This is a genomic window from Modestobacter lapidis (assembly GCF_054780755.1).
The window spans coordinates 224414-337505 of the sequence record NZ_BAAGVS010000003.1; the positions used below are offsets into that span (position 1 = coordinate 224414).

Below are 113092 nucleotides of genomic sequence, written 5' to 3' on the forward strand. Positions count from 1 at the left end.
TGGGCAGGTCGGCCGCGAGGACGGCGGCCAGCAGGGCGGTGCCCGGCTCGCGGTGCCCGCGATGCACCCAGACCAGCTCCACCCCCTCGCCCACCACGAGGTCCTGCTCGTCCGCGGCGTCGGGCACCTCGACGAACACCCGCGCCGAGCGGCCGGCGGGAAGGCGACCCACGCTGGCGGCGATGGCCGGCAGGGCGCTGTCGTCACCGACGAGCAGATGCCAGTCGGCGTCCGGGCTGGGGGCGTAGCCGCCACCGGGGCCGAAGAACTGGATCGTGTCGCCCGGCTGGGCGGCGGCGGCCCAGGGCCCGGCCAGGCCCTCGTCACCGTGGTACACGAAGTCGATGGTCAGCTCCCCGGCCCCGGCGTCCCAGGAGCGCACCGTGTACGTCCGGGTCACCGGCCAGGTCTCCGGCGGCAGCTCGGCGCGCACCTGCTCGACGTCGAAGGGCACGTCGTAGGGGGCGTCGGACGGGCGGAACAGCAGCTTCACGTAGTGGTCGGTGAACTCGCCCACGGGAAGGCCGGCCAGCCCCTCGCCACCGAGCACCACCCGGACCAGGTGGGGGGTCAGCCGGGTGCTCTGCACCACCTCGGCGACCCGGGCGACCCGCTTGCGTCGTGGTGCCTGGCTCATCGATCCTCCGTCATCTCGGGCGAGGGTCCTTCGGTGAGGTATGCCTTGCCTACCTCGCTGCAGAGCCTACAAGAGCGCCCCGACCCCCTGATCATTTCTCCGCGGCCGCTGTTTGCCGGGGCTGAACCCGGGGGTATCGCAAGCACTACCGGACGGCGACCCCACTCAGACCCGGTGGGACGGCCTGACCGTCGTCGCTCCCCGGGCCCTCGTGGCCCTGGAGCGCCGTTCCGGACGGCTCCCACCCCCTTTCGCCGGGCACCGCGTCGACCCGGCGGAGGGAGACCGGTCGTCCCGGGTCGACGACACACCCCCCAGTCCCGACGCACGACGAGGAGGAACGATGACCCACTCCATCGACACCCCGACACAGCCGCCGCCCGGCGGAGCCGCCAACGTGTCGACCACCCCGTCGACCAGTGACGTGGCCAAGGACCAGGCGAGCAACGTCGCGTCCGGCGCCGCCCAGGCCGGCGGCCAGGTCGCCTCGACCGCTGCCGACCAGGCCAAGCAGGTCACCCAGGAGACGAAGCGCCAGGCGCAGGACATGGTCGCCCAGGGCCGCCAGCAGCTGCAGGAGCAGGCGCGCACCGGTCAGCAGAAGGCCGGCCAGGGGCTGAACGAGATCGCCCAGCAGCTGCGCACCATGGTGCAGGGCGGCGAGACCCCGTCCGGTCCGGCGGCCGACCTGGTCGCGCAGGCCGGTGACAAGGTGGAGCAGCTGGCCACCTGGATCTCCGACCGCGAGCCCGGCGACCTCGTCACCGAGCTGCGCACCTTCGCCCGCCGCAAGCCGGGTGTCTTCCTCCTCGGTGCTGCCGTCGCCGGTGTCGTCGCCGGCCGGTTGACCACCGGTGCCGTCGCCGCGCACAAGGACGAGGGCAGCTCGGGCTCGGCCGGGACCGGCGGTTACGCGCAGCCGGCCGTCGCGCCCGTCCCGACGTACGCCGAGGAGGGGTACGCCGGCACCAACTACGCCACGGACACCACCGCGACCGGATACGCCGGCGGCACCACCGGGACCACCGGTACCACCGGCTCGGTCCCCCCGCCGCCGTACGGCACCGTTCCCCCGGCCGGCACCACCGGCGGCTTCGACGACCCGCTGCGCACCGGCGAGGTGGGCCGGCCGTGAGCACCCCATCCTCCGGCGGGGCGCCCGCTCCGCCCTACGGTGAGCCGAACTTCACGCAGGGCGGCGCCACGAACTACGCCGCCCCGCCCCCCGGCGCGCAGGGCCCCTACGGCGACTCCCAGCCGATGACCGACGAGGGGCACCCCGACATCGAGGGGACCTCGGTCGGCGGGCTCATCGGTGAGGTCACCCGTGACCTGTCGACGCTGATGCGCCAGGAGCTCGAACTCGCGAAGGCGGAGGTCCGGGCCGAGGCGACCAAGGCCACCGACGAAGTCAAGGCGCAGGCGAGCAAGGCCGGCAAGGGCGCCGGGATGCTCGGTGGCGCCGGCTTTGCCGGCTACATGGGCGTGCTGTTCCTCTCGATCGCACTCTGGTGGGCCCTGTCGCACCTGGTGGGCCACAGCTGGTCGGCGCTCATCGTGGCCGCGGTCTGGCTGATCATCGCCGCCGTCCTCTTCTCGATGGGCCGCAAGAAGCTCAAGCAGATCGACTTCACAGGCCTCAAGCAGGTCAACCCCAAGCCCGAGCGCACCGTGGAGACCCTCCAGCAGGTGCCCGGCGCTCTGAAGCCCCAGTGACCGGACAGGAGACCGACATGACCAGCAGTGACCCGGACGTGATCCGGCGCCAGATCGAGGACACCCGTAGCAACCTCAGCTACGACGTGGACGCGCTGAACGAGAAGGTCAATCCGACCCGGGTCGTCGACCGTCGCGTCGGCAAGGCCAAGACCACGGTGACCGGTCTGAAGGACCGCGTCTTCGGCGCGGCCCACGACACCGGCCAGCAGGCCAGCGGCTCGGCCTCCCACGCCGCCGGCAACGTCCAGGGCGCCGCCTCCAACGCGCTCGGCACCGTCCAGTCGGCACCGCAGACCATCCAGCGCCAGGCACAGGGCAACCCCCTGGCCGCGGGCGTGATCGCCTTCGGGGTGGGCTGGCTGGTGTCCTCCTTGCTCCCGACGAGCGAGAAGGAGAAGCAGCTCGCCTCGCAGGCGGAGTCCGCGGTCAAGGAGCACTCGCAGCCACTGGTCGACCAGGCCAAGAACGTGGCCCAGGAGATCGGCGACAACCTGAAGCCGGCCGCCCAGGAGGCCGTCGAATCGGTCAAGGGCACCGCGCAGGAGGGTGTCGAGACGGTCAAGTCCGAGGGCCAGTCGGCCACGAAGGACGTCCAGGGCCAGGCCCAGGGCGCGAAGCAGACGGTCCAGGGGCACGCCTCCTCCTGACCGCTCCGCACCGAACGGCCCCCGTCGCGCTCGACGGGGGCCGTTTCGCGTCCACTCCACCTCGACGCCGCCGAGCCCGGCTCCAGCCGGGCGCCCCTCCTGCCGATGTCCCGGGTGAACGCCACCTGACCGGACCCACCGGTGCAGGGGCACGGAGCGGACGGAGGCGGCGGACGTGGAGTTGCCTGCCCGGGTACTGGTCGCCGACGACGAGCCGGACATCCGGCTGCTCGTGACCCTCGCCGTGCGGAAGGCGGGGTGCACGGTCGTCGACTCGGTCGGCGACGGCCTCGCGGCACTCGCCGCGGCGCGCGCCGAGATCCCCGACCTGCTGGTGCTCGACGTGTCGATGCCCGGCGCGACCGGCCTGGAGGTGTGCGCCGCGCTCCGCGCCGAGCCGGCCACCGCCGGCTGCCGGGTACTGCTGCTGTCCGCCGGCGCCTCCCCCGCTGACATCGCCCGCGGTCTGTCCGCCGGGGCCGACGCCTACCTGCCCAAGCCCTTTCCGGTCGCCGGCCTGGTGGCGCAGATCCGCGCGCTCACGTCGGGTGTGCGGGCATGACCGCCGTGCTGGACCGGCCCACCGGGTCGCACCACTCCCCCGCACCGGCGGCGCTCCCCGAGCGGCTGGTGCCCGGGGGGCTGGCCCTGCTCGCGCTGGCCGGGGTACTGGTCCTCGCCACCCGGCCCGGCCACCTCCCCGTGCTGCTCGCCGCCTGCGCGGCCGTCGTCCTGCCCGTGGCCGATCTCGCCCGACGGCTCCGGGGGCAGCTCGCCACCGCGCGTGAACTCGAGGAGCAGCGGCGCGACCTGGTCAGCCGGGGCCGGACCACGGCCGACGAGCTCGAGGTCGCCACCCGGATGATGCGGGCCCGCGCCCAGACCATGACGAGCGTCATCGATGCCGTGACCGAGCAGTCGATCATCGGCACCGACCGCGACGGGGTCGTCCGGGTGTGGAACCCGGGCGCCGAACGGATGCTCGGCCTCCCCCGGGCCGAGGTCGTCCGCATCCGCTCGATCACCGACTTCCACGCGCCCGAGGAGCTCGACGGCGAGACCGGACCCGACCCCGCCCCCGCGCGGCGGGGGGCGAACCGCTTCGCCGCGCTGGTGGCCGTCGCCCGGGACCAGGGCAGCGACGTCCGCGACTGGACCTATCTGACCGCCGACGGCCGGCGGCTGACCGTCTCCGTGGCCATCACGCCCCGGACCGACGACGACGGCGAGCAGGCCGGCTGGAACTTCGTCGGCACCGACATGACCGAGGTCCGGGCGGCCGAACGGCTCAAGGACCAGTTCGTCAGCCTGATCTCGCACGAGCTGCGCACCCCGCTGAGCTCCATCCTCGGCTACCTGGAACTCGTCCTGGACGACGAGGAACAACCGCTCACCGACGACCAGCGGCAGTACCTGGGCACGGTCGAGCGCAACGCCCAGCGGCTGCTGCGGCTGGTCGGCGACCTGCTGTTCACCGCCCAGGTCGATGCCGGCCGCTTCACGCTGCAGCCCGAGGACGTCGACCTCGCCGCGATCGTGCGTGCATCGGAGGAGACCGCCCGGGTCACCGCGGCCGCCCGCGGCGTGTCCGTCGCGGTCGCCGTCCCTGACGGGGGGCTGGTGGTCCGTGGGGACGCCCTGCGACTGGGCCAGGCCTGCGACAACCTGGTGTCCAACGCGGTCAAGTTCACCCCCGCCGGAGGGCACGTGACGCTCCGGCTGGCCCCTGGCTGGCAGGACGACGACGGGCGAGTGACCGCCACCGAGCGGCCCGGCTGCCGTCCGGTCGCCGCGCTGTCGGTCAGCGACACCGGCGTAGGCATCCCGGCCGGGGAGCAGGGCCGGCTGTTCACCAGCTTCTTCCGCGCATCGACCGCCCGGCGCAACGCCGTTCCCGGGGTCGGTCTCGGGCTCACCATCACCAAGGCGATCACCACGGCGCACGGCGGCAGCCTGGACGTCACGAGCGCCGAGGACGCCGGGACGACGTTCACCATGATCCTGCCGGCCGGCTGACCTCTAACCTCAGGTGGTGGGAGATCACGAGTGGGTACCAGAGGTGACCCGTGAGGCCATGACCCGCGTTCTCGCGCACGCCGAGAAGGTGGGGCTGGCCAACACGGAGGAGTTCACCTTCCGCGCCTCCTTCATGTCCGCGGCGCACGACCGGCTCGGGTGCCCGCGTTTCCAGACCGAGTGGCGGAAGTTCGACCTGCTCGTCCAGGACGGCGACGTCGCCACCTTGATCGAGTTCAAGTACTACCTGCTGCGTCGCAGCCACGACCTCGACGGGGTTCCCGGTCGGCTCAAGGGCGGTGCCGGACCGAAGAACGAGGCCGAGTTCAGCGCCTGCCTGGCGAAGTTGCGGAACTCAGTCGTCCCGGGCATCGGAGCGCGGCGGCTGGTCCTCGTGTACGAACGCGACGACGAACAACCGCGCCTGCGGACGCTGCACCGCAGCTATGGCGGGCTGGCGCCGTCCGGGTCGATCGCCAGGGTCTGGCGCGTTGCGGTCGGACCGCTGGAAGCACGCGTCCTCGAACCCACTGACCCAGCACCGGGAAGCGGGACATCGCCGGCCGCCGAGCTCCCGGGCGGTGAGGACGCTGCTGCCCTGTGGGCGGATGGCCGGCACGCCTTCGATCTCCACCCGGACCGGCCTGGCGTGTGCGTCCTGTGCCTGGGCGACCGCGCGGCAGCCGTGCACGCCACTCCCTGACCGGAGGCAGCCCCACGAGGCGACCCGGATGGCCAACGAGGCAGGCACGCTGGCCGCCGTCGCCGGCGGCTGAACGAGAACCCCACCCCGGGCTCCCGTGCGGCGGCCCGCCGCGAGCCTGCGAGCGGTGGGGGGCAAGGGGGCCGTCCATCTTGCGCTGTTCTTGCGGATCGCTGGCGGGTGGCCTGCGGTTGGGCCTCCAGAGTCGTCCTTGTCGCCGGGAACACCCGCCGACGAGGACCGACACACCGGAGACCGACATGAACGCCACCACCACCCGCACCCGCACCGCCCGCAAGGTCATCGGCTCCCTGGGCATCATCGGCGCCGCAGCCGCCGTCGCCGGCCTGGGCACCTTCGGCACGTTCACCGACAGCACCGCCCCGCTCAACGCCACGGTCAACACCGGCACCCTGTCGATCAACCTGAACCCGGCCAACGACACCGGCACCCTGACCATGGCCGCCAACAACTTCGTCCCCGGCGACTCGCTGTCCCGCTCGGTCACCCTGGTCAACGACGGCACCGCCAACTTCGGCGCCCTGAACCTGACCAGCACCGCCTCCGAGGCCACCAAGACCAGCCTGCTCAACACCGACCAGGCCGACGGCCTCAAGCTCACCGTCAAGTCCTGCTCCGTGGCCTGGACCAAGCCCACCGCCACCACCTACGCCTGCTCCGGCACCACCAAGGACCTCATCAGCGAGCTCCCCGCCGTCGGAACCTTCGGCGTGCCCACCCCGGCCAGCCTCACCGCCGGCGGCACCGACCACCTCGTCGTCACCCTCGCCCTGCCCACCAGCGCCGACAACGACTTCCAGGGCCTGTCCTCCGCCCTCTCGCTGACCTTCGGCGGCACCCAGGCGAGCGGCACCACCCGCTGACCAGCGGCCCGCCGCCCATCCGCTGACGACACCGAGGACCCGCCATGACCGCCGCCCTGCTGGCGCCCCGCGTCACCCACCCCGGAACCGGGGTCCGCCCACCCCAGACCCCGGCGCGGCCCACCACGGACCGCACCCCGGACCGCACCACGGCCCACCCGGACCGCACGGCCCGCAGCACGGCCGGCACGGCACGCACCACCAGCGGCAAGCGGGCCCTGGCCCACCTCACCCGCTGGACCGTCCGCCTGATGATGCTCGCGGCCATCGCCGTCTTCGCCGGCCTCGCCCTCGGACCCCACGTCCTGGGCTACCGCACGATGACCATGCTCACCGCCAGCATGGCCCCCGACATCAACCCCGGCGACGTCGTCGTCGTCACCCCCCTCCCCATCTCCGAGGTCCAAGCCGGGATGGTCATCAGCTACCACATCCCCATCGACGACCACCGCCTCGTCAGCCACCGCGTCCTCTCCGTCGAGACCGCACCCGACGGCGCCGTCACCGTCCAGACCAAGGGCGACGCCAACGACGCCCCCGACCCCTGGCAGGCCACCCTCCAAGGCGACACCGCCTGGCAGGTCACCGCCGTCATCCCCGAACTCGGCAACCTCATCCAGGCCCTCCGCACCCCCATCGTCAGCCAAGCCCTCGTCTACGGCGCCCCCGCACTCCTCGCCGGCTGGCTCCTCCTCACCATCTGGACCCCCACCCGCACCGAGGACCAGCCGTGACCGGCCCGCTGACCGCCCTCGTCGTCGACCCCGACGCCGTCGCCCGCCGCCAGGTGGCCGGGCTGCTGCAGCTCGGCGGGTGGCAGGTCTGCGAGGCGAGCACCGCCGACCAGGCCCTCGCCGCCAGCGCCACGGTCTCCCCCGACCTCGTCGTCACCGACGTCCTGCTCCCCGACGGCAGCGGCCCGCAGCTCCTCGGCCGGCTGCGCCGGGCCGGCAGCACTGCCCGCTTCCTCGCGGTCACCGCCGGGCCGACCGCCGCGGTGCGCGCCGAGTGCCGCACCGCCGGCGCGCTGGCCTGCCTGGCCAAGCCGATCGATGCCCGGCTGCTGCTGGACCTGGTCGAGCGCCGCAGCGCCGGGCCGGTGGCCGAACCCGGCACTGCCGCGTCGGCGGGCGCCGACGACCTGCGCGATGACGATCTGCGCGATGACGACGTCGACGACCAGCTCATGGGCCGCCTGCAGGGGATGTACGACGACGCCCTGCCCGGCCGCCTCACGGCCATCGCCAGCAGCGTGCGGCAGGGCAACACCGCAGCCGTGGCCGCCGCGGCCCAGACCCTGGCCGGCACCAGCGGCCAGCTGGGCCACCCCGAGGTGGCCGGCATCTGCCAGGCGATCGCCGCCGACGCCCGGCGCGGCATCCTCGCCCACCACCTGGTCGCCGACCTCGCCACGGTCGCCCTGTCCGTCGAGACCGCAGCCGGCCGCATCACCGCCGAGCAGCAGCGCTCCCGGCTCCGGCTGGTCGCCGGCGCCCGCGGCTGAACGAGAACCCCGCCCGGCTCCTGGGCGGGGGTGTCGTCGCCCCGGCCCCCGTGCAGGGGCCCGTCGCGAGCCTGCGAGCGGTGGGGGGCAAGGGGGCCGTCCATCTTGCGCTGTTCTTGCGGATCGCTGGCGGGTGGCCTGCGGTTGGGCCTCCAGAGTCGTCCTTGTCGCCGGGAACACCCGCCGACGAGGACCGACACACCGGAGACCGACATGAACGCCACCACCACCCGCACCCGCACCGCCCGCAAGGTCATCGGCTCCCTGGGCATCATCGGCGCCGCAGCCGCCGTCGCCGGCCTGGGCACCTTCGGCACGTTCACCGACAGCACCGCCCCGCTCAACGCCACGGTCAACACCGGCACCCTGTCGATCAACCTGAACCCGGCCAACGACACCGGCACCCTGACCATGGCCGCCAACAACTTCGTCCCCGGCGACTCGCTGTCCCGCTCGGTCACCCTGGTCAACGACGGCACCGCCAACTTCGGCGCCCTGAACCTGACCAGCACCGCCTCCGAGGCCACCAAGACCAGCCTGCTCAACACCGACCAGGCCGACGGCCTCAAGCTCACCGTCAAGTCCTGCTCCGTGGCCTGGACCAAGCCCACCGCCACCACCTACGCCTGCTCCGGCACCACCAAGGACCTCATCAGCGAGCTCCCCGCCGTCGGAACCTTCGGCGTGCCCACCCCGGCCAGCCTCACCGCCGGCGGCACCGACCACCTCGTCGTCACCCTCGCCCTGCCCACCAGCGCCGACAACGACTTCCAGGGCCTGTCCTCCGCCCTCTCGCTGACCTTCGGCGGCACCCAGGCGAGCGGCACCACCCGCTGACCAGCGGCCCGCCGCCCATCCGCTGACGACACCGAGGACCCGCCATGACCGCCGCCCTGCTGGCGCCCCGCGTCACCCACCCCGGAACCGGGGTCCGCCCACCCCAGACCCCGGCGCGGCCCACCACGGACCGCACCCCGGACCGCACCACGGCCCACCCGGACCGCACGGCCCGCAGCACGGCCGGCACGGCACGCACCACCAGCGGCAAGCGGGCCCTGGCCCACCTCACCCGCTGGACCGTCCGCCTGATGATGCTCGCGGCCATCGCCGTCTTCGCCGGCCTCGCCCTCGGACCCCACGTCCTGGGCTACCGCACGATGACCATGCTCACCGCCAGCATGGCCCCCGACATCAACCCCGGCGACGTCGTCGTCGTCACCCCCCTCCCCATCTCCGAGGTCCAAGCCGGGATGGTCATCAGCTACCACATCCCCATCGACGACCACCGCCTCGTCAGCCACCGCGTCCTCTCCGTCGAGACCGCACCCGACGGCGCCGTCACCGTCCAGACCAAGGGCGACGCCAACGACGCCCCCGACCCCTGGCAGGCCACCCTCCAAGGCGACACCGCCTGGCAGGTCACCGCCGTCATCCCCGAACTCGGCAACCTCATCCAGGCCCTCCGCACCCCCATCGTCAGCCAAGCCCTCGTCTACGGCGCCCCCGCACTCCTCGCCGGCTGGCTCCTCCTCACCATCTGGACCCCCACCCGCACCGAGGACCAGCCGGACGGCGGGCAGCGGGCATGACCGCCACCCGACGCACCCTGGTGCTGCTCGCCGCGCTCGTCGCGGTCGTCCTCGGCACGACGCCGGCCATGGCCGCCTTCAGCGGGAAGAGCCCCGCGCTCGCCGCGACCGTCGGCACCGTCGAGGTCGCCGCACCGACCGACCTCAGGACCGGCGGCACCAGGTGCTGGACCACCACCTACACGGTGAGCTACAACGGCGTCACGACCACACGCGCCTCCACGACGATGCGGGCCAAGCTGTCGTGGCAGGCCAGCAGCACGCCGCGGGTCACCAGTTACGTGATCACCGCCTACCTGGGGGGCGGCAAGATGGAGGTCACCGAGGTTCCCGCCTCCATCACCTCGGTCACCGAGAACGTCGACGGCGACTACGCCGACGCGAACATCCGGGTCACCGTCACCGCCAAGACCGACTACGGCTGGACTGCCGAGTCCCAGAAGTCAGGAATCATCACGTGCTGACCGCCCTGATCGTCGACACCGACACGGCCGCCCGCCGCGGCGACCTCGCCTGGCTCGCCCGGGACGCCCACCGTGGGGCCTCGACCCACGACCTGCTGGACCAGTTCGCCGACCTGGCGCACGCCGCCGAGGCCGCGGCCCGCCGCAGGGCGGTCGGTCGCTGAGCACCACCGAGGACGACGAGACGCACAGTGCCCACCCCGGAGGACCGGGATGGGCACTGTGCGTTCGGACGGGGCGAGTTCGGGGGTGCGGGGCGTCAGGCCACCAGCCGGTAGCCCACCCCGCGGACCGTGCGGATCTCGGGTGAGTGCAGCCCGGCTGCGGTGAGCTTGCGGCGCAGGTTGGACATGTGTGCCTCGACCAGGCGGAGGTTGCCCTCCCAGTCGGTCTGCCAGACCTCACGCAGCAGGGTCTCGCGCTGCAGCACCCGCCCGGGGCGGGAGACCAGGGCGGCGAGCAGGTCGAACTCGGTGCGGGTCAGGTCGACGGCCGAGCCGTCGACCCGCACCTCGCGGCTGTCGGGGTCGACCTCGAGCTCGGCCAGCCGCCGGACGGAGTCCTCGACCGCGGGTCGCGGCACGGGCACCGAGGGAGTGCGCGGCCGGCGCAGCATGGTCTGCACCCGCGCCACCAGCTCGCGCGGGGAGAAGGGCTTGGCCATGTAGCCGTCGGCGCCGACGGCCAGCCCGATGAGCAGGTCGACCTCCTCGGCCCGGGCGGTGAGCATCAGCACGTAGCAGTCGGTCTCGGCGCGCAGCTGGCGGCACACCTCGGTGCCGTCGGCGTCGGGCAACCCGAGGTCGAGGACGACGACGTCCGGGGCCGACCGGCGGACCTCCTCGAGGCAGGCGGCACCGGAGACGACCTCGCGGACGTCCATCCCGGCACGGCGCAGCACGGTCACCACCAGTTCACGGATCTCGTCGGTGTCCTCCACCACGAGCACGGACTGGCCGGACACGGCTCCTCCTCCACACGACGACGTCGGATGCCTTGCTGGCGTCCTGGAGGAGATGTCGTCACCGCGGGATCGCAACTTGCACCGGGACACCGCCCGGGTCCCCCGAACGGGTGAAGGACCCCCTTTCCCCGCACCCCTCGCAAGCTCGGGGCGGGCCCCTGAATGGGGGGCCTAGGCGAAGGCGCTGAGACCGGTGATCGAGCGGCCGACGATGAGGGTGTTCATCTCCCGGGTGCCCTCGTAGGAGTAGAGCGCCTCGGCGTCGTTGAAGTACCGGATGACGTCGTGGTCGAGCACGATGCCGTTGCCGCCGAGCAGCTCGCGGGCCCAGGCCACGGTCTCCCGTCCCCGGCTGGTCACGTAACCCTTGGCCAGCGCCGCCTGGTCGTCGCGCAGAACGTCCTGCTCCTGCAGCTGGGACAGCCGCACCGTCATCCCCATGCTGGCGGTGACGTTGCCCAGCATCCGGGCGAGCAGGTCCTGGACCAGCTGGAACCCGGCGATCGGCCGGCCGAACTGATGGCGTTCCTTCGCGTAGGCCAGCGCCACCTCGTAGGCGCCCACCTGGCAGCCGACCCCGCTCCAGGCCACCCCGCCGCGGGTCACCTTGAGCACCTTGTTCACGTCCTTGAACGAGTTGCCGCCCTCGAGCTTGGCCTCGGCGGGGATGCGGCAGCCGGTGAACGCGAGGTCGGCGTTCTGCACCGTGCGCAGCGCGAACTTGTCCTCGATCTTGGTGGCGGTGAAGCCGGGGGTGCCCTTCTCCACCAGGAAGGTCTTGACCTGGTCGTCGGCGACGTCGCGGGCGAAAACGACGACGACGTCGGCGAAGGTGCCGTTGCCGATCCAGCGCTTGGCGCCGTCCAGCACCCACGAGTCGCCGTCCCGCCGGGCGGTGGTGCGCATCCCGCGGGCGACGTCGGAGCCGCCCTCGGGCTCGGTGAGACCGAAGGCGCCGATGGCCTCCAGCCGCATCATCGCGGGGATCCAGCGCTGCCGCTGCTCCGCGGAGCCGAGCACCATGATGGAGCCCATCGCCAGGCCGTTGTGCACGCCGAGGAAGGTGGCCATCGACGGGTCGACGCGGGACAGCTCCATCGCCTGGAAGCCGGTGAACAACCGGGACGCCCGGGGGCGGCCGTCCCAGTCGTAGGAGCGTCCGACGATGTCGGCCTCGGCGAAGCGCGGGATCAGGTCCATCGGAAACTCGGCCGCCGCCCAGGCCTCGTTGACCCGGGGCCTGACCTCGGTGGTGAGGAACTCGCGCAGCGCCAGCAGCTCCTTCTGCTCGTCCTCGGGCAGCAGGGTCTCGAAGCCGAAGAAGTCGGCCGGCAGCAGCAGGTCGGCGGTCATGGCCCGATGCTCCGCCAGTCCGCCGCCCTCAGCCACCGAGGGGGTGCGCGCCGGCCTGCGAGGGTGAGACGGGGTCCTTTCTTAATCGAGGGTGCGAGTGCCCTCCGGCAGCGAGCCCCCGGCGACCAGCGCGGCGGTGGCGTTCTGCAGCGCGGTGAGCGCCACCCGCTGGGTGAACGGCCCGGTGGAGACCCGCGCCACGCCGAGCTCCTGCAGCTCCCGGACCGGCAGCGAGGCACCCGGCCGGAGGAGGAGCGACACCTTGTTCCGGCCGATGCCCTCGACCAGGGCCTCGACCTCCTCGCGGGCGCTCACCCCGGGCACGAAGACGACCGGAGCGCCCACCTCCAGGTAGGCCCGGCCCCGGCGGACCGCCTCGGCCAGGGCCGGTCCACGATCGCCGTCCGGGGAGAGCAGCACGTCGGTGCGCGCGTTGAGCACGAAGTCGATGCCGGCGTCCCGCCCGGCGCGCAGCACCGCCTCGACGGCGGCCACCGCCTCGTCCAGCGGCTGCAGCTGGTCCTCGAGGTTGCCACCCACCGCACCGGCGGCGATGGCCCGGCGGGCGGTCTCGCCCGGGTCGCCGTAGCCGGCCTCCATGTCCATCGTCACCGGCAGCTCCACGGCGTCGACGATCAGCTCGACCATGTCCAGGTGCAGGGCCAGCGGGATCTGCTCGCCGTCGGCGTAGCCGAAGGTGGCCGCGATCGAGTGGCTGGCGGTGGCCAGGGCACGGACGCCCGGCGTGCCGGCCACGACCCGGGCGGAGACGACGTCCCAGACGTTGGCCAGGACCAGCACCTCCGGCGCGGTGTGCAGCTCGAGCAGGGTGCGGGCACGGGCGGCGAGATCGGGCACCAGGTCAACCTAGCGACATGTCGACACCTCGACACGTCATCCCGGGGAGTGCCCTCCGTAGCCTGATCGGCATGGTCTCCCTGGGCACCCCGCTGTCGCCGTCGGCCACCCGAGTGATGCTCCTGGGCAGCGGCGAGCTGGCCAAGGAGGTGCTCATCGCGCTGCAGCGGCTGGGCGTGGAGACCATCGCCGTCGACCGGTACGCCGACGCCCCCGGCCACCAGGTCGCCCACCACTCCCGCACCATCCCGATGAGCGACCCGGACCAGCTGCGCGCGCTGATCGAGGCCGAGCGACCGGACGTCGTCGTCCCCGAGATCGAGGCGATCGCCACCGGCACGCTGGTGGAGCTGGAGGCCGAGGGCGTACGCGTGGTGCCGACCGCGCGCGCCGCCCGGCTGACCATGGACCGGGAGGGCATCCGGCGGCTGGCCGCCGAGGAACTGGGCCTGCCGACCAGCCCCTACCGGTTCTGCGACTCGCTCGACGAGCTGCGCGCGGCGGCCACCAAGGTCGGCTTCCCGTGCGTGGTCAAGCCGGTGATGTCCTCGTCCGGCAAGGGGCAGAGCAAGCTCGACGGGCCCGACGACGTCGAGCCCGCCTGGGAGTACGCGATGGCCGGCGGCCGGGTGGCCGGCACCCGGGTGATCGTGGAGGGGTTCGTCGACTTCGACTACGAGATCACCCTGCTGACCGTGCGCTGGCTGCGCGACGGCGAGCCGACGACGTCGTTCTGCGCGCCGATCGGGCACCGCCAGGAGGCCGGCGACTACGTGGAGAGCTGGCAGCCCCAGCCGATGTCGCCGGTGGCGCTGGACCGTGCGAAGGCCGTCGCCGCCGCGGTCACCGGCGATCTGGGCGGCCTGGGCGTCTTCGGTGTCGAGCTGTTCGTCCGCGGGGACGACGTGTGGTTCTCCGAGGTCAGCCCCCGGCCGCACGACACCGGCCTGGTCACGCTGACCACCCAGTGGCAGAACGAGTTCGAGCTGCACGCCCGGGCCTTCCTGGGCCTGCCGGTGGACACCGCGCTGCGCAACGCGGGCGCCTCGGCCGTCGTCTACGGCGGCACCGACGCCGTCGGCATCACCTTCGACGGGGTCGGCGAGGCGCTGGCCGCCCCCGGCGTCGACCTGCGGCTGTTCGGCAAGCCGGCGAGCTTCCCCCGGCGGCGGATGGGCGTGGCCCTGGCCCGGGTGGACGACGGCGACGTCGACGCCGCCCGCGCGACCGCCCGCCGGGCCGCGACGACGGTGCGCCCCCGCGCCTGACCGCCGGCCGGCGTCCACGGCGCGGAGGTCTGTCCACAGCACTGCGCCGGTACCCGGCGGCGGCCACGGTTCCCGGCACGCTGCAGGGATCACCGTCCCGCCGGCGCCCGCCGGCGGGACCCGCACGAGGAGGACCCATCATCGACGACCCGCTCCCGCTGCTGCTCATCGCCGGCTCCCGGCTGGCCGCCCAGCCCGGCGTGCTGGCCGCCGAGCTCGACCCACTGGTGCGGCGACTCATGGTGCTCGACCCGGGCGTCGACACGGCCGGCCACGCCCAGCGCGCCCTGACCAGCGCGCTGCCGTACCTGTGGGAGTCCGGCTGGCAGCCCGCCGACCTGGTGCACGTCGTCCGCCGCCGCACCAGCGGCCGCGGGGCGCGGCTGATCGCGGCGGTGATCGGCGCCGAGGCGAGCGCGAGCGGGGCCGCCGAGCGGGCACCCGGCGCGTGGGCGGCCCAACTGGAGGGCGGCGCGCCGGGCTCCGCCACCTCGGTGGCCGGCTGGTGGCGCGCCGAGCGGGTCGACGCCGCCGGCGCCTGGCGCGACGTCCTCCGCGTCCTGGGGGTGGTGCGGGAGCTGCCGCCGCTGGAGGTGCTGCTCACCCCGCCGTCGTCGTGGACGTCGGGGCGCCGGACGGCACCGGTCGATGTCGAGGGGGCGGACCCGAAGATGCTGGCCCGCATCCGGGCGCTGCTGGCCAAGGCCGAGTCGACCGACTTCCCCGAGGAGGCCGAGGCGCTGTCGGCGAAGGCGCAGTCGCTGATGGCCCGGCACACGATCGACGCCGCGGTGCTCGGGCAGCGGTCCGGTGCGGCGGCCACCTCGGTGCTGGCCCGGCGCATGCACCTGGAGGAACCGCACGTCGAGGCCAAGGCCGCCGTGGTGCAGGCGGTGGGGTCGGCGAACGGGGTCCGCGTCGTGCTGCACCCGGCGTTCGGGCTGGCCACGCTGGTCGGTGCGGCCGACGACCTGGACCTGGTGGAGCTGCTGGTCACGTCGTTGCTGGTGCAGGCCGGCCGGGCGATGACGGTCGCGGCGGGCACCGGCGGGGCGCGTGCCCGGTCCACGGCCTACCGGCGGGGCTTCCTGTACTCGTTCGCGCAGCGGATCGGTGAACGGCTGGAGAGCGCCCGCGAGCAGGCGACCGCGGAGGCGACCACCATCTACGGCACCGACCTCGTGCCGGTGCTGGCCGAGCGGGAACGCGCCGTCGAGGCGGCGGTCAGCGAGCTGTTCCCGCACCTGCGGCGGCGCGGCGGACGGACCGTCGACCCGGCCGGGTGGCACGCCGGCCGGCGGGCCGCCGACGACGCCGAGCTCGGGGCCAGCCGCCGCTCCCTCACCGGCGGCCGCTGAGGTGCGACCCCCTGCCGGGGCCTACCGCGAGTGAAAGGACCCGCTCCTCCCCGACCCTCGCAAGCTCGGGCCGGGCTCCTGGAGCGGGCCGGGGGCAGGGGGTCCTTCAGAGCAGGACGTCCAGGCCCGACACGTCCGCCATCGCCGCCGACTGCAACACCAGGTCGGCCGCGGTGGTCAGCCACCCGGCCACGAACAGCAGTCGCTCCGGCGAGTGGTCGTCCAGCGACGCCGTCACCGCGACGAGCCCCGCCTGTGCCACTGCCCTGCATGCCAAGGTCTCCATGACCGGCTCCTTTCCTCGCTGTGTCCTTCGGCAGCGGAAAAGGAGAACTGGAGAGATGCCGGGCAGAAACAATCCCATTGGCTGATGGCGGGAAACAATGGCGGCCGGGCAACCCGGGCGGCGGTCAGCCCAGCTGGTCGGGGACCGCGGGCGCCGGCGGCCGGTCGCGCCCCATCGTCTCCCCGCGGAAGAACGCCGGGGCGACGACGTTCCAGGCGGCCATCAGCAGCACCCCGAGCAGCAGCGTCCCGACGCCGACGACGAACACCCCGCCCACGCCGAAGAACACCGTCCCGCCGTACCCGGGGTCGGCGTACTCGAGGCAGGCCAGCACGAACACCAGCAGCATGAACAACCCGCCCAGCAGCGGCAGCACGACCCGCCTGAGCACGTCCCGGGCGGTGCGCCGGACGCGCCGGAACTGCCAGGCGCAGGCGAAGCCCGTCAGGCCGTAGTAGAAGGCGATGAGCATGCCGGTGGCCACGATCGAGTCCTGCAGCACGTTGTCGCTGACGGCGGTGAGCCCGACGTAGAAGGCGATCGAGACGATCCCCATCCAGATGGTGGACACCGACGGCGTCAGGTACCGCGGGTGCACCCGCGCGAAGGCCCCGGGCAGCGCGCGGTAGGCGCCCATCGACAGCGTGCCGCGGGCGGTCGGCAGGATCGTGGTCTGCGTGCAGGCCGCTGCCGAGGTCAGCACCGACAGGACCAGCAACGCCTCGAAGACCCGGCCGAGGACGTCGTCGCCGAACACCGTGGCCCCCAGGGCGGCGAGCACGTCCTCGGCGTTGTCCTCGTTGCCCAGCCCGATCCCCTCGGTGCCCACCCCGGCGAAGGCGACCGTCGCCGTGGTCACCACGACGTAGATGCCGACCAGCAGGACGGTGGAGATGATCGCGGCACGACCGGGCGCCCGAGCCGGCTCCCGGGTCTCCTCGTTGACCGCCAGCGCGGAGTCCCAGCCCCAGTAGATGAAGATCGCCAGCAGCGTCGCCTCGGTGAGCTGCGACCAGTCCAGCCCCGAGGGCCACAGCCAGGACAGCGAGGGGGTCAGGGCCCCCTCGGGTGCCGTTCCGGTGTAGACCCGGACCAGCGCGTAGCCGGCGAAGGCGACGAGCACGGTGATCTCCACCGCCAGCAGCACGTACTGCAGGCGCGCGGTCGGCTCGATCCCCCGGTAGCAGACCCAGGTCATCACGGCGATCCACCCGACCCCGGCCAGCGTCGTCCAGAAGGTGCTCCCGGCCAGGCCGTCCAACCCGACCAACCGGTACCCGTAGGAGCCCGCCACCTGGGCGAGGTTGGCCATCACGATGACGTCGGCGGCGATGATCCCCCAGCCGCCCATCCAGCCGGTGCGCGGACCGAAGGCCCGGGCAGCCCAGGTGAACGTCGTCCCGCAGTCGGGCTCGCGCCGGTTGAGCTCGGCGTACGCGACCGCGATCAGCCAGACCGGGATGAACGACAGCAGCATGATCGCCGGCGCCTTCACCCCCACCGCGATCACGACGAAACCCAGCGTCGCGGCCAGCGCGTAGGCCGGCGCGGTCGACGAGACACCCAGGACGATCGAGGAGCCCAGCCCCAGCGCACCGCCCTTGAGCCCCTTGTCCAGCGCCGCGCCCTCCGCCGGTCTCCCGGAGGTGGTCCCCGATTCCGAGGGGTGGGTGCTCACGCGCTGCTGGTCCTCGTCACCGCACGGTTATCGCACAGCGCTCCCGGCGACACGCCCGAGACGTGATCTGGGTCGGGAGCCCTTGCCGAGGACGGTGGTGCGTGACATAACTCAGGCGTTCCGTTCAGCCAGAAGCGGTGAACTGCGAACCGGTGGCACCGGGGTCTGGGCAGGTGAGCACCACGGTGGAGCCCCACTCGGCGCGCTCCCATGCGCCCTCGACCGAGGCCGGCCTGCTACGGGCCCAGCTGGCGATCGACGCGGCCGGCATCGGGACGTTCGACTGGGATCTGGTCGACGGGCGGCTCACCTGGGACGAGCAGCTTATCAGGATGTTCGGGTACGACGCCGAGACGTTCGACCACCACATCGGTGCGTTCAACGACCGGGTGCACCCCGACGACCTCCCCCGGGTCACCGAGGCCCTGAGGTCCGCCATCGACACGTGCGGCGAGTACGACGCCGAGTACCGCATCGTGCTGCCCGGCGGGGAGACCCGCTGGGTGTACGCCCGGGGCCGGGCCGCCGGCCAACCGGGTGGGAGCGCGGAACGGGTCATCGGCGCCGTCTACGACGTGACCGCCGAACGTGCCGGGGAGGCCCGGGTCATCCGCGTCCTGGAGGCCATGCCGGCCGGCTTCTACTCCCTGGACGAGGAGTGGCGCTTCACCCACGTCAACGCCGCAGCCGAGCGGCTGCTGGGCCGCAGCCGGGACGAGCTGCTGGGTGCGGTGATCTGGACTGCCTTCCCCGACGCCGTGGACAGCCCGTTCGAGGCGGGCTACCGGAAGGCGGTGGCGACCGGCGAGCCGCTCTCCTTCGACGCCTACTACCCCGCACCGCTCGACGGCTGGTACGAGCTCCGGGCCTGGCCGACCCCCGAGGGCCTGTCGGTGTACTTCCTGGAGGTCACCGAGCGCCGGGAGGCGCAGGAGCGGGCCGAGCGGTCAGCCCGGCGCCTGACCCTGCTGGCCTCGGTGAGCGCCGAGCTGGCCGGCAGCCTCGACCCCCGCACGGCCACCTCACGGCTGGCCCAGCTGGTCGTCCCGGCGCTGGCCGACTGGTGCCTGGCGACCGTGTTCGACCGCTCCGGCCGGCCGGCCGAGGTGGGATCCTGGCACGCCGATCCCGGTTCCCACGAGCTGGTGGAGCGGTACGCCCGGCTGCGCCACGACGCCCTTCCCGGCGGCTGGGCGCTCCCCGTGGACGCGCAGGTGCACGTGTCGGGCCGGGACGTGCTGGCGCCGCTCGAGCCCGGCGCGGCGCGCGACGTGCTCGAGCGACTGGCCCCCGAGCACGTGCTCGCCCTGCCGATGCGCGGCCGCGGCCGGACCCTCGGGCTGCTGACGCTGGCCTTCGACGGCGGCCGCACCCCCACCGAGGAGGACGTCGCCACCGCCCAGGACGTCGCCGACCGGGCCGGGCTGGCGCTGGACAACAGCCGGCTCCACGACCAGCAGCAGCAGCTGGCCGAGGGCCTCCAACGCAGCCTGCTCACCGATCCGCCGGAGCCCGACCACGCCGAGATCGTCGTGCGCTACGTGCCGGCCGTCGAAGCCGCCCGGGTGGGGGGCGACTGGTACGACGCCTTCCTGCAGCCCAGTGGCGCGACGATGCTGGTGATCGGGGACGTGGCCGGGCACGACACCGCCGCCGCGGCCGCGATGGGCCAGCTGCGCAGCCTGCTGCGCGGGATCGCCGCCTACAGCGGTGCCGGCCCGGGCGAGGTGCTCCGCGGCCTGGACGCGGCCATGGAGGTGCTGCAGCTGCGCACCCTGGCCACCGCCACCATCGCCCGCTTCGAGCAGGACGACGACGAGCAGGCCCGCGGCGTCACCCGGATGGTCTGGTCCAACGCCGGCCACCTGCCACCCCTGGCACTGCACCCCGACGGCAGCGTGGTCGTCCTCGCCGACTGGAAGGCCGACCTGCTGCTGGGCGTCGACCCGACCTTCTCCCGTACCGAGTCGACGGTGACCCTGGACCGCGGGACCACCGTGGTGCTGTACACCGACGGGCTGATCGAGCGCCGCGACGCCGACCTCGACGCCGGGCTGGCCCGGCTGCGCGCGGCCCTGGCCGAGCTGGCCGGCCGGCCGCTGCAGGAGCTGTGCGACGAGCTGCTCGAGCGGCTGGTCGACGGCCGGCCCGACGACGACGTCGCCCTGGTCGCCGTCCGGCTGCACCGGCAGGACCGACCCCGCCCGGCCGAGGCCGGCCCACGCCGGGTGCCCGCCGCCGTCCCCGACGAGCGCTGACCGCACTCCCCGGGCGACCATGGCCGCTCTTGCGATGTTCCACCTGCATCTGCGGGTCCTGCACCACCGCACGAGCGCGCACAAGACCGCAAGAGTGAGCGGCCTGACGGGGCGACGATCGGGCGGCCGACGACTGTCACCGAAATGACATTGCGGTGCCGCCGGGGCGGGTACCTCACCCGCATGACCGACGTGAGCTCCTTCGACGGCACCCGTCTGGCGATCAAGGCCTGGGGGCCGGCCGAGGCCCCGATCGTGCTGCTCGTGCACGGCCTGGGCATGTCCGCCGAGTCCTGGGGCCGGGTTCCGGAGCTGCTCGCCGGCGGGCACCGATTGATCGCCTACGACCTGCGGGGACACGGCGCCAGCGGCGACGCCCAGGCGGGTGGCTACGTCATGAGCGCCCACGCCCGCGACCTGGGCGCGGTCCTGGACGCCGTCGTCCCCGACGGGGGCCAGGTGTTCGTGGTGGCGCACAGCCTCGGGGGTGGCATCCTGCTCGCCCATGCCGACGCGGCCGGCACCGACCGGATCGCCGGTGCGGTGCTCGCTGGTTCCGGCGGATCGGCGGTCACCGCCATCGGCCTGCCCGCTCGCCGACTGCCCCCGTGGGCCCGGGCCTGCGTGCGCGCCGCCTGGCTGGCGGTGCTGCGCGCCGGTGCGCGACTAGGGAGACGGATCCGGCCGGTCCGGGCGGTGTCCGACCGGCTGATCCGCCGGTTCGCGTTCGCCCCCGGCGAGCCCGCACACCTCGTCGAGCGCGTCCGCGACAACTTCCTCGGCAGCCGTCCGGCGGCGCTCGCGGGCACGACCCTGGCCAGCGTCAGCCACGACGGCGCCCGGCTGGCCCCCGCGCTCGGCGTCCCCACCCTGGTCGTCCACGGCAGCGCCGACCCGGAGGTCTCCGACGACGACGTGCAGGAGCTGATGGCCGGGCTCCCCGACGGGGAGCTGGTCACGCTGCCCGGCGCCGGCCACATGCTGCCGCTCACGCACCCGGAGATCGTCGTCGAGCAGGTCACGCGCTGGATGGACCGGGTGGCGTACGCCGCGCCCGGCGACGATGCCGCCGCCGCCCGGTGAGGCCGGCGGCGGGCGCCCCGGCCGCGGTCGGCGTCACGTGATCGTCACCCCGGCGGCGTCGGAGGAGGTCGTACTTGTCAGCTCCGTGACGAAGGCCGTTCCTGTGCGGAGGGCCCGGAGGGCGTGGGCACGAGAACGTCGTCCACACCGACGCCCGGGACCTCCCGGGATGCAGAGAGGAACTCCGATGCGCAGGATCACGAGCAAGCGACCGGTGGCCGTCCGCACGACCGTGGCGGCATTCGCCGCCGTGTCCACGCTGGGTCTTGCCGCCTGCGGCGGGACGGCCGGGGACGAGGAAGGCGCCGATGTCGCGGACGTCGCCCAGGAGGACGTCGTCGAGGAGGACGTCACCGAGGAGGACGCCGCCGGGGAGGACGTCGCCACCGGGCCCTTCGAGGGCCCCTACGACAGCGCGTTCTACGACGAGGTCGACAGCTACGTGGGCGAGGAGGTGGTTCTCTCCGCCGACGTGAACGAGGTCCTCAGCCCGATGTCCTTCACCATCGCCGGCACGGACGACACCACCGTCGAGTCCCTGCTGGTCGTCGGCGCCGGGGAGGACAACCAGCTCGCTCCGGAGACCACGGTGGAGGTGACCGGCACCGTCGAGGAGTCCTTCGTGATCGAGGACGTGGAGGAGCAGCTGGGGGTCGACCTCGAGGACGAGCTGTTCACCGACTTCGACCAGGAGCCCTACGTCATGGCCGGGAACGTGGAGGTCCTCGAGAACGTCGACTGAGCCGGCCGCGCCGGTTTCCTGAGGGACATGCCCGCCCGGGCACGCGCTGGTGGCGCGACCACCGCGTGCACCCGGGCGGGCCCCGGGTCCTGGCCTCGTGCCACCTCCTGCCGGCAAGCCCTCCCGCCGCGGTGAACGCGACGCTGCTGGACCATGTACGGCCGGACCCGACGAACGGAGCACCTCGTGAAGCACTGGCTGGCCCGCATCGGCATCGCGCTCGGTGCCCTGCTGACCCTGCTCCTGGTCTACGGCGTGTTCATCGAGCCGAGGCTGATCCTGGACGAGGAACGGGAGACGGTCTTGATGCCCCGGGTGGGCGAGGAGCTCTCCGGTACGGAGATCGCGCTGATCAGCGACTTCCAGCTCGGCATGTGGTTCGCCAACACCGGCATGGTGGAGCGCGCGGTGGAGACCGCCGTGGCGGCGGAGCCGGACGTCGTGCTGCTGGGCGGTGACTTCGTGTACAGCACCGAGCCCGGCATCCAGACCCAGATCGACACGCTGCTCGAGCTGATCGACCCGCTGCTGGCATCCGGGATCCCGACGTTCGCCGTCCTGGGCAACCACGACCACGCGGTCGGCGCCGCCGACGAGCTGACCGCAGCCCTCGAGGACCACGGGGTGCCCGTGCTGCTCAACGCAGCGGCCCCCGTCCCGGGCACGGACGGCGGAGCGGACCCGGCGCTGCACATCGTCGGCGTGGGGCCGCCCACCCCCGGCCTGGCCGACGTGGACGCGGCGCTGGCCGACGTGCCGGACGACGCCCCACGAGTGGTGCTCATGCACAACCCGACCGTCTTCGCCGAGCTGCCCGCCGGCAGCGCGCCGTTGACCGTCGCCGGCCATACGCACTGCGGCCAGGTCACCCTCCCCGGAACCCCGCACTGGGCCTATCTGGGGCTGACCGCGGAGGAGAAGATCGTCGCCGAGGGTTGGGCTCCCGACGACTACGGCGCCGAGGGCAACCGGATGTTCGTCACCTGCGGCATCGGTTTCAGCCTCGCACCCATCCGGATCAACGCGGCGCCGGAGGTCGCCTTCTTCGAGCTCCGGTCCGGTAGCTGATGACAGAGCTGATGACAGAGCTGCCGCCGAGGGCGCTGCTGCCGGGTGGACGGCGCCGCCACCCACGCCACGCCGGAACCGAAGGAGATCGTGCGATGCCGACACCTGCCGTGGCGGAGCCCCGCCCCGCGACCGCAGCAAGGAACGAGCCAGCAAGCGACGAGCTGCGGGCCGTGCTGGAGGGCCTGCTGGGCGTTCCGTTCACCGAGGGCAACCGGATCGATGTCCTCCGCAACGGCGAGGAGACCTTTCCGGCCATGCTGGCGGCGATCTCCGCGGCAGAGCGGAGCATCGACATGCTCTGGTTCGCCTGGCGGGACAGCGACATCGGGCGCCGGATCGCCGACGCCCTCGCCGACCGGGCCGGCCGCGGCGTGCGGGTGCGGGTGCTGCTGGACGCCTACGGGACGAAGATGATCGGCCGCGACACCGTCACCCGGCTCCGGGACGCCGGCTGCTCGGTGCTGTTCTACCGGCTGCTGCCCGGAGCGCGGCCCACCGTGTGGAACTTGCGCTCCCACCGGCGGGTGCTGGTCTGCGACGAGACGGTGGCCCTGACCGGTGGCACCGGCGTCGCCGACACGTGGGGCGGCGACGGCGACCGCCCCGGCTCGTGGCGCGACACGGCCTACCTCGTCCGGGGGCCGGCGGTGGCGGGCGTGCGTGCGGGATTCGCCCTGCCGTGGCTGCAGGCCCAGGCCCGTGGCGGTCGGGACGGTGTCCTCTCGGCGGAGGACCGGTTCCCACCGCTGACCGCGCAGGGGTCCACGGCCGTGCAGGTGCTGCGCCCGGCGTCCGCGCCGGGATGGAACGAGGCGGCGCTGGCCATCGCGGCACTGCTGCAGTCCGCCCGGCACCAGGTGCGGGTGACCACCCCCTACCTGCGCCTGCCCCGCTGGCTGCGGGAGCTGATCGTCGCCACCGCCGACCGCGGGGTCGCCGTCTCGCTGCTGGTGTCCGGCCCGCACAGGGAACGGCCGTCGGTCCACCTGCAGGGGCAGCGCGAGTACCAGCGCCTGCTCGATGCGGGCGTCGAGATCTGGCGGTACCAGCCCACCCTGCTGCACACCAAGGTCGTCACCGTGGACGGGGAACTGGCGATGGTCGGCACGGCCAACCTCGACGTGCGCTCCCTGGCCCTCAACGAGCAGCTGTGCCTCGTCGTCGCGGACCGGGCCGTCGTGGGAACCCTCGACGACCACTTCGACGACGACCTCACCGTGAGCACCCGGGTCGACGCCGAACGCTGGCGTGCCCGACCGGTGACGCACCGGGTGCTGGAGGCGGCCGCCGACGTCGTGGGCCGCCCGCTGCGCGGCCTGGGCTCGCTGGGCCTGGTGGGCCGGCGTCCGGGACGCGGGTTCTGGACGGGGCCGTCCCATCCGGAGGGGGAGTGATGGGTCCGGCCCGGGCCACCTCGGAGGACACCCGGGGGGTCGGTCGTTTCGAGCTCCGCGCCGTGCTGGGCTGGGCGGCGCTGGTCATCGGCGCGGTGCCGTTCCTGCTGCTGTGGCTGCTGGTGCAGCGTTCCTGGTCGCCGCTGGCGTCGCTGGACGGTGAGGTGGCCGCCGACCTCAACGAGGCCGTCAGCGGATCCCCGCTGCAGGTGAGGGTGCTGCGAGCGGTCACCGACCTCGGCGGCACGTGGGTCGCCGTACTGGTCATGACGCTGGCCACGGTGTTCCTGCTCATCCGGCACCAGCGTCGGCTGGCGGCCTTCGTCGCCACGGCCGGCCTCGGGCTCGCCGTCCTCGGCCCGGTGACCAAGGCGATCGTCGACCGGGCCCGGCCCGTCGTCGACTCCCCCGTCGTCCAGACACCCTCGAACGCCAGCTTCCCCAGCGGTCACGCGATGACCGCGATGGTGGTCTGGGGCACGCTGCTGCTGATCACCCTGCCGTCGGTACGCCGCCGGGTCCGGCCGTGGCTGATCGCTGCCACGGTGGTGCTGGTGGTGCTGGTCGGCTTCACCCGGCTGGCCCTGGGTGTGCACTTCGTGTCCGACGTCCTCGCCGGCTGGGCGCTGGGGGCCGGCTGGCTGGCGATCACGGCCGCGACCTTCCGCGGATGGCAGCACGACCGGCCCCGCACCGTCGATGCACCACTCGACCCGCTCGACGTGCCGGCGGGCGAGGCGGTGCACCTCGCCGCGTCCCCCGACCCGGCGGCACCCTCGAGCCGCCGGGCCGCACTGCGCCTGCTCGGGGTGGCCGCGGCCCTGTTCGCCGTCCTCAGCGGACTGGGCCTGCTGGTCACCGCCGTGCTCACCGACACCTGGCTGGGCCGGTGGGACCGCAGCGTCGTCCAGTGGTTCGCCGACCTGCGCACTCCCGACCTCACTCCGGTCATGGAGGTGGTCGGCCGCCTGGCCGGCACCCCCGTCGTGATCGCCCTCGGCCTGACCCTGGCGGTGCTGGCCCTGGCCGTGACGGCGAGCTGGCGGCCGGTCGTGTTCGTCGTCGTGACCCTGGTCGGCGAGGTGGCGCTCTACTTCGCCACCGCCGAGGTGGTGAGCCGGCTGCGCCCGAGCGTGGCCGACCTGACGTCCGGGCTGCCCAGCGGGGCGAGCTGGCCGTCCGGGCACGCGGCCGCGGCGGCGGCGGTCTACGGCGCGGTGGCAGCGCTGGTGATCGCCTACAGCCGGGGTCGGTGGCGCTGGGCGGCCCTCGCGCTGCCCGTGTTGCTCGCACCGGTGATCGCGATCACCCGCATCTACGTGGCCGCCCACTACCCCACCGATGTGATCGCCGGTCTGCTGCTGGGCGGGCTGTGGGTCGTCGCCTGTGCCCGGGTGCTGCTGCCCGGCCCCGGCACCGGGGTGCGGGCGGGGACGGCCGGCCGGGCGGGCGCCGCCGGCGGCCACGTGCGGCGATGAGGGCGCTGCGCGTCGTCGCCGTCGCGCTGGCTGCGGCCACCGGCGTGCTGGGCCTGCGGATCCGCCGGGCCCACCGGACGGCCCGGACCCTCTCCGGCGCCGCGCCGTGCATCACGACCGACGACGGGGTGCGGCTGCACGTCGAGGTGGCGGGGCCGGCCGACGCGCCGGCCACCGTGGTCCTCGTGCACGGGTTCGGCGCCCGCGCGGCGATGTTCGACCCCCAGTGGGCGGCGCTGCGTGGGAACGTCCGGGTGGCCCGCTACGACCAGCGGGGACACGGCGCCAGCGGCTGGGCCGGCTTCCGGTCGACCACCCCGGACCGGCTGGGCCGCGATCTCGGCCAGGTGCTCGACGAGCTGGGCGGGCCCGGGCCGGTCGTGGTGGTGGGCCACTCGATGGGCGGGATGGCGGTCCTGGCACTCGCCGGTCAGCGGCCGGAGCTGTTCGGCGACCGGATCGCCGGGGTGGCGCTGCTGTCCTCGCTCGCCGCACCGCTCGCCGTCGGTGGGCGGGATCTCGGCGGCCTGGCCGCGCTTCTCCGCAGGTCGCTGGCCTCCGCCGGCGCCTGGGCGCTGTGGCTGGCCGCTCCCGCGGTGGATGCCGTGCACCCGTTCCGGTCCGGCCCGGGCCGGCGCGTGCTGCGCCGCGGGCTCTTCGCCGCCGACCCGCCCGACGATGCCGCCCGGGAGATGACCGACATGTGGGCCCGGACGCCGACGGCGGTGCTGACGGCCTACCTGACCGGCCTGGCCGGCTACGACCAGCGGAGGGCGGTCGATGTGCTGCGGGGCCTGCCCGTGCTGGTCCTCGCCGGTACCGACGACACGACGATCCCCCCGGCGTCCGGGGAGCGGCTGGCCGAGCGGATCGGCGGAACCGCGCGCCTGCTGCTCGTGCCGGGCGCGGGGCACATGGTCACCCTGACCCACGCCGATGCGGTGGACGCCGCGCTGCTGGACCTGCTGGGCCGGGCCGGGACCGATGTCCGGCAGGCCTCGGACGGCGCCGGGTGACCCCTGCGTCGGCCGTCCGGATCTCCGTCCATCGGGCTGCGGGCGATCAGGCCGGGCGGGTGCCCACCAGCGTCGCGAACGCGATCACGTTGTCCTCGTAGCTGCGGACGGCGGAGTCGAAGTCGCCCCCACAGGTGATCAGGCGCAGCTGGGCGTCGTCGGTGTTGCCGTAGACGTCGATGGTCGGGAACTCCTCCTTCGGGTGCCGCTCCACCCGGTCGACGGCGAAGACGGCCACGGTGCCGTCCGCGCGGGTCACGGACACCTCGTCGCCGGGCTGCAGCGCACCGAGGTCGAAGAAGATGCCGGGCCCGTGCTCGGCGGAGTCGACGTGGCCCAGGATCACGGCGGGGCCCACGGCACCCGGCGCGGGGCCGGGCTCGTACCAGCCGGCCCGGTCGTCTGGTTCCAGCGGCGGCACCTCGACGGTGCCGTCGTCGTTCAGGCCGAGGCGCAGCAGGTCGCTGGTGACGCCGATCGACGGCACGGACACCGACACCGGCGCTGCCACCGGCTCGGCGGCCTGCCCGGTGACCGGGTCCTCCACCCCCGGGCCGGGCGCGGAGCTCCGGCCCGGGGGCGACGGGTCCGCAGGCGTGCTCGGCTCCGGCCGTTCCGCGGTCGCCGCGGCCGGCTGCGGAGCGCGCTGCTGCCCGGTCACCGCGACCAGCACCGCGACCAGGCCCAGCAACGCCAGCACGCCGGCGAGCACCGCCCAGACGCGCGGGCTCGGGCGGGTGCGGGATCGGTCGGTCACGTGTCCTCCTGGGGGTGGTGCGGGCAGCGGTGCGCACCCGGGCGCGCACCGCGCGAGGGTTTCCGTCCCCCGCGCGGTGCGAGCGGCCGGTCAGGCCTGGTCGGCGGCCTGGCGACGGCGGTAGGCCACGGCCCCCGCGGCGGCGGCACCGGTCAGCGCCAGCGCGCCCATCCCGATCGCGGCCTGCTGCTCGATGCCCGACGTGCTGCCGGCACCGGTCTCGGCGCCCCCGCTCGGGGCGGTGCCCATCTGGGCCGTCGTCAGCGGACCGCACGCGGCCGGAGCGGTGGCCTCCATGGGCAGCGACGGGTCGAGGTCGCTCATGATGTCGCCGTCGTAGGCACCGCTGCCGTTCTTGTCGACACCGTGCAGGACGAGGACGGCGGTGCCTGCGTCGAAGGCGGCGTGGACGTCGTCGCTGACCTCGAAGGTGCGCTCGTAGGCGATGGTCCCGTCGTCGGCGGTCGGGAACCGGTCGATGGCCAGCCCGCTGTCGGGGCTGGTGTCGCCCGTGGTGGTCAGCGACGTGCCGATGGCCCCGTAGTACGGGGCACCCTCGGTGACGCTGACGAAGCCGTCGCCGTTCTCGTCGTCGGCGTCGGTCGGGCAGGTGCCCTCGGCACCGATGTGGAAGTGCTGGGCGTGCGGCGAGCCCGCCAGCAGGCCCGACGCTTCGATCATCACGGTGGCCTGGTTGCCGTCGAGCGTGACCATGCCGGTGCCGGACACGCCGGACTGGTTCAGGGCGCCGAGATCGGCCTGGAAGCTGCCGCCCTCGGCGGCCGAGGCGGCCGTCATGGTCAGCAGCGGGAACGCGGCTGCCGCGATCGCGACGGTGGGGAGTGCGAATGCCTTGCGCAAGGTGTGCTCCTCGGGTTCGTGAGGTTCTGCCGGCGCCCGGGTGGACGACGACACCGGCGACGGTTGGGAACCGCTGCCGGGCAACAGGCGGCCACGCCGGGGGGCCGTGTCGCCCGGGTCGGGGAAGGACCCGGTGGAGCCGGTGAGGGCCGGCCGTCGTTGCACGCCGGCCCCGCGCTCTCCGACAGGGGTTCGGGCCAGGTACCGGGATCGGTTCACTGCGCAGCCGGGCGACTCGGTCGTGCGCGTCGCGGGTGCCAGGATCTCGTCGCCGGAAGCGGTGGTCACGCGCCGGTGACCGCACCGAACCGGGACCGGGGCAGCTTCCGAACACCTCGCATGCCTGGTCCTCCGTCCGCCGTGCGCCGCACGGCTCTCCCGGTCGTCGTCCTCCGGTTGCTCACCGGCGCGCTGGCCACGGCCGCCGTCCTGCTGGGCTCCGGGGCGCATACCGCCTCGGCGCACGACCGGCTCGCGGAAACCACCCCCGCCGACGGCGGCACGGTGGGCACCCCACCCGCGCAGGTGATCCTTCAGTTCAGCCGGCCCCCGCTGCCGCTGGGCGCCCAGGTGCTGGTCAGCGGCCCGGGCGGCACCCAGGTCTCCGCGGGTGCTGCCGAGCTGCGGGGCACGAGCGTCGTCCAGCCGCTGCTGGACGGTCTTCCGGCCGGGAGCTACACCGTGGGGTGGCGGGTGACGTCCGCCGACGGACATCCCCTCTCGGGCACGGCCGGGTTCATCGTGGACGGGGCCGGGACGCCGGCCACGGGCCCGGTCGCCGGCGATGCCGGAGCGCCGACCCGCGCGGCCGCGGACGCCGGGCCGGCCGCACCGGATGCGGGCGGCCGGCCCGCCCCGGTGGCCTGGACCGCCGTCGGTGCGCTCCTCCTCGGGGCCGCGGTGACCGTCGGCCGGCAGCTGCGCCGGCGACCGTGACGGCGACCGACCCGGACCCCCCGGCGCCGACCCGCGCCCGGCTTGCCGGCGAAACCGCTCCCGATGGGTCCGCGCCCGCGCCCCTGCGCACGGCGGGCACGGTGGCGGCGGTCACCGTGGGGCTCGTCGTCCTCCTCGCGCTGGCCCTCGCCGTGGGCGGTGGCGGTCCGGGCGCCCTCGCACCAGGGCTCGACCAGGCCGGTCCGCTCGTGGACCGGGGTCTGCCGATCGCCCGGCTGGCCGCTCGGGTGGCGGCGCTCGGCACCGTGGGCGCCCTGCTGTTCGCCGCCTTCCTCCGTCCGTCGGGCCGGTCGCTTCCCGCCGCCTCCCGGCGGGCGGTCCGGGCCGCCTCCCGGTGGGCGCTGGCCTGGGCCGGGACGACGGCGGTCGGTGCGGCGCTCACCCTGAGCCGGCTGGTCGGCGTCCCGCCCACCGCCCTGACCTCGTCGTCGGTACAGGTGTTCGTCACCGACCTGGCGTCGGGCCGTGCCGCCGTCCTCGCAACCGCGGTGGCCGCCTTCCTCGCCGTGGCCGCAGGGCGGTGCAGGAGCTCGGTGGCGGCGGCCGGGCTGCTCGCTGTGGCGCTGGCGGGTCTGGTGGTCCCTGCCGTCCTCACCGGTCACTCCGCCACGGCCGACCACCACCTGCTGGCGGTCGTGAACCTGAGCGTGCACGTCGTCAGCGCGACCGTGTGGGTCGGTGGCCTGCTCGCCCTGCTGCTGTACGGGCGGAGCCGCGAGGACCTTGCCCCCGCGGCCGCCCGCGTCAGCGTGCTGGCCCTGGGCTGCTTCCTCGCCACCGGGGCGTCCGGCCTGCTGGCCGCGTGGCTCGTGCTGGGCGGTGGCACCGCCGGGCCGGCCGGGGTCGTCGGCACCGGCTACGGGTGGCTGCTGATCGGCAAGACGGCCGGGCTCGCCGCGCTCGGCGCGTTCGGCTGGCACCACCGTCGGCGCACGTTGCCCGCCCTGTCCGCCGGCCGGCACGGTGCCTTCGGCCGGTTCGCGGCCGGCGAGACCGTCGTGATGCTGGCGACGATCGCCGTGGCCGTGGCGCTGTCCGCGTCTCCCCCGCCCGTGGCGGCTCCTCCGGCGGCGGCGCAGAACGGCGCGCAGCCGGCAGACCCGGGACTGGGCGCCGCGGTGCCGTCCGGACCGGGCATCGAGGACATGGCCGGCCACGACCACGGCGACCTGTCGGTCACCGTGCTGGTCGACGAGTTCCGCTTCCACGTCTCGGCCCCGGTCGACGCCGGCGCCCGGGTCACCGTCCACAACGGGACGTCGACGGATGTGACCATCACCGCGTCCGACGGCAGCTTCGACGTCGTCGTCCCCGGCGGGAGCCTGATGACCTTCCCTGCTCCGGACGAGCCCGGCGCCCATCCGTTCGCCAGCCGCCACTCGCCGTCCTTCACCGGCGTCCTCGTCGTCCGCTGACCCGGCCGCCTGCTCCGGAACCGCGGACGGCGGAACTGCCCGGCCGCTCTCAGGACGGGTCGCCGGGGTGTCGACGGGGTCAGCGGCGCCAGGTCGGCGTCAGCAGCTGTCGGAGGTCGGCCCGCGACGACCTTCCCGGCCCAGGCGCGGACGGCGCCCGTGCCCACGATCGCCCGCCCACCCGCAGTCCTGCTCCGATGACCCGCCGGAGCCCGACGAGGGCGGCGGCGACGGCGATGGCCTGCCAGCCCGGATCGCTCCCCAGGCGCAGCAGTCCGGCGGCCAGGAGCAGGTCCAGCAGGACCGCCAGCGCGAGGGACGGCCGCCGGGTGACGAGCAGGGTGAGCGCACCGGCCCCGAGCGCCGCCGCACTGATCGCCACGGCCAGCAGGCGCGGCACGTCGGCGAGCGATGCGGTCACGACGTCCGACCGCGGCCCGCCGTCCCCGACGGCGGGCCCGCCTCCCGCCTATCGTCCTCCCCCTCCTCCGCGACCTGGCGCCGTTCCTCGGCGATCTCCTTGGAGAGGAAGTAGTTCAGCGCCGTCCGGATCGCCGCGACGGCGGCGAGCTGGCCGAGTTCGCGGAAACTCGGCGCAACCGCGGTCCGGAGGACGTCGCTGGCCAGCTGGAACTCCAGCCCCAGGACGAGGAAGCGGCCCAGCATGAGCCGGACCGGAACGAAGGCGCCGGCGTCCCGACGGCGGATTCCGACCCAGACGAACAGGGCGAAGGCCCAGACGGCGCCGATGATGATCACGGCGGCAGCGCAGGCCTCGACGAGAACGACCAGGACGTTGACCACGTCGACCAGGAGCTCTTCCACCGGGCCGCCCTACCCGCCGGGGCCGCCGGGACGCGCGGGTCCGGGAAGAGACCCTTGCTAGCTTGCCGGCCATGGCAGTGGACCCGCGCGGCACGGACCTGAAGCGGTACCTCCAGGACGACCCCGGCGGGCCGGTGGTCATGCTCAACCTGCTGCGCTACGCCGAGGGCGGCCGCGAGCTGTACGCGCAGTACGCCGAGGCGCTCAGCACCACCTTCCTCCCCCGGTACGGCGGCGAGGTGCTGTACGCCGGCGACGGCTCGACGGCCCTGGTGGCCGAGCCCGGGCAGGAGTGGGACGCGGTCCTCGTCGTCCGCTACCCGTCGCGGGCGGCCTTCAGCCGGATGGTCGCCGACCCCGAGTACCAGGAGGTCACCGCGCTCCGGACGCGCGCCCTGACGGAGGCCGTGCTCCAGGCGACCGTCCCCTGGTAGGTCCGCGGGTTTCCGGCCCGGGTGCCGGTGGCCCGTCCACCTGGCCGCACCGAACCGGATCCGCTAGGTTCCTCTGGTCGTGGTCGTGGTCGATGGAGCTCACGAGCCGGAGCAGACCGTGCAGACCGACGCGCCCACCGTCGCACCGGCTGCGCGGCGCAGGCGTGGGGCGCAGCCGGCACACACCCTCCGGGGGCGGGCGACCCTGGCGTTCAGCGCCGTCACCGTGGTGCTGTCCGGCGTGCTCGCGGTCGCGGTGTGGGTCGCGGTCTCCCAGTACCTGCTCGCGCAGCGGGAGCGGGCGACGCTGGCCCAGGCCACCGACAACGCCGCGCAGGTGCAGCGGGCCCTCGGCTCGGAGGGCCTGACGGTTCCCCAGCTGCTCGCCCAGCTCCCGCACGAGACCGGCTCCGTCTCGTTGTACGTCGACGACGGCGAGTGGGTGACGACGTCGTTGCTCCTCGGCCGGGACGACCTCCCCGCCCCGCTCGCGGCAACCGTCCTGGACGGCACGCCCGCCCGGCAACGGATCGAGGTCCAGGGCCGGACGGCGATGGCGGTGGGCATCCCCCTCGACGGCCTGGACGAGGCGTACTTCGAGGTCTTCCCCCTCGACGAGCTGGACAAGACCTACCGGGTCCTCGGCGCGGTGCTGACCATGGCGGTCGTCGGCCTGGTCCCGCTGTCCCTCGCGCTGGGCTGGTGGGTCACCGGGCCGACGTTGCGCCCGCTGCACCGCATCGCGGCCGCGGCCGAGGCGATCGCCGAAGGTGATCTCTCCGCTCGCATCGACCCGCGGGGCGATCCCTCCCTGGCCCCGATCGCCTCCTCGTTCAACCGCACCGCGGCCGCCCTGGAGGCACGGGTCCGGGCCGATGCGCGGTTCGCCGCCGACGTCAGCCACGAGCTGCGCAGCCCGCTGACCGCGATGCTGGGCGCGCTGGACCTGGTCCACGGCGCCGGCCACCACCTGCCACCCGACGGGCAGGAGGGGCTGGCCCTGCTGCATGCGGAGATGTTGCGGTTCGAGCGCCTGGTCGCCGACCTGCTGGAGATCTCCCGCGCGGACGCCGGCAGCACCGATCTCGTCATCGAGGAGGTGCGGCTGGCTGCCCTGGTGCGGGAGGCGCTGAACAGGCGCACGCTGGGTGGGGCGACCGCACGGCTCGACGTCCACGAGGAGGCCGCCGAGGTCATCATCCACGCCGACAAGCGCCGGCTCGAACGAGTGCTGGGCAACCTTGTCGACAACGCCGACAAGCACGGTGGCGGGCTCACCGGGGTCACGGTCACCCGCGGGACGGACACCGTCTGCGTGCTGGTCGACGACGACGGCCCGGGTATCCCGGCACACGACCGGGCCCGGGTCTTCGAACGGTTCGCCCGGGGCGGCGGCAGCATCCGTACCCGCACCGAGGGGGCGGGCCTGGGCCTGGCCCTCGTTTCCCGGCACGTGCACGCCATGGGAGGAACCGTGACGGTGGGTGACAGCCCGACCGGAGGCGCCCGGTTCGTCGTCGAGCTGCCTGTGCACCCGGCGTCATGAGGCCCGTGACCGGTGCGCTGCTGCGGGCCCTGGTGCTGGTGGTCGTCGTGCTGCTGGCCACGGGCTGCGGCGTCCAGGCACAGGACCGGCCGGAGCCGGTGGTCACCGCGGCCCCACCGTCGACCGACGCGAGCGGCGACAGCCGCCGCGACGGCCCACGGTTGACGCTGTACCTGGTGCGCGGCGCCGATCTGGCTCCGGTCGAGCGGCCCACCAGCAGGGTGACGGCGCAATCGGCGCTCGAACTGCTGGTGGAGGGGCCCACCCGTGCGGAGGCGCGCGACGGGGTTCGGACCGCGCTCGCCCCGGAAGTGGTCGGGGTCGAGCAGCAGCTCGCCGACGGTCTGACCACCGTCTCGGTGAGCCGGGGGTTCACCGGCCTGGCCGGCGGCAACCAGCTGCTCGCCGTGGCCCAGGTCGTGTGGACGCTGACCGAGCTGCCCACGGTCACCACGGTCCGCTTCACCGTCGGCGGCACCCTGATCGAGGTGCCCACCGACGAGGGCCTGACCGACCGGGCGGTTGCCCGCGACGACTACCGGTCGGTGGCGCCGATCGAGGAGGCCCCGACCGGGCCGACCGCGACCGATCCGGCCCCGGCCGGGCCGACCGCGACGCCCGCCCCGGGGGGAGCCACCCCGACCGGCAGGTCCCCGGTGCCCGACCGCTGACCCGGAACGGCCTGCCCGCCCCTCCGGATCACTCCTGGACGAGTACCTCGATGACCGGGTAGCCGGCGGCGCCGTCGGGGGCGACCGGGGTGCGCACGTCGGTCTGCACCTCCCCGGTCCCGTCGGTGGCCCGGGCGGCGATGGTGTGGCGGCCGGGGGTCGCCTCCCACGGCAGGTACCACTGCCGCCAGCAGTCGACGTCCAGCGGCAGCGCCAGCTCGGCCACCGTCCACGGCCCGCCGTCGATGCTGACCTCCACCTGGTCGATCCCCCGCGTGGGGGCCCAGGCCACCCCGGCGATCGGCCGCCGGCCGGGGGCGACCACCCCACCGGGGCCGGGGACGTCGATGCGCGACTGCGTCTTGACCGGCCCCGCCTTGGCCCAGCCGCGGGGGATCCAGTAGCCGTCGACGTCCCATCCGGAGAGCTCGATGGCCGACAGCCACTTGGTCGCCGAGACGTAGCCGTAGAGGCCGGGGACGACCAGCCGCGCGGGGAAGCCGTGTTCGAGCGGAAGCGGCTCGCCGTTCATCGCGACCGCCACCAGCGCCTCCTCGAGGTCGAGCGCGGTCCGCGTCGGGAAGCCGGCGGTGAAGCCGTCGACGGAGCGCCCGACGAGCTGGGTGGCGCCCGGCTGGAGGCCGGCCCGGGCCAGCAGGTCCCGCAGCGGCACCCCCTGCCAGCGGGCGTTGCCCACGAGGTCACCGCCGACCTCGTTCGACACGCAGGCGAGGGTGATGTCCGCTTCGACCTGCGGCATCGCCATCAGTTCCGGGTAGGTCAGCGTGAACGGGCGGTCGACCAGACCGCGGATGCTCAGCTGCCACTCGTCGACGTCCACGGTCGGCACCCGTAGCGCGGTGTCGATCCGGTAGAACTCCTCGTTCGGAATGAAGAGCGGGGTGAGGCCGGCGATCTCGAGATCGGCTCCGGCCGGGACCGGGCCGGCCGGTCGTACCGGCGCCGGCAGCCGGATCGCCGCCCGGAGGGCGCCGATCCGCTCGCGACCGGAGAGCAGGAAGCCGCCGATGCCGGCGAGCACGGCCAGTGCGGTGGTGCCCCCGGTGACGGCCAGGAAGCGCCGACGGTCGACGGGGGGCTCCGGCGGCGCGTCGGCCACCGACGCACCCGGAGCCCCGGGCGTGGCCAGGGCCAGCAGCCGGTGCAGGCAGGCAATGCCCACGCCCGCCCCGACGAGGCCGACCGCGACCGTGACCGGCAGGGCGTTGCGGCCATCGGCCATCGCCGCGGCGACCCCGAGCGCGGCGAAGGCCGCGAACCCCACCGCGGCGAGCGCGAACCGGTGCCGGCCCAGGACGCCGAGGACCGCACCCAGCGCCGCCGCGACCACCAGGATCCCGGCGATGAGGACCGGTTTGTCGGCCTGGCCGAGAACCGCGATGGCGGCCCGTTCCAGCCAGCCGGGCACGCTGTCGACCACCAGGTCGCCGACGGCGATGACCAGGGACGGCGCCCGGTCGAGGAGCCCGGCCAGCAGTTCTGCCGCGCCCAGGGCGGCCGCCACCGCCGCGAGCCCGGCGAGCGCTGCTCGACCGCGGCCGGCCGATCCGGTCATCCCGGACCGGTCGGTCGTGCTCTGTTCCGCGTCAGTCACAGGACCAGTGATCCCCGGGTGCCGGCGCGGAACACCCCTCGGTCACGACTCGACACGCGATCGTCATGGGTGGCCGCCCGGCTGCCGATCACTCCTCGTCGAGCAGGTTGACGTCGGTCGCGGCGATGTAGGGGCCGTCCTGGAAGACGCCGAACTTCTCGTCGTAGAGGTCCACGCCGAGGTCCTCCTCCACCTCGAGGAGGATGAACGTCCCGACCTCACCGGTCACCTGGGCGGTGTACCCCGGGAGCAGGGTCACCCCGGCAGGCGTCGGCCGGGTCACCAGCGTGGCCTTGTCCCCTTCACCGATGACGAACGCCTGAGGGCTGAGCACCTCCACGATCGTGCCCCGGACGGTCACCGGCTCCCCCGTCACCGGGTCGTCGAAGAACGCGGCGGCGTCGTCGGAGTTGGGGGCGTTGGCGATGTCCTCCTCGCTGACGTCGTCCTCCCGCGGGTCGACGTCGCCCTGGTCCTCGAGCCCCTCCTCGTTGACGTCGGCCAGCGTCGTGCCCTGGTTCGCGGAGTCGTCCCCGCAGGCGGCGAGCCCCAGGCTCAGCGAGACGGCGATGGTCGTTGCGCCCAGCACCCGGGTGGTGCGGGATCGGATGGCGCTCATGTGAACTCCTCAGGTCGAGGTGGATCGCGGGCCGCGGAGCGGCCGGCGGCAGGTCGCTGCGCTCCTGGGTTGCCCTGCCGACGGTCGCGGGTGGCCGCGGCGCGCCTGCTGTCACGCGACCGTCATCGGCGGCGGCGACAGCTGCGCGCTGCTTGTCGACTCCGTGACGAACCCGTGCGGCGCGGGATCAGTGCCGCTGACCGTCCGGTGGCACCTCGTCCGCCGGCACGCCGGTCGGTTGCTGATCGGGTCCCGCCGGCGACCGCCGTGCCTCGGCACGGGCGAACGCGTGGGCGATCGGCACGTCGGTGGACGAATGGGCCAGGATCGAGGCGACGATCGCCAGGGCCACCAGGTGGAACATCTCGTCCGCGAGGGGGATCCCGGCCTCCAGGACCAGCAATCCGTAGACCACCGACGCGAAGCCCTTCGGCCCGAACCATGCCGCGGCGGCGCGCTCCGGCCCGGGTAGGCCACTGCGCAGCAGGGCCAGACCGATCGCGACCGGGCGTGCCAGCAGCAGCGCCAGCAGGGCGAAGACGTATCCGCTGAGCGGGATCTCCCCCAGGAAGGCCGGGGAGATCAACGCCCCGAACACCAGGATGGCCGCCAGCTTGAGCAGCTCGGTGACGAGCTCTCCGAACTCGCTGAACGAGTGCTCGACCTTCGGGGCGAAGGTGGCGATCGTGATGCCGGCGGTGAACGCCGCGAGGAAGAGGTTGGCGTGCGTCAGCTCCGCGGCAGCGAGGACCATGAGCCCGATCGACAGGCCCCCCAGCGAGGCGTACAGCGGCGTGGAGGATGTGAGGCGACTGCGGATCAGCAGCACCGCGACCGCCGGGACGACGAAGCCCAGGGCGACGCCCAGCGCGAGCTCGGTGGCGAGCTGGGTGTAGGCGATCTCGTCCCGGGCGAGGACCGACAGCAGCACCAGCACGACGGGCAACGCCAGCCCGTCGTTCAGGCCGCTTTCGACGTTGAGCAGCGAGCGGAGCCGGCCGGGCACCTCGGGGCGGCCCACGATCGCCGAGGCGAAAACGGGGTCGGTGGGCGCGAGAACCGCTCCGACCAACATCGATTCCGTCCACGGCAGTCCGGCGACGAAGTGCGCCAGGAGCGCGGTGATCCCGAAGGTCAGCGGCATGCCGAGGATCAGGGCCCGGCCGGGCAGCCGCCAGGCAGCCCGGAGGTCGGCGGCGCCCAGCCGCATGCCGTCGGTGTAGAGGACCGAGAACAGCGCGAACTCGGCCAGCCCGACGACGATCTGGTCGTCGGGCTGGAAGTCGAGCACCCCGGTGACGCCGTCGCCCAGCAGGAAGCCGGCGAGCAGGAACAGCACGGCGGTCGACAGGATCGTCCGGTGCGCCAGCCCGGACAGCAGCACCCCGCCGAACAGCAGGATGGCGAACGTCAGGAGGAGTTCCACGGCCGCCCCCTACCCATCCGTTCGCGGTCATCCCCGCTCCGGGCGGCTGCCGGACGTCCCGGGCTACGGGGTCGTGACCGACGTGGCCGCGATCGCCGGGTCACCGTCGAAGTCCTCGAACTCGTTGTCGATGAGGTCCAGGTCCAGATCCTCCTGGAACCCGGCCACCTGGAACTCGGCGACCGTGCCGGCCACCGTCACCTCGTCGCCCTCCGCGAGGGCCGGGACGTCGGCGGCCACGACCAGGATCGGGTTCTCACCGATCTCCTCGCCCCCCACGGTGAACGCCGTGCCAGCGCGCCGGCGATGGCCAGCCCCGCCGAGCGACGCCGTGTGGTGGGCATCGGCATGTCGGATCCTCTCGTCCGGGCGGTCTCGGTGCAGCCGCTCGGTCCGGGGATGCCCTGCTCGGCCGCGTGGATCCGTGGTGGCGTGCTTCGACACGAGCTCGTCACGAGCGCGACGACCGGTCGGTCCGACATCGGAGGCCGAGCCGGCGTCCGCGGTCCCGGATTTCCGGGGAACCGGCCTGGTCGGGGACGCTCCGGAAGGACGCACCGCCACCGTGACGGCTCGGAGCAACCTGTCACGGGACCGTAAGCCGGCCGTGCGCACGGGGGCGGTGCGGAGGTTGAGGATGCCGGCGGCGGGGCACCATCCCGACGTGGCCCGTTCCGTCTTGATCATCGAAGACGACGACGGCATCCGGCGGATCGTGTCGATGACCCTGCAGCGCGAAGGGCTGGAGGTCATCGAGGCCGCCTCGGGCGAGGAGGGGCTGCAGCGACTGGCCGAGCACCCCATCGACATCGTGCTGCTCGACCTCATGCTGCCCGGCCTCGACGGATTCGAGGTCTGCCGGGAGATCCGCCGCGTCTCCAGCACCCCGGTGATCATGGTCACCGCCCGGGCCGACAGCCACGACGTCGTCGCGGGCCTGGAAGCCGGCGCCGACGACTACATCACCAAGCCGTTCGTGGCCAAGGAGCTCTCCGCCCGCATCCGGGCCCTCGCCCGCCGCGCGGGGAACGCCGACCTCCGCACGCAGGTCGTCATCGGTGATCTCGAGATCGCCCCCGAGGACGGCATCGTCACCCGCAACGGCGAGATGGTGCCGCTCACCCGCACGGAGTTCAAGCTGCTCAGCGAACTGGCCGCCGGCCGCGGGCGGGTCTTCAGCCGGGAGGAACTGCTGGAGACCGTGTGGGGCTACGACTACTTCGGTGATTCCCGCCTCGTCGACGTCCACGTCCGGCGGCTGCGCACGAAGGTGGAGGCCGACCCGTCCAATCCGACGATCATCATGACGGTGCGGGGCATGGGCTACCGGGTACCCGAGTGAGCCCACCGGCCCGGCGGCATCCCCGCGGGCCGGGCCGAGTCAGTCCTTCGGCCGCGACCAGTACTCGTTCATGACCACCAGCGCCCGTTCCAGGGACATCTGGGACACCTCGGCCTCGGGGACGCCCGCCGTGTGAAGCAGCTGATTGACCAGGCCAGCCGGCAGCGCCGCGGCTGGTGCCTCGTTGACGCCGGTCTCGCGCACGGGGACCTGCTTGTTGGAGACGCACGCCCAGAACTCGGCCTCGGAGACTTCCAGCTGGTCGGTCAGAATGCGCTTCCAGAGCCCGGGCCCGTAGGTCTCGGTGTTCGGCGGCCGCGAGATGCGGGTCCGCAGGGTGCGCCCGCCTGGCAGCCCCAGCTCGTAGGTGACGTGGTGGGCGACGACTCCGCCGCGTGCGTTGCGGACCACAGCCCATCCCTCGACCTGGCAGAAGCGGTCATGGTCGCGGCGACTGCCGGCGCCGCTCACGCGTGGGCGGGTGCGCCGACCATGCCCGCCGGAGCATGATCGGTCAGCAGCCAATGACGCAGCTGCCCGTCGTCGGAAAGTTCGACCAGTTCCACCAGGCTGCGGTGCTGAGCGTGGTTGGGCGCGGCATGCAACCGCTCGTTCCAGTCGTCGGCGTACTCCCGGAGGGCCGCGATCAGATCGTCGACAGCGCGGTCGAAGGTGTCCGCGTCCCCGTGCGCCGGCAGGCCCGGGATGAATGCTGCCCATCCGCCGCCCTCAGCGACCACAACAGCCATCGAGGGAACCAGCCGGCGCAGCTGCGCCCCCAAGGCCTCGGCCGTCATGACCACGAACCGTTCCTTGTCGCGGGTGACCGTGGTGACCAGGCCCGCGCGCGCAGCGTCCAACACCAGGCGCAGATTGGTGCGTGCCGAGGTGAAGCTGTCGAAGTGTCGGACGGTCGTCACTGCAGGCTCCTGCCGAATCGTGTTCGTGATGCCCAATTCGTGGACGGGCGTTACTCGCTCACGCTGGTGTGCATGACGTTCGCGGATGCCCATCATGCATAAGTACGTGAAGTACGTCAAGTACATCACGTACGCGCTTGCTCGAGGCGGCACGCGCGCCGCGATGTCCATCGCCCGCAGGGCACCGTCTGGTGATGCCTACCGGATGCCGCTCTGCCCCCGCAGCGCCGCGATGGCACCCGTCCGAGGCGTCCTTGAGCGGGCCGCTCAGGCACAGAGACGGCTTGCGCGGCTGAGCGGCACCAGTGGCCACCACCGTGGCGCCAGAGACGACTCAGGCCGCCCTCCCGATGGAAGAACGGCCCGGTCGCGAGGGTGGAGCTGAGGGGACTCGAACCCCTGACCCCCACACTGCCAGGCCGTCATGATCGCGTTCAGGGCGGTTCGCCACAGTTCCATAAGCCATGTGACCAGCGAAGAAATACGGCCGCGCACGACTACGAATTAGGGCGAACGTGGCCAACTGCAACCAGGACTGCAACCCAGCCGACTGGTCCAGCCTGGAGGGCCACCGCGGATGCGACATCGGGCAGACCCCCCGGCTGACCAAGGGCAAAGCGTTCCAAGCTGGCCATGCCAGTTGGATCCCGGTCACCCGCTCCACGCAAAAGCGCAGTTCAGGTGCTGTTAGGGAACTGGAGAAGGTCTGAAGAACCCTTCGAAGGGCCCGTTTTAGTCCCCTGGAGACCCTTGTTCTCCGCTCCATTGGTCATGTTCTGGTCACGTCGGGCGGCTCATCCGGCGAGGTCCTAGCCCCGTGCCAGCTCTCTTGGGGCCGCGTGACCACACTCAGGTCACGCAGTGAGCTCGAGGCCGTGCCGAGCGGCGATCCGTCAGGCTCTGGTGCGACGGTGCGTGCAGCTCGGCACCATGGATTGACATGGGGTACCGAAGCGACAGCCGGGTCGCTCTCGACCTTCGATGCCGAGGGGCTAATGATGCTGCCGGCTGACGTCGCCGTCCGACCGCAGTGGACGGAAAAGCTGTACCCGCCGAGCCAGGGCCAGGACCACCTCGGTCTGGCCAGCGTGTCGTCGGACCAGATCCTGCCGAAGCTGTCCCCTGGGATCGTCGTGCAGACCGTCCACCCCCGCTACTGGAGCTTCTACACATTTCTGCTCGACGAGTTCTGGCGGCGCGATCTACCCCGCACCCGCCGCGACTTCTCGCGCTTCTACCGGCCCCGTGAGGCAATCTTCGCGGCGGGCTGCCATCTTTGCGATCGACCGGAGCACGACGAGTTCGGCCCGCTCCAAGCCATCGTCGGCTCGAACAAGGCGAGCGCGCTGGTCCAGACCCAACCAACCGTCTACAACGCCCAGTTCAACTACATCAAGGACCCCCTCGGCGGTTATGGCCTTTACTACAGCGCTGCTATCTCCGGGATGGGCCTCACACTGCCGGCGACGCCCGCCGCCGGGCTTCCCTACGATGCGCCAACGCCGGAAGGACGCACTATCGCGGCCGCGTTCCGGACAGCGATCGGCGGCACTCGTTACTACCGCGAGTACTTTGACGACGACCAGGCTCTGGTACCAGCCGACGTGGTCGCCGAGTACATCCGGGCGGCCTGCCTCTGCCAACTGCGCACACCGACCGCACCGGACCGACCGCTGCTCCAAGATGTGTTCCTCCACGCCGGTGGTCCGCGCGATGCCGAGCAGCGCCGCGCCACCATGCGCATGTTTCTCGACCTCGCGGAGCAGACCGCCGGCTACGAACTGTCTGAGGATCGCTTTCGACGCCTCATCTACTTCCACTCAACGGGTGCCGGCGGAGCCGCATGGACGCCCGCAGCGCCCAACGTGCGTACCGCCCGCCGGTGGCGGCTATACCAAGCCCGCGAGTACTACGCCTACGCGCTAAACCGCATGTGGCGGTACCTTGCCGAATGGGGCATCGGCGAGGTGCGGATGAGCGGCGACGTCGTTCCGCTCTCGACGTGGTGGGAGTTCATCGACGACGCCATCGACTCCGCGGCCCTCGCCTCGGCGCTTGGGGTCGACGACCCCCATCTCAACGCCTCCTCAACCGTCGCCGACCTTGCGTACTGGGCAACCGGAGCCGGCAACGTCGGGGGCGACCTCGATGACTCGTGGGACATCGCCGCACCTGTCACGGAGCACCGCCTCTACCGATGGGCGAACGCGGCAGGTGGCGAGCCGGCTGTCATCCCGGTGGCGCTCACGCTGCTGGCCCTGGTCGCTACTCGCGTCGGATCGCGTCGTAACGAGTTGGCGTTCTCCGAGGACTGGGACATCTGTCGGGACGGCGGCGTGTCGCGCCTCGCTCTCAGTCGGTTCTTCAACCAGTGGCGCGACCGACAGCGATTCAGCCTCGGCGAGGCGGCCCGCTGGTTGTTTGGCGACTACGTCATCCGCCAGCACGAGCGTGTTGCCGTCGCCAAGCTCGCGCAGACGGGTGACACGTTCCATTTCCGTCGACAAGGCGAGTATCTGCACTTCTACGACGCTTACGCGCGGGCAGAAATGAGCAATTCGCGGTTCCAGGCACTCGCAACGACCGTGAACGAGCTCGGCTTCGTCGATAGCCTCTTCGGAGCGACGCATGCGCTCACTGACCCGGGCCGACGTCTCCTCGCCGACGGCGACCTGCCGGAACCGCACCTTGAAGCCGCGATGAACGAGCCCGGCGATGATAGCTGAGCGCCTCAGCGTGCCTGATGTGCTGGCCAAGCCCCGCGACCACGCCGTCATTTGCACCTTCGGCGCCCAGCTGGACTTCTTCGAAGGCCCGCTGTGGCGCCACGTCAGCCGGGCCCACAACCGGATCGTTCTCGCCGACGACGTCGTCCTCGCCGGGCAGCTCGCCGACTTAGCCTCCGGTGGCTCTCGCCTCCGTCACATCAACCGCCACTACCTGGCGACACCCATCACCAACGTTGGCAGCGCCCACGCCAAACTTCTCCTCCTGGTCGACGCAGCAGGCGGCACACTGCTGGTCGGCAGCGGCAACCTCGGGATAGACGGATACGCGTCGCGAGGAGAGGTGTTTTACCGCTACGACACCACCGACACCAACGCCACCTACCTGCCCGAGTTCCAGGCAGCAAAAGACCTCCTCGACCTAATGGCCCTGCGCGGATATCTCGACAGCCAGGCGCGCAAGCATCTCGACGCGGTGTGGGCCGACACACCGTGGATTTGGGCACCCGCCGCCCGGCCAGCCGGTGTACGCCACAACCTCGTCGAACCCCTCGGCGACCAGCTGATCGCCGCCGTCGCCAACGAGCGTGTCTTAGAGCTCCTCGTGCACGCCCCGTTCCACGACCAGCGCTGTGAAGCCCTCCGCCGCCTCATCGATGCGCTCCAACCCGACCACGTCAGCGTCCTCGCCCAAGCGGGCAGAACCTCCGTCGACCCGGCTGCGCTCGCCAACGTCCTCGCAGCAGCGCCAGGACTGACCGACGTGCAGCTGGCCTCCGCTCCCGAGTTCCCCGATACCTATCTGCACGCCAAGTTCATCCTCATTCGCACCTCGACCCGATCCATCACCTTCACTGGGTCGGCGAACCTGTCCCTTGCCGCGCTGTGGCGCACTGACCGGGCCGTCGGCGAGCGGCCCGCCGGCAACATTGAGCTCGTCACCCTCGCCCAAGGACCGCCCCAGCACTTCGAGGATCTGCTCAACGGCCTTGACCTCCGGGAAGCACCGGAGGAAGTCGCGAACCTCGACGTCACCTACCTCGGCGACCACGAGACCGCGCCCACCGACACCCGCCCCCGGCTACTGCGTGGCACGTGGGCCGACGCGAAGCTCACCCTCGTCGCTGCCGGTGAACTGCCCGGTGGTGAACTCTCGCTCATCGTCGCCGGGACCGTCACGCCCGGTGCCGTCATTCGAGTCGGGACCACCTACACCGTCGCGCCGTCTGGCGACGCCGCGACTGCCCTCGACTTCCGCGCCGTGCCCGTATGGCTGCGCGTCGCAGCCGAGGACGGCGACGTCGATACCACGCCCGTCTACCCGTACCACCCTGCGTCGCTTGCGACCCTCCTCACGGGGCGGCGCGATCCCGACCTGCTTCGCAAGGCCGGCAGCCTTGACCTGGAGGCATACGACAACGACCTCGCCGGCCTCCTCGACGAGCTCGACGCGACCCTCGTCATCGACCGCCACAGCCTCTGGCGTCTCGCCCGGCGCTCCCCCCCACCCGACACCGCCGGCGACGGCAAAGGTGGCCCCCACCAGGCGTGGGAGGACCTCAACTTCGACGCACTGCGCCGCCATCCCCGCCTGGCCCAGTACGAGACCGTGACCCGTCACGCCGACCGCCTCGAGGCCACGGACCTCCAGATCGTCCTCAGCGCCATCACCGACTACTTTCGCGGGTTCGGCGACCACGACAGAGCCGAGCCGGCAGCAGTCGGCCCGACAGCCGACCAGGTCGAGGGGGCGTACGACGTCGACCTCGACGACACGACCGCCATTCTTCCCGGCGAGAACGACGACATGCCCACCGACGAAACCATTGAAGAATACGAGGCCGAAGGGGAAGAAGACGAGGAGCGAGAACGCCGCCGCCTCAAGATCGAGACCCGCAACCGGCTGGCGTGGCAGCGCTTCGCGGAGCGGTTCACGAAGGCACTTCGCGACCGGGACTTTCTCGAGGTTGTCGGCCCTAGGGTCGCGCTCACGAACGCCGTGATTCTCAATCACCTCCTCGCACTCCTCGTCGCCAAGGGCGTCGTCGGCCCCGACAAGGGCATCGGCTACCAGATCGAACTGTGGGCGTTCCTTTTCGGCGACGCCACCTCGGACGGCTACATCCAAACACTGTCCGACGAGGACCAGTGGGCCGCCATGGAGGCGTTCGACGAGCGCGACGCCGCAGTGACAATCATCTCCGCCGTCGATCTGGCCGTGCAGCTCACCAAACAGCATGATCTCGACGCCCTGCGCACGCGGCTCCGTAACGCCTGGCGCCGCATCCTCACGGCGCCGACCCTCGACTTCACGCCCGATGCAATGCGGCGGGCATCCCAGCCCGGCGTCCGCCCCGCCTTCAAGCTCGCGGCGTCCCTCGCCGGGTTCGCAAAGGAGTCGACAAGGCGAGAGGTCGACGGCGCCCTCGCCGCCTCCCTGGGTGTTGACCGCTCTCAGCTCATCGTCCGCAAGGAAACAGTGAAGCGTGGCCGTCAGGTTGCGACCGTCGAAGTTGTCGGCATCACCGACCCAGCCGTTGAGCTGGCGCCCGGAGAGTTAACGGCTGCGTTCCGAGCCGCGGTCGTCGCCGACCCGGCTATCGACTACGTGCGCGTCAAGCACCTTGGGAGCGGTGTCGTTGCTACCTGGGACCGGCGGCTCCACGACTGCTGGCGCTACGACCCGGCCGGCGACGATCCTGTCGACCTGGGAGAACCAACTGACGTCGACCCCCGCTGGCTAGCCGCCGCCGACGCCCTCGCAGGCCGAGCCGCCGAGGCGTCAGCAGCATGAGGCGCTGCACCGAGAGCACGGGAACCCGAGACGATGCCGTTACCACAGTGGCGGCATGCTGCGACAGCGGCGACTGGTGTCAGCCGGCGTCGCGGCCCACTCAAACTGCAGACCACCGCACATACCGAAGGCAAAGCCGCCACAATCCGAGTGGACCGTGCTGGCCAGCGGGCAGCGTTGGCAATCTAATTGCGTTGTGCCACCACGGCAAGGGCGGCTTTGACTCGCTCGTCGAGGGCAATGCCGGGCGGACCGCCCTCCTAGACGTCCTTTATGTCGCGAAGGGCAGAACCTTCCCTCGGGGCACGACGCCATAATCCCGGTCGGACACGCCAATTTTGGTGCGGTCGCGGGGAGCTTGTGGCCGAAGCGGTCGGAGGCGACCTGACACTAGCTGTAAACGCCCCACCTGCGCCCACTCCTCATTTCGTACGACGTCCCTTGATCCATTGATTTCTGTCGCCACTCTTCTGAGAGTTGCGCGTTTCGCGAGACCAGGATGAAGTGTCGGGAGGAATGGCGATTAACCTTGGAGAACATGAGCGTTTGGTCATCATAGCTGGCGGGCCACGGGGCGTCTGGCACAGGCAGGCTGATAACGTCCATGGAGTTGTCGCTGAACCGGATGGGCGCCTCCACACGAACCGCACTTTGGATTGGGTGTTCGACGATTGGCCGTGCGACCAGGGTGTTCTGAGGCACCTCGGATGCCTCCGCGCCGAAGAATACGCGCATGAGCGCCGACATCATCAGCTGGTTGCCGGGGCGGCCCGGTCCACGGTTGCGACTGAGGATCCCTGCCTCGATCCAGAAGTGAGTCCCAGTGGAAAGCGCGACCAATTGCGCCGGAGTTAGGCCGTATCGACTCCCGACTCCCCCCGTGGCGTCAGAGACATCGTCGTTTCGAGCCAAACCCTGTGGCGTTTTGCTAAACTGGGCCGCATACGCGTCTAGCACCCTCCCCAATGGAGTTGCCGCGCGCCACTGCCGCTCGAACCATGACTCTCCGTCTCGGAGACTCGTGTCCACGGATCTCTCCGCAGCGCTCGTGGGACGTGTGACAATCTGCAGCACTCCGACCTCGTGGCCGGTCAGTAACCCATTGCGCGAAAGGTTACCGGACCCGCAAAGGCAGCCTCTGACTCCGCGACCACGGATGGCGAACCACTTCGGATGCCACGGAACGAAGGGCACGCAGCCTGGTCGAGCCACGACCCGATCACCATCGTGAACGCGCACCTCCGAGAAAGGCATCGACTGCAGCCGATTGAGCGCCGTCGGGTCCGACCGAAGCCAATCGCAGCTGACAAGCCATCGCTTCCTCATGGCTAACCAGGCAGGACCCACCCGACTGGATCCGATTTCGGCCACTAGGGCGTCGACTCCAGAGTCCGTGACGTAGGCGACTGCCGCGTCAAAAGCTGTTGGCGAGCCGCTGGCGAGGAGCTCCATGAGCGCGTCAATGTTCCGTGAGGCGACACGGTGAGTGCCGGGCTGCGTCACAACGCGATGTATCAGCATCTTGAGCTTCCTTCCATCGCGCCAACTATGTCCGTGCGACAGTGGAGGACGGGACTCGGCACGCCGTACGACGGCACGTGGCCTACGACCGATCGCGGGAAGATCACCTCCCTGCCACCGCGTGCGTCCGCGCCTCCGTCTCGAGAGCTTTCGGCGCGGCGGCTGGCCACAGGGCTCGTGGCTTGCAGCGAGGCCGTAGCGTCTCGCGAGGAAGTCATCCGAAGCGAAGCAGCCCCTTCGCACGGCGGGATCCAGGAGCAGGCACTGCGCCCACCACCATCGATCTCGACCCCGTCCGCCGAACGCCATCCGTCAGTTGCGGGGCGTACGGGCTCGCTCCCACTACCGTGGGCTGCCGATGCAACATGGACCGCCACCATCCGCAGGGCGATTCGTAGCCGGCCCCTGACTGTTTGCGGACGGTCCCATCCCGGCGTCACCAAGGACACCGCTCACCCGAGAGATGGCTACGGATGGGCATGCCGGCTCGCAAGCTCGGGCCGCTCGGGGGCTGCTATATCAGCCAGCCAGTTGGGTCCGTCCGCCGCAGTGGTGCGGCGCCGCCGGCGAGGATCCGCCGTCATGACCGCAGTGTCGGTGGGCAATGTTGAGATGAGCGCATGGCACAAGGAGTAGCTCGGTGAAGCTCAACCTCAAGGCGATCGAGGAACGCGTCGCACCACTGGGCGGACGCACGTCCTACGACCGCAACTTCATCTTCGAACTGCTTCTCGCGTACGGACGCTCCCCGAGCAACGTCACCCGGCTCCGCAACGGCTCGCTGAACGTAGCCGACGACAAGATCCACGAGGTCGCGCAGAAAAACGTTGTCTACTTTCGCGAGACCGTCGGCGACCCACTAGCCGCGATCGAGAAGCTCAGGACGTCACCGACGGTTGTTCGCTATAACACCCGCTTCGTCATCGTCACCAACTACAATGAGCTTCTCGCGGTCGACACCAAGACCAGCGAAACCTTGCTTATCCCGATCCATGACATCGACAAACACTTCACATTCTTTCTACCTTGGGCTGGAATGGAGAAAGCCCAGTACGTCGCGGAGACCCATGCTGACGTCCGAGCTGCCGAGCGGATGGGCAGACTCTTCGACGAACTGGTCGGCGCGAACCCTGAGTTGCTCAATGCTCCGAATGGGCGCCACGTCCTCAACATCTTCTTCACGAGGCTGCTGTTTTGCTTCTTCGCCGAAGATACTGGCATCTTTTCCCAAAGTCAGTTCACCAACGCCGTCGGCTCCTACACCCAAGCCGACGGAGCCGACGTCGCAGGCTTCCTTACCGACCTCTTTGCCGCGCTCGACACCGAATACGCTGCCGACAAGCCCGTGCACCTCGCAGGGTTCCCCTATGTCAACGGCAGGCTCTTCACCTCCGCGCCCGACCAGGTCGTCCCGGCGTTCACGAGGAAGGCCAGGGACCTGTTGATCGAGTCTGGGACGCTGATCTGGCGAGAGATCAACCCCGACATTTTCGGGTCGATGTTCCAAGCGATCGTCACCCCCAGTCTGCGCTCAGACCTCGGCCAACACTACACCTCCGTTCCGAACATCCTAAAAGCCATTGAGCCCCTCTTCCTAAATGGACTGAGAGAGGACTTCGACCGGGCCTACGACTCGACCAGGAGGCTTGAAGGTCTCCTAAGACGCATCAGTACGATTAAGGTCTTCGACCCAGCCTGCGGGTCCGGGAACTTCCTCGTTATTGCATACAAGGAACTGCGGCGCCTGGAACACGCGATTCTCGAACGCCTCGCCGAACTGCACCCTAAGCATCAGGTCCTGTTCGCCTCGTCTCAGATCAACGTTGAGAACTTTTTCGGTCTCGAGATCGACGACTTCGCGGTTGAGGTCGCCATCCTTTCCCTATGGATAGCCAAGCACCAGATGAACCGCGAGTTCCTGGAGAAGTTCCGCGTCGACCTACCTTTGATTCCCCTGAGGGAGACCGGACGGGTTCGCCAAGGCAACGCTACCCGCGTTGACTGGCAGAAGATATGTCCCAACGATGGCGACGAAGAGATCTACCTGATCGGCAACCCGCCGTACGCAGGCGCCAAGACGCAGACTAAGGAGCAGAAGGCCGACTACGATTTCGTCTTCGAAGGTCGCCCGTACTCGAAGAACCTCGACTACATCGCGCTTTGGTTCGTCAAAGGGGCCGACTACATCGAAGGCACTCGCGCGGAGCTGGCGTTCGTCACCACCAACTCGGTCGCGCAGGGCGAGCATGTCGGATTGATGTTTCCGATGATCTTCGCCAAAGGCGTCGAAATCGGCTTCGCTTACACATCGTTCAAGTGGGAGAATAACGCCAAGCGCAACGCAGGTGTGACCGTCGCCGTGATCGGGTTGCGGAACGCCAATGCTAGTCCGAAGTACTTATACACGGACGATCTCCAGATCACGGCAACCAACATCAATGGGTATCTTGCCGACGGTGCGGACGTCGTGATCGGGCGGCGCAGGAAGCCACTTGGGGCTCCCCGTCCTGACATGGTGTTCGGCTCCATGCCGCGCGACGGCGGCGGCCTCATCCTCTCGCCTGAGGATCGAGCTCAGATGATCGCCGAGGACCCGCGAAGCGAGCAGTTCATCAAGCGGTACATGGGATCATCCGAAGCGATCAACGACGGTGAACGCTATTGCCTGTGGATAAGCGACAGCTCCGTTTCGACTGCAGCGTCGATCACCGCGATCGCGTCCCGACTAGTACGCGTTGCAAGGGAGCGAAGCGAAAGCAGAGCCGGTAGCACGGCTTCCTTCGCCGCTCAACCTCACAGATTCGTGCAGATCAGCTACAAGCCAACGAATTCGATAATTGTCCCGAGAGTCTCGTCGGCGCGGCGTGACTACATACCAATCGGATACCTCGACTCGAGCACGGTGATATCGGACGCCGCGTTCGGCGTTTATGACGCTGAACCATGGCTGTTCTCTCTGTTGACCTCGCGCATGCATATGGTCTGGACACGAGCGGTGGGGGGTCAACTGAAGACCGACTATCGCTACTCGAACACAATCGTCTACAACAACTTCCCGGTGCCTCCACTAAGTGATTCAGTGCTGGAGCAACTCACGATGGCTGCTTTGCGGGTGCTTGATGTACGTGAGTATCACGGCGAGAAGACGCTGGCTGAGTTGTATGATCCGAGTCTAATGCCCGCTGACCTGCGCGCCTCTCACGCTGAGATCGATGCCTTGGTCGATTCACTCTACTCTGGGGGTGGGTATGAGGCGGATGAGCAGCGTTTGTCCGACCTGTTCGCTATGTATGAGGTGATGACTGCCGATGAGGCCGCGAAGGACCCGACGGAGAGGGCGAGGGCAGCCCGCAAGTGAATGCGACCAAGAAGCCGATCAACGTTGTCGACGTGACGTACGCACGCACGGGCGAGTCCGTGAACACCGACGCGATGGGTATGCGCGAGATGCAGCAGCGTGTCTTCGCCAAGCGCGAAGCGCAGCATCTGTTGGTCAAGGCCCCGCCGGCCTCGGGCAAGTCGCGGGCGCTGATGTTTGTGGCGCTCGACAAGCTCTACAACCAGGGTCGTAAGAAGGTAGTTGTGGCTGTGCCGGAGCGGTCGATCGGCGGGTCGTTTGCCTCAACGAGCCTCACCCAGTCCGGGTTCTTCGCGGACTGGAAGGTCAAGCCTGAGCTCAACCTGTGCGACCCCGGCTCCTCGCAGGGCAAGGTCGGCGCCTTCATCGAGTTCCTGAACGGCCCCGAGGGGGTCCTGATCTGCACGCACGCCACGCTGCGTTTCGCCGTCGAGAAGCTGACCCCAGACGCGTTCAACGGCACCGTGCTCGCGATCGACGAGTTTCACCATGTTTCTGCCGACATCGAAGCCAGCCGCCTCGGCGCGCTCCTGCGTGATGTCATGAACGGCTCGGACGTGCACATCATCGCGATGACGGGCTCATACTTCCGCGGCGACTCGGTTCCTGTGCTGTCGGCCGAGGACGAGGCGCGGTTCACGCCGGTCACCTTCAACTACTACGACCAGCTCAATGGTTACGAGTACCTGAACTCGCTCGGCATCGGCCACCACTTCTACCAAGGCCGCTACACCGAGGCGATCGGCGAGGTCTTCGACCTGGACAAGAAGACGATCCTCCACATCCCGAACGTGAACTCGGGAGAGTCCACGAAGGACAAGATTGAGGAGGTCGGGTTCATCATCGACTCGATCGGCCACGTCGAGTCCACCGACCCTGACACTGGGATCATCAGCATCCGCAGGGCCGACACCGGCGAGCTCCTGCGCCTGGCCGACCTCGTAGATGACACGGACCAGAAGAAGCGCGCCGACACCCTGCACCACCTCTCCACTGTCGCATCGAAGGACCGGGACGCCGTAGACGTGATTCTGGCTCTCGGGATGGCCAAGGAGGGTTTCGACTGGCCTTTTGCCGAGCACGCCCTCACTGTCGGCTATCGGGCATCGCTGACTGAGGTCATCCAGATCATTGGTCGCGTCACCCGTGACTCGCCCGGCAAGGAGCACGCTCAGTTCACCAACCTAATTGCCGAGCCGGACGCATCGCAGAGCGAGGTGAAGGTGTCGGTGAACAACATGCTGAAGGCCATCACGGCGTCGCTGCTGATGGAACAGGTGCTGGCCCAGAACTTCGAGTTCAAGACTAAGCGCAGCGGTGACGACGCTCCGACCCCGCCGAGCGTCATCAAAATTAGAGGTTTCAAGGAGCCTAGCTCCGAGCGGGTCAAGCAGATCGTCGAGACGGACCTCAATGACCTGAAGGCGACCATCCTGCAGGACGACACGTTCGCAAAGGCCGCTGCTGGCTCAGTGGACCCCGAGACGACCAACAAGATTTTGATCCCGAAGATCATCCGGGAGCGCTATCCCGACTTGGACGATTCGCAGGTCGAGGAACTGCGCCAGCAGGTGGTCGTGGACTCTGTCATCAAGAACGGCGAAGTCCGTGAAGTAGGCGACAAGCGGTTTATCAAGATGTCGGAAAAGTTCGTCAACATCGACGACATCAACATCAACCTAATCGACTCCGTCAACCCATTCCAGCGCGCCTTCGAGGTTATCTCCAAGTCCGTCACGCCTTCCGTGCTGCGGATCATCTCGGATGCGATTACTTCGACAAGGGTTGTGATAACCGAGGAAGAGGCGCTGACTACCTGGCCGAAGCTTCAGCAGTGGGCCAAGGTCAACGGGCGCAAACCGAACTTGCGCTCCGACGATCCGACCGAGAAGCGGTACGCCGAGGTAGTGCTCTTCCTGCAGAAGAAAAAGCAGGAGCGCGATGCCGCGCAGCGCAACGCCGAGGCTCGGGACGACGTATGAGCGCCAGCGACGAAGCGGGGTCGGCAGACGCCGTCGTCCCAGCCAGCATCGATGACATCCTCGACTCTGACTTCAATGGCCTGCTCGACGGACCTGATCGGGCCATGAAGGTCACCTCAGCCGATCGCCTGAAGCGGGGATTCCTGGAGATTGTTGAATTCCGACGCGTACACGAGCGGCTCCCAAGCTCTACAACGCGTGAAATCGCCGAACGCAAGCTCGGCGCCCGGCTCGACGGCATCCTCGCCAGCGAGGAGAAGATCGCTGCGCTGAAGCCACTCGACGAGTTTGGTCTCCTGGAGACGCCCGAGGCGCCAGCGTCGCTTGACGACCTGCTCGGTGGCAACGACCTCGACCTGCTCGATGACGAGTCCGGACTCTTGGACGTCTCAGACCTGCCGGTGCGCCGTCAGACTTACGACAGCGGGAACGCGGCGCGCCGCGAGAAGGCACAGGACTTCGAGCGGTTCGAGCCGCTCTTCAAGCAGAAGCACGCCGAGCTGCGTGACGGTGTGAGCAAGCTGCTGTCCTACCCAGGCATGACCCACATCCTCCCTGGGGCCTTCTTCGTCCTCAACGGAGTCATGCTGTTCATCGCCGAGGTTGGTGAGACCGAATACAAGAAGACGACCGTGAGACAAAACAAGCGTGAACGGCTCCGCTGCATCTTCGAGAACGGCACCGAGTCTTCGATGTATCGGCAGTCCCTAGGCATCAGGCTGAGCGACGAGGACGGCCAGATCGTCGTCAAGTCCGAACCGCCCGAGATCCTCAGCGATGACCAGGTGAGCGGCTACATCTACGTGCTTCGGTCCCTCAGCGCGGACCCGCAGGTTGCCGGCATCAAGGACCTCTACAAGATCGGCTTCACACGCGGGTCGGTCGAACTCCGAATCAAGGACGCGGAGAAATCGCCGACGTATCTGATGGCGCGAGTGGAGGTGGTGGCCAGCTACCGCACCTACAACCTCAAGGCGTCTGCCCTGGAGAACTTGCTGCACCGAGTCTTCGCAGAAGTCCGCCTCGACATAAGCCAGGTGGATCGCTGGGGCCGGGACTACGACGCGTCGGAGTGGTTTGTGGTTCCGAGGGCCGTTATCGACCAGGCCATCGAACTGATCCAGTCAGGAGCGATCGTCCGCTACGTCTATGACGCAACCGCGCAGGGGCTCGTCGAGCGCGGCCAGTAGCCATGCCTGCAGCCAGCACCGACCTGTAGACGTAGCAGGCCCGGCCACCGTGAGGCGCCGGGCCGTGTTTATGGTGGGGTGGACTAGCGGTTGTCGAGTGGGTGGCCAGTCAGCAAATCCTTCAGAGTGCCCTATGACAACTCCCACTCTGCACGGCAAGTCCGACCGACAGGAGAGAGCGGCAGAGCCCGAGCGTCCCAGCGCATCACGCCCGGCTATGAACCAGGTCCTCGCTCTTGTCGAGGATTTGGTCCATGAGGCCGATCTCCTGGTCGAGCTCCTCACCTCGGAGTACCAGCAGCCGCTCCACGTCGAGCGTCGCCACGGCGAGCTGTGCCGCACAGAGCTGGACGAAGTCGTCGTACTGCTCCTGCTGCGCGGGCGACAGCTCGTCCCACTCGGTCGGTGCCTGCAGTCGTCGGGACCACCGCTCGCGGGCGTGTGCACCGTGGACGGCGACGTACTCGAGGATCCGTGCGGCGCGACCCACGAGGTCGATGAACGCCTCGACGCCTCGCGCCTGCGCATCGAGCTGCGCTTCGGCCTCGTCGAGCTTCACTGCGAGCTCCTGCCGCTGCTGCCGGTTCCGGCGAGCGACCCACACGAGACCGCTCACAGCTAGGACGACTGCGGGACCGGCGACGAGCCCCGTGAGAAGCGCGGCGCCACCGGCCATGCCCGCTCCGCCGGCCGCGAGGGTGCCGCCTCCCAGCAGGGCGAGCGCGGCATTGGACGCGGCGACGCCGGACAGCCCGGAGATGGCGACACCCGTCGAGGCCGTGCCCCAGGTGACGGCGGCGGTGAAGGCCGCATAGGCAGTAGCCGCGCCCGCCGCGCTCCCCACCGCTACGCCTGCTGCCGCCCCGGACAGCGTCTGGGCGACCCCGTAGCTCGCGAAACGCAGCCGGAACGCGGCTGTGGCAGCGGCGTCGGCGCCTTCTTCCGGAACGCCCTCTTCCAGGCTCTCCGTCGGCGGTGGAGGGGCGCCTGAGATGGCATCGGCGGCGCGCACGAATGGGAGGAAGAACTCGTCCCGAGCCAGGTCGTGCGCCTCGTTGAAGGCATCCACCGTGCTCGACAGGCGGTCGGTCCGTTCTTCGACGATGCGCTGCACGCGCACCAGTCGGTTCCGCAGGGACTCGTCCGTCGCGCCCGCCGATCCTCCGCCAGCCGCGGCGAGGTTCTCGGTGCGCCGCGCGGCGAGCGTCACGAGCTCGCCGGGCAAGAGATCGAGCGCCTGGTTGAGGCCAACGAGTCGGTCGGCGCTGGGGCTCGAGAGGCCGCTCTCGATGCGAGAGATCGCGACTCCGGCGCCGGCTTCTCCGTATCCCGCACGGACGCCCAGTTCGCGCTGAGTCAACCTCGGGGACTGCGCCTCGCGCAGCTCACGGACCACCAGGCCGAGCGCCTCGGGCGAGTAGTTCACTCGGAGCGAGCCCATGACGCCTTGATTTCACCGCCGAGCTCCGTGCAGGAGCGGGCAGCCTGGGCGACGTCCCGGCCTGCCTGCTTCGCGGCCTTGATCACAGCCGGGTCTTCGACCACGAAGTGGACGCGCCGCGCCGCCCGGGTCGCCTCGGTGACCACCACTGCCTTGTTGATCCGTGCCATGTCTGCCTCCGGTAACGATGTAGGGAGGTGAAGACTCGCACTTAGCCCCTAAGTCGTCCAGCACTATCGCAACGTGTCATCCGACCGGACTAAGCGGTCGCTCGCGCCATAGCCTGCAGCGCCGGGCATGAGATGACGCGGTCGGCCGTCCGAGCCGCGCAGGCCCGCCGACCTACCCCTAGCGTCGGACCATCGCCACGGGGTCGCGCCGAGGGACTCGAACCTCGTACCGCCACTGCCAGGCCGTCACTGGCGGCAGCCACCTGACGATTCGCCCTCCGTCACCGCTCGGCCCCGCGCAGCACCGCCCGGAGTCGCTCGACCAGGGCCTTGGCGTCGATCCTCGTGCCCCTTCCCCGGGCCGTCCTGCTCCTGGGCGCTACTGGCGATCGACCAAGATCATGTGCCACACACCTCATGCGCATCCCGACCGACGTGAGCATCCGCGACGCGGCGGCCGCTGCCCTCCTGTCGGACGGCTCCCCCGCCGATCTGGCCTGGCAGCTGTTGCGGAAGCCGAAGGGGATGGGGTGGGTCATCGTGAACAAGCTGCTCGCCCGGAAACGGCCCCAGCTGATCGCGGTCTACGACGGCGTGGTCAGCTGCGCGTTCGGGTGCCCGCCGGGGTTGTGGAGCTGGCTGCAGCCCCTGTTCGCGGCGCGGGACGGCGCGCTTCCCGACCTGTTGGCCTGGCAGCGGGACGCCGCCGGGGTGCCCGAGGCGGTGTCCCCGTTGCGGGTCCTCGACGTCATCATCTGGATGCGCCACGAGGGCGAACACCGGCAGGACGGCTGCCGCGGGATGGCCTGGGGGCTAGCCGCGGGCGGCGACGCCCGTCAGTCCTCGTAGCAGATGCCGTCCCCGTCGCCGTCGCGGCAGTACCCACCACCACCACCACCGCCGCTGTTCCGGTAGCGCCGATTCCACTCCTCGAACTCCCGTCTGGACTCCTCCTCCCGAACGAGACGCTCTGCCTCGGCCTGCTCGAACTCGGCCAGGCAGGTGCCGTAGCCGGTGGTGCGCGCGGCCTTCGTGGCGTTGCCGGCGGCGACGATGAGGGGCGCGTACTGCACCTGCACGGGGGAGAGCACGTCTGCGTAGCGGATCGCGAACGTCGTGGTGGCGGGTTCGCTGTCGTCGTCGTCGAGCTCGAACCCGTCCGGCTCCCAGAAGCCGCCGGCGACCAGCTGCTCGTTCACCGACGCCGCGGGCGCGGGCGGCTCAGGAGTGTCCGAGCCTGCCGGAAGCAGATGCACGAACGCCCAGTCGCCGCTGTCGTCGGCCATGGCCACGAGCACGCGGGTTCCGACGGGGAGCATGGACTCCTTGGCCGCCATCGCCTGCTCGCGCAGCGACTGCTCAGCGTTGAAGCATCCGCCGTCGACGGGCCCGATCAGGTTCAGCTTGACGTCGGCGCTGTCGACCTCGAGCTGGTTCGGGTTGTACGGGTCGTGGCTGGTGACGGTGCCGATGAAGGTCATCTCGCCGAAGTGGAAGGGGTCGACCTCGGGCTCGTCCGTGCCTCCGCAGCCCGTGGCCATTAGCAGGGCGGCGATGGCCAGCGCCCTGCCGGCTCGGTAGCGCGGTCGTGTCTTCGCCGTCCCGTACATGATTCCCGTCCCATGCTGAGCGGCCCATCCCGGTGGGCGGTGACTTGGTATGGCGACGCTAGCCCGGGATGCGGAACCTGATCGTCGACGAGTGACCCGGCCACGCCGGTGCGATTCGCAACCGAGCACAGCTGTCACGCGCGTCCCTCGATCAGAGGGCCTGCAGACGCGCTCGGCGGGTTCCAACGCGGCAGCTATCTGCGACCGGCCCTGTGCGACTGCATGCGGCGTTCGAGCGATACGGGAGGTTGACGAAGCCGAGGTGCTGCCGCAAACAAGCTGCTCCAGACCTGGGCGCAGCACCGCAACGACAACGGCGGCACCACCTCACCGGCCTCGCCGGTGCTCAACCAGACCCTGTTGCTGACGTTCCCCGACCGATCGCGACCACCAAGGTCGACGCCGGCAGCGCCTCCTGCAGCAACCTCCCGTCCACCGCGATGGCGTCATCAGGACGTTCCCGCAGGGACGAGGTCAACGGCTATCAGCTGTATGGCCCGGCCCCCTACACCCGGGCTTCGTCGCGGCCGTCGAGCACTGAAGAAGGTCCAAGATCAAGTGCCACACACGTCTTGCATTTCGGTCGTCGGACGCGGTGCCGGTTACCAGCGCGCCTGGCAGTAGCGAACGGATCAGTCCGACAAGGTCAGCCGGCCACCGTGAGGGTTCTCCGGCGACCTCGCCGCCACATGCGCACGCCGCCTAGGATCCCGTCGTGGAGGACTCGGTGCACCACTGGCTGCCCGATCACCAGCTCGGTGTGGCCGGGACCCTGTCACATGCGGATGAGCTGATCGGCCAGGTCGCCGACGTGCTCTTCGCCTACCAGACGCGGCCCGATGGAACCTTCGAGCTCGAGGAGCAGCCCGCCTTCCCCAACACGCGCACCGTCGTGACACACGTGGTCCCGATACCGCGGAAGGTCCCGTTGCTCGTCGCCGATGCGCTGGTCGCGCTCCGAGCCGCGCTCGAGCACGCGCTGTTCGCCGAGGTCGAGTTCCGCGACGGGGCGCTGGACGAGAAGGCCGCGCGCCTGGTCGAAATCCCGGCGTCCCGCAAGACCGAGGACTTCGAGTCCTGGGCGAAGGGTCGCGTGAAGAACGGCCCTGCCTCGCTGCTTCCCGGCACCGAGCTGGTGAAGCGGATCGAGGGGCTGCAGCCGTTCAACCGGAAGGACGCCGAGAACCACCCGCTGGCCCGCCTCGTGCTCCACACGAACCACGCGAAGCACCGGACTCCGGCGGTCACGGCGGTCCGTATCGCCGCCATGTACAAGGAGGACCAGATGCCTCGCTCGGTCCGCAGCCTTCCGGCTCGCCCGGAGGTGCCGCTGCGGGTGGGGGACGTCATCGCCGAGACTCCGTTCGGCACTCGGGTGCCGGTCGCGCTCTTCCCGACGATCGGCATCAACCGGCCCGAGACGAACCGGTGGCCGGTGCTGATGCAGGAGTTGGAGGAAATCTCCCACTGGGTCCGGACCCAGGCGGTGCCGCGCCTCGTCACTGGCACCGAGCCGCCCAGGCCCGAGCTGCCGACGCGCTACGACATCGCTGTGGGGCACGGTGACGAGCGCCGCGCGATCTCAGCGGGCTCGACCACGCCCGCCGCCGACCGACACAAGCAGCGCTTGGGCGCGGCAGCGGTCCGCATCGACATGGTCGACATGCTCCGTCAGATGGACGGCTCCCCGAACGTCGAGCAGATCTCGGCCTGGCTGGATCACCTGACCGACGAGGAGGTGCTCGAGCGGATGTCCCGGCTGCAGATGACCCACACCTACGACCCCGACATCGTGCTGCGCAACTTCGAGGTTCTGAAGGCCATGCAAGACGACGCCGTGGCGTTCGGAGCGGAGGCGGCAGCGAGCGACTGAGCCGCAGAGCCGGCTGAGGCCTCCTGGTCCCAGGCACCCCTCCTGTCGGTCAGCTCTTCGGGGTTCGGTGGGAGGGGTGGACGCCCGCGTCCGCGATCCGCTCCAGCTCCTCGAGCGACAGGAGGTAGGCGAGGCGGCGGACTCCCCGCTTGCGACTGTCCATGATGCGGCGGAACTCCGAGAGCATCCGCAGGTAGGTGTCGAGCATGGGCATGTGCGAGTTCCCGCTGTCGTTTCGCTCGAGTTGGGGCTGCAGCTCCGTCCAGCGCTCGCCACCGCGCATGAGGAACTCGACGTAGCTCGCCATGTGCCCCTCGAGCGCGTCGTTGTGGTCGAAGCCCCGGAACGCGAGCTGGTGGGCTAGCTCCTGGGGGACGGGCGCCCCCTCCTTCTCGAGGTCGCTGATGCTGTACGTGAGGATGCGGTACATCTGCAGGATGTCCGACACGCGGCTGCAGTCGCGCTTCGAGAGCTCCGTCCTGAAGCCGGCGGTCTCGTACCAGTACTCGCCCGTGTAGCCCTCCTCAAGGATCTTCGCCCGCATCAACTGGTACTCCAGGTCGCCGTCGACGTCGTTGGCGTCCTCCGGCAGCACTCGACCCAGGATCCGGTGCAGCAGGGAGAGCACCTGTCGGTCGACGATCCGCATGCTCTCGGCCGGTGGCTCCTCGCCATGCTTCACCTCGCGCTCGAAGACGGGTACGAGTGCCTCCATCAGCAAATCGCGGACGTACTCGCTGGTGGTGACGCCATGGCCGTCTGCCAGCTCCTTCAGCTGGTCGCGAACCCGGTCGTCGACTCGGATGTTCAGAACTGCCATGGCGCATCCTTCCGTAGCTGTGTGTGACGTTTCTGTCATACTGTCATACAACAGCCCCGACTTCTAGTCCCCACGCGCCAACCAGCTGAACGACGGGCGCGTCTACCACCGCTACCTGCCCCCCTGGCCCGGGCACTCCAGCCGGTACTGGAGGTCTACCGGAGACGCGCCCGCCTCACCGGCGCCCTCGACGTGTGCTGAACCTGAGGCTCCAGGACGTCTCTAGTTGGCGGCAGGCGCCCGTCGCTCGCGTGTCCAGGGGTTCCGGTGACGACCTCTCCGTCGGCTGGCAAGGGACTGGAGATGTTCGGCAGGCCCCTCCCCCACCGTCGAACGGCAGCGTTCGCATCAACGCGCGACTGATTCGGGAGAGGTCGACATGGATGGTCTGCAGCCGTTTCGAGACGCCATGGCCGCCGATTGGCTCCTCCTCACGCCGGGGGAGGCGGCGGAGGTCCTCCGCATCGGCCGCACGACGGTGTACGCGCTCATGAAGAGCGGGGCGCTGCGTCCCGTACACATCGGCCGCAGCTGCCGGATCTCTCAGGCAGAGCTGGACCGCTACGTCCGCCAGCTAGAGGCTTCTCCGTCCCGTCCACAGCCTTCGCCGGACGCCACATGAATCCACAGCGCGTCTGCCCATCACCCGAGTGCTCGGCGAAACTGAGCCCTCGAAGCAGCGGCGAGGGGTAGCGGATGGCGGGACGGGCGTCGAACGGCGAGTCGACGATCTACAAGGGCGCCGACGGGCGCTGGCACGGCTACGTCTCCGTCGGGTTCACGCTCGCCGGCAAGCTCGACCGCCGGCACGTCAGCAGCAAGAGCCGGGGCGTGGTGGTCACGAAGGTCCGCGAGCTCGAGCGCAGGCGCGACTCCGGGATGATCACAGAGACGTCTACTCCCACCGTCGCCGAGTGGCTCGAGCACTGGCTGACCACCATCGCGCCCCGCCGGGTGCGCCAGCGGACGCTGGAGAGCTACGAATCCGCCGTCCGCAAGCACCTGATCCCTGGCATCGGCCGGCACCGCCTCGACCGGCTGCGCCCCGAGCACCTCGACCAGCTCTACACCGCGCTCCTCGACGCCGGCTACTCCCCCGCCACCGCGCTGCGCCATCACCGCATCCTGTCCCGGGCCCTCACCGTCGCCGTCCAGCGCGGGCACGTCCCCCGCAACGTGGCCGGCCTGGTCGATCCGCCCGCCCAGAAACAGAGCGACATCGCCACCGCCCTCGACCTCGGCGAGGCCCGCGCCGTCCTGGGAGCCGCCACGACGGTCCGCAACTCAGCCCGCTGGACCGTCGCGCTAGCCCTCGGCCTGCGCCAGTCCGAGGCGCTTGCGCTGCAGTGGAAGGACATCGACCCGCTGGCCGGCACCCTCACCGTGCGGCGCAGCATCCACCGGGTCCGCGGCGGCGGGCTGGTCTACGAGGAGCCCAAGACCCGCCGCAGCCAGCGCACGTTGGCGCTGCCGCTGCCTCTGCTCGATGCACTCAGGGAGCACAAGGCCGCCCAGCTCGGCGAGCGGATCCTGGCCGGCTCCGAGTGGCACGACGAGGACCTGGTCTTCGCGCAGCCCAACGGCCGGCCGATCGACAAGAAGACCGACCACGACGACTGGACCCGGCTGCTGCAGAAAGCCGGCGTCCGGCACGTCCGGCTGCACGACGGCCGGCACACCGCCGCCACCCTGCTGCTCAGCGAGAGCGTGCACCCGCGGGTGGTCATGGAGCTGCTCGGCCACAGCCAGATGCGCACCACGATGGACATCTACAGCCACGTGATGCCGGCCCTCGCCAGAGAGGCCGCCGACCGGATGAGCGCCCTGCTGCTGCCAGGTAAGGGTGGGCAAACTGCAACCACAACTGCAACCAGAGACGACTCAGGCCGCTCCCCGGAAGGGGAACGGCCTGGTCATCGGGGTGGAGCTGAGGGGACTCGAACCCCTGACCCCCACACTGCCAGTGTGGTGCGCTACCAGCTGCGCCACAGCCCCTTGCCGACCCGGTCTGGTGTGTCCGGGCCGTGCAGAACGATACATGGCCGGACGGCGACCGCTGCGGGGGCCTCCCTTCCGCGCGTCGCCGTCCGGCACCGGCCCCTGCGCTTCTCACCACCGCCGGCGGCCCCGTGCTCCCGGAGCTCCGCCCGGCCCGCTGACGGCGCAGCGGGCGGGCCGGGTGACCGGGCTCAGCTCGGGGGCGTCGGCGTCAGTTGGGCGACCCGCACGTGGTTGCCGAACGGGTCGCGGAAGCCGAAGTCGATGCCGTAGGGCTGCACGATCGGCTCCTCCGGCAGGTCCACGCCCTTGTCCTTGAGCGCGGCGTGGGTCTTGTACGCGTCGTCGGTGCTGAAGAAGAGGTGGCCGCCGGCGGCACCCTTGGTGACCAGGTCCCGCACCTGGCCGGCGATCTCGTCGCTCACCGAGGGCGGCGCCGGCCTCTCGAGCAGGACGGCGCGGGCCGGATCGCTGGGCAGCACCACGGTGAGGAAGCGCATCGGCCCGAACATCATGTCGGTCTGCACCTCGAAGCCGAGCTTGCCGACGTAGAAGTCCAGCGCCTGGTCCTGGTCGAGCACGTAGAGCTGGGAGATGGTGATCGAGTTCAACATGCCCGCGACGCTAGGGGCCCGGCGCCGGCCCGGGCTTCTCCGTAACTGCGCTGTTCGAGCCGGGACGCAACCACCGCATCCCGAAGCAGCTGGGCACCGGCGCCAGCGGCCCCCGCCGGCGGTAGACGCTCGGCGGCTCCCCGACGATATCGGCGAACACCCGGCTGAAGGTGCCGAGACTGGAGAAGCCCACCGCCATGCAGACGTCGGTCACGCTCCGGTCGGTGCTGCGCAGCAGCCACATCGCCCGCTCCACCCGGCGTCGCTGCAGGTAGCGGTGCGGCGTCTCGCCGAAGGTGTCGCGGAAGGTGCGGATGAAGTGCGCCTCCGACACGTGCGCCACCCGGGCGAGGGTCGGGACGTCGAGCGGCTGGGCGTAGTCGCGATCCATGACATCGCGGGCGCGCAGCATCCGCCGGTTCGAGTCCTCGCTGCTCCGGCTCACCGGGCGATCCCACCATGCTTGCGTATCTTCGTCGCCCTGTAGTAAAAATACTACATGCCGCCGCGCAAACGCTCCGACGAAGCGGAGCTCTACAACAGGCTCGCACTGCTGCGAACCGAGCGCCGGATGTCACGTCAGGAGCTCGCCGACGCGGTCGGCGTGCATTACCAGACGATCGGCTACCTCGAGCGCGGCGAGTACAGCCCCAGCGCCACCCTCGCCCTCCGGCTGGCCGCCGTCTTCGGCCTCCCGATGGAGGCGGTCTTCTCCCTCACCCCGTTCCGCGCCCTGTCCGAGCAGGTCTACGGCACCCAGGAGATCCGATGACCAGCAGCACCCGCACCGAACGACGCGCCGCCCGCCTCGACGACCCCCGGTTCGAGAGCCTGCGTACGCTGCGCGCCCGCCGGTCACTGGCCGCGGCGCTCGTCGCCCTGCTCGCCGCGGAGGCGGCCCTGTTCGCCCTCCTGGACCGGGCGCCGGTGGCGGGCCTGATCGGGCTGGGGGTCGTCATCCTGGCGTTCGTGTTCTGCCTCGGAGCGCTGAAGGCGGCCACCCGGGGCATCGAGGAGCTGCCGGCCGAGGCCCTCGACGAGCGGCAGTGGCAGGTACGCGGCGAGTCCTACGCCCGCGCCTACCGGATCGGGTTCGGCCTGCTGACCGCCGAGCTGGCCGCCGTCGTCGGCTGGCTCGTCGCCGACCTGCCCGCACCCGGCCCGGGGTTGATCACCGCTGCCGTGGTGCTGCCCTTCCACGTCGGCCTCGTGCTGCCCACCCTGGTGACGGCGACCGCACGCACCGCCTGAGGAAGGACCCCTCTGCCCCCCACCGCTCGCAGGCTCGCAGCGGGATCCTGCAGAGGGGCCGTCAGAGGTCCACGCCGCGGTCGGCGAGCCACGCCACCGGGTCGACGCGCTTGCCGTCCAGGCCGCCCTTGTACACCTCGAAGTGCAGGTGCGGGCCGGTGGACTGACCGCGGCTGCCCAGCAGTGCGATCGTGTCGCCGGCGCTCACCACGTCACCGGCATCGACCAGGATCTTCTCCATGTGGCCGTAGACGGTGACGTCGCCGTTGTCGTGCAGGAGGTAGACCACGTTGCCGTAGCCGCTGGCCGACCCGGCGCGCAGCACCACGCCGTCGGCAGCCGCGTACTCCTCGGTCATCATCGGGGCGGCCAGGTCGATGCCCCAATGCATGGTGCCCCAGCGCGGGCAGAAGCAGGAGGTCAGCCGGGCGCCCTCGACCGGACTGGCCGCACGGGGACGCGCCGCCTCGGCCGCGGCGATCGCGGCGGCCTCCTCGGCGGCGGCCTGCTCGGCCCGGGCCTGGCGGGTGGCGGCGACCTCGGCCAGCCGGGCCTTGGCCTCCACCACGGTGATCGCGGCCATCGGGGCGAGCTGGGGGGCGATGACGGCCTCGTCGTCCGAGCCGATCAGCTCGGCGACCGACGCCGGCTCGTCCGCCATCGCCAGCGGAACACCCTGGACACCGACCAGGCCGGCGAACACCCCGCCGACCACCAGGGCGACCAGCAGGGCGGCCGGGTGGGCGCGGAGCGCGATCCGTCGCGGCACCGGAGGAACGGCGGCCCTGGTGCTGCGCGTCGCCCCTGCGTGCCTCGAGCCCATGGACCTGCCCCTCGGGAGAACCCGGGCTTCCCTGCCCCGGTCGATTGCACCCACCCAAACATGGTGTGACCGCTCTGTGACCCCCCGTACGGCGTGTTTTGAATGACACGCTTGTGATTCCTCGGTCACACACGGTGGCGCCACCCCCGACCGAGGGGCCGGTTCGCGGCTCAGCCGCGGACGGGCTCGGGCGCCGGGGACGACGGCGCGGGCGGGGCCGGCCGCGGATCCCGGAAGCGCCGCAGCGCGCCGGCTCCCCCCACGATCAGCCCCAGGCCACCGGCCAGGAGCACGGCCACGGCGACCCGGGCAAGCAGCTGCGGCCCGGTGGCCAGCACGTTCGCCGACCACAGGACGTCGACGTCCGGCAGGCCCTGCACGAGCATCAGCCATCCGGCGATCAGCGCCATCAGCCCGGTCAGCCCACCGCGCCCGCGCCGGGCCGAGCGCACGCCGACCGCCACGACCAGCAGCAGCAGCAACGCCGGCAGCAGCGCGCTCAGCACGGCGCCCCCGTACGAGGAGACGGTGACCGGTGGCTCCGGCGTGGACACCGCGTGCCAGAGCGATGCGGCCGCGCCGAGCCCCAGCGCGCCGGCGAGCGGGCCCGGGGTGCGGGCCAGCCAGCCGGCCGCGGCGGTCGCGGCGAGCAGCAGCAGGTACACCGGCCAGACCAGCCAACCCGGCGGGGGCGGGCTCCAGGTCAGCTCACCGGCGACGACGACCGGCGTCCCGCCGTAGCTCATCGGCACGGTCCACTCGATGACCGTGTGGGGGCTGGCGGGGTCGGCGGCGACCACCGGCGGCAGCGCGCCCTGGGTCATCCAGTGCGTGCGGTGGTCGTGCCACAGGTACCGCGGTTCGGTGGAGACCTGCTGCCACTCCGGCTCCGCCTCGACGGCGGCCGTGGAGGGCAGACCGTTCGAGGCGTAACGGTCGAGGTTCAGGTAGGTGGCCGGGCTGCGGGTGTTGCGCCAGACGCCGTCCGGGCCGATCCGCAGGTAGGGCTCACCGGAGTACCCGGGCACCGCCAGCTCGGTGGTGGTCTCGTTGACCACCTCGAGCTCGTCGCCGAACTGCAGCACCCGCACCGCGACACCGGCGAGCTCGGGGGTGACCGACCGGACCCGGCCGTCGAAGTCGCCGCCGGCCTGCCCGCCGCCCACGTGCGCCGCCGCCGGGCCGGCGACCGCCAGGGTGGCCAGCACCCCCAGCAGGACCACCAGCAGCCGGCGCGCCTGCACGGCCACGTCCCGGCGGGCTCCGCGTCCCATCCCGCGGCGACCCACCCCGCGACTCACTCCGCCGCGACGACGGCCAGGTCGGCAGCGATGTCGCGGACGGTGTTCTCCGCGTCGAACGCCACGTCGGCCTCGCCGTCGGTGCCGTACAGCAGCATCAGCGCCGAGTGCACCTGCCCGTCGTCCTGGGCCAGCGGCACCCCGGCGGCCAGCTGCGCCTGCTCGATCTGCTCCTGGTCGCCGGTGAGCCCGACGAAAGGCGTGGGCAGGTCGGCCGAGAAGAGTCCGAGGTACTCCCCCAGCACCTCCGGGGTGTCCCGGGCCGGGTCGGTGGTCACGAAGACCAGCGTCGTCCGCTCGGCGACCGCCGGGTCGACGCTCCGCAGCGCCAGCGCCACGTCGGCCATCGTGGTCGGGCAGACGTCCGGGCAGTTGGTGAACCCGAAGAACAGCAGCGTCGGCCCGTCGGCGGTGCGGGCGGCGAAGTCGTACGGCGCCCCCGTCGTGTCGGTGAGGGTGAACGCCGGCTTCTGGTACGGGTCCTCGAGGTGCAGGCCCTCATAGGGGCTGGCGTTCTCCTCCACGGTCGCCGGCGCCTCGACGCCGCCGTGGTGGTCGTGCCCCTCGGCCTCGCCGTCGCCGCCGCACGCGGTCAGCAGCAGCCCGGCGGCGACGGCCAACGCGGTCAGCCCGCGGCGTCCTCGGGTCGACCGGCCAGGTACGCGGTTGGCAGAGCTCACTCGGACACGGTACGTCGGCGGGCGGACAGGCCGAGGCCGAGACCGGCGAGCCCCGCGATCAGCCCGAGGACCGCGACGACCAGCGCGGCCACCGCCGTGCCGTTCCCGCCGTCCTCCCCGCCGGCCGCCGTCGCCGTACCGGCCGGGTCGTCGCCGGCAGTTCCGCCGTGCGCGTCGGTGGTCGCGCCGCCCGGGCCGGTGAGCGACAGCACGGGCGCCGGGCGCTGCGGTGCCGGCTGGCCCTCCACCGTGGGCTCGATCCAGGCCGACTCCGAGCCGTCGCTGTAGACCTGGACGGCGTTGAAGGTGAGCGACTCGGTCTCGGGGAACGGCCCACCGGACAGCGCGAACTCCTGGAACTGCCCCGGTGCGATGCCGCCGCCCGGCTCGGCCCGGTACTCCACCACCGACACCGCCTCGGTGACCAGCTCGTCGCCGACCTCGACCGGCGGGTCGAGCTGGACGTCGGTGCGGCTCACCGTCCACCCCGGCACCGGCTGCGCCCGCAGCGAGGTCAGCGGGGTGTCGGTGGGCACCTGGATGCGCAGCGCCACGGTGCTGGCCGCGTCGCTCTCGTTGGGCACCCGGAAGGTGATCTTGCCGTAGCCGCCCGGTGCCGCGTCGGCGGAGGAGACGGTCACGTGCGCGGCGGCGACGCCTCCGGAGAGGGCGACCAGGCCGGCGGTGAGCGCCAGGACGACGGCGGTGCGGATGCGGCGGCCTCGCCGGCGGGACGGCCAGGGCAGGTGCGGGGACACGGTTCTCCTGTTCGGGTGGGGCTCGGGGGGAAGGCTCAGCGGACCGCGAAGACGGTGCTGGCCGTGGCTGCGGTGAACTCGTCGAGCCGGACGCTGACGGTCAGCGTCCAGCTGCCGGCGGTGGGCAGCGTGACGCCGTCGCCGACGTAGTGACCCGGGCCGGCGGCGGCCAGGTCGACCTCCAGCGGGCCGATCTCCTGCTGGCGCTCGGTCAGCGTCACGCGCACCTCGCGCGGCTGGGTGAGCTGCCCGGCGTCGTCGTAGAGGTAGACGTGCAGCGTGGTGGGGCCGGGGCTGGCCGGGGCCAGCGACACCTGGACGTCGCCGCCCGCGTCGGCACCGCCGGCCACCTGCAGCGGCAGCGTGGCCTCCACCGGTGCGGCCACGGACGCCCGCGCGGGTGGGGTGCCCACCAGCACGGCGGACAGGCCCAGCACGACCAGCGCGCCGGCCACCTCCAGGAGCACCGACCGGCGGAGCGTCCGCACCGCGACCGGCCCCGGGCCGGCCGCTCCGGACCCGGCGACGGGGTCGCCCGACGGGCCGGCGGACGCGGCGAAGGCCTGCACGACCACCCGCCGTCCGGACGGCGGCCGGCGCGGCCCTCCGCCGAGCCGCTGCTGCACCCAGTCACGGCTGACCGCGGCGACGGCGAGGACGACGAGCACCACCCCCACCTTCGCCAGCAGCAGCCAGCCGTAGGTGGTGCTGACCAGCGCGGACGGCGAGCCGACCTCGCGGACCGACTGCAGCACCCCGCTGAGCACCAGCGCGGTGACCAGGCCCGCGGCCAGCGGGGACCAGCGCAGCAGCACGGGGCGCAGTTCGCCGGCCGGGATACCGGGCAGCAGCGCCCCGACGGCCAGCGCGGCCAGCCCACCCAGCCAGCAGGCCATCGCGGCGACGTGCACGGCGGTGACGGCCACCGCGAGCCCGGGCAGCGACCCGGCGACCGGGTGCCCGACCGCGGCCGTGCTCACCACCAGCCCGAGCCCGAGGACGGCGGCGGCGGCGAGCAGCCCCGCGCCCGGGGACCGGCCGCGCCGCCAGCCCGGGAGCAGCACCGCCGCCAGGCCCAGCGCGAGCAGCGCCCGCACCAGCACGGTGACCCCGAAGGCCGAACCGGCGGTGGCCGACAGCAGCTGCGGATCGGCCACCGACCCGATCCCGGCACCGGCCGTGTAGGGGCCCTGCAGCACCAGACTGAGCAGCGCCCCGGCCGCGATCGCACCGAGCCCGGCGACGGCGAGGCGGCGCAGCAGCGGCACGGCCCAGCCAAGCGGCCAGCAGGTGGCCAGGATCACCGGCACGCCCAGGCCCAGCGCCAGGCCCAGGTACCCGAGCCAGCGGGCGGCCGGCAGGGCGGCGGCCACCGCCGGGCTCGCCGACGCGCCCGCGTCGGCGACCGACGCGGCGGGCAGCGCGCCGTCCCCGACGACGAAGGACCACGCCCCGGTGATCGGGTGGGAGTCGGCGGAGACCACCCGGTAGGTGACCACGTAGCCGGCATCGGGCAGGTCGTTGCGCAGGCCCAGGGTCAGGACGCCGTCCTGCACCGTCGGGGTGCCGGTGTCCACCCGCTGCCCGTCGGGACCGAGGACGCGGGCGTAGCCGGCGCCCAGCGAGACCCCCTCGCTGAACTCGACGACCACCTCGGTCGGCGCGGTGTCCAGCCGGGCGCCGTCCGCGGGGGTGGTGGCGACGACCGTGGCGTGCGCCAGGGCCGGCCGCGCGGTCAGCACGTCGAGCACCAGCGCTGCGCCGAGCACGGCGACGAGCAGGACGAGGGCGGGCAGCAGCCTCCTCACGGACGCGCCGACCAGCTGCGGGAGTGCACGCAGGAGTAGTCGCCGCGGCGCGCCGGATGGTTCCCGGACGTGGGTGACCTCCCGATGGGGTGTCGTGTGGACACCCGGTGGGCGGCAGGTGGCCGCCCGGGGACCTATGCTCCCCGACGGTCACCTCGCCGTTCGGCGGGGCCACCTCCCACCGTCCTCCCCCATCCGGAGCAGAGCGTGCGATTCAGGATCACGCCCAAGGACTCGAGCTTCTACGGCATGTTCGCCGTCTCGGCAGAGAACCTCGTGACGGCGACCGACGTCCTCAGCGACTTCGTGCACCAGCACGCCCGCCGGGAGGAGCTGGGCCGACGGCTGCGCGACCTCGAGCACACCGGCGACCAGGCCACCCATGCGATCTTCCGGCAGGTGAACTCCAGCTTCGTCACGCCGTTCGACCGGGAGGACATCTACAACCTGGCCAGCGACCTCGACGACGTCATGGACTGCATGGAGGCCGCCGCCGACCTGGTCGTGCTCACCAAGCTGGGCACCCTCCCGGTGGAGATGGGCCAGCAGGTGGCGCTGCTGCAGCGCTGCGCCCAGGTCACCGCGGAGGCGATGCCGCGGCTGCGCTCGATGAAGGACCTCTCCGACTACTGGATCGAGGTCAACAGGCTGGAGAACGAGGCGGACAAGCTCTACCGCCGGCTGCTGTCGCGGCTGTACTCCGGGGAGTTCGACGCGCTGGAGATCCTCAAGCTCAAGGAGGTGGCCGACCAGCTCGAGGAGGCCGCCGACGCGTTCGAGCACGTGGCCAACGTCGTCGAGACCATCGCCGTCAAGGAGTCCTGACCCCGACATGGACGGGGCATTCCTGGCACTGGTCGTCATCGTCGTCGTCGCGCTGATCTTCGACTACACCAATGGCTTCCACGACGCGGCGAACTCGATCGCCGTCGCCGTCTCCACCAAGGCGCTGACGCCGCGGGTCGCACTGGCCCTGGCCGCGGTGATGAACCTGATCGGCGCCCTGCTCTCCACGGCGGTGGCCAAGACCGTCGGCGAGGGGATCATCGACCCACCCGAGGGTGGGAACGGTCTGGAGATCGTCTTCGCCGCGCTCGTCGGCGCCATCACCTGGAACCTGATCACCTGGTACTACGGGCTGCCCTCGTCCTCGTCGCACGCACTGATCGGTGGCCTGATCGGGGCGGCGCTGGCAGCCGCCCACTCGGTGAAGTGGATGGGCATCCTGGACAAGGTCATCATCCCGATGATCGTGTCGCCGCTGGTCGGCTTCGGCCTGGGCTACCTGTTCATGCTGGCGCTGCTGTGGTCCTTCCGGCGGGCCAACGCGCACAAGGCCAACCGCGGCTTCCGGTACGCGCAGATCGTCAGCTCGGCCACGATGGCGCTGGGGCACGGCATGCAGGACGCGCAGAAGACGATGGGGATCATCACCCTGGCCCTGTACACCGCCGGGGAGATCGACACCTTCGAGGTCCCGCTGTGGGTGATCCTGGCCGCGGCCCTGGCGATTAGTGCGGGCACCTACGCCGGCGGCTTCCGGATCATCCGCACGATGGGACGGCGGATCATCCAGCTGACCCCCGCCGGCGGTTTCGCCGCCCAGACCGTGGCGTCGGGGGTCATGGTCACCACCGCGACCGTGTTCGCGGTGCCGGTGTCCACCACGCACATCACCACCACCTCGATCATGGGCGTCGGCTCGACCCGGCGGCTGTCGGCCGTCCGGTGGGGCGTGGCCGGCAACATCGTCGTCGCCTGGGTGGTCACCCTGCCCGCTGCGGCCGCCGTCGCGGCCCTGGCCTTCATCGTCACCGACTTCATCGTCGGCTGACGGCGATGCCGGCTCGGGCGGCGCCCGAGCCGGTGACGCTGGGGTCGGCACCGGCCCGCTGGGTGCTGCTGGCCACCGTGCTGGCCTCGGCGATGGCGCTGCTCGACGCCACCGCGGTCACCGTGGCCCTGCCGGCCATCGGCGCGGACCTCGACGCCTCGCTGGCCGGGCTGCAGTGGAGCATCACCGGCTACACGCTGACGCTGGCCGCGCTCGTCCTGCTGGGCGGCGCACTGGGTGACCGGTACGGACGCCGGCGGGTGTTCGTCGTCGGCGTCGCCTGGTTCGCCGTCGCCTCGCTGCTGTGCGGCCTCTCCCAGAGCACCGGCCAGCTGGTGGCCGCCCGGGTCCTGCAGGGCGTCGGCGGGGCGCTGCTCACTCCGGGGAGCCTGGCGATCATCCAGTCCTCGTTCCGCGCCGCCGACCGGCCGCGGGCCATCGGGCTGTGGTCGGCGTTCGGTGGGATCGCCGGCCTGCTCGGCCCCACGGTCGGCGGTCTGCTGGTCGACACGGTCGGCTGGCGCTGGGTCTTCGGGGTCAACGCGCCCCTCGCCGTCCTCGCCCTGCTGGCCGCCCGGCACGTGCCGGAGAGCCGGGACCCCGCTGCCTCCGGCCGCTTCGACGTCACCGGGGCGGTGCTCGGCGCGCTGGCGCTGGCCGGCCTGACCTACGCGCTGATCGCAGCCGGGGGCGCCCCGAGCGCGGCTCCGGTCGTGGTGGCCACGGCGGTGGCGGCGCTGGCCGGGGCGGCCTTCGTCGTCCGGGAGCGGCAGGCTCGGCATCCGATGCTTCCGCTGTCGGTGTTCGCCGACCGCCAGTTCACCGGCGCCAACCTGAGCACGCTGGCCGTGTACGCGGCCCTGGGGGGCTCCTCGTTCTTCCTGGTGCTGCAGCTGCAGACGGTGCTCGGCTACGACGCCACGGCGGCCGGCGCCGCGATGCTGCCCTCGACCCTGGCCCTGGTGCTGCTGTCGGCCCGGTTCGGTGCGCTCGCCCAGCGGATCGGCCCGCGCCTGCCGATGACCGCCGGGCCGCTGGTCGCTGCCAGCGGGATGCTGCTGCTCAGCCGGGTCCACGCGGGCAGCTCCTACTGGGCCGACGTCGCGCCCGGATCGCTGCTGCTGGGCCTGGGGATGTCGGCGGTGGTGGCCCCGTTGACCGCGACCGTGCTCAGCGCCGCCCCCGACGCGCTCGCCGGCGTGGCGAGCGGGGTCAACAACGCCGTGGCCCGCGCGGCCCAGCTGCTGGCCGTCGCCGCCCTGCCGGTGGCCGTCGGGCTGGCCGGCGACGACTACGCCCGGCCGGCGATCTTCGGCGCCGGCTACCCGACGGCGATGGCGGCCTGCGCGGCCCTCATGGGGGCGGGTGCGGCGGTGGCGTGGCTCACCATCCGCCAGGACGTCCTGCACCGTCGCAGCTGACGCGGGGCCCCTGCGCCCAAGTTCACCAACATGGTAGACATAGCCCCATGCGGACGACGGCGATGCCCGGCGAGCTCCTCGTGAGCCGCCTGCACATCGATCTGCTCCGCGTCTGCACCGCCCGCTGTCCGGGTCGCTGACCCCCGCGCCTCGCGGCGCCTTCCCCGTCAGCACTGCGTGCACCGCGCCGTCCGAGCGCGCACGCCCTCGAAGACCCGGAGCACTCCCCCGTGAAGACGCTCGTCCTGCTCGCCCTCGTCGGTCTGGGTGCCCAACTGGTCGACGGCAGCCTGGGCATGGCCTACGGGGTCACCTCGACCACCCTGCTGCTGGCCCTGGGTACCAACCCGGCCACCGCCTCGGCCTCGATCCACCTCGCCGAGATCGGCACCACGCTGATCTCCGGCGCCGCGCACTGGAAGTTCGGCAACGTCGACTGGAAGGTCGTCGCCAAGATCGGTCTTCCCGGTGCCCTCGGCGCCTTCGCCGGGGCGACGGTGCTGTCGAACCTCTCCACCGCGGTCGCCGCCCCGGTCATGTCGCTGATCCTGCTGTCGCTGGGCATCTACCTGCTCGTCCGGTTCACCCTGCGCGGGGTCGACCGCCGCAACCTCGGCAAGCCGATGCGCAAGCGCTTCCTGGGCCCGCTCGGTCTGGTCGCCGGCTTCGTCGACGCCACCGGCGGCGGCGGCTGGGGGCCGGTGGGCACGCCGGCGATCCTGGCCAGCGGCCGGATGGAGCCGCGCAAGGTGATCGGCTCGATCGACACCGCGGAGTTCCTCGTCGCGCTGGCCGCCAGCCTGGGCTTCCTGATGGCCCTGGGCTCGCAGGGCATCGACTTCATGTGGGTCGCCGGGCTGCTGGTGGGCGGCATGATCGCCGCTCCGCTCGCGGCCTGGCTGGTGCGGCACGTCCCGCCGCGGATGCTGGGCTCGCTGGTCGGCGGGGCGATCATCCTGACCAACACCCGCACCCTGCTGCGCAGCGACTGGATCGACGCGAGCGACCCGGTCAGCTACGCCGCCTACGTGGTGCTCGCCGGCGTCTGGGTCGCCGCGGTCGTGCACTCTTTCCGCGAGTACCGCAAGGACCGCGCCCAGGAGTCGGCGGACGCCCTGGCGGCCGAGGCCCAGGAGCACGCCCCGGGCAACGAGGTGGCCCTGCTCGCCGAGGAGGCCGACACCGTCCGCGCCGGCCGCCCGCAGGATCCGCGCGACTGACCGAAGGAGAGGGTCAGACGGCCCGGCGACCGGCCAGCTGGGCGACCTCGGGCACGGGGCGGGAGCCGGCGGCGGCCAGGACGTACTGGGGCGTGCTGCGCTCGTCCCGCTGACCGCTCATCCGCAGCGCCCGAACACCGGTGAGGGCGTCGGCCTCCGGCGGCACCACCAGCAGGTCGATCCGCCGGCCCCCCTCGGCGGTGAGCGAGACGAGCTGCGGGTGCATGGTGCCGAAGGCCCCGGTCCGGACCACGCGGCCGTTGACGGCGACCTTGCGCGCCGGCACCGTCTCCCACGGCTGCAGCGGGTGGGTGAACCGCTCGACCCGCACGTCCAGGAGGTCGAGGGCGGCGATCAGCTCCGGCAGCTCGACGGCGAGGTCGCGGCTGCGCGGCCACCAGGCCCCGTCGAACGCCGCCTCCGCCGTCGTCCCGTCGCGGCGCAACCGCACCCGCACGTCGATGCCGTTCCGGAACCCTGCTGATCGCCCGCTGGTCATGGGTGCCGACCGCCTCTCGTCCTGTTCCCCCCGGGGCGTGCGGCTCGCCGCCGCCACCCCTCCAGTGCGGAAGTTACGACGGCGGCCACCACACCCCGGGGCGGTACCGGGAGCACCGCCGGACGTGTCGGCGCCACACGGCAGGTCTGTACGCAGCGTGACGCGCCGACAACAGTTGCCTTCCCGGCCCCTGCCGCCCCAGCACCACCTGCCGACGACGACGCCCCCGTTCCCAGCAGGGAACGGGGGCGTCGTGGTCAGGCCCCGCTGCAGGGTCCCGCCGCGAGCGTGCGAGCGGTGGGGGGCAGCGGTCAGGCCCCGCTGCAGGGTCCCGCCGCGAGCGTGCGAGCGGTGGGGGGCAGCGGTCAGGCCCCGCTGCAGGTCCCGCCGCGAGCGTGCGAGCGGTGGGGGGCAGCGGGGTCCTTCGTCAGGCCGGCTTGGGCTTCCGGTTCTTGGACTTGCCGCGCTCGGTCTGGTCGAGCACGACCTTGCGGACGCGGACCGTCGCAGGCGTCACCTCGACGCACTCGTCCTCGGCGCAGAACTCCAGCGCCTGCTCCAGGTTGAGCAGCCGCGGCGGGATGAGCCGCTCCAGCTCCTCGGAGGTGGACTTGCGCATGTTGGTGAGCTTCTTCTCCTTGGTGATGTTCACGTCCATGTCGTCCGGACGCGAGTTCTCACCGACCAGCATGCCCTCGTAGACCTCGGTGCCCGGGGAGACCATCATCTGGCCGCGCTCCTGCAGCGAGAACATCGAGTAGGTCGTCGCCACACCGGTGCGGTCGGCGACCAGCGAGCCGGTCGGACGGGCCCGCATGTCGCCCAGCCAGGGCTCGTAGCCCTCGAGGTTGTGGTTCAGCACGCCGGTGCCCCGGGTCTCGGTGAGGAACTCGGTGCGGAAACCGATGAGCCCGCGCGAGGGGACGATGTACTCCATCCGCGCCCAGCCGGTGTCGTGGTGCACCAGGTTCTCCAGCCGCCCGCGCCGCACGGCCAGCGCCTGGGTCAGCGTGCCGACGTACTCGCCCGGGGTGTCGATGGTGACCCGCTCGACCGGCTCGTGCAGCTTGCCGTCGATCTCCTTGGTGACCACGGTGGGGCGGCCGACGGTGAGCTCGAAGTCCTCCCGGCGGAGCTGCTCGACGAGGATGGCCAGCGCCAGCTCGCCGCGGCCCTGCATCTCCCAGGTGTCGGGACGCTCGGTGGGCAGCATCCGCACCGACACGTTGCCGATCAGCTCCTGGTCGAGCCGGTTCTTGATCAGCCGAGCGGTGACCTTCTTGCCCGACCTGCCCGACAGCGGGCTGGTGTTGATCCCGATGGTGATCGAGATCGACGGCTCGTCGACGGTGATCGCCGGCAGCGGGCGCGGGTCGTTCGGGTCGGCCAGGGTGTCGCCGATGCCGATGTCCGGGATGCCGGCGATGGCGATCAGGTCGCCGGGGCCGGCGCTGGCGGCCGACGTGCGGTCCAGCCCCTCGGTGACCAGTAGCTCGGTGATCTTGACCCGCTGAATCGTGCCGTCGGCCTTGCACCAGGCGACCTGCTGGCCGTTCTTCATCTCACCGGAGTAGATGCGCAGCAGGGCGAGCCGGCCGAGGTAGGGCGAGGCGTCGAGGTTGGTGACCTGGGCGCGCAGCGGCTCCTCGGCGTCGTAGACCGGCGCCGGGATGGTGTCCAGCAGGGTCTGCACGAGCGGGCCGAGGTCCGGGCTGTCCGGCATCTCGCCGTCGGCCGGCCGGATCAGCGAGGCGCGGCCGGTGCGGCCACTGCTGTAGACGATCGGGAACTCGAGCACATCGGCGTCCATGCCGGCGTCCTCGAGGAGTTCGAGGAAGAGCTCGTAGGACTCGTCGACGACCTCGGCGATGCGGGCGTCCTGCCGGTCGGTCTTGTTCACCACCAGGATGACCGGCATCCCCTTCGCGAGCGCCTTGCGCAGCACGAAGCGGGTCTGCGGCAGCGGGCCCTCGGAGGCGTCGACGAGCAGCACGACGCCGTCGACCATGGACAGCGCCCGCTCGACCTCGCCGCCGAAGTCGGCGTGGCCCGGGGTGTCGACGATGTTGACGACGACGGGGTTGCCGTCGGCGTCGGCCAGCCGGATCGCGGTGTTCTTGGCGAGGATGGTGATCCCGCGCTCGCGCTCGAGGTCCATGGAGTCCATGACCCGGTCCTGCGTCGAGTCGTTGTCGGTGCCCTCCCCCTTCGCCCGGTGCAGTGCTCCGGACTGACGGAGCAGAGCGTCGACCAGGGTCGTCTTGCCGTGGTCGACGTGGGCGATGATCGCCACGTTGCGCAGGTCGTTGCGGGTGGGCATGCGGAGAGGCACCTCAGGGAGTCACTAGGGGGTCAGCGCGGCGGCGCTGGACACAGGTGTAACGGCCGCCGGACCGACGACCTTCCCATGGTAAGTGACCCGAGCCCGTCGACCGGGCGGCTGTGATCGGTCTGGCATTCCGGAGAACCGGATGCCCTGCCCGCGGGGAGGGCTCAGCCGGTGACCGCGGGCCGGTCGGCGATCCAGGCGGACACCGCGGCGGCGACCGCGGTCACGCTGCCGACGGCCACCCAGGCCGGCCAGCCGACGCCGATCGCGAGCACGTGCGTCAGCACGAACGCGGCCACGTAGCCCACCCCCAGGGCGGCGGCCACCGCCAGGCCGCGACGCTGCCGCCAGAGCAGGCCGGCCGCCAGCCCACCGGCGACGAAGACCGCCCCGCCCAGCGCCCGGATGCCGGTCCCCTGCGCGATGGCGAAGCCGGCGGCGAGGCCGACCGCGACGGGGACGGCGGACGGGAAGCGGGCCTGGACCCGGGTCGGGGTGGAAGTCGACATGTCGACCAGTCTCCTCCTCGCCCCGGCCGGGCCGGCGACGGCCGATCGGATCGGACGCGACGAGGGCCCCGGGGTGGTGGTCACCCGAGGCCCTCGTCAGCTCGTCGCGGCGCTCGGCAGCAGGGGTGCCGCGCCGGAGATGGTGCTCAGGCGGTGCGGAGCACGGCCTCGATCTCGAGCTCGATGCCCACCTTGTCGCTGACCACGACACCGCCGCCGTCCATCGGCATGTCGATGTCGACGCCGAACTCCTTGCGGGAGATCTCGGTCCGGCCGCTGAACCCGGCGCGCGTGCCGCCGTAGGCGTCGGGGCCGAAGCCGTTGAGCTCGAGGGCCAGGGTGACCGGCTTGGTGATGCCCTTGATGGTGAGGTCGCCCTCGACGACCCAGTCCTCACCGTGGTTGCGCACGCCGGTGGACCGGAAGGTCATGACGGTGTGGTTGCCGACGTCGAAGAAGTCCGCGGACTTGATGTGGGCGTCGCGCTGCTCCTGGCGGGTGTCGATCGAGTCCATGTCGATCGTGGCGTTGACGGCCGACTCGGCCGGGTTCGCGGCGGTGACGATCTCGCCGGAGAACTCGCGGAAGTAGCCGCGGACCTTGCTGACCATCATGTGCCGGACGGAGAAGCCGACGGTCGAGTGGCTGGCGTCGATGTCCCACGTGCCGACGACGTAACCGGGGATCTGGATGGTGGCGCTGGTCATGTGACCCTCCAAGTGATTGAGCGTTTGACTGTCTGCCTGGGTGAGCGTAGTTGAGGACTTGATTATTCCGCTAGTACTGTGACGACATGACCACGCACGTGTCGTCGAGCGCCTCGCCGGCCGACCCGACCCCCGACACGGCCACCCCCTGGCTCGACGCGGCAGAGCAGACCGCCTGGCGGGCGTGGATGTACAGCAGCCAACTGCTGCAGGCGCAGCTCGATCGCGAGCTGACCCGGGAGACCGGGATCTCGATGACCTACTACGAGATCCTGGTCCAGCTGTCCGAGGCTCCCGAGCGGCGCATGCGGATGAGCCAGCTCGCCGACGAGTGCCTCTCCTCCCGGAGCCGGCTGTCGCACGCGGTCGCCCGGCTGGAGGAGCGCGGCTGGATCCAGCGGCAGACCTGCCCCGAGGACGGCCGCGGCCAGCTCGCCGTCCTCACCGACGACGGCTTCGCCGCCCTCGAGACCGCCGCCCCGGTGCACGTGGCGAGCGTGCGGGCCCACCTGTTCGACCAGCTCAGTCCGGCGCAGGTCGAGGCGATGCGCGACTTCGGCGAGACGCTGCTGCGGCACCTCAACCAGCGCTGAACCACCCCGGGTGCGGCGCGGGTCAGCCCGCCCAGACCTCGGCGACCCGGGCGGCGACGTCCGCGGCCTGCCGGCGCCCGGCCCGGGCGGCGGCGGCGCGGGCGGCCGGGTCGAGCACGTTCTTCCCGATCGCGCTGCGCGCGGCGTCGTCCGGCGAGACGACGGCGACGCGGCTGACCATGCCGGTGACCTGGGCGTCCACGCTGGTCATCGGCCCGATCCCGCGGGGCAGCGGGGCCAGGACGACGACCCGGTCGTAGCCGCCGGCCAGGTCGGCGTTGGCGCCGGAGCGCATGCCGCCGTCGACGTACCGCCGTCCGTCGATGGTCACCGGCGGGTACACCCCGGGGACGGCGCAGCTGGCGCCCACCGCGGCGACCAGCTCCACCCCCGACGTCCGGGTGAACGGGACGAACTCCCCGGTCTCGGCGTCCACGGCGGTGACCATCAGCCGCCGGTCGGGCCACTCGGTCACCGGCAGCCGGGAGGCGATCGCGGCGCGGCGCTCCTCCTCGGTGGGGGTGAGCCCGGCGTCGGCGGCCGCGCGGGCGAGGGCACCGATCCGGCGGCGGAAGGCCGCGTCGTCGCGCCGCGACCGCAGCATGGCCAGGGCATAGCGGGCCAGCACCCGGCGGCCGAGCCGGGCCACCCGCTCCTGCGACGGCGGCTCCAGCTGCCCGGCGAAGAGGTCCTCGACGGGTGTCCCGGTGGTGAGCTGGGCGCCGACGACCGACCCGGCCGACGTCCCGACGACCAGGTCCGCGGTGGTCAGGTCGACCCCGGCGTCGGCCAGCCCGGCCACCACCCCGGTCTCCCAGGCGATGCCGGTGATGCCCCCGCCGCCGAGGACGAGTGCGGTGCGCTGCGAGGTCATCGGGAGATCCTGGCCCAGCCGGTGCTCACGCGCTGACCGCTCGCTCCTCGTCGGCGCGGCGGCCGGGCACCTCGGCCCGGCGACCGAACGGCCACCACCAGTTGAACTCGCCGAAGCCGGCCACCAGCGCCGGGGTGAGCACGCCCCGCACCACGGTGGCGTCGAGCAGGATGCCCAGCGCCAGGGTGGTGGCGAAGATTTTGACGTCGACCACCGGGACCGTGGACAGCGCGACGAAGGCCAGGAACAGGATCAGGGCGGCAGAGGTGACCAGCCGGCCTGTGTGGGAGACGCCGTGGACGGTTGCCTCGTCGGTGGTCATCCCCCGCTCGTGGCCCTCCCGGATGCGGCTCAGGATGAACACCTCGTAGTCCATCGACAGGCCGAACAGGAACGAGAAGGCCGCGATCGGCACCCAGAAGGTGAGCGTGCCGGTCGCCGTCGCACCGAAGAGCAGGTCGGTGAGGTGGCCCTCCTGCCAGATCCACACGGTCATCCCGTAGGCGGCCGCCACCGAGACGACGTTGAGCACCAGCGCCTTGATCGGCAGCCAGATCGAGCGCAGCGCCCGGGCCAGCAGCACGAAGGTGATCACCACGATGATCAGCAGAATCCACCAGGCGTTGCCGTAGATGCCCGCCACGGAGTCGACGTCACCGGCCGCGGTGCCCCCCACGATGGTGTCGGGCAGCTCGTCCGCCGCGGCGCGGACCGCGGCGAGCGCGTCCCGGCCGGCGTCGGTGGAGGGATCGGTGGCGAGGACGACGTCGACCATGCCGACGCCACCGCTCTCCCAGGCCGGGCCCTCGGGCGCGAGGACGCCGGCCACCCCGTCGATGCCGGAGAGCACGTCGACGGCCTCGGCGCGGTCGGCGGTGAGCACCTCGACCGGCTTGGCCACGCTCGGCGAGATGCCCGAGTCGGCGACGGCGCGGAAAGCGGTGGCCGCTGGGCCGGAGCCGTTCGCGGTGGCCACGACCTCCGGCGAGCCCAGCCGGATGCCGAGGACCGGCAGGGCGAGCACGGCGAGCAGCACGGTGGCCAGCAGCGCCGACGTCCACCGGTGCCGGACGACGGTGCTGCCCACCCGGTGCCAGGTGCGGCTCGCAGCGGCCGGCACCTGCCGGCCGGCCCGGGTGCGCGGCCACTCCAGCCGCCGGCCGGCCGAGGCGAGGATGACCGGCAGCAGGGTGAGCGCGACCAGCACACTGACCAGGGGGATGAACAGCCCGCCGAAGCCGACCGTGCGCAGGAACGGCAGCGGCAGCACGACCAGGGAGAGCAGCGAGATGGCGACGGTGACGCCGCTGAACACCACGGCGCGCCCGGCGGTGGTCATGGCGATCCGGACGGCGTCGTCGTTGCCGGCGCCCGCGGCGCGTTCCTCCCGCCAGCGCATCACCACCAGCAGCGAGTAGTCGATCGCCACACCCAGCCCGATCAGCCCGACCAGGTACTGCACGATGAAGCTGACGTCGGTGATCGTGGTCAACCCGAGCACCAGCAGGAACGTGGTGGTGATCGCCACCCCGGCCATCAGCAGCGGCACCAGGGCCAGCAGGGAGCCGAAGACCAGCGCCAGCACCACCATCGCGCCGCCGGCGCCCAGCGCGATCTCGACGATGATCGGCCGCTCGCTGCCGCCGCTCTCGGCCAGCGGCTCGCTGCCGGTGACGACGAACTCGGCGCCGGCCACCGTCACACCCGACAGCGCGCCCTCCAGCTGGGGCAGCGCGGCGGCATAGGGGGCGGGGCCCTCGACCTGTGGCGGCCACACGAGGGCGACCGCCGTCCGGCCGTCCTCGCCGACCAGCTCGGCCGCGCCGGCGGTGTCCTGCAGCGGGGTGGCGACGCGCCACCCCGGCTGGGCCAGCCGGCCGTAGGCGGCGGCGAGCTCCTCGGTCGACTCCTCGACCGTGGTGCCCTCGGGCAGGGTGACGGCGACGACGAGGGGGTCGACGTCCCCGCCGTTGCCGAACCGCTCGACGATGTCGACGTTGGCCTCGTAGGCCTCCTGGCCCGGGCTGCTGAAGTCGAAGCCGAGCCGGTCGATCGTGGTGGGTGCGAGGTAGCCGCCGGTGACGGCGAGCACCAGCCAGACCAGCACCACCAGCAGCCGGTGGCGGAGCACCCAGTCGGTCAGTCGGCCCATCATCTCTCCTCCAGGCAGAAAGCATCAGGAGACTGATGCCCGGGCTCAACCTACGCTGACCGGTGTGGAGCGGCACGAGGAACCCGCCGAGGGCGGCGGGACGGGGATGCCGGCGTGGGTGCGGAACGACCCCGCCGGCCTGCCCGGCTATGCCGTGGCCCGCGCCGGGGCGGCGATGACCGCGCTGTTCGCCCGGCAGCTGGCCACGGTCGGGCTGCGGCCGCACACGTTCTTCGTGCTCACCCACCTGGCCCGCGACCCGGTGCTCACCTCCGCCGAGCTGGCCCGCCGGCTCCAGCTGACCCCGCAGAGCATGAGCGAACTGCTGCGCGGGATGACCGACGCCGGCTGGGTGGAGCGCTCCGGTGGCGCGCGCCGCGGGCAGCGGATCGACCTGCGGCTCACCGACGAGGGCCGCGCGGCCCTGCTGCGGGCCGGGCCGGTGCTGGGCGCGCTCGCCGACCCCGCCGTCCTGGGGCTCACCGCCGCGGAGGCCGCGACGCTGCACGGGCTGCTGACCCGCGTGCTGGCGGCGGTCACCGACCACGACCGCCCACCCGGTTGAGTGGCGTCGGCCTCGCGCATCCCGCACCCGGCCTCGCGGGTCACTACTCTGCGCCGGTGACCTGCGACCGACCGGACCGCGCAGCAACCGGATGCTGAGCGACCACAGCGGGGTGCAGCTGCCCCACGTCGAGCAGACGCCCACCCGCCAGGTCGGCAGGCGGGTGATCATCGCCGCGCTGGTGCTCATCACGACGGTGGCGATCGTCTACCTGGACCGCGACGGCTACACCGACAACAACGGCGGCGAGATCAGCCTCCTGGACGCCACCTACTACGCCACCGTGAGCCTCTCCACCACCGGCTACGGCGACATCGTGCCGGTGACGTCCGGCGCCCGGCTGGTCAACATCCTGATCATCACGCCGCTCCGGGTGATGTTCCTGCTCATCCTGATCGGCACGACCCTCGAGGCGCTCACCGCGAGCTCCCGGGAAGAGTTCCGGATCCGACGCTGGAGGTCTCGCGTGCGCCAGCACGTCATCGTGTGCGGCTACGGCACCAAGGGCCGCAGCGCCATCCGCGCCCTGCTCGGCAACGGCACCGCCGCCGAGAACATCGTGGTGGTCGACGCCGACCCGGCAGCGGTCGAGGAGGCCAGCGCGGCCGGCCTGACCGCGGTGCTCGGCGACGCGGGCCGGGCCGAGGTGCTGCGCCGGACGTCGGTGGAGAAGGCCCGCGCGGTGATCGTCGCGGCCAACCGGGACGACGCCGCGGTGATGATCGCGCTCACCGTGCGGCAGCTCAACCCGACGGTGCCGATCACCGCCAGCGTGCGCGAGGAGGAGAACGCCAGTCTGCTGCGCCAGTCCGGCGCGGACTCGGTGATCACCTCCTCGGCGGCAGCCGGCCGGCTGCTGGGGCTGTCCACCGACAGCCCGCGGGTGGTGGCCGTCGTGGAGGACCTGCTGACCGCTGGGCGCGGCCTGGACCTGGTCCAGCGGACCGTGGCCCAGTCGGAGGTCGGGCTGGACGCCCGCTCGCTGCGTGACATCGTGCTCTCGGTCACCCGCGGTGGCCGGACGCTGCGCTTCGACGACCCGCTGATCGGCACGCTGCAGAACGAGGACGTACTCGTCGTCGTCAAGTCCAAGCGCTGAGCAGCGCCGCGGGGCCGCACGACGTGCGCCGGGTGTCGGTTCCCGGCGGGCGCACCGACACTCAGCGCACTCCGTTCGGGCGAAAGAGCCGGCGACGAACCTCGTAGGCGGCCCGGATGTCCCGCCGGCAGTGCTCGGGGGCCCTCGTCAGCCGGGCGTGGCCGAAGCGCAGCGTCTGCCAGCCGACCGTCGCCACGAGCGCGTCCCGGCGGATGTCCCGCTCGCGCTGGGTCCGCGAGCCGTGCCACGCGGCGCCGTCCATCTCGACGGCGAGCAGCACCTCCTCGCAGGCCGCGTCCAGCAGGAAGCGCTCTCCTCCCACGACCACCGGCCGTTGCTGCACGAAGGCCGGCATGCCCGGGCCGCGGAGCACGTGCAGGCACCCCCAGATCTCCAGCTCGCTGCGGCACCCCTCGGCCAGCAGCCGTACCAGCTCGGCCAGCTCCGCCCGGCACGGCAGCCGGGTCCGGCGCGCCACCTCGGCCGCGAGGTCACCTGCCGAGCAACGCCGTTCCCGCACCGCCGCGATGACGGCGCCCCGCAGCGCAGACCTGTCCAGACCGCCGGGGCTCCCCCACGCGTCGACCAGCGAGCGCTCGACCGACGTCACCGGCATCCCGGCCACCCGGCGGACGTGCCAGTCGACGTCACGCCCCCGGTGCAGCACCACACCGGACGAGCCGCGACCGCTGCGCCCGGGGGCCACGCTCAGGTGCACCGGCCCGTCCGGCGGGGGAACCAGGCCCCAGAGCGCGAGCGCGGTGCCGTGGCTGACCACCGCGTGCCGCTGCCGGGCGACGGCGGCGGCCCGCGTGCGCCAGTCCGCGAGCGGCGCGGCGTAGACGCCGGTGTCCAGGCGCACCAGGCGCCCGGCCGCGACCCACGCCCGCACGGTCGCCGGGCTCACCTGCGCGACCAACCGGTCCCAGGTCGTCCAGCCGTCGGGGCCGACCACGGTCTCGACGACGCGCACCATCCGGCGAGCCTGACGCGTCCGCGCTCCCGGTCGGAGGTGCGGCCGAGGACCTGTGGACAGTGGCCACGACGGAGTGCGCCGGGTGGCGGTCCCGATGACCAGAAGTGGCCCTGCGCGCACATCGTGGCGGCCGCCTGGCGCCGGGCGAGCGCTCCGGTTGCCGGGGAGGGTGGCCCCGCCAAGACTCCTCGGGTGACGCAGCGACCGCAGGAGGAGGCGGACCGACCCGGTCCGGTGGGCAGCGTAGGCCGGGGCGACGGCGCGGGCACCGCGCTGCGGCGCGTGGTCAGCGGCAGGCTGCTGTTCCTGTTCATCCTGGGCGACGTCCTCGGGGCCGGGATCTACGCGCTGGTCGGCGAGATCGCCGGGGAGGCCGGCGGCGCGATCTGGGTGCCGATGCTGGTCGCGCTGCTGCTGGCGATGCTGACCGCCGCGTCCTACGCCGAACTGGTCACCAAGTACCCGCGCGCCGGCGGCTCGGCGGTGTTCGCCGAGCGGGCGTTCCGCCGTCCGGTCGTGTCGTTCCTGGTCGGTTACTGCATGCTCGCCGCCGGCGTGACCAGCGCCGCGGGCCTGTCGCTGGCCTTCGCCGGCGACTACCTGGCCGTCTTCCTCGACGTACCGGCCGTGCCGGCCGCGCTGGTGTTCCTGCTGCTCGTTGCGCTGCTGAACGCCCGCGGCATCCAGGAGTCGGTGCGGGCCAACGTGGTGATGACCGTGATCGAGGTGAGCGGCCTGCTGCTCGTCGTCGTCCTGGGCGCGATCGTGCTCGGCCGCGGGGAGGGCGACGTCGGCCGGGTGGTGCAGTTCCCCGAGGGCGTCTCGGCGGGCTCGGCCGTGCTGGCCGCAGCGATCCTGGCCTACTACTCCTTCGTCGGCTTCGAGGTCTCGGCGAACGTGGCCGAGGAGGTCAAGGACGTCAGCCGGGTGTACCCGCGCGCCCTCTTCGGCGCGCTGCTGGTGGCCGGCGTCGTCTACGTCCTGGTCGGCCTGGCCGCTTCGATCGTCCTGCCGGCCGAGGAGCTGTCCGCATCCTCGGGCCCGCTGCTGGCCGTCGTCCAGGCCAGCGGCGTCGGCGTCCCCGACTGGCTGTTCAGCTTCGTCGCGCTCGTCGCCGTGGCCAACGGTGCACTGCTGACGATGATCATGGCCAGCCGGATGGTGTTCGGCCTGGCCGAGCAGCGGCTGCTGCCGCCGGCGTTGGGCCGGGTGCTGCCGGGACGGCGCACACCCTGGGTGGCGATCGCGGTGACCACCGTGGTGGCCATGGCGCTCACCCTGGTCGGCGACCTGGGCGCGCTGGCGAACATCGTCGTCCTGCTGCTCCTGCTGGTCTTCCTCAGCACGAACGTGGCGGTGCTGGTGCTGCGCCGCGACCGGGTGGGGCACGACCACTTCACCGCGCCCGTCATCCTCCCGGTGCTGGCGATCGGATCGTGCCTGCTGCTGCTGTACCAGCAGGAGGGACGCACCTGGCTGTTCGCCGGGGTGATGCTGCTGGTGGGTGTCGGCCTGTACTTCCTGGCCCGGGCGCCCTGGTGGCGGGGCGGCCGGGAGCCGTCGACGCCGGGCGAGTGACGTCCGGTGAACTCCGCCGCCCACATCGGTGCAAGGGTGGCGGCGGGTGAGGATCGGAGCCCGGCGAGAGGAGCGACCCCCGCGATGACCGTGTCGCAGCCCAGTGCGGTGGAGATCGGGCTCATGGCCGGCCGGGCCGGCTACGTGCTCCGCGCGAACGACCGGGGCGCCTTCACCGTCGCCTCGCCGACCCTCTACCCGCACATGTGGAGCTGGGACGCCGGCTTCGTCGCCCTCGGCATCGCCACCGTGTCGGTGCCCCGGGCGCTGGCCGAGCTGCGCACGCTGCTGACCGGCCAGTGGGCCACCGGGATGATCCCGCACATCCTGTTCCACCAGCCCAGCGACTACTTCCCCGGCCCCGCGCGGTGGCGCATCCAGGTGGCCGCGGCGCGCCCGGCGGGGGTGCCCACCTCGGGCATCTGCCAGCCGCCGATCCACGTGATCGCGCTATCGCGGATCCTGCACGACGCCCGCCGCCGGGGTGGGGAGGACCAGCGGCTGGCCGAGTCGTTCGTCGTCGAGACCTTCGACGCGTGGCTGGCCTGGCACTCCTACCTGGCCACCGCCCGCGACCCGTACTCCTACGGGTTGGTGGAGATCCACCACGGCTGGGAGTCCGGCATGGACGACTCCCCGCGCTGGGACTCCCCCTACGCCAACGTGCACCCCGGGCCGGACCTGCCGCCGTTCGTCCGGGCCGACCTGGCCCACGTGTCCGATCCCTCGCAGCGGCCCAGCGACGTCGAGTACGCCCGCTACCTGTGGCTGCTGGAACAGAAGGTCCGCACCCGGTACGACGACGCCGCCTACCGGGCCACCGGCGATTTCGTCGTCGGGGACGTGCTGGTGTCCGCGCTGCTGGCCGCGGCCAGCGACCTGCTCGCCGACATGGGGGAGGAGCTGGGCATCGGCGGCGGCGCGGCCGGTGGGGTGGCGCAGTCCCGGGCGATCGCCCGCCGGTTCCGCACCGGGGTGCTGCGGTCGGTCGACCCGACCTCCGGGCTGGCCCGCGACCTGGACCTGCGCACCGGCAGGTGGCTGGAGGTGGAGAGCGCCGCGGGGTTCGCGCCGCTGCTGTGCGGCGGCGACGACGCGGTCACCCGCCGGCAGCGCGACCTGCTGCTCGGGCCGCGGTGGTGCGGGAACTCCCGGCTGCGCTGGCCGGTGGTGCCGTCGGTCTCCCCCGCCTCGCCGGCGTTCCGCGAACGCACCTACTGGCGCGGCCCGCAGTGGCCGGTGCTCAACTGGCTGATGGCGTGGGCGCTGAACCGGTCGGGAGAACCGGAGGCGGCCAACGCGCTGCGGCTGGCCGGGCTGTCGCAACTGGTCGACTGCAACTTCGCCGAGTACTACGAGCCGCTCACCGGCGAGGTGCTGGGCAGCAGGGACCAGTCCTGGACGGCGGCCATCGCGCTGGACTTCCTGGCCGCCCGCCGCCCGGCGCAGCGCCGCCCGGTGCGCTGGCTGACCAGCGAGCTGCCGCGGATCACGCCGGCGCAGCGCCCGTCCGGGACGAGCACCGCGCACCCGGCGCGGGTCGCCGGGCACCGGCCGGGGCACGGCCCGGCCGCACCGCCACGCGGCTCCGACGGAACCGGGAGTGCGGCCGACCGGTGACGTGACGGTTGCGTGACGACCGGGCCCTCCCGGGTGTCCCCGTCGCGACGACGGGCACGCAGCCGGTGACCCCGACAGCCGACTCGAGGAGCCCCCGTGAGATCCGCCGCCGTCGTCCCGGCCACCGCCGCCCTCCTCCTGCTCGCCGCATGCGGGGACAACCCGACCGGTGTCGGCGGGAGCTTCGCGACCCAGGAGGGCGACGTCGAGGAACCGATCGAGGTGCCCGTCGAGGTCAGCACCGAGCTGGTCGACCCCGAGGGCAGCGTGCTGGGCACCGCCACCTTCACCGACACCGACAGCGGGGTGGAGGTCGAGGTGGACGCCAGCGGCCTGAGCCCGGGCACGCATCCGGTGGGCCTGTACGAGGTCGGGATCTGCGAGCCGGACAGCGCCGCCCCCGGCGACCCCCAGCTGCTGGGCGACTTCCTCTCCGCCGGCGAGCTCATCGTGTTCACCGAGGACCCCGGCGACCTGCCGCCGCTGATCGTCGGCGAGGCGGAGGTGGCCCGGATGAGCAGCATGGTGGGTGCCAGCGACCTCGGCGACCTGCTCGACGAGGACGGCAGCGCCCTCATCGTCCACGCGGCGACCGACGCGGCGGCGCCGTCGGCGGAGGCGGCGGGCAGCCGGCTGGCCTGCGCCGAGATCTCCGGCTGAACCGGCCGGCGCGGCCGGGGCGCGGCGGGCCGCACCCCGGCCGGATGGCTCAGGGCCGCGGGTTCGGGCTCACGGTCAGCGCCGGGTCGGTCAGCGCGACCGGGGACAGGACCTCGTCGATCCGCTGCTTCACCTCGGGGTCGAGGCGGACCCCGGCGGCCTGGACGTTGTCGAGCACCTGCTCGGGGCGGCTGGCGCCGATGATGGCCGCGGCGACGTTCTCCTCCTGGAGCACCCACGCGACGGCGAGTGCGCCCATCGACAGGCCCAGGTCGGCGGCGATCGGCTGGAGCTCCTGGACCCGCTCCAGGACGTCGTCCTTCAGCCACCGGGAGATGAAGTTCGCGCCACCGCCCTTCTGGTCGGTGGCCCGCGACCCGTCCGGCACCGGCTGCCCGGGCCGGTACTTGCCGGTGAGCACCCCCTGCGCGATCGGCGAGAAGACCACCTGGCTGATGCCCAGCTCGCGGCAGACCGGGATCACCTCGGCCTCGGGCACCCGGTGCAGCGCGGAGTACTGCGGCTGGTTGGACACCAGCGGCACGTGCAGCTCGTCGGCCAGCGCCTTGGCGGCCCGGATCTCCTCGGCCCGCCACTCGGAGACGCCGATGTAGAGGGCCTGGCCGGCGCGCACGACGGCGGCGAAGGCCTCCATCGTCTCCTCGAGCGGGGTCTCGTAGTCGTACCGGTGGGCCTGGTACAGGTCGACGTAGTCGACGCCCAGCCGGCGCAGCGACCCCTCGATGGACTCGCGGATGTGCTTGCGGGACAGGCCGCGGTCGTTGGCGCCCGGCCCGGTCGGCCAGTAGACCTTGGTGAAGATCTCGATGCCGCCGCGGCGCTCGCCGGCCAGCGCCTTGCCCAGCACCTGCTCCGCGCGACCCTCGGCGTAGCCGTCGGCGGTGTCGAAGGTGGTGATGCCGACGTCGAGGGCCGCGCTGACGCAGGCGGTCGCGGCGTCGGCCTCGACCTGCCCGCCGTGGGTGATCCAGTTGCCGTAGGTGATCTCGCTGATCTTGAGGCCGCTGCGGCCGAGGTGTCGGAACTCCATGCGCCCATTCCTACCCGGGGGCGGCACAGCCTGCGCCACCGCTGCACCGTGCCGGGCGGCCGCACCTCCTCGACCCGTCGTCCGCCGAGGTCACGGGTCTCGGCGTCGATCCTCGGTGCGGTCCTCGACGGCACCGTGGCGCAGCAGGCTGGCGATGGCCAGGCCGAGGCCTCCCCAGATCACGACCATCGCCACCACCATCATCACGATCGCGGCCGTACTCATCGGGTTCCTCCCTCGTCGTGCCCGGTGACCGGGGGGTTGCCGGCGGGCGGGTCCGTCGTGGGGATCGCCTGCAACGGCGCCGCCGGATCGGAGCCGGGGGGCGGCCCGTCCAGGTGGGTCCCGGCGCGCCACGGCAGCCGGGCGAGGAGGAAGCCGACCACCGGCAGCGCCACGACCAGCAGCCAGCCGAAGACCAGCAGCAACCAGCCGGGGTAGTCCTCGTAGGGCGCGGCGAGGTCGTCCCGCAGCGCGAGGACGAGCACGACGGCCAGGCCCACCGGGGCCACGAAGCTCGTCAGCACGCGCCAGCCGGCGCCGACCCGGGGCCGGCCGTGGACGTTGAGGTGCTCGCCGAGGCCGGCCAGGGCCCGGAGCACCCAGACGACGACCAGCATGCTGACCAGCGCCACGACGAGGATGCCGTACTGGTTGACGAAGTGGTCGACGACGTCGAGCACGTAGATGCCGCTCGTCGTGCTGAACAGCACCAGGCTCAGCACGGCGGCGGGGACGCCGACCACGAGGGTCGCGGTGCGGCGGCTGGTGTCGAGCTTGTCGCGGACGGCGGAGATCACGACCTCGATCACGCTGACCAGCGAGGTGATGCCGGCGATGACCAGCGAGCCGAAGAACAGGACGCCGAGGAGGGCGCCGGCCGGGGCTTCGCTGATGATCGCCGGGAAGGCGATGAAGGCCAGCCCGATCCCGTCGCTGGCGACCTCGCCGACCGGGACCCCGCTGGCCTGGGCCATGAAGCCCAGAGCGGCGAACACGCCGATGCCGGCGAGCAGCTCGAAACCGGAGTTCGAGAAGCCGACGACGAGGCCGGAGCCGATCATGTCCTCGCGACGGCCGACGTACGAGGCGTACGTGATCATGATGCCGAAGCCGATCGACAGCGAGAAGAAGATCTGGCCGAACGCGGCGGCCCAGACGGGAGCCGAGGTGAGCGCCGACCAGTCGGGGGTGAACAGCGCGTCGAGGCCGGTGGCAGCGCCCGGCAGCAGCAGCGCCTGCACCACGAGCGCGGCGAAGGCGAGCACCAGCACCGGGATGAAGACCAGCGAGGTCGCACCGATCCCGCGCTGGACGCCGAGGACCATGATCGCGAGGACGGCCAGCCAGACGAGCACGAGGGGCACGAGCACCCCCGGCACCACGTCGGTGGTGACCTGGACGTCCCCCGCCTGGAGGAACTCACCGAAGAAGAACCCCTCGGGGTCGGCGCCCCACGCACCGTCCAGGGAGAAGAAGGTGTAGCGCAGCGCCCAGGCGATGACCGCCGCGTAGTAGACGGCGATGAGGAAGCAGATGCCCACCTGCCACCAGCCGAGCCCCTCGGTGCCGCGGCGCAGCCGGGCGAAGGAGAGCGGCGCAGAGCCGCGGTGGCGGTGGCCGATCGCGTAGTCCAGCAGGAGGAACGGGATGCCGGCGGTCAGCAGCGCGACCAGGTAGGGCAGCACGAAGGCGCCGCCGCCGTTCTCGTAGGCGACGTAGGGGAACCGCCAGATGTTGCCCAGCCCGACGGCCGACCCGATCGCCGCCAGGATGAAGACGCGCCGGGAGCTGAAGGCGCCGCGGCGGCGCTCCGCGTCCGGCTCTCCCGTGGCCCGCCCCGCCGTCGTGCCCATGCGACCTCCCGAGTCATGATCCACCGAGCCATGGCGCACCGGTCGACGTCGCGCCGTGGGAGAGAGGATGCCAGGACTCCGGCGCCCGCGGACCCCGCCGGGGCCGTCGTGGCCGGAGCCGGACGCACGAGAGCCCGGGAGGTCGATGACCTCCCGGGCTCTCGTGGAGTGCGGGGTGTGGAGGTGGCGGGAATCGAACCCGCGTCCTCCGACGCCTCACCAGGGCTTCTCCGAGCGCAGTTCACTCTGTCTCTGCTCGGCCCCACCGATCACGTGAACGAGTCGGTGTGACGGGCCCAGCCACTGTTTGTTGTCCCACGCGTACCCGTGACCGGCACGCGCGGTGAGTCATCTAGCTGATGCCAGGATCCGGGCCGATGACGAACCCGGGCTGACAGACTCGCCTAGCTGCCGTCAGGCAGCGAGAGCGAAGTCGCGCTGATTGGAATCGGCGCTTGGTGTTTTGCAACGGATGGTTAACGAGATCATCGTTGCCTTCCTCGGCTCGCTTCCCCTGGTCAAACGACCGAAGTCGAGACCAATCACCCCCTGTGCAGTTATGCATCCAGGGTAACGGGTGGCGGCCAGGATGTGTTCCCCGCCGTCCCGGCGTCGTCCTAGATCCAGTCGCGGCGCTTGAACACCAGGTACAGGACGACGCTCACCATGAGCATCAGCACCAGCGCCATCGGGTAGCCCAGGTGCCAGGACAGCTCCGGCATGTCGTCGAAGTTCATCCCGTACACGGTGCCGACGAGGGTGGGCGCGAAGAGGATGGCCGCCCAGGCGGAGATCTTCTTGACCTCCTCGCCCTGCGCGATGCTGGCCTCGGTGAGCTCGCGGATCTCGTCGTTCTGTCGCTGCGCGACCAGCGTGGCGTTCACCGTCAGGATGTCGCGCAGCTGCACCCGGAAGTTCTCCACCCGCTCGGTGACCTGGGTGACGTGGTCGGCGACGTCCCGCAGGTGGCTGCGCAGCTCCTCGTCGACGTGGTACTTCTCGAAGCCCGCGGTGATCGCGTCGAGGATGCCGGTCAGCGGCTGCACGGCCCGCTGGAAGTCCAGCACCTCCTGCGAAAGTTCGTAGATGCGCCGCGAAGCCCCCGGGTCGCCGCTGAACACCTCGACCTCGATCTCGTCGATGTCGTTGGCCAGGCCGGCGACCACCGGCACGTACCCGTCGACGACGGCGTCGAGGATCGCGTACAGCACCGCCTCGCTGCCCCGGGCCAGCAGCTCCGGGTCGCTCTCCAGCCGGCGGCGCACCCGCGCCAGGTCAGGCGATTCGCTGTGCCGGACGGTGATCACGAAGTCCGCGCCGAGGAACAGGTGCAGCTCACCGAACTCCACCTCCTCGGCCGCGTCGAGGTACCGGGCGGCCTTGAGGACGACGAACAGCGTGTCGCCGTAGCGCTCGAACTTCGGCCGCTGGTGCGCCTTGATCGCGTCCTCGACGGCCAGCTCGGGCAGTTCGTACTGCTCGGCCAGCTCACCCAGCTCGCCGGGCTCGGGCCGGTAGAGGCCCAGCCACACCATCCGGTCGTCGAAGCCCTCCTCCAGCCACTCGTGGCCCTCGGCGGCCGAGGCGGGCGTGGCGATCCGGCGGCCGGCGGCATAGACGCCGTTGTCGACCATCGGCGAGCGGCGACCGACCGGCGGCTCGACGGCCGGTGGGTCGGGCAGCAGCGGGGCCACCACCGGACGGGCCCGGCGGGTGAGGGAGGTCAGGGCGGTACGGGGGGTGCTGAGCGGCGCACGGCGACGGTCGGCCACGACGGGCTCCTGGGTGGACGCGGGGGACGGGGGCGGCGGAGCGGTCCCCGTGCGCGATCCAGCAGGCGGTCAGGAGCGGACCGGGTGCGTCAGCGGGCGGGGACCTCGGGACTGGGACCGGGCGGCTCGCTGCTGCGCATGGCCTCCTCCTCCCGGACGTCCGGAGCCCGGCGTCCGCGGGCCGCCGCCCATGGTGGCACGCCATGCCAGCCGGCAGCACCGCACGGTGGCGGCCGGCCGGGTGAACGGTCGGCCCGGCCGTCAGCCCCGACCGGCCAGCACGCCGGGCGGGTAGGCGCCCCCGGCGAGCAGCCGGCCGGCGAGCGCCTCGGCCAGCTGGACGACCCGCCCGGTGCGCTCGGCGCCCAGGTGCTCGAACGGCGCCGCGGACAGCGCGTCGGTCTCCGCCTCGAGCGCGGCCCTGGCGCGTGCGCCGGCCTCGGTGAGCGCCCCGTCGGCGACGTGGCCGCGCGCCTCCAGCGCGTGCAGCGCCGCGGCCCATTCCCCGTCCGACCAGCCGCGGGTGGCCTTGGCCGCCGGCAGCGTGAAGCCCCGGCCGGTGAGGGTGTGGGTGACCAGCGACTCGAGGCCGGACAGCCCGCTGCGCACGACGGCGACGACGTGGCCGTCGCCGCGGTGCTCCCGCAGCAGGGTGGCCGCGTGCCAGAGCTCGAGCACCGGCTCGTCGGGCCAGGGCAGGTCGGCGTGCCCGGCGTAGAGCGGACGGCCCTCGGGGGTGAGCACGGTGCAGGCCTCGCGCAGCAGGCCGGCCAGCTCCGCCACGTCGTCCCCGGCTGCGGCCGCCGGTCCGCCGAGCAGCCGGGTCAGCGAGGCGCGGGCGGCGTCCTGGCGGGCGGCGACGGCCTGCTCGGGCCCGGCGAGGGTCCACGCCCGCGGCACGTGCCGGGCCACCAGGGAGGGCGCGAAGTTGTTGAAGGTCGCCGTCACCACGCCCGGGCCGACCGCGCCCATCGCCGCCGCCCGGCCGGCGAAGTACGCCATCCGGCCGGGGCGCAGGCCCGTCGCCGCCAGGTGCTCGTCGTGCTCGGGGGCGAAGTAGACGTGCGAGTGCAGCGGCTCGATCCGCCGGTGCGCCCGGCCGGCCAGCCGGAGGTCGAGGGATCCGGACGGCTCGGGGTTCACCACCCGGCAGAGCTTAGGCGGGATGGTTCTGTCGAGCTGACCACGACCGAACCACTCCGCTCAGCGGAGCGGGGCGAGGCGGTGCGACCAGGACACCTGGGTGCGGTGCGTGGCGAAGCCCAGGCTCTCGTAGAGGCCGAGCGCACCGGTGACGTTCTCGCTGTCGACCTCGAGGCCGGCGGTCTGGCAGTCGTTCGCCGCCGCGGCGTGCAGCGCCGCGATGATCACCGCCTTGGAGAGCCCGCGGCCGCGGGCCTCGGGGAGGACGCCGATCTGCCCGAAGTAGCCCTCGCGCACCCCGGTCGCCGCGGCGGCGGTCTCGGAGACGTAGGACAGCGCGTACGCGACGACGGCGCCCTCGGAGATCGCGAGCACCGACAGGTCGGGGCGGAAGGTCCGCTGCCCGGTGAACATGACCTGCCAGGACACCTCGTCGCGCTCGCTGGAGCCGTAGTGCTCGGTGAAGGCGGCGTTGTGGGCTGCCCGCACCTCCTCGTTGCGGTCCCAGGTGAACGGCACCAGGTCCACGCCGTCGACCTGCCGGAGCGGGGGGAGGTCGGTGAGCGGCCGCTCCATGTGGAAGAACCAGCGCGCCTGCTCCAGCCCCGCCCGGCGGACCAGCGCCTCCACCGAGGGCATGGTCGTGTAGACGGTGGCGGTCAGCCGGGCCGGTGCCTCGGGGTGCCGCTCGGCGTGCAGCTGGGTGCCGCGCTCCAGCTGCCAGGCCAGCAGCGCCCGGCCGATCCCGCGCCCGCGCCACTCCGGGTGCACCCGACCCTCCAGGTGCACGCCGTAGGCGTCCCGGAAGGTGGGCGGCGCGATCGTCGTGGCGTACCCGACGACGGCGCCGTCCCCGGTGAGCACGATCCGCCCGTCCTCCGCCAGGTCGGCGAACTCGTGGACCCACCACTCCACGAGGTCCTCGGCCGACTTGAGCGCACCGGTGTCGTCGACGGCCTCGGCTGCGGCCAGCAGTTCGGCGACGGGCCCGGCGTCCTCCGGGCGCATCGGACGGACGGTGAGGCCCTCGGGAACGGCGATCGCAGGAGTGGACACGGTGAAACAGGCTAGGGGGTCACCCCGAAAAGACGCGCACCGTTGCCCCACAGGACGGCGCGCAGCCACTCCTCGCCCAGCCCGAGCCGGTGCAGCGCGGCGAGCTGGTGGCTGTACGGGTACGGGATGGTCGGGAAGTCACTGCCCAGCACCACCTTGTCCCGCAGCGCGCCCAGCCGGGGCAGCAGCGCGGCATCGAAGGGCATCAGCCGCTCGGTGAAGTCGGTGCCGAACATGGTGGTGTCCAGGTGCACCCGCTCGTACCGCTCGGCGAGTTCGAGGAACGCGGCGTACTCGGGCATGCCGAGGTGGGCGATCACCAGCTGGAGCCGGGGGAAGCGCTCGAGCAGCCCGATCATCGGCGCCGGCCCGGTGTGCTCGCCGCGCAGCGGACCCGAGCCGCAGTGGATGACCACCGGCGTCCCGGTCTCCTCCAGTCGCGCCCACACCGGGTCGAGCAGCGGATCGCGCGGGTCGAACCGGCCGACCTGCACGTGCACCTTGAACACCCGTGCACCGGCGGCCAGCGCGGCTGCCACGTCCGCGCCCGCCGTCGGCTCCGGATAGAAGGTCGCCGACTGCAGCACCCGGGGATCCCGCTGCGCGAACTCGGCCGACCACTGGTTCAGCCAGGCGGCCATGCCCGGCTTGTGCGGGTAGGGCAGCGTCGGAAAGGCGCGGACGCCCAGACCGCTCAGCAGCGCCAACCGCTCGTCGACCGGCAGCGCGTAGTGAATCGGCCACGGCCGCCCGTAGTGCCGCTCGCCCTCGGCGAAGTACTGCCACACCTTGGTCTGCACCCGCTCGGGCAGGAAGTGCACGTGCACGTCGACCAGGCCGGGCAGGCCCAGCTCCCGCCAGTACCGGGGGACGTCGGCGTCGTCGGCCGGCGGCTGCAGAGTCATGCCCGCACGCTAGGCGAGCGTGACGACGACCTTGCCGCGCACGTGCCCGCCGGCGACCAGCCGCTGGGCGTCCGCCGTCTGCGCCAGCGGGAACGCCTTGGCGATCGGCACCCGTAGTTGCCCGGCGTCGGCCATCCGGGCCAGCTCCTCCAGGTCGTGGGAGTCGGGGCGGACGAATACGTACCGGCCGCCCAGCTCCAGCACGCCGGGGTCGACGACGCTGGCGATCCGGGCCCGGGCCCCGTCGGTGTCGCGCACCTGCGCCGGCGCATCGGCCAGGGTGTCACCGCCCACCAGGTCCAGGACGGCGTCCACCGGCTCGGTGAGCTGCCCGCTGATCGGCCCGGCCGCGTAGTCGAACACCTCGGCCACCCCGGCGTCGCGGAGGAAGCCGTGGTTCCTCGGGCTCGCCGTGCCGATGACGTGCGCGCCGAGCGCGACGGCGATCTGGACGGCGAAGAACCCGACCCCGCCGGAGGCCCGGTGCACCAGCACCCGGTCGCCCTCGCCGACGTCGAGCACCTCGGTGAGCGACTGGTAGGCGGTCAGCCCGGCCAGCGGCAGCGCCCCGGCCTCGGCGAACGACAGCGACTCGGGCTTGGCGGCCAGGCAGCGCTGGGGCGCGGGCACGAACTCGGCCGTCGTCCCCCACTGCACGTCGTCCCGGCGCAGGTAGCCGAACACCTCGTCACCGGGAGCGAAGTCGACCACCGCCGGGCCGACCCGCTCGACGACGCCGGCCAGGTCCCAGCCCGGGATGATCGGGAAGTGGTGCGGGAACGCCCCGGCCAGGTGCCCGCCGCGGATGCCGATGTCGACCGGGTTCACGCCGGCGGCATGGGTGCGGACCAGCACGGTGTCCGGGCCGACCGGGGGCTCGGGCAGGTCGTCGCGGACGCTGAGCACGTCCTCGTCGCCGAACCGGTCGTAGCCGACGCCTCTCATCGGGGCAACCTCACTTGCGGCCCTTCACGTAACGCCCGAAGGCCCGTTCCATCTCCCGGCGCGAGTCGCGCTCGGCGAGGGTCTGCCGCTTGTCGTAGGCCTTCTTGCCCTTGGCGAGGGCGAGGGTGGCCTTGACCTTGCCGTCCTTGAAGTACAGGTCCAACGGGACGAGCGAGAGCCCGCCCTCCTTGGTCTTGCCGATCAGCTTCTCGATCTCGGCGCGGTGCATGAGCACCTTGCGCTTGCGGCGCGGGGCGTGGTTGGTCCAGGTGCCCTCGGTGTACTCGGGGATGTGGACGTGCTGCAGCCACACCTCGCCCTGGTCGACCGTGGCGAAGCCGTCGACCAGCGAGGCACGACCGGCGCGCAGGCTCTTCACCTCGGTGCCGGTGAGCACGAGGCCGACCTCGTAGGTGTCGAGGATCGAGTAGTCGTGCCGCGCCTTCTTGTTCTGGGCGATGAGCTTGCGCCCGGTCTCACGCGGCATGGCCCCAGTCTACGGACCCCGCGCCACCGCCTCCCGACTTCCCGGCCGGCTCCCCCGGCCGCGCGGCTACAGGCGGACGTACAGCCGAAGCGTCACGTAGGCGGCCACCGAGGCCAGCCCGACACCGGCCGCCGCGATGATCGGCGAGATCGCGGCGATCGCCGACCAGTCGACCGGCGGGATGATGCCCGCCTTGATCGGCCCGGCCAGTGTCTTGTCGACGAAGAGGACCTTGGTCAGCACCAGCCCGCCGATGGCCAGCCCGGCGCCGATCAGGCCGGCCAGCGCCGCCTCGAGGATGAAGGGGAGCTGGGTGTACCAGCGCGAGGCGCCGACCAGCCGCATGATGTTGGTCTCGTTGCGTCGGTTGAAGGCCGCGAGCTGGATCGTGTTGGAGATCAGCAGCAGCGCGGCGAGCGCCTGGACGACGGCCACCGCGATGGTCGCGTTCCGGGCGCCGTTGAGCAGGCTGAACAACCGGTCGAGGAAGTCGCCCTCGTCGCGGACGTCCTCCACGCCGTTCTGCCCGATCGGGAACTGCTGGGCGATGACCTCGTACCGCTCGGGGTTCACCAGCTCGACCCGGAAGCTTTCCGGCAGCGCGTCCTGCGGGGTGTTGGCGATCAGCGCCGGCTGCTCCTGGAACTGCTGGGTGAAGCGCTCGTAGGCCTCGGCCTTCGACTCGTAGATGTAGTCCTGCACCTCCGGCGAGCCCTCGAGGGCGGCGGCGATGGCGTCGCGCTGCGGGTCGGTGACGTCGTCGGTCAGGTAGATCGAGACCTGCACCTTGTCGTAGTAGATCTCCCGCATGTCGCCGATCATGTTGGCGATCAGCAGACCCGTGCCCATGAGGCCCAGCGAGATCCCGGTGGTCAGGATCATCGCCACCGTCATGGTGAGGTTCCGACGCAGCCCGGCGGCCACCTCGGACAGGACGAAGTTGACGCGCATCAGTTCCCTGTCGTGTTCTGCGGTGCGTCGGTCATCGGCAGGTCAGTGACCCGCTGGCACCTCAACGCCCCACGCCGTAGACGCCGCGGGACTGGTCGCGGCTGACGATGCCGTCGTTGAGCTCGATCACGCGGCGCCGCATCGAGTCGACGATGTGGTAGTCGTGCGTGGCCATCACCACGGTGGTGCCGGTGCGGTTGATCCGCTCCAGCAGCAGCATGATGTCCTGGCTGGTCTCGGGGTCGAGGTTGCCGGTGGGCTCGTCGGCCAGCAGCACCAGCGGCCGGTTCACGAAGGCCCGGGCGATGGCCACGCGCTGCTGCTCACCACCGGAGAGCTCGTTGGGCAGGCGGCTCTCCTTGCCCTCCAGGCCGACCATCTCCAGCACCTCGGGCACGACGCGCTTGATGGTGCGCTGCGGCTTGTTGATCACCTCGAGGGCGAAGGCCACGTTCTCGGCCACCGTCTTGTTGCGCAGCAGCCGGAAGTCTTGGAAGACGCAGCCCATGGTGCGGCGGAGCTTGGGCACCTGCCACTTGCTCATCGTGCCCAGGTTCTTGTCGTTGACCGTGACGACGCCCTTGGTGGGGTTGTCCTCCTTCAGCAGCAGCCGCAGGAAGGTCGACTTGCCCGACCCGGACGAACCGATGAGGAAGACGAACTCGCCCTTGTCGATCTGCATGGAGACGTCATCCAGCGCCGGCCGGGGGCTGGTCGGGTAGATCTTGGTGACGTGTTGCAATTCGATCACGAGGGACGACGGTACCCGGCGCAGGCCTCACCATGACCGGTTCACCCGGCGCGCCGCGAGGTCCTTCTTCAGCTCGCCTCGGCGGTCTCCTGCTGCCGCCGCCACCGGATGCCGGCGTCGATGAAGGTGTCGATGTCGCCGTCGAGGACGTTGCCGGGGTTGCCGCTCTCGACCTCGGTCCGCAGGTCCTTGACCATCTGGTAGGGGTGCAGGACGTAGGAGCGCATCTGATTGCCCCAGCTGCTGCCCTCCCCCTTGAGCGCGTCCATCTCGGCCCGCTGCTCCTGCTGGCGGACGACGAGCAGCCGGGCCTGCAGCACCCGCAGCGCAGCGGCCCGGTTCTGGATCTGGGACTTCTCGTTCTGGCAGGACACCACGATGCCGGTCGGGATGTGCGTCATCCGGACGGCGGAGTCGGTGGTGTTGACGCTCTGCCCGCCGGGGCCCGAGGACCGGAAGACGTCGACCCGGATCTCGTTCTCCGGGATGTCGACGTGGTCGGTCTGCTCGACCACGGGCAGCACCTCGACCCCGGCGAAGGAGGTCTGCCGGCGGCCCTGGTTGTCGAACGGCGATATGCGCACCAGGCGGTGGGTGCCCTGCTCGACCGAGAGGGTGCCGTAGGCGTAGGGCTGCTTGACGGTGAACGTGGCCGACTTGATGCCGGCCTCCTCGGCGTAGGAGACGTCGTACACCTCGGTCGGGTACCTGTGCCGCTCGGCCCAGCGCAGGTACATCCGCATCAGCATCTCGGCGAAGTCGGCGGCGTCCACGCCCCCGGCCTCCGAGCGGATGGTCACCAGCGCCTCGCGGGAGTCGTACTCCCCCGAGAGCAGGGTGCGGACCTCGAGCTCCTCGATCGCCGACCGGATGCTCACCAGCTCGCGCTCGGTCTCGGCGGTGGTGGCCTCGTCGCCCTCCTCGGCGGCCATCTCGTGCATGAGGCCGACGTCGTCGAGCCGGGAGCGGAGGTCCTCCACGCGGCGGAGGTCGCCCTGCAGGTAGGACAGCCGCGAGGTGACCGCCTGGGCGGCCTCGACGTCGTTCCACAGGTCGGGTGCGGCGGCCTGTTGCTCCAGGTCGGCGATCTCCTGGCGCATGTCGTCGATCCGCAGGACGGCCTCGATCGACCTCAGCGTCGTGTTCAGTTCGTCGAGTACGACAGAGAAGTCAGCGGCCACGTCGATCGAGGGTAGTGCGCTCTGATCCCGGGTACCGAGCCGAGTCATGACCGACCCCCCACCCCGCCGTCCCGACTACTCCCAGGGCCTGCCCGACCACCACGACCCGACAGCGGGCATCGGTGGCGCGCGCCCCGCGCAGAGCGCGCTGACGTTGCGGTTGGTGCTGGCCACCTTCGGGCTGATCATCTGCACGGTGTTCGGCTTCCTCGTCCTGCGGCTGGACGTGCCGGTGGCCTTCGCCGTCATCCTGTTCGTGCTGGCCGTCATCGCGGCCGTGGACGTCGTCGTGATCGTCCACCGCAAGCGGCGCGGCGAACCGGGCTGATCCAGCCGGGCACACGCCCGGGCGGCCGGAACGCTCAGCCGACCCCGGCGACGACGAGCGGGTGCGCGCGCCGTGACCGGAGGCCGCCCATCCACCGTTCCAGGTCGGCGGCGGGCATCGGCCGGGCGATGTGGAAGCCCTGCGCGTAGGTGCACCCCAGCTCGGTGGCCAGGGCCAGCTGCTCCGCGGTCTCCACGCCTTCGGCCAGGCTGCGCATGCCGCAGGCCTGGGCGAGGCCGACGACGGCTGCGACGGCCGCCGCGGACTGGCTGCGCCGGTGGACGGGTGCGGCTACCAGCTCGCGGTCGATCTTGAGGATGCCGGCGGGCATGGAGACCAGCTGGGAGAGCGAGGAGAAGCCGCTGCCGAAGTCGTCGATGGAGACCTCGACGCCGGAGATGCGCAGCGCGGCGAACTGCTCGGCGGCCCGCTCGGGATCCTCGGCGACGCAGGTCTCGGTGAGCTCGAGCAGCAGCCGCTCGGGAACCAGGCCGGCCGTGGTCAGGGCATCGGTGACGTCGGCGAGCAGGGTGCCGGTGGCCAGGTGCGCAGCGCTGATGTTGACCCCGACGATGAGGTCCAGCCCGATGCGCTCCCACTCGGCGGCCTGCCGGGCGGCCTCGGCGAGCACCCAGCGGGTGAGCGGGGCGATCAGCCCGTTCTGCTCGGCGACGGGAACGAAGTCGGCCGGTGGCAGCAGACCACGCTCGGGGTGCTGCCACCGGACCAGCGCCTCCACGCCGGTGACCGCGCCGGTCGGCAGGTGCAGCACCGGCTGGTAGTGCAGGACCAGGTCACCGGCCTCGATGGCACCGCGCAGCTCGGTGGCGACCAGCGCCTTCTGCCGGACGGCGGTGCGCAGCTCGGGGCTGAACACCCGCACGCGGTTGCGGCCGGCGGACTTGGCCGCGTACATGGCCAGGTCCGCGTCGCCGACCAGGTCGGTGGAGCGGAGCCCCGCGACGTCGGCGGCGCTGGCGGTGGCGATGCCGATGCTCGCGGTGAGCCGGGCACTGCGGCCGGCGAGCTGGAAGGGCTCGTCGAAGGTGCTCTGGCAGCGGGCGGCGAGGGCCGCGGCGCCGACGGCGTCGCAGTCGCGGCCCAGGACGACGAACTCGTCGCCACCGAGCCGGCCGACGGTGTCCTCCGCGCGGGTGCGGGAGCTCAGCCGGGCGGCGAGCTGACGCAGCAGGTCGTCGCCCACCTCGTGGCCGAGGGAGTCGTTGACGTCCTTGAAGCCGTCGACGTCGAGGAACAGGACGGTGACCGACGGCTGGTCGGGGCGGCGCAGCTCGGTGTCGATCAGCTCGTGCAGGTGGGCCCGGTTGGGCAGCTCGGTGAGGTGGTCGTGCCGCGCCTGCCAGGCCGAGGCCCGCTCGGCGGTGACCCGGGAGGTGATGTCGGTGTGGGTGACCACGATCTGGCCGGCCCGGTCGACCCGGGAGGCCTGCAGGTGGAACCAGCGGATGCCCGCCGTGGTGGCGAACGCGTAGTCGAACGAGACGAGCTCGCGCTCGCCGCGGGACAGCGAGCGGAGGCGGTCGAGCACCCGCAGGCTGCCGGGGTCGTCGGTCAGCTGCCGGGCCAGCCCGAAGTAGTCGCCGCCGATGCCGATGGCGAGCCGGTCGTCGCCGTACAGCTCGGCGGCCGCCTGCCACGCGGAGTTGGCCAGCAGCACGCGTCCCTCGGCGTCGAGCAGCAGCGTGGGCGAGGGCAGCGCGTCGAGCACGGCCTCGACGACGACGGTGTGGCCACGCTGGGCACCGTCGCGTCGCCGCACGTCCTGGGGCAGCCCGGGGCCGCCTGCTCGTCCCGGCACGATCCACCTCCTGCCCTGGAGTCTCGCCGAACGCCGTCCCTGGCGCTCCTGACGCCTCCTCACCATCGGCATCAGGAGCCCCGGGCACACCCCCGCCACGCCGAAGCGACCGTAAAGAGTGAGTCGACCCACGTCGCACCGGCGAGTCGGGCCGGTGATCCGGCACACGCTGTGCGCATGTCGCCGTTCGTCGGCGTGTCGCCCGTCCGGTGTTCCGCGCCGGGACCGGGGGTAGGAGGGCCGCATGAGCGACTCGACGACGATCCAGCTCGGTGGCGAGGACTACGTGGTGCAGCCCGGCAACGGCGTGCTGAAGATCGGCCGGCCGACCGGGGACGGCGTGGCCTGGCTGGACGACCTGGACCTGGGGCTGCTGCCCGCGCCCGCGCGCGAGGCGGTGGAGCGCGGCGACCTGGGTGACGGCTCGCTGGAGGTCGCGCTGCTGGGCGTGGTGCGCGCCGAGACCGACCGCGGCGCCTGATGAAGGACCCCGCACTCGGCGGTCTTGCGGATCTCTTGCGGAACGCTCGAGGTGACCCCGCGGCTCGGCTCGCAGTGTTCCCGGCATGGACATCGACGCCGCTTACGCACTGCTGGCCGAGCTCGAGCTGCGCGAGGTCGAGGACCTCGGCATGGAGTACTTCGAGGCCGAGCTGGCCGACCTGCTGCCGCTGGCGTGACGGACGTTTCGTCATGGGCAGCCCAGGCGTCATCCGCGGCGAGGCCCGCCGCAGACGTCGCGTTCCGGCCGGTTAGGGCGGCGGGGTCCAGATCCGGGAAAGGGTCAGCAGATCGGGCCTGTTCGGGAAGCCCTGAGCCGGGCGTTCACGACGCCACTCCCAGGGCGACGCCGGCGGACGGGACCAAAGGACGGCCGGATCGCAGGTCGGCGCCGAAGAGCAGCTGCGTCCGCACGCGCGCGGGTGGAACGGCGGGCATCCGGTCGGCGCCGGACAACTCGGCCTCCCCGTTCCCGGCGACGGTGACGAGGACGGGCAGGCCGAGGGCTCGTCCGGCGTAGGTCCCCGGCGGAGGCACCACCCTGCCGGCGTCCAGCGTCAGCCGGAGGCGGCCGTCACCGGGGAGCCGGCGGGTGACGCCGTCGAGCTCGATCGGGCGGCCGAGGAGGCGGGCCGCCTCGGTGATCTCCCCGGCCGCAACGAGCTGCCGGACCCGGGTCGAGGAGGCGCCCCCCTGCAGCTCCACCTCCTCGACGGTGTGGCCGAGGTCGCGCAGCATGCCGGCGTCCCCGGCTGCGCGCGCACCGAAGCGGAACCCCCGCCCCAGCACGACCCGGCGGGCGCCCATCGGCCGCAGCACCTGTTCCGCCCAGTCCTCCGGCGCGGTCCGCGCCACGTCCTGGGTGAACCGCACGACCAGTACCTCGGCGATGCCGGCGTCGGCCATTAGCTCCAGGCGACGGTTCAGCGGTGCGATCAGGTCCACCGGACGCCCGAGCACCAGGCGGGGATGCGGATCGAACGTCACCACGGTCGGGACCAGCCCGTTGGTCGCGAGCCGCTGGAACAGTGCACGGTGACCGGTGTGGACACCATCGAAGGTGCCGACCGTGACAGCCCGCGGCCGGCAGCGCAGTGCAGACGGGTCTGCGTGGACGAGCATGCGGGGATCCTCCACGTCGGGCGGGGTCGGGAGGGGCAGCCGGTGGCCCGGGCGGAGCGCCCGGGCCACCGGACCCTGCTACGCGGTGACGGGCTGCCCGGATCCCCCGATGTAGTCCTTGTGCACGTCCTGCTCCCGGGCGTACTCGGGCTGGAAGCGGACACTCGCGTAGTGCGACGCCTTCTCGGCCGCCTCAGCCCGCTTGCCGAGGTCAGCGGTGTCCCCGAAGTCCAGGACCTCGCGTGCCAGCTGGGTGAGCGGGCCGTCCACCTGGTACTCGGTCCGCTGCATGGTGAGCAGGTTGATCAGGTAGAGCGGCGTCCCGTTGAACTTTTCGAACATCTCGTGCCGGGCGCCCCACTCCGTGAGGAAGCGCTCGCTGATCTGCCGGAAGATCTTGATCCGGTCACGGGCGCTGATCTCCGAGCCGCGCAGCGCCTGCTCCAGCTTCGGCCCAATGTAGGGGTCGTCCAGCTCCCGCTTGGTCGGCTGGATGACCACGCCGCGGCCGCAGAAGTCGATGAGGAGGTTGACCATCTCGTGCTGGTGCTCGAGGTAGTGGGCCCGGCCGAAATCGATGAAGATGTTGTTCGGCTTGTAGAGGCCACCCGGGGTGTGGAAGCCGGTCTCCTCGGCGGCGATCATGAACGCCCGGCAGGTCTCCCGGAAGCGGATGAGCTCGGCGAGCTGTGCCTGCACCACGGGGCTGCCACTGGTGCCGAGCGCCTGGGTGATCAGCAGGGCCAGCCCGACCATGAGCTCGGCGTGCACGGTGTGCCGGATCTGGGTCTCCAGGTGCACCCAGTCGAACTGCCGCTGCGGGTACCACTTGGCGTGGTCGGGGTTGCCGATGTGCTGCACCTGCGACCAGGGGATGAGCACGTCGTCGAAGTACACCATCCCGTCCAGCTCGTCCCCGATGGTCGCCAGCGGACGGTCATAGGGGTCGGCGTCCGGCGTGGCCCTCGACTCCCGGGCGACGACGCTGACTCCGGGAGTGGCCACCGGCACCAGGGCGTAGACCGTCTGCTCGGGCGTCTGGCCGGGCCGCCACAGGTTCCCGATCAACAGGTGGTTCACGAAGGGGATGGAGGTGCCGATCGCCTTCCACCCGCGGACGACGATCCCCTCGTCGTTCTCCTCGAGGATCTTCAGCATCGGCGTCTCGGCCATGGCGTCGTCCCGGCCGCGGTCGTACTGGACGTCGAGGAACATCGGCGAGAGGGCGAGGTCCTTGGACGTGACCTCGTCCCACTGGCGCTGGATGTTGCCCGACAGGTCACGGTGACCGTTGGCGAACCGGGAGTTCTCCGCCCACGGCTCCTGGTCGTCGACCTGCGTGAACATGACGACGTTCATCCCGGCCGGTGGCCGGGTGAAGATGCCGCCCTTGAAGTGCCGGAAGATGAACTGCGCGTATTCCCGGCGGCGGACGATGTCCTCCTTGGAGCGCGGCAGGAACCAGTGCATGGACTGGCGCTCCCCGTTCTCGTCGATGAACGTCGTGATGTCCTGGTGCTTGGGGTCCAGGTGCAGGTCGTAGTAGCCGGCGATCGCCTCGGCGTAGCCGCGGGTCTTCGGGTGGGTCGTGATGTCCTCGATGAGCTCGCCGCCGACGTACACGCGGCGACCGTCCCGCAGGGACTCCAGGTACTCCTGACCAGTTCTCATGCTGCCGTCTCTGCCTCTCGGGTGGGGGTGGTGTCCATCTGCCGTCGGAAGGTGCCGCTGTCCCAGTAGTCCTGGGACCGTTCGATGAAGCCGTCTGCGGTGTCCAGCACGTGGACACCACGAAGCTCCAGCCGCTGGCCGACCGCCCGGAAGGGGCCCATGTCGGTCTGCAGCGTCCCGGTGAGGACGTACCGGCCGAAGGCCAGTCCGCCCTGCTCCAGGACGTCGGTCGCCGTCCATTGGGCGTCCGGGAAGGCGGCGAAGAAGCGCCGCAGCCCGGCCGCGACGGCGTCCCGTCCCTGCGTCGGGCGCCCGACCGCGACGTCCTCGTGCGCGCCGTCAGGGGCGTAGAGCGCTGCCGCCGCGCCGGCGTCGTGCCGGTTGTAGGCCTCGTAGAGGGCCACGAGGACCCGTCCGTCAGCTGCCATGCCGGGAACCTTGGGCCCAGTGCGTTAACCGGGGAGAAACCCGGCCGTGCCGGTCAGCGGCGGAGTTGGTCGAGCAGCTGCTGCGTCGAGTCGGCGGGGGTCAGGTCCAGCTCGTCGAGTGCCTGCCGGCACCGGCGGAACGTGGTGATGACCCGGTCCGCGTCGCCGAGGGCGTCGGCGATGCGCATCCTCAACCGCCAGGCGCTCTCCTTGTACGGGTCGACCGCGAGGACGGCCTCGACCAGGTCCTCGGCCTCCCGGTAGCGCTCCGCGGCGAAGGCGAGGTGCGCTGCGGACAAGCGCGCCTCCACGGCTCGCGACGCCAGTTCCCGCCTGCGCTGGTCGGCCCACGCCGACTCGACGCCGGGCAGGTACGGGCCGCGGTCGAGCAGTTCCAGCGCGCGGAGCAGGACGCTGAACTGCGCCTCCCCGCGCAGCCGAGCGGCCTCGGCGAGCAACGCCTCGGCACGATTGGCTTCGCCGTCTAGGGCCACCGGGGCGGGGAAGGCAAGCACGCTGCCGGCAAAGACCGGCCCGACACCGTCAGGTAGCACCTCCCGCAGCCGGTGGACCGCCTGCCGCAGGTAGGCGCGCGCCGAGTCGTCGTTGCGGCCGCCGAAGAGGGCGGCCAGTAACTCCTCCCGGGTGGCCCGGTGCCCCGGCGCCGCCGCGAGGTAAGCCAGCAGGGTCAAGCTCTTCGCGATCCGTGGCTTGACCACACGGCCGTCCACGGTCAGTTCCGTCCGGCCGAACTCCGCCAAGACCAGGACGGTTCGCGCCGCGGGGTCCACCGAGATGCCCCGCGCCCGCAGCGCCCGGCCCACGTCGTGCCAGGCGGAGTCGGCGCCGGCCTCGGCATCGAGCCGGCGGGAGACGACCGCCGGAAAGTCGGCGAGGGCGAGCAGCACCTGGTGGTTGGACTCCTGGCGGGCGGCCGCGGCCAGGGCCTGGTCGGCGGCGGCATCGGCCGCACCGGCCTCACCGAGACGCCACCTCGCCTCGGCGAGGTAGATCGCCGCCGTGGGAAGGTCGAGGACCCGGCCCGCAGCGCGCATGCTATTAACCGCATGACCGAGCAGCGCCGCGGCCTGCCGTACGGAACGGTCCGCGCGGAGCAGCGCCAGGCCACGCCAGGTATCGAGGGCCTCGGCGATGAACTCGTACCGGCGGCCGCCGGCCGCCTCCACCTCGTCGAGCAGCGCCATGGCCACCGCCGGGTCACCGCCCAGACGCAACTCGGCCTTTGCCTCGATGATCCGGTTGAGCCACTCGAACACCACGGACCCGCTGGCCTGGATGAGCTCCCGGCCCCGCTGGATGACCGCCCGCGCCTCCGCCTTCTTGCCGAGGTCGATCATGAGCTCCGCGCCGACCATCCCGTGCATCCAGGCTGGGGACCAGTCCCCCGCGTCGGCCGCGCGGTACAGCGCCAGCGCCTCCGCCAGCCGCCCGGTGGCGCGGAGCGCTCCCACCCGCCACGGCGCGGAAACGGCGGCGGCCCACGGCGAGGTCGGCGCGCTGGTGACCTCGTGAAGACGCCCGTGCGCGTAGTGGACCCGCATGACCAAGGCGTCCATCGGTCCGCCGCTCAGCGTCGGCGGGCCGGTTCCGGGCTCGTGCCGCACCAGGGACATCAGGTAAACCACCGCGTCGAGTTCGGGACTGGACTCGCCCGCCGTGATGACGGCGCGGGCGTCCTCGATCCGCCCCAGGTGCCAGTAGCACCAGGCCATCAGGCTGGCGGCCGTCGTCGACCGCCGGGCCAACTCCTCCCGGTGGCCCTCGGCCGCCAGCCGATCCGCGATGGCCTCGCCGCTGCGGTAGTCCTCCCGGGCGATGGCCAGCATGAGCTCCGCCGTGGCCAGGCGCCGCACGCCCTGCCGGTCCTGGCCGCGCAGGGCGGCCAGCCAGCGCTCGGCCACGGCGAAGTCAAGTCGTCCGATCACCGCATGGATGCCGGTCTCGGCCGCACCCAGGGCGAGTTCTGGCGCGCCCGCCGCGAGAAACTCCTCGACTGCCTCCTCCAGGTGGCCCTCGCTGACCATCAGCTCCCCATGGGCCCGGCGCAGCAGCCGCACGTCGGCGGGCTCCCTGCGCTCCAAACGTGTCCGGAGGTACTCCCGGAAGCGCGGGTGGCACCGCATGCCGCCCTTCCCGGCGTCCCAGGAGACCGGGAGGTGGTGGGCGCGCAGGGCGGCGAGCCGCTCACCGGCCCGCTGCTGACCGAGTGCGGCGGCCCGCGCGGCAGTCACTTCGTCGAGAAGCGCGGTGCCCACCAGGAACTCCTCGTCGGCCTCGTCGAGGTGGCTGAGAATCTGGGAGGCGAGGTAGCCGTGCAGCGGATCGGCCTCACCGCCCGCACCGGCCACGTGTTCGCGGGAACGCCAGGCCTCGAAGAGCACACCGGTGACCCACCCGCCCGTGGCCTCAACCGCGCGCACCGGGTCGATGTCGGTCATCCCGGCCTCCGCCAGCGCCTCGGCGGCCTCGTCCGGCCGGAAGGCCAGGTCGGCCTCGCCCACCGCCGCGGCCCGGTCTGCGCCGGCGCCGCGGACGTCGATGGGCACGTCCACCCGGCCGAGCAGCAGGATGCGGGAGGTCGAGGGCGCGTAGCGGGCGAGCGCCGCTAGGACGGCCCGGGCGTCGGCGGCCCCCTCCCCTGCCAGCTGGTCCAGCCCGTCCACGACGAGCAGGAGCGCGGTGTCCCCGATCGACTCCGCCAGCAGACCCGCCGCCTCGGCGTGCGGGATGCGTGCGCCCAGCGCGCTGCTGACCACGCCCGCGGCCTCGGGCACCCGGGCGGCGATGGCCGCTTCCAGGTAGACGAGCAGCCGCCCGGGGGCGACATCGGTCGCGTCCAGCGTCAGCCAGGCGACCGGCCGGCCGAGCGCGGCGGCAGCCTGGACGGCGGCCGTCGTCTTGCCTGCGCCCGCGGTGGCGGTGATCCAGACCAGTCGGTGCGCCTCGACGAGCTCGGCGATCAGCTGGGCGATGCGCGGCCGCGCGACGAGTCGCTCAGCCAGCGGCGGCACGGTGAACTTGCTGCGGATGACCGTCGGCGAACGCCGCCGGCCCTCACGTGACATCGCTCACCGACCCGGGCACAGGCGGAACATACCGAGGCTTTTCGCGTCCGTTAACGGGTCATGGACACGCTCTCGTCCATGCGCTTCGTGCACGACATGCCCGGTCCCCGCGTCGTCTTCGGCGCCGGCAGCCTGCACCGGGTCGCCGCCGAGGCCGCCGCCCTGGGCGGCGAACGGGTCCTGCTCGTGGCCGGCTCGCACTCCGCGGACGCCCGCGACGTGCTGGCGGCGGACCTGGGCGCACGTCTGGTCGGCGGCCTCACCGGGGTGACCGAGCACGTTCCGGTCGAGGTGGCGCGCGCAGCGGTCGCGGAGGCCGACCGGTGCGGTGCCGACCTGGTGGTCGCCCTCGGCGGCGGATCGGCGACCGGACTGGCGAAGGCGGTGGCCAGGGAGCGGCGGCTGCCGGTCCTCGCAGTCCCCACGACGTACGCGGGCAGCGAGATGACGTCGATCTGGGGCCTCACCGACGGAACCCGTAAGACGACCGGCCGCGATCCCCGGGTCCTGCCCCGGACCGTCGTCTACGACCCGGACCTAACGCACTCGTTGTCCCCGTCGCTCACCGCGGTCAGCGGGATGAACGCCGTCGCACACTGCGTCGAGGCGACGTACAGCAGCGATGCCTCGCCGCTGGTCCGGCTCGCCGCCGTAGAGGCGGTGCGCGCGCTGGCCGACGCGCTTCCCCGTTGTGTCCGTGAACCCGGGGACTCCGACGCGCGGGCGCTAGCCGCCTACGGTGCCTGGCTCGCGGGCATCGCTCTCGGCAACGCCACGATGGGCATCCACCACAAGCTCTGCCACGTGCTCGGCGGCGCCCAGCGGCTCCCGCACGGCGGGCTCCACGCGGTGCTTCTGCCATACGCCGCGGCGTACAACCGTGAGGCCGCGCCCGAGCCGATGGCGGGGCTCGCCGCCGCTCTGGGCGCCGAGGATGCGCCCACGGGGTTGTGGGAGCTGGCCGGGCGGATCGGCGCGCCCCGGAGCCTGGCCGAGATCGGCTTCGACCCAGCGGGCATCGACGACGTGGCCGCCACGGTCGTCACCGCGCCCCCGAGCAACCCCCGCCCCGTCGACGCGGGGTCCCTCCGCTCGCTGCTGCTCGCCGCACTGGTCGGCAACCGGCCCGATCGCAGCCCCGTCCTGATGACCCAGGGAGCGTCATGACCGTCTCCGGCCCACCCACCGTGACCACCACCACCGATCAGGCGGTCTTCCGCGACGTCGTCGGCCACTTCACCAGCGGGGTCACCGTCATCACCACCCGGGACGGCGGCCAGCAGTTCGGCGTGACCGCCAGCGCCGTCTCCTCGCTGTCGATGGACCCCCCGATGGTGCTGGTCTGCCTCAACCGACGGCTGCCCACCAACGACGCGGTGCGGTCGTCGGGGGTCTTCGCGATCAACATCCTCTCCGAAGACCAAGGCGAACTGGCCACACAGTTCGCCACCCGGCACCCGGACAAGTTCCGGGACGTGGCGCTCGCCGCGGGGACGCTCGACGTACCGGTGATCGCCGAGTCCCTCGCTCACCTCGAGTGCCGGGTCCGCGAGTGCGTCGACGTGGCCACGCACAGCGTCTTCTTCGCCGAGGTGCAGACCGCGACCGCCGGACCCGGTGCACCCCTGGCCTACTTCCGGGGGTCCTTCGGACGGTTCGCCGAGACGCTCGACGACTCCGTCTACCGCGAGATCCGTGAACGCGTTCTCAGCCGAACCGTCGCACTCGGCGAGTCGATCACCGTGGAGGGCATGGCCACCGAACTCGACGTCGGCCGGGCGCCGGTCTTCCGCGCCCTCCAGCAACTGCGTTCGGACGGCCTGCTCGTCGCCGGCAGCGGCGGGTACACCGTCACGCCGGTCACCGTGGAGACCGCCTGGCAGGCCTACGACGCCCGCGCCGCGATCGAGTGCGGCGTGATCGACCAGATGGGCGGCTCCCTCGCCGCGGACCAACTCGCGAGCCTGCGTGCAGCCGCCCAAGGAACACTGCCCTGGATTGCCGCCGACCGGTTCGTTGACGTCGACGCCTACGTCACCGCCAATGCCCACTTCCACGAGGCCGTCGTCGGGCTCGCCGGGAACGCCAGCCTGTCGGCGGCGTACCGGAGGTTGTCACTCCCCGCGGTGATGTCCCGGGCACTGCACGGCGTGGAGAAGACCCTCGACCGCTTCACTGCCGACCACGTCGCGGTCGTGGACTTCCTCGAGGCGCGAGACCCCGACGGGGCACGGGCGCTCATCCTGGACCACACCGAGGCCGGGAAGGAGCGGGTCCGGATCGCCATCTCGGCGGCCGGCGGCGCCTACTGACCGGCACGATTTCGCCGTCCGGTGACCTGCCGCGCTCACGGTCGTCGGCTGCTCGCCTGTGTCCGCCGTCGGGGACGCAGGCGATGAGCGCACAACGGCGGCGGTCAGCTCAGCCGTCGACGTACCGGTCCCGCTCGACGACGAACTGCCCGGTGGCGGTGTTGGCGTCGATGAACTCCGGCAGCAGCGGGATGCGCACCGTCACGGTCACGCAGACCGAGAACTCCTCCCCCGGCGTCAACGCCGGCAGGTAGGTACCCGCCGCACCGCACCCGGCGCCCACCGGCGCGTACGCCAGCCGGACGTCGGTCGCCGCCACCGACTGGTCCTGCACGGCCAGCGCGACGGCCGCCTCCGCCCGCGACTGCCCGCTGACCGGGTCCGGCGCGGTGCCCAGCGCGCGCCCGGCCTCCCGCGCCGCCGCATTCGCCGCGAACACCCCGCGCTGCACCGCCGAGAACCCGGCGACGATGTACACCAGCGGCAGGAACACCACCAGCGCGATGAACACGAACTCCACGATCGCCGACCCGCGCTCGCCGTCGTCGCCCCGCCGGCGGCTCACGGCTCCTCCTCCACCGCACGCCCGGTGGCGCGCAACGGCAGCAGGTCACCCAACGCGGCGAACAGGCTGGGCACCGCCCCCGAGCACTGGACGACGACCAGCGTCAGGCCGCTGTCGTCCACCTCCTGCACCGAGGTGCACGCCAGCCCCGCCGCCGTTCCGTCCGACGTCGCCGCGGCGACCACCTCCAGGGTCCGCGCGGCGCCCATCGCCACCGGCACGTCCGCGTTGGCCGCGTACCGGGCGCCCTCCTGGGCGCTGGCCACCACCACGTTGCGCACGTGCACGTAGACCGCGACCTGCAGCACTGCCAGCAACAGCGCGACGACCAGCACTCCGACCAGCACGAAGTCGACGACCGCGCTGCCCCGCTCGCGGTCGCCGTCGCCTGGCCCCTCTGCAGGGTCCCGCCCCGGCCCCCGTGCAGGGCCCCGCTGCGAGCCTGCGAGGAGCGGGGGGTCCTGGATCAGCCGGCACTCGTGACGGAGGTCAACGCGTTCTGCACGGCGGAGACGATCGCCTCGCGGAACGGGATGAGGATCGCCAGCACGAGGGCCGCCGTCATCACCGTGATCATCACCCAGCCGGGGACATCGCCCCGCTCGGCATCCTCGCCCCGCGCCCGGTCCACCAGGGCCGCCAGCGCAGCGATCAGGAACGCATACATGCGCATCCGTCGTCCTTCCTCCAGTTGATCACCGGCGTCACTGCGCCAGCGAGACGATGCTGATCAGCCCCGGGAACAGGGCGAACAGAACGGTGACCGGCAGCACCAGGAAGACGACCGGCACCGCAAGTGCCAGGGTCACCCCGTCCTCGAAACGAGGGTGACCCCGCCCGGTGCTGGAACACCAAAGCGGGGTCTTGATCTCCCGCCCCAGGAGGCAGAAGACCCATGCCGAACGCTACGCATCGCATCCGGCAGGACGACTACGTCCGCCACATCGACAGCCCGCTGTACCCGCCGCCCGTTGCCATCGCCGCGGCTTGGTCACGGCTCCGTCAGCTCGCCGGGACGTCCGCGTGACGCGCCGGCAGCGCATCGACCTTGAGCTGCTGCTCATCATCCGCCGCGCCGAGCGGGACACCCGCCGCGCCACCGAACCGTCAGACCAGCCCGCTACCCACACCGCACGCTGACCGAAGGAGCCCACAGCCATGCCCCGCTTCGCCACTGACCGCAACGACCCGCACTTCGCCATGTACTGGGTCACCGAGGGCCCGTTCCCGAAGCAGCTCTCTGACGTCGTCATGTACGCCCATCGCGAGGGGCTCATCTCGGCAGACGACCTGTTCGACCGAACCGACGACTGGATGGCTGACGCCGCCAAGGTCGACCGACTCCTCTGGGAGCGCGGCGCCTGGGCCGCGTACCGGAAGGCGCTGACCCCACACCTGTTCTTCTCCGAGTGCCCGTTCTGGTGCCACGGCCAGCACCCGAAGGTCGGGA

Annotated in this window: 107 protein-coding genes, 1 tRNA gene, 1 other RNA gene and 1 pseudogene (2 of these 110 cut by a window edge); 54 read left to right on the top strand and 56 right to left on the bottom strand. The window is 72.0% G+C overall.

Annotated elements, in window-relative coordinates; translation table 11 throughout:
* Nucleotides 1–637: the 5' portion of a siderophore-interacting protein gene (locus ACYVG5_RS06145; RefSeq protein ID WP_222045863.1), read on the bottom strand. The gene continues 209 nt to the left of window position 1, outside the view; the window shows 637 of its 846 coding nt (coding positions 1–637); it begins with the start codon at nt 635–637; the stop codon falls past the left edge of the window.
* A 343-nt stretch (nt 638–980) separates the two neighbouring features.
* On the opposite strand from ACYVG5_RS06145, the gene ACYVG5_RS06150 reads away from it, so the two are divergent.
* The 13 genes from ACYVG5_RS06150 to ACYVG5_RS06210 all read left to right on the top strand — a co-directional run bounded on the left by ACYVG5_RS06150 (nt 981) and on the right by ACYVG5_RS06210 (nt 10327).
* On the top strand, nt 981–1772 hold the full coding sequence (locus ACYVG5_RS06150; RefSeq protein ID WP_222045865.1) for a hypothetical protein: 792 nt from the start codon (nt 981–983) through the stop codon (nt 1770–1772).
* The gene (locus tag ACYVG5_RS06155) at nt 1769–2353 is read left to right on the top strand and encodes a phage holin family protein (RefSeq protein WP_460683028.1); all 585 of its coding nucleotides are present in this window, start codon (nt 1769–1771) and stop codon (nt 2351–2353) included. The genes ACYVG5_RS06150 and ACYVG5_RS06155 overlap by 4 nt, the downstream gene beginning before the upstream one ends.
* 17 nt (nt 2354–2370) lie before the next feature.
* A complete protein-coding gene (locus ACYVG5_RS06160; protein ID WP_222045867.1) occupies nt 2371–3003 on the top strand; it encodes a DUF3618 domain-containing protein in 633 nt (210 codons plus the stop codon).
* A gap of 175 nt (nt 3004–3178) precedes the next feature.
* Nucleotides 3179–3565, top strand: coding sequence for a response regulator transcription factor (locus ACYVG5_RS06165; RefSeq protein WP_222045869.1), 387 nt, complete (start codon nt 3179–3181; stop codon nt 3563–3565).
* Nucleotides 3562–5019, top strand: coding sequence for a sensor histidine kinase (locus tag ACYVG5_RS06170; RefSeq protein WP_222045871.1), 1458 nt, complete (start codon nt 3562–3564; stop codon nt 5017–5019). The genes ACYVG5_RS06165 and ACYVG5_RS06170 overlap by 4 nt, the downstream gene beginning before the upstream one ends.
* Before the next feature lie 58 nt (nt 5020–5077).
* Nucleotides 5078–5722 (top strand): hypothetical protein, encoded by a 645-nt coding sequence (locus ACYVG5_RS06175; protein ID WP_222045873.1) that lies wholly within the window; start codon nt 5078–5080, stop codon nt 5720–5722.
* Between the two features lie 260 nt (nt 5723–5982).
* Nucleotides 5983–6606, top strand: a complete 624-nt coding sequence (locus ACYVG5_RS06180) for a TasA family protein (RefSeq protein ID WP_222045876.1) — start codon at nt 5983–5985, stop codon at nt 6604–6606.
* 44 nt (nt 6607–6650) lie between these two features.
* A complete protein-coding gene (locus ACYVG5_RS06185) occupies nt 6651–7340 on the top strand; it encodes a signal peptidase I (protein WP_222045878.1) in 690 nt (229 codons plus the stop codon).
* On the top strand, nt 7337–8110 hold the full coding sequence (locus ACYVG5_RS06190; RefSeq protein WP_222045880.1) for a response regulator transcription factor: 774 nt from the start codon (nt 7337–7339) through the stop codon (nt 8108–8110). Before ACYVG5_RS06185 ends, ACYVG5_RS06190 begins: the two co-directional genes overlap by 4 nt.
* Before the next feature lie 213 nt (nt 8111–8323).
* Nucleotides 8324–8947, top strand: a complete 624-nt coding sequence (locus ACYVG5_RS06195) for a TasA family protein (protein WP_222045876.1) — start codon at nt 8324–8326, stop codon at nt 8945–8947.
* Between the two features lie 44 nt (nt 8948–8991).
* Nucleotides 8992–9699: a signal peptidase I gene (locus ACYVG5_RS06200; RefSeq protein ID WP_222045882.1), complete on the top strand. Its 708-nt coding sequence runs from the start codon at nt 8992–8994 to the stop codon at nt 9697–9699.
* On the top strand, nt 9696–10163 hold the full coding sequence (locus tag ACYVG5_RS06205; protein WP_222045884.1) for a hypothetical protein: 468 nt from the start codon (nt 9696–9698) through the stop codon (nt 10161–10163). The genes ACYVG5_RS06200 and ACYVG5_RS06205 overlap by 4 nt, the downstream gene beginning before the upstream one ends.
* Nucleotides 10157–10327 carry a hypothetical protein gene (locus tag ACYVG5_RS06210; RefSeq protein WP_222045886.1) on the top strand — a complete coding sequence of 57 codons (171 nt, stop codon included), beginning with the start codon at nt 10157–10159 and terminating at the stop codon, nt 10325–10327. Before ACYVG5_RS06205 ends, ACYVG5_RS06210 begins: the two co-directional genes overlap by 7 nt.
* 95 nt (nt 10328–10422) lie before the next feature.
* Here the strand turns inward: ACYVG5_RS06210 and ACYVG5_RS06215 are convergent, their stop codons facing one another.
* The 3 genes from ACYVG5_RS06215 to ACYVG5_RS06225 form a co-directional block, all read right to left on the bottom strand.
* Nucleotides 10423–11127 carry a response regulator gene (locus ACYVG5_RS06215; RefSeq protein ID WP_222045888.1) on the bottom strand — a complete coding sequence of 235 codons (705 nt, stop codon included), beginning with the start codon at nt 11125–11127 and terminating at the stop codon, nt 10423–10425.
* Between the two features lie 171 nt (nt 11128–11298).
* On the bottom strand, nt 11299–12480 hold the full coding sequence (locus ACYVG5_RS06220) for an acyl-CoA dehydrogenase family protein (RefSeq protein ID WP_222045890.1): 1182 nt from the start codon (nt 12478–12480) through the stop codon (nt 11299–11301).
* Between the two features lie 81 nt (nt 12481–12561).
* On the bottom strand, nt 12562–13338 hold the full coding sequence (locus ACYVG5_RS06225) for an isocitrate lyase/PEP mutase family protein (protein WP_222045892.1): 777 nt from the start codon (nt 13336–13338) through the stop codon (nt 12562–12564).
* Between the two features lie 71 nt (nt 13339–13409).
* Here ACYVG5_RS06225 and purT point away from each other — a divergent pair, with 71 nt between their 5' ends.
* On the top strand, nt 13410–14606 hold the full coding sequence (gene purT, locus ACYVG5_RS06230) for a formate-dependent phosphoribosylglycinamide formyltransferase (RefSeq protein WP_222046302.1): 1197 nt from the start codon (nt 13410–13412) through the stop codon (nt 14604–14606).
* Nucleotides 14607–14806: 200 nt separating this feature from the next.
* Nucleotides 14807–15964: a DUF2786 domain-containing protein gene (locus tag ACYVG5_RS06235; RefSeq protein WP_460683029.1), complete on the top strand. Its 1158-nt coding sequence runs from the start codon at nt 14807–14809 to the stop codon at nt 15962–15964.
* A 106-nt stretch (nt 15965–16070) separates the two neighbouring features.
* On the opposite strand, the gene ACYVG5_RS06240 is transcribed toward ACYVG5_RS06235, so the two are convergent.
* Both ACYVG5_RS06240 and ACYVG5_RS06245 read right to left on the bottom strand, forming a co-directional pair.
* Nucleotides 16071–16250: a hypothetical protein gene (locus ACYVG5_RS06240; RefSeq protein ID WP_222045897.1), complete on the bottom strand. Its 180-nt coding sequence runs from the start codon at nt 16248–16250 to the stop codon at nt 16071–16073.
* Nucleotides 16251–16374: 124 nt separating this feature from the next.
* On the bottom strand, nt 16375–17928 hold the full coding sequence (locus tag ACYVG5_RS06245) for an APC family permease (protein WP_222045898.1): 1554 nt from the start codon (nt 17926–17928) through the stop codon (nt 16375–16377).
* A 173-nt stretch (nt 17929–18101) separates the two neighbouring features.
* Between ACYVG5_RS06245 and ACYVG5_RS06250 the strand changes: the two genes are divergently transcribed.
* The 7 genes from ACYVG5_RS06250 to ACYVG5_RS06280 all read left to right on the top strand — a co-directional run bounded on the left by ACYVG5_RS06250 (nt 18102) and on the right by ACYVG5_RS06280 (nt 26970).
* On the top strand, nt 18102–20186 hold the full coding sequence (locus tag ACYVG5_RS06250) for a SpoIIE family protein phosphatase (protein WP_460683030.1): 2085 nt from the start codon (nt 18102–18104) through the stop codon (nt 20184–20186).
* A gap of 183 nt (nt 20187–20369) precedes the next feature.
* Nucleotides 20370–21269 (top strand): alpha/beta fold hydrolase, encoded by a 900-nt coding sequence (locus ACYVG5_RS06255; protein WP_222045899.1) that lies wholly within the window; start codon nt 20370–20372, stop codon nt 21267–21269.
* A 187-nt stretch (nt 21270–21456) separates the two neighbouring features.
* A complete protein-coding gene (locus ACYVG5_RS06260) occupies nt 21457–22011 on the top strand; it encodes a hypothetical protein (RefSeq protein WP_222045900.1) in 555 nt (184 codons plus the stop codon).
* A gap of 186 nt (nt 22012–22197) precedes the next feature.
* The gene (locus ACYVG5_RS06265) at nt 22198–23079 is read left to right on the top strand and encodes a metallophosphoesterase (RefSeq protein WP_222045902.1); all 882 of its coding nucleotides are present in this window, start codon (nt 22198–22200) and stop codon (nt 23077–23079) included.
* A 95-nt stretch (nt 23080–23174) separates the two neighbouring features.
* Nucleotides 23175–24476, top strand: coding sequence for a phospholipase D-like domain-containing protein (locus tag ACYVG5_RS06270; RefSeq protein ID WP_222045904.1), 1302 nt, complete (start codon nt 23175–23177; stop codon nt 24474–24476).
* On the top strand, nt 24476–25954 hold the full coding sequence (locus ACYVG5_RS06275) for a phosphatase PAP2 family protein (RefSeq protein WP_222045906.1): 1479 nt from the start codon (nt 24476–24478) through the stop codon (nt 25952–25954). Before ACYVG5_RS06270 ends, ACYVG5_RS06275 begins: the two co-directional genes overlap by 1 nt.
* Nucleotides 25951–26970 (top strand): alpha/beta fold hydrolase, encoded by a 1020-nt coding sequence (locus ACYVG5_RS06280; RefSeq protein WP_222045908.1) that lies wholly within the window; start codon nt 25951–25953, stop codon nt 26968–26970. Before ACYVG5_RS06275 ends, ACYVG5_RS06280 begins: the two co-directional genes overlap by 4 nt.
* Nucleotides 26971–27016: 46 nt before the next feature.
* Here the strand turns inward: ACYVG5_RS06280 and ACYVG5_RS06285 are convergent, their stop codons facing one another.
* On the bottom strand, nt 27017–27727 hold the full coding sequence (locus ACYVG5_RS06285) for a class F sortase (protein ID WP_460683031.1): 711 nt from the start codon (nt 27725–27727) through the stop codon (nt 27017–27019).
* Nucleotides 27728–27817: 90 nt separating this feature from the next.
* Entirely contained in the window at nt 27818–28588 is a 771-nt protein-coding gene (locus ACYVG5_RS06290) for a hypothetical protein (RefSeq protein ID WP_222046308.1), read from the bottom strand.
* Between the two features lie 339 nt (nt 28589–28927).
* Here ACYVG5_RS06290 and ACYVG5_RS06295 point away from each other — a divergent pair, with 339 nt between their 5' ends.
* Entirely contained in the window at nt 28928–29524 is a 597-nt protein-coding gene (locus tag ACYVG5_RS06295; RefSeq protein WP_222045910.1) for a copper resistance CopC family protein, read from the top strand.
* 101 nt (nt 29525–29625) lie between these two features.
* Nucleotides 29626–30960, top strand: a complete 1335-nt coding sequence (locus tag ACYVG5_RS06300; RefSeq protein ID WP_460683032.1) for a CopD family protein — start codon at nt 29626–29628, stop codon at nt 30958–30960.
* Nucleotides 30961–31039: 79 nt separating this feature from the next.
* Here ACYVG5_RS06300 and ACYVG5_RS06305 read toward each other — a convergent pair whose 3' ends face one another.
* Together ACYVG5_RS06305 and ACYVG5_RS06310 are read right to left on the bottom strand one after the other, a co-directional pair.
* Complete coding sequence (locus tag ACYVG5_RS06305; protein ID WP_222045913.1) at nt 31040–31381, bottom strand: hypothetical protein; 342 nt, start codon at nt 31379–31381, stop codon at nt 31040–31042.
* Nucleotides 31378–31785 (bottom strand): DUF1622 domain-containing protein, encoded by a 408-nt coding sequence (locus ACYVG5_RS06310; RefSeq protein WP_222045915.1) that lies wholly within the window; start codon nt 31783–31785, stop codon nt 31378–31380. The genes ACYVG5_RS06305 and ACYVG5_RS06310 overlap by 4 nt, the downstream gene beginning before the upstream one ends.
* A 71-nt stretch (nt 31786–31856) precedes the next feature.
* Between ACYVG5_RS06310 and ACYVG5_RS06315 the strand changes: the two genes are divergently transcribed.
* From ACYVG5_RS06315 to ACYVG5_RS06325, 3 genes are all read left to right on the top strand, one after another.
* Complete coding sequence (locus tag ACYVG5_RS06315) at nt 31857–32219, top strand: DUF1330 domain-containing protein (protein ID WP_222045917.1); 363 nt, start codon at nt 31857–31859, stop codon at nt 32217–32219.
* Nucleotides 32220–32304: 85 nt separating this feature from the next.
* The gene (locus tag ACYVG5_RS06320; protein ID WP_222045919.1) at nt 32305–33765 is read left to right on the top strand and encodes a sensor histidine kinase; all 1461 of its coding nucleotides are present in this window, start codon (nt 32305–32307) and stop codon (nt 33763–33765) included.
* Nucleotides 33762–34436 (top strand): GerMN domain-containing protein, encoded by a 675-nt coding sequence (locus tag ACYVG5_RS06325; protein ID WP_222045921.1) that lies wholly within the window; start codon nt 33762–33764, stop codon nt 34434–34436. The genes ACYVG5_RS06320 and ACYVG5_RS06325 overlap by 4 nt, the downstream gene beginning before the upstream one ends.
* Nucleotides 34437–34464: 28 nt before the next feature.
* On the opposite strand, the gene ACYVG5_RS06330 is transcribed toward ACYVG5_RS06325, so the two are convergent.
* The 4 genes from ACYVG5_RS06330 to ACYVG5_RS06345 form a co-directional block, all read right to left on the bottom strand.
* Nucleotides 34465–36051: a sulfite oxidase gene (locus ACYVG5_RS06330; protein WP_222045923.1), complete on the bottom strand. Its 1587-nt coding sequence runs from the start codon at nt 36049–36051 to the stop codon at nt 34465–34467.
* Nucleotides 36052–36139: 88 nt separating this feature from the next.
* Nucleotides 36140–36670, bottom strand: a complete 531-nt coding sequence (locus ACYVG5_RS06335; protein WP_222045925.1) for a hypothetical protein — start codon at nt 36668–36670, stop codon at nt 36140–36142.
* A 187-nt stretch (nt 36671–36857) separates the two neighbouring features.
* Complete coding sequence (locus tag ACYVG5_RS06340; RefSeq protein WP_222045927.1) at nt 36858–38096, bottom strand: cation:proton antiporter; 1239 nt, start codon at nt 38094–38096, stop codon at nt 36858–36860.
* A 63-nt stretch (nt 38097–38159) separates the two neighbouring features.
* Nucleotides 38160–38375, bottom strand: a complete 216-nt coding sequence (locus ACYVG5_RS06345) for a hypothetical protein (protein ID WP_222045928.1) — start codon at nt 38373–38375, stop codon at nt 38160–38162.
* A 385-nt stretch (nt 38376–38760) separates the two neighbouring features.
* On the opposite strand from ACYVG5_RS06345, the gene ACYVG5_RS06350 reads away from it, so the two are divergent.
* Nucleotides 38761–39438: a response regulator gene (locus ACYVG5_RS06350; RefSeq protein ID WP_460683033.1), complete on the top strand. Its 678-nt coding sequence runs from the start codon at nt 38761–38763 to the stop codon at nt 39436–39438.
* A 39-nt stretch (nt 39439–39477) separates the two neighbouring features.
* Here the strand turns inward: ACYVG5_RS06350 and ACYVG5_RS06355 are convergent, their stop codons facing one another.
* Both ACYVG5_RS06355 and ACYVG5_RS06360 read right to left on the bottom strand, forming a co-directional pair.
* Complete coding sequence (locus ACYVG5_RS06355; RefSeq protein ID WP_222045933.1) at nt 39478–39909, bottom strand: cytotoxic translational repressor of toxin-antitoxin stability system; 432 nt, start codon at nt 39907–39909, stop codon at nt 39478–39480.
* Nucleotides 39906–40529: a hypothetical protein gene (locus ACYVG5_RS06360; protein ID WP_460683034.1), complete on the bottom strand. Its 624-nt coding sequence runs from the start codon at nt 40527–40529 to the stop codon at nt 39906–39908. Before ACYVG5_RS06360 ends, ACYVG5_RS06355 begins: the two co-directional genes overlap by 4 nt.
* Before the next feature lie 668 nt (nt 40530–41197).
* Between ACYVG5_RS06360 and ACYVG5_RS06365 the strand changes: the two genes are divergently transcribed.
* The 5 genes from ACYVG5_RS06365 to ACYVG5_RS06385 all read left to right on the top strand — a co-directional run bounded on the left by ACYVG5_RS06365 (nt 41198) and on the right by ACYVG5_RS06385 (nt 53929).
* Entirely contained in the window at nt 41198–43084 is a 1887-nt protein-coding gene (locus tag ACYVG5_RS06365) for a hypothetical protein (protein ID WP_460683035.1), read from the top strand.
* A 10-nt stretch (nt 43085–43094) separates the two neighbouring features.
* Nucleotides 43095–45878, top strand: a complete 2784-nt coding sequence (locus tag ACYVG5_RS06370) for a phospholipase D-like domain-containing protein (protein ID WP_222045939.1) — start codon at nt 43095–43097, stop codon at nt 45876–45878.
* A gap of 2161 nt (nt 45879–48039) precedes the next feature.
* The gene (locus ACYVG5_RS06375; protein WP_222045941.1) at nt 48040–50757 is read left to right on the top strand and encodes a DNA methyltransferase; all 2718 of its coding nucleotides are present in this window, start codon (nt 48040–48042) and stop codon (nt 50755–50757) included.
* Complete coding sequence (locus ACYVG5_RS06380; protein ID WP_222045943.1) at nt 50754–52739, top strand: DEAD/DEAH box helicase; 1986 nt, start codon at nt 50754–50756, stop codon at nt 52737–52739. Before ACYVG5_RS06375 ends, ACYVG5_RS06380 begins: the two co-directional genes overlap by 4 nt.
* Complete coding sequence (locus tag ACYVG5_RS06385) at nt 52736–53929, top strand: GIY-YIG nuclease family protein (protein WP_222045945.1); 1194 nt, start codon at nt 52736–52738, stop codon at nt 53927–53929. Before ACYVG5_RS06380 ends, ACYVG5_RS06385 begins: the two co-directional genes overlap by 4 nt.
* A gap of 205 nt (nt 53930–54134) precedes the next feature.
* Here ACYVG5_RS06385 and ACYVG5_RS06390 read toward each other — a convergent pair whose 3' ends face one another.
* Complete coding sequence (locus tag ACYVG5_RS06390; RefSeq protein ID WP_222045947.1) at nt 54135–55355, bottom strand: helix-turn-helix domain-containing protein; 1221 nt, start codon at nt 55353–55355, stop codon at nt 54135–54137.
* Nucleotides 55352–55540, bottom strand: coding sequence for a hypothetical protein (locus tag ACYVG5_RS06395; RefSeq protein ID WP_222045950.1), 189 nt, complete (start codon nt 55538–55540; stop codon nt 55352–55354). The genes ACYVG5_RS06390 and ACYVG5_RS06395 overlap by 4 nt, the downstream gene beginning before the upstream one ends.
* A gap of 345 nt (nt 55541–55885) precedes the next feature.
* Here ACYVG5_RS06395 and ACYVG5_RS06400 point away from each other — a divergent pair, with 345 nt between their 5' ends.
* Nucleotides 55886–56389 carry a DUF6308 family protein gene (locus ACYVG5_RS06400; protein ID WP_222045952.1) on the top strand — a complete coding sequence of 168 codons (504 nt, stop codon included), beginning with the start codon at nt 55886–55888 and terminating at the stop codon, nt 56387–56389.
* Here the strand turns inward: ACYVG5_RS06400 and ACYVG5_RS06405 are convergent.
* Nucleotides 56377–57150 (bottom strand): hypothetical protein, encoded by a 774-nt coding sequence (locus tag ACYVG5_RS06405; RefSeq protein ID WP_222045954.1) that lies wholly within the window; start codon nt 57148–57150, stop codon nt 56377–56379. The genes ACYVG5_RS06400 and ACYVG5_RS06405 overlap by 13 nt on opposite strands.
* 715 nt (nt 57151–57865) lie before the next feature.
* Here ACYVG5_RS06405 and ACYVG5_RS06410 point away from each other — a divergent pair.
* Nucleotides 57866–59023, top strand: coding sequence for a hypothetical protein (locus ACYVG5_RS06410; protein WP_222045956.1), 1158 nt, complete (start codon nt 57866–57868; stop codon nt 59021–59023).
* Between the two features lie 49 nt (nt 59024–59072).
* On the opposite strand, the gene ACYVG5_RS06415 is transcribed toward ACYVG5_RS06410, so the two are convergent.
* Nucleotides 59073–59843, bottom strand: a complete 771-nt coding sequence (locus tag ACYVG5_RS06415) for a YfbU family protein (RefSeq protein ID WP_222045958.1) — start codon at nt 59841–59843, stop codon at nt 59073–59075.
* Nucleotides 59844–60252: 409 nt separating this feature from the next.
* Between ACYVG5_RS06415 and ACYVG5_RS06420 the strand changes: the two genes are divergently transcribed.
* The gene (locus tag ACYVG5_RS06420) at nt 60253–60465 is read left to right on the top strand and encodes a helix-turn-helix domain-containing protein (protein WP_460683055.1); all 213 of its coding nucleotides are present in this window, start codon (nt 60253–60255) and stop codon (nt 60463–60465) included.
* A 257-nt stretch (nt 60466–60722) separates the two neighbouring features.
* Nucleotides 60723–61565, top strand: a pseudogene (locus tag ACYVG5_RS06425) (site-specific integrase); the annotation flags it as partial.
* A gap of 200 nt (nt 61566–61765) precedes the next feature.
* Here the strand turns inward: ACYVG5_RS06425 and ACYVG5_RS06430 are convergent.
* From ACYVG5_RS06430 to ACYVG5_RS06440, 3 genes are all read right to left on the bottom strand, one after another.
* A tRNA-Ala gene (locus ACYVG5_RS06430) sits at nt 61766–61838 on the bottom strand.
* A gap of 194 nt (nt 61839–62032) precedes the next feature.
* Complete coding sequence (locus ACYVG5_RS06435) at nt 62033–62455, bottom strand: VOC family protein (protein WP_222045964.1); 423 nt, start codon at nt 62453–62455, stop codon at nt 62033–62035.
* A gap of 10 nt (nt 62456–62465) precedes the next feature.
* Nucleotides 62466–62900: a helix-turn-helix domain-containing protein gene (locus tag ACYVG5_RS06440; protein ID WP_222045966.1), complete on the bottom strand. Its 435-nt coding sequence runs from the start codon at nt 62898–62900 to the stop codon at nt 62466–62468.
* Nucleotides 62901–62954: 54 nt separating this feature from the next.
* On the opposite strand from ACYVG5_RS06440, the gene ACYVG5_RS06445 reads away from it, so the two are divergent.
* Together ACYVG5_RS06445 and ACYVG5_RS06450 are read left to right on the top strand one after the other, a co-directional pair.
* Nucleotides 62955–63227 carry a helix-turn-helix transcriptional regulator gene (locus tag ACYVG5_RS06445; RefSeq protein ID WP_222045968.1) on the top strand — a complete coding sequence of 91 codons (273 nt, stop codon included), beginning with the start codon at nt 62955–62957 and terminating at the stop codon, nt 63225–63227.
* Nucleotides 63224–63706: a hypothetical protein gene (locus ACYVG5_RS06450; protein WP_222045970.1), complete on the top strand. Its 483-nt coding sequence runs from the start codon at nt 63224–63226 to the stop codon at nt 63704–63706. Before ACYVG5_RS06445 ends, ACYVG5_RS06450 begins: the two co-directional genes overlap by 4 nt.
* A gap of 61 nt (nt 63707–63767) precedes the next feature.
* Here the strand turns inward: ACYVG5_RS06450 and ACYVG5_RS06455 are convergent, their stop codons facing one another.
* From ACYVG5_RS06455 to ACYVG5_RS06475, 5 genes are all read right to left on the bottom strand, one after another.
* The gene (locus ACYVG5_RS06455; protein ID WP_460683036.1) at nt 63768–64475 is read right to left on the bottom strand and encodes a M23 family metallopeptidase; all 708 of its coding nucleotides are present in this window, start codon (nt 64473–64475) and stop codon (nt 63768–63770) included.
* Nucleotides 64476–64699: 224 nt separating this feature from the next.
* Entirely contained in the window at nt 64700–65779 is a 1080-nt protein-coding gene (locus ACYVG5_RS06460; protein WP_460683037.1) for a hypothetical protein, read from the bottom strand.
* Nucleotides 65780–65826: 47 nt separating this feature from the next.
* Complete coding sequence (locus ACYVG5_RS06465; RefSeq protein ID WP_460683038.1) at nt 65827–66510, bottom strand: SCO family protein; 684 nt, start codon at nt 66508–66510, stop codon at nt 65827–65829.
* On the bottom strand, nt 66507–67268 hold the full coding sequence (locus ACYVG5_RS06470; RefSeq protein WP_460683039.1) for a YcnI family copper-binding membrane protein: 762 nt from the start codon (nt 67266–67268) through the stop codon (nt 66507–66509). The genes ACYVG5_RS06465 and ACYVG5_RS06470 overlap by 4 nt, the downstream gene beginning before the upstream one ends.
* A gap of 35 nt (nt 67269–67303) precedes the next feature.
* Nucleotides 67304–69076 carry a copper resistance CopC/CopD family protein gene (locus tag ACYVG5_RS06475; RefSeq protein WP_460683040.1) on the bottom strand — a complete coding sequence of 591 codons (1773 nt, stop codon included), beginning with the start codon at nt 69074–69076 and terminating at the stop codon, nt 67304–67306.
* 207 nt (nt 69077–69283) lie between these two features.
* On the opposite strand from ACYVG5_RS06475, the gene ACYVG5_RS06480 reads away from it, so the two are divergent.
* From ACYVG5_RS06480 to ACYVG5_RS06495, 4 genes are all read left to right on the top strand, one after another.
* Complete coding sequence (locus tag ACYVG5_RS06480; RefSeq protein WP_222045976.1) at nt 69284–69901, top strand: DUF47 domain-containing protein; 618 nt, start codon at nt 69284–69286, stop codon at nt 69899–69901.
* A 7-nt stretch (nt 69902–69908) separates the two neighbouring features.
* Nucleotides 69909–70910: an inorganic phosphate transporter gene (locus ACYVG5_RS06485; protein ID WP_222045978.1), complete on the top strand. Its 1002-nt coding sequence runs from the start codon at nt 69909–69911 to the stop codon at nt 70908–70910.
* A gap of 5 nt (nt 70911–70915) precedes the next feature.
* Nucleotides 70916–72331: an MFS transporter gene (locus ACYVG5_RS06490; protein ID WP_222045980.1), complete on the top strand. Its 1416-nt coding sequence runs from the start codon at nt 70916–70918 to the stop codon at nt 72329–72331.
* A 230-nt stretch (nt 72332–72561) separates the two neighbouring features.
* A complete protein-coding gene (locus tag ACYVG5_RS06495) occupies nt 72562–73551 on the top strand; it encodes a sulfite exporter TauE/SafE family protein (RefSeq protein ID WP_222045982.1) in 990 nt (329 codons plus the stop codon).
* 13 nt (nt 73552–73564) lie between these two features.
* Here the strand turns inward: ACYVG5_RS06495 and ACYVG5_RS06500 are convergent, their stop codons facing one another.
* The 4 genes from ACYVG5_RS06500 to ACYVG5_RS06515 all read right to left on the bottom strand — a co-directional run bounded on the left by ACYVG5_RS06500 (nt 73565) and on the right by ACYVG5_RS06515 (nt 77595).
* Complete coding sequence (locus ACYVG5_RS06500) at nt 73565–74050, bottom strand: DUF5994 family protein (RefSeq protein WP_222045984.1); 486 nt, start codon at nt 74048–74050, stop codon at nt 73565–73567.
* Between the two features lie 427 nt (nt 74051–74477).
* The gene (gene typA / locus ACYVG5_RS06505) at nt 74478–76370 is read right to left on the bottom strand and encodes a translational GTPase TypA (RefSeq protein WP_222045986.1); all 1893 of its coding nucleotides are present in this window, start codon (nt 76368–76370) and stop codon (nt 74478–74480) included.
* Between the two features lie 173 nt (nt 76371–76543).
* A complete protein-coding gene (locus tag ACYVG5_RS06510; RefSeq protein WP_222046315.1) occupies nt 76544–76888 on the bottom strand; it encodes a hypothetical protein in 345 nt (114 codons plus the stop codon).
* 146 nt (nt 76889–77034) lie between these two features.
* Entirely contained in the window at nt 77035–77595 is a 561-nt protein-coding gene (locus ACYVG5_RS06515; protein ID WP_222045988.1) for a YceI family protein, read from the bottom strand.
* A gap of 86 nt (nt 77596–77681) precedes the next feature.
* On the opposite strand from ACYVG5_RS06515, the gene ACYVG5_RS06520 reads away from it, so the two are divergent.
* Complete coding sequence (locus ACYVG5_RS06520) at nt 77682–78188, top strand: MarR family winged helix-turn-helix transcriptional regulator (RefSeq protein ID WP_246629637.1); 507 nt, start codon at nt 77682–77684, stop codon at nt 78186–78188.
* A gap of 22 nt (nt 78189–78210) precedes the next feature.
* Here ACYVG5_RS06520 and ACYVG5_RS06525 read toward each other — a convergent pair whose 3' ends face one another.
* A complete protein-coding gene (locus ACYVG5_RS06525; protein ID WP_222045990.1) occupies nt 78211–79062 on the bottom strand; it encodes a patatin-like phospholipase family protein in 852 nt (283 codons plus the stop codon).
* Between the two features lie 25 nt (nt 79063–79087).
* Nucleotides 79088–81214: an MMPL family transporter gene (locus tag ACYVG5_RS06530; protein WP_222045992.1), complete on the bottom strand. Its 2127-nt coding sequence runs from the start codon at nt 81212–81214 to the stop codon at nt 79088–79090.
* 64 nt (nt 81215–81278) lie between these two features.
* Between ACYVG5_RS06530 and ACYVG5_RS06535 the strand changes: the two genes are divergently transcribed.
* Nucleotides 81279–81779: a MarR family winged helix-turn-helix transcriptional regulator gene (locus tag ACYVG5_RS06535; RefSeq protein WP_222045993.1), complete on the top strand. Its 501-nt coding sequence runs from the start codon at nt 81279–81281 to the stop codon at nt 81777–81779.
* A 91-nt stretch (nt 81780–81870) separates the two neighbouring features.
* Nucleotides 81871–82878: a potassium channel family protein gene (locus ACYVG5_RS06540; protein WP_222045995.1), complete on the top strand. Its 1008-nt coding sequence runs from the start codon at nt 81871–81873 to the stop codon at nt 82876–82878.
* A 61-nt stretch (nt 82879–82939) separates the two neighbouring features.
* On the opposite strand, the gene ACYVG5_RS06545 is transcribed toward ACYVG5_RS06540, so the two are convergent.
* Nucleotides 82940–83854, bottom strand: a complete 915-nt coding sequence (locus tag ACYVG5_RS06545; protein ID WP_222045997.1) for a DUF559 domain-containing protein — start codon at nt 83852–83854, stop codon at nt 82940–82942.
* Between the two features lie 192 nt (nt 83855–84046).
* On the opposite strand from ACYVG5_RS06545, the gene ACYVG5_RS06550 reads away from it, so the two are divergent.
* From ACYVG5_RS06550 to ACYVG5_RS06560, 3 genes are all read left to right on the top strand, one after another.
* Entirely contained in the window at nt 84047–85432 is a 1386-nt protein-coding gene (locus ACYVG5_RS06550) for an APC family permease (protein WP_460683041.1), read from the top strand.
* Between the two features lie 84 nt (nt 85433–85516).
* Entirely contained in the window at nt 85517–87052 is a 1536-nt protein-coding gene (gene ggh, locus ACYVG5_RS06555) for a glucosylglycerate hydrolase (RefSeq protein WP_222045999.1), read from the top strand.
* Between the two features lie 96 nt (nt 87053–87148).
* Nucleotides 87149–87712 (top strand): superoxide dismutase family protein, encoded by a 564-nt coding sequence (locus tag ACYVG5_RS06560; protein ID WP_222046001.1) that lies wholly within the window; start codon nt 87149–87151, stop codon nt 87710–87712.
* Between the two features lie 49 nt (nt 87713–87761).
* On the opposite strand, the gene ACYVG5_RS06565 is transcribed toward ACYVG5_RS06560, so the two are convergent.
* The 13 genes from ACYVG5_RS06565 to prfB form a co-directional block, all read right to left on the bottom strand.
* Nucleotides 87762–88763 carry an aldo/keto reductase family protein gene (locus ACYVG5_RS06565; RefSeq protein ID WP_222046003.1) on the bottom strand — a complete coding sequence of 334 codons (1002 nt, stop codon included), beginning with the start codon at nt 88761–88763 and terminating at the stop codon, nt 87762–87764.
* A 90-nt stretch (nt 88764–88853) separates the two neighbouring features.
* Nucleotides 88854–88988 carry a methionine/alanine import family NSS transporter small subunit gene (locus ACYVG5_RS06570; RefSeq protein WP_222046005.1) on the bottom strand — a complete coding sequence of 45 codons (135 nt, stop codon included), beginning with the start codon at nt 88986–88988 and terminating at the stop codon, nt 88854–88856.
* On the bottom strand, nt 88985–90619 hold the full coding sequence (locus ACYVG5_RS06575) for a sodium-dependent transporter (protein WP_222046008.1): 1635 nt from the start codon (nt 90617–90619) through the stop codon (nt 88985–88987). The genes ACYVG5_RS06570 and ACYVG5_RS06575 overlap by 4 nt, the downstream gene beginning before the upstream one ends.
* Before the next feature lie 175 nt (nt 90620–90794).
* Nucleotides 90795–91169: a transfer-messenger RNA gene (gene ssrA, locus ACYVG5_RS06580) on the bottom strand.
* A gap of 67 nt (nt 91170–91236) precedes the next feature.
* Nucleotides 91237–92391: a magnesium and cobalt transport protein CorA gene (locus tag ACYVG5_RS06585; RefSeq protein WP_222046010.1), complete on the bottom strand. Its 1155-nt coding sequence runs from the start codon at nt 92389–92391 to the stop codon at nt 91237–91239.
* 261 nt (nt 92392–92652) lie between these two features.
* Nucleotides 92653–93537 carry an SCO6745 family protein gene (locus ACYVG5_RS06590; protein WP_460683042.1) on the bottom strand — a complete coding sequence of 295 codons (885 nt, stop codon included), beginning with the start codon at nt 93535–93537 and terminating at the stop codon, nt 92653–92655.
* Between the two features lie 57 nt (nt 93538–93594).
* Complete coding sequence (locus tag ACYVG5_RS06595; protein WP_460683043.1) at nt 93595–94590, bottom strand: GNAT family N-acetyltransferase; 996 nt, start codon at nt 94588–94590, stop codon at nt 93595–93597.
* Between the two features lie 11 nt (nt 94591–94601).
* The gene (locus ACYVG5_RS06600; protein WP_222046012.1) at nt 94602–95495 is read right to left on the bottom strand and encodes an amidohydrolase family protein; all 894 of its coding nucleotides are present in this window, start codon (nt 95493–95495) and stop codon (nt 94602–94604) included.
* A 9-nt stretch (nt 95496–95504) separates the two neighbouring features.
* Nucleotides 95505–96440 (bottom strand): NADP-dependent oxidoreductase, encoded by a 936-nt coding sequence (locus ACYVG5_RS06605; protein ID WP_222046014.1) that lies wholly within the window; start codon nt 96438–96440, stop codon nt 95505–95507.
* Nucleotides 96441–96450: 10 nt separating this feature from the next.
* Nucleotides 96451–96927 (bottom strand): SsrA-binding protein SmpB, encoded by a 477-nt coding sequence (gene smpB / locus ACYVG5_RS06610; protein WP_222046016.1) that lies wholly within the window; start codon nt 96925–96927, stop codon nt 96451–96453.
* A gap of 66 nt (nt 96928–96993) precedes the next feature.
* Complete coding sequence (gene ftsX, locus ACYVG5_RS06615) at nt 96994–97878, bottom strand: permease-like cell division protein FtsX (RefSeq protein ID WP_222046018.1); 885 nt, start codon at nt 97876–97878, stop codon at nt 96994–96996.
* 61 nt (nt 97879–97939) lie between these two features.
* Nucleotides 97940–98629 carry a cell division ATP-binding protein FtsE gene (gene ftsE, locus ACYVG5_RS06620; RefSeq protein WP_222046020.1) on the bottom strand — a complete coding sequence of 230 codons (690 nt, stop codon included), beginning with the start codon at nt 98627–98629 and terminating at the stop codon, nt 97940–97942.
* Nucleotides 98630–98697: 68 nt separating this feature from the next.
* Nucleotides 98698–99810 carry a peptide chain release factor 2 gene (prfB, locus tag ACYVG5_RS06625; protein WP_222046022.1) on the bottom strand — a complete coding sequence of 371 codons (1113 nt, stop codon included), beginning with the start codon at nt 99808–99810 and terminating at the stop codon, nt 98698–98700.
* A gap of 46 nt (nt 99811–99856) precedes the next feature.
* Here prfB and ACYVG5_RS06630 point away from each other — a divergent pair, with 46 nt between their 5' ends.
* Nucleotides 99857–100138, top strand: a complete 282-nt coding sequence (locus tag ACYVG5_RS06630) for a DUF6343 family protein (RefSeq protein WP_222046024.1) — start codon at nt 99857–99859, stop codon at nt 100136–100138.
* A gap of 34 nt (nt 100139–100172) precedes the next feature.
* Here ACYVG5_RS06630 and ACYVG5_RS06635 read toward each other — a convergent pair whose 3' ends face one another.
* The gene (locus ACYVG5_RS06635; RefSeq protein WP_222046026.1) at nt 100173–101957 is read right to left on the bottom strand and encodes a putative bifunctional diguanylate cyclase/phosphodiesterase; all 1785 of its coding nucleotides are present in this window, start codon (nt 101955–101957) and stop codon (nt 100173–100175) included.
* Nucleotides 101958–102201: 244 nt separating this feature from the next.
* Here ACYVG5_RS06635 and ACYVG5_RS06640 point away from each other — a divergent pair, with 244 nt between their 5' ends.
* Nucleotides 102202–102438 carry a hypothetical protein gene (locus ACYVG5_RS06640; RefSeq protein ID WP_222046028.1) on the top strand — a complete coding sequence of 79 codons (237 nt, stop codon included), beginning with the start codon at nt 102202–102204 and terminating at the stop codon, nt 102436–102438.
* Between the two features lie 344 nt (nt 102439–102782).
* On the opposite strand, the gene ACYVG5_RS06645 is transcribed toward ACYVG5_RS06640, so the two are convergent.
* The 4 genes from ACYVG5_RS06645 to ACYVG5_RS06660 all read right to left on the bottom strand — a co-directional run bounded on the left by ACYVG5_RS06645 (nt 102783) and on the right by ACYVG5_RS06660 (nt 108765).
* Complete coding sequence (locus ACYVG5_RS06645) at nt 102783–103580, bottom strand: FAD synthetase family protein (RefSeq protein ID WP_222046030.1); 798 nt, start codon at nt 103578–103580, stop codon at nt 102783–102785.
* Nucleotides 103581–103658: 78 nt separating this feature from the next.
* A complete protein-coding gene (locus tag ACYVG5_RS06650; RefSeq protein ID WP_222046032.1) occupies nt 103659–105251 on the bottom strand; it encodes a 4-hydroxyphenylacetate 3-hydroxylase family protein in 1593 nt (530 codons plus the stop codon).
* A complete protein-coding gene (locus tag ACYVG5_RS06655) occupies nt 105248–105679 on the bottom strand; it encodes a nuclear transport factor 2 family protein (protein ID WP_222046034.1) in 432 nt (143 codons plus the stop codon). Before ACYVG5_RS06655 ends, ACYVG5_RS06650 begins: the two co-directional genes overlap by 4 nt.
* A 53-nt stretch (nt 105680–105732) precedes the next feature.
* Nucleotides 105733–108765, bottom strand: coding sequence for a BTAD domain-containing putative transcriptional regulator (locus ACYVG5_RS06660; protein ID WP_222046036.1), 3033 nt, complete (start codon nt 108763–108765; stop codon nt 105733–105735).
* A gap of 78 nt (nt 108766–108843) precedes the next feature.
* Here ACYVG5_RS06660 and ACYVG5_RS06665 point away from each other — a divergent pair, with 78 nt between their 5' ends.
* Together ACYVG5_RS06665 and ACYVG5_RS06670 are read left to right on the top strand one after the other, a co-directional pair.
* Nucleotides 108844–109932 carry a maleylacetate reductase gene (locus tag ACYVG5_RS06665; protein ID WP_222046038.1) on the top strand — a complete coding sequence of 363 codons (1089 nt, stop codon included), beginning with the start codon at nt 108844–108846 and terminating at the stop codon, nt 109930–109932.
* On the top strand, nt 109929–111077 hold the full coding sequence (locus ACYVG5_RS06670; protein WP_222046040.1) for a flavin reductase: 1149 nt from the start codon (nt 109929–109931) through the stop codon (nt 111075–111077). The genes ACYVG5_RS06665 and ACYVG5_RS06670 overlap by 4 nt, the downstream gene beginning before the upstream one ends.
* Nucleotides 111078–111186: 109 nt before the next feature.
* Here ACYVG5_RS06670 and ACYVG5_RS06675 read toward each other — a convergent pair whose 3' ends face one another.
* Genes ACYVG5_RS06675 through ACYVG5_RS06685 form a run of 3 tightly spaced genes read right to left on the bottom strand, consistent with a single transcriptional unit; the run spans nt 111187 to nt 112315 of the window.
* On the bottom strand, nt 111187–111642 hold the full coding sequence (locus tag ACYVG5_RS06675) for a hypothetical protein (protein ID WP_460683044.1): 456 nt from the start codon (nt 111640–111642) through the stop codon (nt 111187–111189).
* A complete protein-coding gene (locus ACYVG5_RS06680) occupies nt 111639–112112 on the bottom strand; it encodes a TadE/TadG family type IV pilus assembly protein (RefSeq protein WP_460683056.1) in 474 nt (157 codons plus the stop codon). The genes ACYVG5_RS06675 and ACYVG5_RS06680 overlap by 4 nt, the downstream gene beginning before the upstream one ends.
* Nucleotides 112109–112315, bottom strand: a complete 207-nt coding sequence (locus ACYVG5_RS06685) for a hypothetical protein (protein ID WP_222046042.1) — start codon at nt 112313–112315, stop codon at nt 112109–112111. The genes ACYVG5_RS06680 and ACYVG5_RS06685 overlap by 4 nt, the downstream gene beginning before the upstream one ends.
* Before the next feature lie 485 nt (nt 112316–112800).
* Between ACYVG5_RS06685 and ACYVG5_RS06690 the strand changes: the two genes are divergently transcribed.
* Nucleotides 112801–113092: the 5' portion of a hypothetical protein gene (locus tag ACYVG5_RS06690; protein ID WP_222046043.1), read on the top strand. 254 nt of this gene lie beyond the right edge of the window; 292 of the gene's 546 nt are visible here — the first part of the coding sequence; it begins with the start codon at nt 112801–112803; its stop codon lies off the right edge, out of view.

Bases quoted from the DNA above. Each gene is read 5' to 3' on its own strand.
- ACYVG5_RS06150 (WP_222045865.1), top strand. From the start codon at position 981: ATGACCCACTCCATCGACACCCCGACACAGCCGCCGCCCGGCGGAGCC.
- ACYVG5_RS06160 (WP_222045867.1), top strand. From the start codon at position 2,371: ATGACCAGCAGTGACCCGGACGTGATCCGGCGCCAGATCGAGGACACC.
- ACYVG5_RS06170 (WP_222045871.1), top strand. From the start codon at position 3,562: ATGACCGCCGTGCTGGACCGGCCCACCGGGTCGCACCACTCCCCCGCA.
- ACYVG5_RS06175 (WP_222045873.1), top strand. From the start codon at position 5,078: ATGACCCGCGTTCTCGCGCACGCCGAGAAGGTGGGGCTGGCCAACACG.
- ACYVG5_RS06180 (WP_222045876.1), top strand. From the start codon at position 5,983: ATGAACGCCACCACCACCCGCACCCGCACCGCCCGCAAGGTCATCGGC.
- ACYVG5_RS06185 (WP_222045878.1), top strand. From the start codon at position 6,651: ATGACCGCCGCCCTGCTGGCGCCCCGCGTCACCCACCCCGGAACCGGG.
- ACYVG5_RS06195 (WP_222045876.1), top strand. From the start codon at position 8,324: ATGAACGCCACCACCACCCGCACCCGCACCGCCCGCAAGGTCATCGGC.
- ACYVG5_RS06200 (WP_222045882.1), top strand. From the start codon at position 8,992: ATGACCGCCGCCCTGCTGGCGCCCCGCGTCACCCACCCCGGAACCGGG.
- ACYVG5_RS06205 (WP_222045884.1), top strand. From the start codon at position 9,696: ATGACCGCCACCCGACGCACCCTGGTGCTGCTCGCCGCGCTCGTCGCG.
- ACYVG5_RS06220 (WP_222045890.1), bottom strand. From the start codon at position 12,480: ATGACCGCCGACCTGCTGCTGCCGGCCGACTTCTTCGGCTTCGAGACC.
- purT (WP_222046302.1), top strand. From the start codon at position 13,410: ATGGTCTCCCTGGGCACCCCGCTGTCGCCGTCGGCCACCCGAGTGATG.
- ACYVG5_RS06240 (WP_222045897.1), bottom strand. From the start codon at position 16,250: ATGGAGACCTTGGCATGCAGGGCAGTGGCACAGGCGGGGCTCGTCGCG.
- ACYVG5_RS06255 (WP_222045899.1), top strand. From the start codon at position 20,370: ATGACCGACGTGAGCTCCTTCGACGGCACCCGTCTGGCGATCAAGGCC.
- ACYVG5_RS06260 (WP_222045900.1), top strand. From the start codon at position 21,457: ATGCGCAGGATCACGAGCAAGCGACCGGTGGCCGTCCGCACGACCGTG.
- ACYVG5_RS06270 (WP_222045904.1), top strand. From the start codon at position 23,175: ATGCCGACACCTGCCGTGGCGGAGCCCCGCCCCGCGACCGCAGCAAGG.
- ACYVG5_RS06275 (WP_222045906.1), top strand. From the start codon at position 24,476: ATGGGTCCGGCCCGGGCCACCTCGGAGGACACCCGGGGGGTCGGTCGT.
- ACYVG5_RS06280 (WP_222045908.1), top strand. From the start codon at position 25,951: ATGAGGGCGCTGCGCGTCGTCGCCGTCGCGCTGGCTGCGGCCACCGGC.
- ACYVG5_RS06295 (WP_222045910.1), top strand. From the start codon at position 28,928: ATGCCTGGTCCTCCGTCCGCCGTGCGCCGCACGGCTCTCCCGGTCGTC.
- ACYVG5_RS06315 (WP_222045917.1), top strand. From the start codon at position 31,857: ATGGCAGTGGACCCGCGCGGCACGGACCTGAAGCGGTACCTCCAGGAC.
- ACYVG5_RS06325 (WP_222045921.1), top strand. From the start codon at position 33,762: ATGAGGCCCGTGACCGGTGCGCTGCTGCGGGCCCTGGTGCTGGTGGTC.
- ACYVG5_RS06335 (WP_222045925.1), bottom strand. From the start codon at position 36,670: ATGAGCGCCATCCGATCCCGCACCACCCGGGTGCTGGGCGCAACGACC.
- ACYVG5_RS06360 (WP_460683034.1), bottom strand. From the start codon at position 40,529: ATGGACATCGCGGCGCGCGTGCCGCCTCGAGCAAGCGCGTACGTGATG.
- ACYVG5_RS06385 (WP_222045945.1), top strand. From the start codon at position 52,736: ATGAGCGCCAGCGACGAAGCGGGGTCGGCAGACGCCGTCGTCCCAGCC.
- ACYVG5_RS06395 (WP_222045950.1), bottom strand. From the start codon at position 55,540: ATGGCACGGATCAACAAGGCAGTGGTGGTCACCGAGGCGACCCGGGCG.
- ACYVG5_RS06405 (WP_222045954.1), bottom strand. From the start codon at position 57,150: ATGTACGGGACGGCGAAGACACGACCGCGCTACCGAGCCGGCAGGGCG.
- ACYVG5_RS06415 (WP_222045958.1), bottom strand. From the start codon at position 59,843: ATGGCAGTTCTGAACATCCGAGTCGACGACCGGGTTCGCGACCAGCTG.
- ACYVG5_RS06420 (WP_460683055.1), top strand. From the start codon at position 60,253: ATGGCCGCCGATTGGCTCCTCCTCACGCCGGGGGAGGCGGCGGAGGTC.
- ACYVG5_RS06435 (WP_222045964.1), bottom strand. From the start codon at position 62,455: ATGTTGAACTCGATCACCATCTCCCAGCTCTACGTGCTCGACCAGGAC.
- ACYVG5_RS06445 (WP_222045968.1), top strand. From the start codon at position 62,955: ATGCCGCCGCGCAAACGCTCCGACGAAGCGGAGCTCTACAACAGGCTC.
- ACYVG5_RS06450 (WP_222045970.1), top strand. From the start codon at position 63,224: ATGACCAGCAGCACCCGCACCGAACGACGCGCCGCCCGCCTCGACGAC.
- ACYVG5_RS06485 (WP_222045978.1), top strand. From the start codon at position 69,909: ATGGACGGGGCATTCCTGGCACTGGTCGTCATCGTCGTCGTCGCGCTG.
- ACYVG5_RS06490 (WP_222045980.1), top strand. From the start codon at position 70,916: ATGCCGGCTCGGGCGGCGCCCGAGCCGGTGACGCTGGGGTCGGCACCG.
- ACYVG5_RS06500 (WP_222045984.1), bottom strand. From the start codon at position 74,050: ATGACCAGCGGGCGATCAGCAGGGTTCCGGAACGGCATCGACGTGCGG.
- typA (WP_222045986.1), bottom strand. From the start codon at position 76,370: ATGCCCACCCGCAACGACCTGCGCAACGTGGCGATCATCGCCCACGTC.
- ACYVG5_RS06510 (WP_222046315.1), bottom strand. From the start codon at position 76,888: ATGTCGACTTCCACCCCGACCCGGGTCCAGGCCCGCTTCCCGTCCGCC.
- ACYVG5_RS06515 (WP_222045988.1), bottom strand. From the start codon at position 77,595: ATGACCAGCGCCACCATCCAGATCCCCGGTTACGTCGTCGGCACGTGG.
- ACYVG5_RS06520 (WP_246629637.1), top strand. From the start codon at position 77,682: ATGACCACGCACGTGTCGTCGAGCGCCTCGCCGGCCGACCCGACCCCC.
- ACYVG5_RS06525 (WP_222045990.1), bottom strand. From the start codon at position 79,062: ATGACCTCGCAGCGCACCGCACTCGTCCTCGGCGGCGGGGGCATCACC.
- ACYVG5_RS06530 (WP_222045992.1), bottom strand. From the start codon at position 81,214: ATGGGCCGACTGACCGACTGGGTGCTCCGCCACCGGCTGCTGGTGGTG.
- ACYVG5_RS06540 (WP_222045995.1), top strand. From the start codon at position 81,871: ATGCTGAGCGACCACAGCGGGGTGCAGCTGCCCCACGTCGAGCAGACG.
- ACYVG5_RS06545 (WP_222045997.1), bottom strand. From the start codon at position 83,854: ATGGTGCGCGTCGTCGAGACCGTGGTCGGCCCCGACGGCTGGACGACC.
- ggh (WP_222045999.1), top strand. From the start codon at position 85,517: ATGACCGTGTCGCAGCCCAGTGCGGTGGAGATCGGGCTCATGGCCGGC.
- ACYVG5_RS06565 (WP_222046003.1), bottom strand. From the start codon at position 88,763: ATGGAGTTCCGACACCTCGGCCGCAGCGGCCTCAAGATCAGCGAGATC.
- ACYVG5_RS06570 (WP_222046005.1), bottom strand. From the start codon at position 88,988: ATGAGTACGGCCGCGATCGTGATGATGGTGGTGGCGATGGTCGTGATC.
- ACYVG5_RS06575 (WP_222046008.1), bottom strand. From the start codon at position 90,619: ATGGGCACGACGGCGGGGCGGGCCACGGGAGAGCCGGACGCGGAGCGC.
- ACYVG5_RS06600 (WP_222046012.1), bottom strand. From the start codon at position 95,495: ATGACTCTGCAGCCGCCGGCCGACGACGCCGACGTCCCCCGGTACTGG.
- ACYVG5_RS06605 (WP_222046014.1), bottom strand. From the start codon at position 96,440: ATGAGAGGCGTCGGCTACGACCGGTTCGGCGACGAGGACGTGCTCAGC.
- smpB (WP_222046016.1), bottom strand. From the start codon at position 96,927: ATGCCGCGTGAGACCGGGCGCAAGCTCATCGCCCAGAACAAGAAGGCG.
- ftsX (WP_222046018.1), bottom strand. From the start codon at position 97,878: ATGCGCGTCAACTTCGTCCTGTCCGAGGTGGCCGCCGGGCTGCGTCGG.
- ACYVG5_RS06630 (WP_222046024.1), top strand. From the start codon at position 99,857: ATGACCGACCCCCCACCCCGCCGTCCCGACTACTCCCAGGGCCTGCCC.
- ACYVG5_RS06640 (WP_222046028.1), top strand. From the start codon at position 102,202: ATGAGCGACTCGACGACGATCCAGCTCGGTGGCGAGGACTACGTGGTG.
- ACYVG5_RS06645 (WP_222046030.1), bottom strand. From the start codon at position 103,580: ATGCTCGTCCACGCAGACCCGTCTGCACTGCGCTGCCGGCCGCGGGCT.
- ACYVG5_RS06650 (WP_222046032.1), bottom strand. From the start codon at position 105,251: ATGAGAACTGGTCAGGAGTACCTGGAGTCCCTGCGGGACGGTCGCCGC.
- ACYVG5_RS06655 (WP_222046034.1), bottom strand. From the start codon at position 105,679: ATGGCAGCTGACGGACGGGTCCTCGTGGCCCTCTACGAGGCCTACAAC.
- ACYVG5_RS06660 (WP_222046036.1), bottom strand. From the start codon at position 108,765: ATGTCACGTGAGGGCCGGCGGCGTTCGCCGACGGTCATCCGCAGCAAG.
- ACYVG5_RS06665 (WP_222046038.1), top strand. From the start codon at position 108,844: ATGCGCTTCGTGCACGACATGCCCGGTCCCCGCGTCGTCTTCGGCGCC.
- ACYVG5_RS06670 (WP_222046040.1), top strand. From the start codon at position 109,929: ATGACCGTCTCCGGCCCACCCACCGTGACCACCACCACCGATCAGGCG.
- ACYVG5_RS06685 (WP_222046042.1), bottom strand. From the start codon at position 112,315: ATGCGCATGTATGCGTTCCTGATCGCTGCGCTGGCGGCCCTGGTGGAC.